Below are 112,631 nucleotides of genomic sequence, written 5' to 3'. Positions count from 1 at the left end.
CGAAGCCAGCACGGCCTGGTCGCTGGACGAAGCACCTTCGTACTGAGCGACCTTACCCTTGATGGTCTTCAGGGTTTCGACGATTTCTTCGGCAGCCTTCAGGGCGGCACCGACGCTCGCCATCGCCACACCGGCACCGTCCGCCATCACCTTGAAGGCGTTGGCATCGGAGGACATGGTGGCGGCGATCGACCAGCTGGCGGCGTTATCCTTGGCCGAAGCAACCTTCATACCGGTCGAAACACGGTCCTGCGTCTTCACCAGATTGGCGTTGGTGTTCTGCAGGGTCCGCAGGGCGGTCATCGCGCCGACATTCGTCAGGACAGAAGACATGTAGAATACTCCATTCTAGAATTCGCGACGCATTTTCTATGCGCCGTATCACCTTCTGTGATGCCGCCAGAGTGATCCCATACTCCGAAAGAGTCAACATGAATCGGATGGGATCTTTTTTGCATCGAATGAGAACGCCCTAGCCCTTTCCTTCTCACGCCAGAAGAGCGGCCACTTGCCGGGGCACGTCTCGTCCCAGGTCTACATGAAAAGGCAGCCCCAGGCAGCGTTCGGCCAATTTTTCCGTCACGTCCAACACGGCATGGGAATAGCAGGTGAACGCAGGCTGTCTGTGCAGGCCACGTTCCCACCAACGCCGCGTCTCGATCCCGTGCGAGGCCAGTTTGCGGGCGGCCTCAACGGCATTGCCCTTCTCGATCACGCAAGTGGCGCTGATCCAGCTTTCTCCCCAGCCCTCCTGCAGACGGATATCCGGCAAGGGTGCCAAGGCCTCCCGCCACGCCTGAGCGATCTTTATGAATTCCGCCCGCGTTTCGCCCCAACGGTCCATCTGAGCCAGCCCCACCGCCGCATGATATTCACTCATCTTGCCATTCATTCCCACAGACCGAGCTTCGCGGCCGCCGGAGAAACCGAAATTGATCCGGAATTCAACCTCCTGCTGAAAAGCAGGATCGTCACACAAGAGAAAGCCCCCTTCCCCGACACCAAAAATCTTCGTGGCGTGCAGGCTGACCATGACCGGCAGGTGCGAAGGCTTACAGGTATCGAAGCCGGCGGCCGCATCGACGATGACAGGGATACCGCTCCGGTCGCGCCATTCTTCCCATATCCGCAAATCAAGAGGTGCGCCGAAGGGAGAAACCGGCATCACCGCCGCAACCTCCCCCGGCACATGCGGCAGCGCGGCATCGACCAGGGCCGGCGTGATCACCCCGGCCTTCGCCTCGACATCGATGAAATACGGCCGCAGCCCCGCCGCCAGCACGGCCTGGGCCGAGGCCGCGAAAGTCCAGGCTGGCATGACGCAATAGGCACCGGCCCGCACTTCTGACGCCAGCAGTGCCGCCGTCAGCCCCTGCGTCCCGTTCCCCACGAGCCGGACACAACCAGGCTGAACTCCGAAATGAGCGGCTAGACGCCGCCTCAATTCCTGCACCAGGATACCACCATTGCTGTACCAGCGGGCTTGGTCCATGCGCTCGAGATAAGGAAGAATGTCATGCGCGGACGGCAGTAGGGGTTTGGCGACCGGGACGATGGCCTGGGACATTCTGACTCCGCACACGGAAAGAAAGGGCGCAGTATAGTCACGGCCCTTTGCCGGCGGCAAGGCGGCGCGCTTGACGGCTTGACCCGCCTGCTATAGTGACCGGAGAGTGCTGTTTGCAGGATTTGCCATGACCACCCGCGATCGCCTCGTCCAGACCTTCCGCGACGCCTTGGGCCTCTCGCCCGAAGTGGACATCCCCAGCCTGACCTACCGTTCCATCAGCGAATGGAATTCGGTCGGGCATATGCAACTGGTTGCCGGCATCGAAACCGAATTCGATGTCATGCTGGAAACAGAACAGATCATCGACATGAGCAGCTTCGACAAGGCGTTGGAGATTTTGGCCTCCCATGGCATCGACACGGCCTCTTGAGGGCAAGGTCGCCCTGGTCACCGGAGCCTCGCGCGGCATAGGCTGGGCGACGGCGCGGCTTTTGGCCGAACGCGGCGCCTCGGTCATCGTGAACGGCATGGAAATGTCCGAAGCGCTGGAGGCCAAGGCCGAGGCCCTGTCGGCCGAATTCGGCACACCCTGCATCGCCCTGGCCGCCGACCTGGCCGAACCCGACCAGGTCAAGGCCATGTACAAGCAGGTTTTCACGCGCTTCAGGCGCCTCGACCTGATGGTCAACAATGCGGGCATCCTGGGTGACGCCCTGATCGGCATGATCTCTGACGACATGATCGACCGGGTGCTGCGGGTCAATCTGCATGGAGGCCTGCACTCCCTCCAGCAGGCGGCCCGGCTGATGCGCCGCAATCCCGGCGGCGCCATCGTCAATGTCAGCTCCATCATCGGCACGGCCGGCAATGCGGGGCAGGCGGTTTACGGCGCCTCGAAGGCTGGCCTGATCGGCCTCACCAAATCGGCGGCCAAGGAACTGGCACCGCAGAACATCCGCGTCAATGCGGTGGCACCAGGCTTCATCGAGACGGATATGATCGGCCATCTCGATGACGAAACCCGCGCCGCCCGCTTGGCCGGCATCGCCATGGGCCGTCCCGGCAGCGCCGAGGACGTGGCCCGGGTCATCTTGTTCCTGCTGTCCGACGAAGCCTCCTATGTCACCGGCCAGATCATTGGCGTGGACGGCGGCATGGTGATCTGAGACGGCCCGGTGTTTCTGTCCGCCAGCCCCGCCCCCGACACGGCCGAAGCGATCGTCACCGAGGAAGGGACAATCCACTATGGCACGTTGCGCAGGGCCGTCATCGAGGCCCGCCCCGATCTGCCTGCCAAGTCGGTGATCTGGCTTCTTGCCGGCAACAGCCCTGCTGCCCTCATCGCCTATCTGACGGCGTTGGAGAACGGCCATGCCGTTCTCCCCCTGGCCCCAGACACTCCACCGGCGCGTCTGAAGATCCTGGCCGAGACACATCGTCCCGACCTTGTGATGGCCGAGAAGGACAGTCTTCTAGCCGCCCTTGGCCCGGGCGAGCGGATGGAGTTGGCCGGGCTGCCCGCTTGGCGCAGCCCCTTTCCCGCTCCGCCGCCTCATCCAGACCTTGCCTTGCTGCTTTCCACTTCGGGCAGCACGGGCAGCCCAAAACTGGTGCGGCTGTCCCGGACAGCCGCCCTGGCCAATGCTCACCAGATCATCCAGGCTCTGGCGGTCACGCCCGACGAGCGGGCAATAGCCCATCTGCCGCTTGCCTATTCCTTCGGCCTCTCCGTCCTGAACAGCCACCTTTTGGCCGGGGCGTCCCTGGTGGTGACCGCCCGTAGCGTGCTGGAGCGGCCCTTCTGGGATTTGGCGCGCAACGCGCGGGCCACGGTCTTTCCCGGCGTTCCCTATCACTACGACAGCCTGCGCCGCCTGGGGCTCGATAAACTCGATGCCCCGGAACTGAACTGCTTCCTCCAGGCCGGCGGCCGGATGGCTCCGGCGCTGGTCGAACATTTCTCCCGCCAAGTAGAAAGCCGCCGGGGCCGCTTTCACGTCATGTACGGCCAGACCGAGGCCGCCCCGCGCATGGCCGTTCTGCCCGCCGCCGATGCCTCGCGCAAGCCGGGTTCGGTGGGCCTGCCCCTGCCCGGCGGCCGGTTCGTGATCGAAGACGGCGAAGTGATCTATCATGGCCCCAATGTGATGATGGGCTATGCCGAAAGCCGCGACGACCTGACGCGCGGAGACGAAATGAATGGACGCCTGCCCACCGGCGACCTGGGTCATCTGGACGAGGAAGGCTATCTGTTCATCACCGGGCGGCGGAAACGCTTCGCCAAGCTGTTCGGCCTGCGCCTCGACTTGGCCGAAGTCGAAAGACTGGCCGAATCCCTTGCACCCGTCATCGCCGTTGAAGGGAAAGGCAAGCTGGTCCTATTCACCACGGCTCAGCAACCAGATATTCATGCTTCCCTACGCAAGATCGTCGCCGAAGGGACGGGAGTGCATCCTGGCTCGGTGACGGTACGCGCAATCGACGAGGTGCCGCACCTGCCAAGCGGCAAACCCGATCTGGCGGCATTGGAAGCCCAGGCATGAGCGAGACAGTGGAAGAATTGGTGCGCGGACCAGCCTTCGGCCTGACGCAGGCGGAAAAGGATGCCCTGCTGCTGCCGCGCTTCAAGATGCTGTGCGCCCATCATGCCTCAGCCTGCCCTGACTACGGCAAGCTGGCCGATCTCTTCCACCCTGGCTGGCGCGACGCCGGCAGCCTGGAAGATATTCCCTTCCTTCCCGTCGGCCTGTTCAAGAGCCGCGTCCTATCCAGCATCCCCGAAGGCGCCATCACCGGCTGGGTCACCTCCAGCGGCACCACCGGCGCCGCCGTCAGCCGCGTCCCGCTTGACGCGACCTCGGCCCGGATGCAGGCCCTGGCCCTGGCGAGCGTGATGCGCGAGGCGCTAGGCCCCGCCCGCCTGCCCATGATCATCGTCGATTCCCGCGACACCCTGACCGCAGGCGCCATCAGCGCACGGGCAGCAGGCATCCTGGGCATGATGAAATTCGGCCGCGACCATCTCTTCGCCCTGGACAGCCAGATGCGCCTGGACCGTTCCGCCCTGACCGCCTTCCTGGACAAGCACGGCGGCAAGCCTTTCGCCCTGTTCGGCTTCACCTTCATGGTCTGGCGCCATCTGCACCGTGAAATGGAGGCCGAAGGGATGGATCTGTCCAACGGCACCCTGATCCATAGCGGCGGCTGGAAAAAGCTGGCCGACGAAGCCGTCGATGCAGCCACCTTCCGCGCCGCCCTGACCCGGTCCTGCGGCTTGTCCAACATCCGCAATTTCTACGGCATGGCCGAGCAGATCGGCACTGTTCACCTGGAGGGCGAAGACGGACTGCTGCATCCGCCCGCCTTTGCCGATGTCATCATCCGCGATCCCGCCGACTGGCGCCCCGTGCCCCCGGGCAAGGCCGGGATCGTGCAGGTGCTGAGTCTTCTTCCCGGCAGCTATCCCGGCCATTCCCTGCTGACCGAGGATATCGGCGTGGTCGAGACCATCGACCAGGGGGGACTACTCGGGAAGGGCCTGCGCATCCTGGGCCGGGCACCTCGCGCCGAACGGCGGGGATGCAGCGATGTTTATGGGAGCACCGTCGCGTGATCATCGAACGCCGTCTTCCAGTGCCTGCCACATCCTTGACGATCGAGGCACTGCTGTCCGGCTTGGTCGCCGCCCCCACCCTGCCGCCTTTCGATCCGGAATCCGTATCTTTCCTCGCCGCCGTTTCGGAAAGACTGTTGCGCGATGAGGTAGCCAGGCATCATCCCGACCTTCAGGTCCTCGCCTTCTTCCTGCGCCCCGCCTCGCTGAAGCGGCTCTGCCTTTCGCTGCAGCAACGCCTGCCGCCCGAAGCTCTGGCCGTGCCGAAGGGAACAGTGCTGCACATACCGCCGGCCAATGTGGCGACGATGATCGGCTATTCCCTGGCCCCGGCAATCCTGGCCGGAAACCGCACCCTGCTGCGCTTGCCCCGCCGCCTGACGGAAGCCGGTGAGATTCTGGTAGACACCATGGGCGCTGTGCTGGAAGAAGCTCCCTTCTCTCGGCTGCGCGCCATTACCGCCTTTCTTGCCTATCCGCCCGATGATGCGGTAACAGCCGCCTTGTCCCGCGCAGCGGACATGCGGGTGATCTGGGGCGGTGACAGCACCATTTCTCATCTGCGCTGCCTCCCCCTGCCGCCTCATGGGACGGAGCTGACCTTTCCCGACCGTTTCTCTTGGTCGGCCATCGCCGTCGGGGCTTATCTGGCCGCCGACGAGGCAAGACGGGAAAAGCTGGCCGAGGATTTCGTCAACGACGTCTTCTGGTTCGACCAGCAGGCCTGTTCCTCGCCGCGCCTGCTGGCCTGGATCGGCCGACACGAAGAGGCCGAAACGGCGGCACGAGACTTCCACCCGCGCATTGCCGCCCAGGCCCGCAAGGCAGGTCACGCCCAGGATGCCGGCGGACGCCTTGCGCGCCTGTTGGCCCTGCATGAAGCCGCCCTGGACCTGCCGACCGGCGAATTGGCCGATCATGGGCAATGGACCCTGCTGCGCCTGACGGAATATCCCGATCCCCAGCGCCTGAAGGCCTTGGCCGCACCGGGCGGAGCCGTGGTAGAGATGATCCTGCCCAGCCTAAAAGAAGCCTCGCCTCTGGTTAGCCGGCGCGACCAGACGCTGACACATTTCGGCTTTCCCCGGGAAGCGCTGCTGGACTTCGCCCGCCATCTCAACGGCGTCGGCATCGACCGCATGGTACCCGTCGGCCAGGCTCTGTCCTTCGATACGGTCTGGGACGGCATCGATCTGCCCCATGCCTTTCTGCGTTTCGTCACGGTGAGGGAATCATGAGCGCAAGCATCACGCTGGTCATCGCCGGAGCCGGCGGCTTGGGCCGCGAAGCCGCCACCTATGCCGCCGAGGCCATTGCCGCCGGAAGCCTGAAGGCGCAGATAGCCGGTTTCCTGGACGATACCGGCGCTCACCCCGAAGAATTCGGCTGTCCCCTGCCGGTGCTGGGGAGCATCGACGACTTTACTCCGGCATTGGGAATGCAGGTGCTGGTCGCCGTGGGAACGCCCCAGGATCGCGCTGCCGTCGCCGCCCGCCTGGAGGCACGCGGCGCCGACTTCGCTACCCTGGTCCATCCCTTGGCCTATGTCGCCACCAATGCCAGCTTGGCTCCTGGCTGTATCGTCGCGCCTTTCGCCACAGTCGGCCCGCATGCCCGCCTGAATGCCCATTGCCTGGTCAATACCCATGCCGGGATCGGCCATGACTGCCGTATCGGCCTCTGCTCGGTGATCTCGCCCCATGCCGTCATCAATGGGTGGGTGGAAACCGACGAACAGGTTCTCGTTGGGTCCTCGGCAGTGGTCACGGCCCGCCTGAAACTGGGGAAAAAATGCAAAATCGCCGCCGGCGCGGTTGTCTATGCCGACATCCCCGCAGAAGCCATGGCACATGGCAATCCGGCACGGGCACGTGTAATGCCTGAGGTTTGAGTCTATCACCTTGCATCCCCCTCCCCCTATTTATATAGTCCAATAGACTTACCTATTCTCGAGGAGCGGCCCTTGGCTGTCGCATTGGTTACGGGCGGGAGCGGTTTCATCGGCTCGGCAACCGTCCGACGCCTTCTCGGCTCCACCTCCTGGACGATCATCAATCTAGACGCCTTGACATATGCGGCCCAGCCCGCATCGCTGGCCGACATGACGGACAATCCCCGCTATGTCTTTGAGCATGCCGATATCCTGGATGCCGAAACCGTCGAGGCCATTTTCCAGCAATACCGCCCCGATTACGTCCTTCATCTGGCGGCTGAGTCCCATGTGGACCGCTCCATCGACGACCCCGGCCAATTTATCCGGACTAATGTGACCGGTACCTTCACCCTGCTGGAAGCCGCCCGCCGCCATTGGCAGAAACTGCCGGATGACCGGCGCCGAGACTTCCGTTTTCTTCATGTCTCGACCGATGAAGTCTTCGGCTCGCTGGGAGCGGAAGGCAAGTTCAGCGAAACCAGCCAGTACCAACCCAATTCGCCCTACAGCGCCAGCAAGGCCGGGGCCGACCACTTGGTACGGGCCTGGGGGCAAACCTATGGTTTGCCAGTCATCATCAGCAATTGCTCGAACAATTACGGTCCGCGGCAGTTCCCCGAAAAGCTGATCCCGCTGACCATCCTGAAGGCCTTGCGCGACGAGCCCCTGCCCGTCTATGGCAAGGGCGAGAATATCCGCGACTGGTTGTTCGTCGAAGACCATGCCGAAGCTCTACATCTTATCCTGGAACGGGGCAAACCGGGCGGAAGTTACATGGTCGGCGGTGATTGCGAACGCCGCAACATCGAGGTCGTCACCGCCCTGTGCGACCTGATGGACGAAATGGCCCCTCCCCTGCCCCGGGGCAAAAGCCGCCGCAGCCTCATTACTTTCGTGACCGACCGACCGGGCCATGACGCGCGCTATGCCGCCGATATCGGTAAGATCAGCCGAGAACTGGGCTGGCAACCCCGCCATGGCTTCGCAGACGGGCTGAAACGGACGGTGCGCTGGTATCTCGACAATGCGGATTGGTGGCAGCCCATCCTCGACGGCAGCTACAACAGGAATGCCCCAGCCGAACGGCTAAGTCGCCTGGGACAATTGGAGACTTCCCGATGAAAGGGATCATTCTTGCTGGCGGCAGCGGCACACGCCTGTATCCGGTCACGCTGGGTGTCAGCAAGCAGCTCCTGCCCGTCTACGACAAGCCGATGATCTATTACCCGCTGACCACACTGATGATGGCGGGCATCCGGGACATCCTGGTCATCACCACACCTCACGACCAGCCCGCCTTCCGCCGCCTGCTCGGCGATGGAAGCCAGTGGGGCATTCGCCTGAACTATGAAATACAGCCCAAAGCGCGCGGCCTTGCCGAAGCCTTCCTGATCGCCGAGGACTTCCTGGCAGGAGAAGCCTGCACCCTGGTCCTGGGCGACAACCTGTTCTATGGCCAGGGCCTACGCGACATGCTGCGCCGCGTGATCCAGCGCAAGAGCGGCGCCACCATCTTCGCCTATTGGGTGGCCGACCCGGAACGCTATGGCGTAGTGGAACTCGACGAAGGATTCCGGCCTCTCAACATCATCGAGAAACCGCCGACTCCACGATCTCAATGGGCGGTCACCGGCCTTTATTTCTATGACAACAACGTCGTCGACTTGGCGCGCGAGGTGAAACCGTCCGAGCGCGGCGAGCTTGAAATCACCGACATCAATCTGCGCTATCTGGCGGAAGGACGGCTGACGGTCGAACGCCTGGGACGTGGCTATGCTTGGCTGGATACGGGATCGCACGATTCGCTTCTGGAAGCCTCGAACTTCATCCGCACGATCGAATCCCGTCAAGGACTGAAGATCGCCTGCGTCGAAGAAGTGGCTTTCCGCGAGGGTTATATAGGCCTCGAACAGCTTGAAGCCTTCTACAGCGACCGGCACTACGCCAATCTCGCCCCTTATATACGATTGCTGATTCAAGAAGCCGAACAACAAGGGAAGGGAGCCTCTTACCTTCTGGCCAAGGAAAAGCATTCCTTGCAGCAGTGAGCGGCACGGCACGAAAACCTACCCTACAGGATAGTCCTGAGCATAGCCTCATCTTTCCCATTGTCCGCCGCCTGAAGCAACCCCAGCGATCAACCTTTTAACTTTGGTTTAATGTCGCCCAGGCATGCTAGCGGGGTGGTAAAAGCAAAGGAACGGCGCAGTGAAAGACTACGCGTATACAAGTGGTGAACGTCAGACCGCGCTGTCCTATCAGGAAATCCGGCGCGATCATCGGGTCCGCTATGAATTGGCAGCCCGGAAAGTGGCGGCTTGGGGCGTCGGTGGTCCTGACAGATTCGGGCTCGATCTCTTCTGCGGCAATGGCTACGGGACGGGTTACCTGGGAGAAGAAACCCATACCCCCATGCTCGGTATTGACGGTTCACCCGAAGCAATTGCGGTTGGCGAAGAACATTTTTCCTCGCCTTCCACCTTCTTCGTGCACAAGCTTTTCCCCTTCACGCTGCCTCAAGCGCGCTTCGACTTCATCACGAGCTTCGAATCCATTGAGCATGTCCCGGACGGACCGGCACTGGTGGCCGCGCTGAGCCAGGCCTTGCGCCCGCGCGGCTTCTTCTTTGCCTCTGTGCCCAATCAGGACCAGCTGCCGCTGACCGACACCCATAACCGCTTTCATTTCCGCCATTTCACACAGGCAGAAGTAACGGAGATGCTGGATGCCGCCGGCATTGAAATCCTGGAAAAATATGGGCAAGACACCTATGCCATGCGCAACGGACGCATGACGAGCGTGCTGCCCGAAGCGGCCATGGACCTTCGCTCCGACTATGATGGACAATTCCTTGTCTTCATTGGCCGGAAGCGGGATTGACGACATGATAAAGCTTCATGTTGGCTGCGCTGATAAACGGCTGGACGGTTATGTGAATATCGACTGTCGCCAGACGAAGGCCACCGATGCGGTATCGGACGCCTGGGACCTCCATATGTTCGCCGACGGCAGTGTCAGCGAAATTTATTCACGGCATATGCTGGAGCATCTCGACCCCAACGACGCTCGGCGCACGCTCCGGCGCTGGCATAGCCTGCTAGCTCCCGGTGGAATTCTCCACCTTGTCGTTCCCGACATCGAATTCCACGCCCGGCAATTGCTTGGTCTTGCTCAAAGCCGCTTTCCCGATCAGTTACAGCATGCCTTTGCTGGCTTCTGGGGATGGCGGGATGAGATGCGCGGAGGAAGCCGGCATGACGCGCATCGCTGGGGCTACACCGAAAGCAGCCTTACTCAGGAACTGGCCTCGGCTGGCTTCGAAAAGATTGAGCGTGTCCTACAGGGACCTGATAGCGAAGCTTGGCATCTGCAAATGCTCGCCGCGAAAATATGATATCGCAAGGCCCAGATGGCAGAAGAACCCACGCATCTAGTATCCGTTGCGCAAGACGCGGGCCCGCAAGCGGAGAGGAATGCCATGGAGGCCTGGGCAAAAACCAATAAGGAAGTTTTCTCTTCCGCTTTTTCCCTCCTCTCCAACGCCAAACTGGCGGCAGAAGCAGGAGATGCCTTCCTCGCCAAAAAATCTCAACGGGAAGCGATGGCCGCTCCCGGCCGTTATGCCGATTATCGGCACGGACTTCCCGAAAAAACGTCCCTGATTTATTTGCCCTGGCACCAGGCCCTGCTGTGCCAGATAAAGCAGGCACAGCACAGAAGCGGAAGATATGCGGTTCTTGTTTCTGGCATGGATGACGACATAGCTGGCCCCGATTTCTCCCTCGGTCCCGATTTCAGGGAAATAAGATACCAAGGGATAAACTTGTGGGGTGTCAGCGCCTACTCGATATGTACCGCAGCAGAAAAATGTCCGACCGACATCAATGCTGAAGAAGACAAGGAACATATCGGGAGTTTCTTCAGGCGTGCCGCCAGACTGATCATTATATACAACAGGTACCTGGATTTTTACGATCCAGACGGCATCCTGACCACGCAAGGATACATCCTCCACTCCGCCGTTCTCAATGCGTTGGCCGCGCAAAGAGGAGTGAAGACTGTCACGCTGGAAAATACGCTGGTCCGCGACCGGCTGGTCTGGGATGACTTCACCGGCATCGCAGTAAACAGCGACCTACCGCGCAGGTTCTTTCTCCGCTATGGCGACTTGATCAATGACAAAGAAGCCTGCGAATTCGCAGACGCCTATCTTTCTTCATTGAAGGCCATGAAGCAGCAGGAACACATCACGCCACAACAGCACCTGCCGGAAGGCGAGGATCCTCGTCCCTACCTGCTCTACCTGGGCCAAGTCTATTCCGATGCCTCCGTGTTGTTTGGCATCCGTGGTTTCAAAGATCAAGTGGAGGTCATGGAGAGAACCTGCCGATGGGCAGCCGAGAATGGCTACCGCACCATTATCAAGCTGCACCCGAAGGAAGATGGCGGGATCACTCCCCTGGGAACCCCCTATAACCGCCTGACCTACCGGAAGATAGCAACAAACAAAGCGCTCACCGACTTGGTGGAGCACGGGCATCTTCTGATAGATGCCGACAACCGTTACGACACCTATCGCCTGATCCAAGAAGCAGCAGCCTGTGTCACGGTCACGTCGCAAGCAGGCCTGGAAGCCGCCATGCTCGGCAAACCGGTTCTTCTCTGTGGACGCGCCTATTTCGGGGGGCTGGGCTTCACCAGAGAAGCCGATGGGCCCTCTCAGCTCCTGGCGACGCTTCCCGAGTTGCTCGGGCCTGACGGACAGGAAACTCGTCAGAATGTGGCCAAAAAATTCTTTACGGTATTCATGAAAAAATACACTAAGCCCACGAATGCAGACGCCATCTCGGGCTTGCTCCCCTAAGGTTACCGTTGCACAGAACAGCAGAATGCGGCCTGCATCTCACGACCTCGCAGCGAGCCCTCCTGCAATCTTCTCCCAGCGCTCCTGAAGCAGCATTCGGCAATCATCCCGGAACCGTAAGACGGCCGTGGCTTCCGGCCACAGTACGTCGTCCCGGCTGGCCGCCAACAGGCGAACCATATCCCATTCCGCCGGTGCGCCTCCGATCAGGGGACGAGCCCCGCCGACTGCCAGTGCATCTTCATAGATCCATCCAGCCATCTGATGCGCTTCCTCGACACTCGGCATCATGACCAAACGCAAGACGGCCAAGCGAGCCTGCCTCAACCGAGCCTCTGGCTCAAAAAGCGGGGCAACATGCCCTGTGTCGGCACGAAAGCGGGCATAAGCCAGGATACCCTCCTGCAAACGTCCGATCTCCTCATGCTGCCGGGCAGAAAGAGCCGAAGGTCTGCAGACGGGCATTCCGCTCAAATCGTAATGGTCCAAAGGACCGCGTGTATCGGCCAGGAACAGTTCGAAAAGGTCGCGGCAACGCAGGAAAACTGCGGTGAATGCATCGGGATGGCCGAGATGGCCCAGGAAGCCCTGCTGTTGCCCACCGGCCTGCTCCACCCATCTTCCGCCTTTGGTGGTGACGAGATAGGCCCCCCAGGTTCTCGTCGGCCGCCCCTCTGCCTGAAGGATGGAGATCAACGTGCGCTGGATGTTTCCCCCATATCCCACATCCAGGAGCCCCAGTTCACCGTGATCCAGGACAGTGCAATTGTCCAGATGCGTACAGATGGCGCGGCGCGCCGCACGGCAGGTTTTCGCGATCTGGGCCCGCCGACTCGACGACTGGTCAAGCCATGCTAGAAAAACCGGCAGCCGCTCCTGGTCCAGACGCTCCTCGCCCGTCCAGCCTGCAGGAGGAATTTCCTCATCCAAGCCGAGTTCGGCGAGAGCGTCCGACACTCGCGCCGGCATGCCCCGCGCCCGGACGAGAAGATTCGTCAGCCCTTCCACATCTTCGCTGCCCAGAATCGCGCCCAGAAGGCAGAGTCGCCGGCTCAACCAAAGCGTCCCCAGATGCGGCCGGGCTTCCGGAAAGCGCTCGGCCAGGAGACGGGTCAGGAATCCCCCATCCCGCATGACCCCATAGAGTGGAGCTTCTCCCCTCTTCCGCCATGCCTCCCAGGTCCACTCCACGAAAGAAGTGAAGACCGGCCCCACATGAGCAAAACCGTAAAGGCCGAAGAAATCGCCTTCGGCGATACCATATGTGCCGGCCTGCTGTAGATGCTCGTCTAGCGTCATCCTCATCCCTTGACCAGCATCCAGAAACGCAGCAGGCGATGCCTGCTCGGCGTGATCAAGCGGATCGTCACGTCGCCGCCAACCAGCAAGCCCGCAGGCAATTCGACCTGCCACAGGTTTGACCCGCCCCTATCCTCCATCGGCCGGGTCCACTCCCCAATGCTCAGCATGCCTTCACCGCCTCCCTCCACTTCAAGGAACAGGACAGACTGGTTCCACGATCCGGCAAGCATGAAGGAAAGGCTGGACTCCCTTCCCTCTTCATCGACCGTTACCCGCCAGCGGTCATCAAACCCTGCGGCAAGATCGATAAGGGTGCCGGGGGAATAGAGAGGCTTCTCCCGCATCTCAGCATTGATCGCTTCATGCCGTGCGTGAAAGCCGGAACGGGCCATCAGCGCCAGAGGCCAAAGCACCGGCGGCAGGACGCGCGACAGCGGGAAAAGAGACTGGAGATGAGAATCGAAGACCCGGCGGTTCAGGCTTCGGGAGTTCTTGTGTTTGCGATAAAGAAACAAAACTTCCGGCACCACCTCGAGCCGGTATCCTTGGACGGCAGCCCGGAAGAAGAGTTCCATATCCTCCATCACGAAGTCGCGGTCCCCCTGGAAACCACCCAACGCTTCGTAACTCGCCCGCCGATACAGCGCATTGTTATCGCCGAAGCAATTGATCAAAGCCCCAAGCAGTGGTGATCCCCCCAGCGGCGTCCAGTCCACCTGCACCCGCGGATAAGCCGGATCATCCCCCGCCAGCGAGACGGGCGTCCCCGGGGCGGCGTCGGATTCGGGGTGGTAGCCTGGAATACAGGTGAGAATATCCGCCCCGCTTGTTACAGCCGCGGTGACGAAGTTTTCCACCTGATGAAGCAGCGGCAGGTTGTCATCATCGGCAAACAACAGGAACTCTCCACAAGCCGCCGCCACCGCCCGTCGTCGTGCGGAGGCCGGACCGGCATTGGCTTGCCGTAGCAACTGCCATCCCGGCGGGAAACTGTCTTCCAGGCGGTCCAGGATCTCTCGGGTCTTGGGATCGGTACTGCCGTCATCGACCAAAATCAGTTCGATCTTGTCATAGCTCTGCCGGCGCCAGGCCTTCAGGGTTTCGAGCAACATTTCGCCGCGGTTGTATGTCGGCATGCAGACCGAGACCAAGGGACGTTTCCCCCTGCCCTCAGCAGCAGAAACCGGTCGGGGAGCTCCCACCAAACGGGCGACATGGGCGGGTTCCCCAGGCACCGTAGCGAGAAGCCCCACCTGATCCGGGAGAGGCCACCCGGCACCCGCGCACCACGTTACCAAGTCAGCATCCGAAACGAGAAGTCCATCGCAACGCGCTGCGGCTTCACGGTCCAGGTAATCGCGTTCCAGATCCGTCCGCCCTGTCGGGAAAACGCATCTTTCCTGAAGTTGCTGCGCATGAGGCAAGGGATCCAGAAGCCAGATCCCCGCCTGCTGATGAGCCAGCCCCTGCCGACGGGCCAAAGTGGTATAATGTGCGAGTGCCGGCTCTCCGCAAATGACGATCCCCGCTGGTTCTGCCTGCTTCAGCCAATGATGCACGCCCAGGGCCCGCAGCGGCATATAGGGCGGCTGCCAGCCGAGAAATTCGGCCAAATGCTCCGGCACGAACCCAGAAGGCAAGTTTGGCGGGCTCTGCTCATCGGTCAGCAGCAACCTCAGCGGCCTGCCCTCCGAATGCCATGCCTGTATGAGTGCTGATGCGGCAGGAGAGATCCGGGCGCCGCAGACAAGAGCAAGCACGCCTTGAGACGACGAGCCAGAGGGCGCCAGATGCGTAATTGGGCACAGCTCGGGCAGTGGTGCCGAAGCATAGGGGCTCAGTGCGAACATTTGCCCGTCCCTGGACTTAACCTGTGCAAACCTTTAGCCTTCAGGAGCATCTTTCTCCAACTCCCAACCCAGATATGAATTCCTGGCAGGATCTACGCCGGAAGACTACCTCTTCCACCTATAGCATCATTTCGGTCGATGTCTTCGACACCCTGCTGCTGCGCACGACCCGACCGGAACTGCTGCGCTTTGAGGACGTGACGCGGCTGCAGCATGCCTTCCTGCGCACCATGGTCCACCATCCTCTGCCCAGCATTGCCTCCCTATACGAAGCACGCCTGCGCGCCGGGCGGACTGTTTATGGGCGCGTAGCCGGAAGCAAGGGCCTGGACGAAGCACATTTCAACGACATCCTCGGCCTCACCTGCGCCTTGACCGGCCTTCCTCCAGAATGCATTCCCCACTTGCGGCATATCGAGCTCGCCTACGAGCGCAAGATGCTGCAGCCGAACCGCTCGCTTCTCGGCCTGCTGACCGAGGCCAAGGCGAACGGCAAACGCATCATCCTGGCGAGCGACATGTATCTTGGTGCGGACGATCTCCGTCAGCTCTGCGACGGTTTGCTGGGCACCTTCCGATGCCATCGGCTCTATGTCAGCAGCGAGTTCAAGCGCACCAAACGGCACGGCACCTTGTTCCAAGCAATCCTCGACGAGGAAGGCGTCCCGCCGGGTTCCCTGCTCCATCTGGGGGACAATCATCTGGCGGACGTCGCCATGCCAGCGACATTGGGGATAGACAGCGTCCATCTGCCTCGCGCCTGGAGTTGGCGCATACTTCATCACTTCCGTGCCCGCATGAATCGGCGGAACCTACAGCGACGAAATCTCATCCCGTCCTCATCCTCTCTACCTGTCCCCTCGGCCCCCTCGGCGATCAAGTAGCTCAGGCTGGCTGCTTTCCGCATGCGATCCACCAGGCATGACGCAGGGAGGAGACGAACTCCTTGGCAAAGGTGGCCGGATCCATAGAAGGCAAGGCAGCCATTTTCTCCCGCAATCCTGTTCTCAGTTCCGCCAAGCGCTCCCTGTCGGAGGCAAGCGCGGCAGCAAGCTGCACGTAGTTGTCCTCATTCCGGGCCACCAGAAGGTCGCCCAATCCAAGCGACCTCATCAGAACCGAAGAACTCCCGCTGCTGTCCTGAAGCCCGTCCATGCAGATCAGGGGCACCCCCATCCAGGTCGTCAGCAGACTGGTCGTACCACCGCTATAAGGGAAGGGATCGAGGGCAATATCGATCTCGGCGAAAAGATGCAGAAACTCTTCGAGCGGCATGGGAGCCTTGACGTGAATTCTCGCCGGTTCGATCCCTTCCGCCGCAAAACGGTTCTTCCAGTATGCAGGCCCGTCCTCGACACCACCGGCAATCATCAGCAGGTCTGCATCCGGCACCCGATGCAGAAGGCTGCACCAGGTTGCAAAAACGCCATCACTGATCTTAAGCGCCTTGTTCAGCGAACCGAAAGTCGGCCGCCCGCGATGCAGCAAGGGCGGAGGCACCACAGCGGGAGAAGAGACCGGCGCGCGGAAAGTCGCACCATAGCGGAGCTTGAGCAGCTTTTCCGTATGGAAGGGATCCTCTGCCACCAGCTTACCGTCCGGCAGCCAATTCGTGAGACGATAGTCGATGCGGCTGAGCCCTGTCGTCGCGGGATAGCCAAGCCATGTCACCTGGACCGGCGCTGGCTTGCGGGCAAAGACCGGCAAGGCATTTCCCGCCGTATGGCCAGCCAAATCGATCAGGATGTCTATCTCATCCTGCCGGACCAACTGGGCCGCCGTATCCGCCGTCAAGCCCGGCAAGTCACGCCAATGATCAGCCGCAGCCTGAAGACGTACGGTAACCTCGTCTCTCGCCCGGCCCGTATAATAGCAATAGGACTCGACTTTCTTACCGTCCAGATGTTCGAGGAGGGGCTCGAAGAAGAAGGAAACGGCATGGCTTCGGAAATCAGGAGAAACAAATCCGACCCGCAAGCGCCGTTCGGCATCGTCGGGCCCAGGCGCAAGGACATCCAAAGGCTTGACCCGGGTTTCCTGATATTCCCCGAAGCGGCAATGCTCGATGAATAGCTCTTCCGCCGAAATATTCCCGCTATGCTGCAGCGTAAACAGAAGATTGCTATGAACAGCCGCATCCTCGGGGGCCGCCTCGTGAGCTTTGCGCAAGTAATCAAGGGCGGTTTCCGGGTCTCCGCGCCGGGAGTGCAGAACAGCCAAATTACTCAGCGTCGCCGGGAAACCGGGACGCAAGGCAAGGGCTTGGTCAAAGGCCTCCACCGCAGCCCTATACTGCCCCACCCGCATCTGGACCAAACCTGTCCAGTTCCACAGCTCCACATTTTCGGGATGCGAATTAAGAGCGGAAGCAAGCAGCGGCAGAAGCACCAGAAGCTTCTCTTGGCTAAAAAGCATTCCGCCGTGCAACATCCCCGCAAGGGCGCAGATCACCTGCGGGTCCTGCGGCACCTCCTCTGCCAGCGCGAAGAGCAGGCTCTCGGCCTCGTCGCGCCGCCCGAGATCGCCCAGAACGCTTGCCAATGCACAGCCTGCCGGAACATCCGGGGCGTTGGCGGGGGCCAGACTGATTACCTTGCGCAAGGCTTCCTCGGCCTCGGCAAGGCGCCCGGTCTTCGCTAGGGCCAGACCGTAATTGTACAACAAGTCGCGGGAAACCGCCTGTTGCCCCAAAGCCTGCTCGTAAGCGGCGGTGGCGGCCTCAGCATCTCCCATTCTCCAGCGGGCATTGCCTAGATTGTACCAAGCCTTGGGCTGGTCCGGCCGGAGCGCCAGCGATTTTTCCAATGCCTGAACCGCCTCGGCATAGCGCTCCGTTTCCAGCAGCGCCCAGCCCAGGTTGTAAAGGGCATCGTGATGATCGGGATTGCGCCGCACGGCGGCTTCCAGGGCAGTAATCGCTTGGCCCTGCATGCCGCAGGACAGATAAAGAGTGCCCAGTTCGTAATGCAGTTCCGCCTCTTGCGGGACCAGGGCGATGGCCTTGCGCAGCAGACGGATTCCCGTCTCCTTCTGCCCCAACTGGAACTCGACCTTGCCCAACAGCCGCAGCGCCGCGGCATCCTTCTTCTGAACGGACAAATGACGTTTCAGCAGCGAGCGGACTTCCTCCAAACGCCCAGCGGCAAGCAATTGACCGATATTGATTGTCGCTGTTTGAGCCATATCCCCTCGCGCGGCCTATGCCACTGTCCGTAAAAACAAGTTCAGAGCATCTACCCCGGATGGTTATGGAACTGTTAACCAACCCGGTCTAGAATGCCTCCCAGCTTCCAGGCTGATTGAGGACGCCATGAAGGGTGTTGCCGCCTACGCTGCTGTTCAGCGCAAGACTTTCGACCCCATGCAATTTGAACATGATGCGCTGCTTCGGGCCGCCTACGAGATCGAAGCGACGGCCGATGCCCACTTTGCCGAGCATATTGCGGCCCTGCAGCGGAACATGGAACTGTGGAACACCTTTGCCTCTGACTGCGCCGAGACGGGCAATGGGCTGCCGCCGGAATTGCGGGCCAACATCATTTCGTTGGCGATCTGGGTGACCAACCACACCCGCAAGGTGATCGGCGACCAAGCACCGGTCGCGCCTTTGTGCGACATCAACCGGACCGTAGCAACGGGCCTGAACAATGCTCTTGCCAAGCGACGCGAAATGCAGGAACAGGCGCTTTCCCAGCGTCCGATTTCCGTCGGCTGATCCTGGCATTCCAGAAAAAACCCGGCAGGCCTCCCGCCTGCCGGGTTTTTTTATGCGCACATAGCCGCGCAAAGAAAAAGGGCGGCCGAAGCCGCCCCTTGAGAAGGAAAAGCGCAGACCCTAGCGCGTCATCTGCATCAGTTCATCCATCATGGCCTGGATCGACTGGATGATCTTCGAGCTGGCCCCATAGGCCGTCTGCACCAGGATGAGTTGGGCCAGTTCATCGTCAATATTGACGCCCGTCGAGGACTGGAAGCGCTCGCTCAAGGTATCGTGATAACGGTTCTCGTAGGTCGCGCGTTCCTGAGCACCAGCGGTCTGCACCGCCTGATAGGAAACGATATTCGCGGCGAAGTTCTCGATCGTACCGCGATAGATGCCGTCCACGCCGCCAATCCCGGTATTGCCGGCGAAATCGAATTCCGTCTGGCTGAGACGGCGGGCCAGTTCAAGCGGCCGCCCCTCGCTCTGGCCGGTCGAGCCGTCCAAAGGCGTGACGAGCTTGGCGGGATTGGAAAGCAAGGCAGGGTTGACCGTGATCCGGCCGGCGAAACCCGTCTTCTGGTCCGCGCCGCTAGGCACACCGTCCCAGTTCTCGTCAGTAAATCCACGATAGCTCGTCGAGCCGCCATTGCCGTCGCCGTCGACAAACAATTCTATGCCGCTCCCGGCGGTTTCCGAAAAGCTGCGGACGGAAGAGATCGTGCTGCCTGCAGGCGGCACCAGGGTGTCGCCGGAGAAGGAGAAGCCGGGCCCCAGGGCGGCAAGGAGATCGGCACGATTGGTCGTGTCGTCATCACTGCTGAAAGTTACGACTGTCTGCTGCGTCTTGCCGCTGGCATCCCGATATTCCACCACGACTTCATCACCGGTGAAGCCCATCTTGGTGAAGTCCAACGTCGCCGAACCGTCTGCATTGACGGCGTGATAGTCAGCCGCCAGGCTCGTCGCAAGGGCATGCGCCAGTTCATCGAGCTGACGCTGGGCCTCAGGCAGGATCTCGTCGCGCAGGGCAAGATAGCCGCCCAGATTGCCGCTACGGATCGCATTGGTGGCCACCAAGTCTTCGCCGGTGCTGGTCAGGATGATCTGACCAAGAAGCCCGTTCTCGCTGTTCGACGCAGCGGTGACGTTGGAAGCGGGGCGGAAGGCCAATTCGTTGACGGCGCCATCCAGCAGGACGCGGCCGGTCTCGGTGAAGACCACCACCCGATTGTTCTCAGCCTGGGCAAAACGCACGCCCATCTCGGCGCTGATCTGCCCCATGTAGATGTCGCGCTGGTCCTCCAGGTCGGCAGTGGACTGCCCCTTGATCGTCGCCTGGGCGATCATGTTGTTCAGGCGGTCGATGTTATGCAGCGCATTGTTGATCGTCTTGACCGAAGCCGCGATCCCCTGCTCGGCCTCCAGCCGCATCTTCTGGATGGACTGGCTCATGTTGTTGAGATCCATGGCAAGGTTCTGCGCATCGTTCAGAACGCCCTGGCGCAGGGCTGCCATTTCAGGTGTATCGGCAAGGGCCTGAAGCGAATTGGTCAGGTTCTTGACGCTGGCGGAAACCGAGACGGCATCTTGCGGTCGGCCGAACAACTGGTCCACCCGCGACAAGAAGTCGCTGATCACGTTGTGCTGGCTGGCTTGCCCGCTTTGCGCGAACATCTCCAGCTGCATCCGGTTGTCCACCTGACGCTGCACCGCCAGCAAGCGAACGCCGCCGCCATGGGTGCCGTAAATCGCATTCTCGGTCGGAGCGTATTTACGGGTATAGCCCGGCGTGCTGGCATTGGAGACGTTACGCGAAATAACGTCGATCTTCGCTTGATTGGCCTGCAGCCCGCTGAGAGCAGAAGAAAGGGCGGACATCAGGGTCATGACGGTCTCCTGGACACGCGATCAGGAAGGAAGGCTGTTAGAGGTAGTGGACCAGGGACATGCTCTGCATCCGTGTAGCGACCGTATAGGTCGCCTGCAGCTGTGCCTCCAGCTGCTCAACCAGGGACACGGCTTCGAACATGTCCACGTTCTCGATATTGGCGATCTGAACCTCTATGCTGTTCCGGCTGCGGGTATGCTTGTCCGACAGTGATTGCAGCTGCTCTTCCCGCAGGCCGAGATCGGCCTGAGTCGCGGTCACGGCGTTGCGGTTCTCCATCAGGTCCGAGCCGACCTTGTCGGCGAAGGCCCGATAGCTTTCGCCATCGGGAAAATCCGATTCCGAAAAGGCCGACAGCAAGGCCAGGGACTTGACGGTATCGAGCAGAGACTGCTCGTCCGCACGAACACCATACTGGACCGCAGTGCTCGTATCGGCCTGGGCGGCGGCACCGCTGCGATCAGGCGGGGTGCCGTTTGCGGGAATGGACTGGCCGTTGTACCACGTGCTTACATCGGCAAACATCGCATCCGCCGCAGCCATCACATCATCAACATAGGTGGGGCTGTTAGGGTCCAGGGTGGCAACGACCTGCTGCAAGGCCGTCACGATCTCCTCAGCACTCTTCACCGGCTCGGTCGCCCGCTCGTTGCCACTGAAAAGGTAGCGGTCGCCCAGTCGGGTATTCAAGGCCGAAACGACTTGTTCCAACCGGTTGGAGGCGGTGGGTTGGATGGTCGCCCGCTCGGTTTCTGAATTGAGCGAGGAAAGAGCCAGCTGCCCGACCTCCGCAGCGGAATCGCGGGTGATGCTCAACGCGTTCTGCATGACTTCGGTGCGCGTCAGCGCTTGGCCGATCGAGGACTGATACTGTTCGATCGCACTGAGATTGGACCGCAGCGAAAGCATGACGGAGGATTTCGCGCCGTAGCCGCCATAGGTTTCGGCCTTGGCATAGGTTCCCATCTGCGTGCGCGCCGTCAGCAGGCGTTCCTGCATGGAGGCCACGGTGCGCCGGAGCGTCATGTTCTGAGCAAGAGTGGAAACGACCTTCACGATATCCTCCGTCCTAGCTGTTCACCGCATCACTCTTAGCGCTTGATGCGGATCACTTCCTCGGTCATCTCGTCGGCAGTGGTGATGACGCGGCTGTTGGCCGAATAGGCGCGCTGGGTCTGGATCATCTGCGTGAATTCCTCGGCGATATCCACGTTCGAGGATTCCAGCGACTCGGAGATGACCACGCCGGCCCGGCCGACGCCCGGCTGCAGGATCGATGCATCGCCCGAGAAGGCCGTAGCGCGGAAGGCATTACCGGCCACGTTTTCCAATCCATCGGGATTGGCGAAGACGGCGATCGGCAGGTTGTAGATGCGCACGGCGGCGCCGTTGCCGTACTGGGCCCAGACATCGCCATACTCATCAACGGCGACGCCGGTAAACTGGCCATAAGGCAGGCCGTCCTGCACCAGGTCGGTCACCGCGAACTCGCCCGAGAACTGGGTCAGGCCCGAAGCCTCGTTGAAGCTGCCCAAGCTGATCTGCAAGGGTTCGTCATCCCAGGACCAGGCCGGGGAGGTGTTGAGGCCCGCAGGCAGTTCGGAGGGATCGAAGGAGATGGCGCCGGAAGTTCCATTGATGGACATCCAGTCCGGCCCCCCGGTGATACCGCGCAGCGTGCCGTTGGCATTGAACGTGATAACCAGCGGATCGCCGTCCGTCAGGTCCACCCATTCACCGCCGGCATTGTTCTCCAGCATACGGACATTCCACTGGTTCTCACCGCTTTTGATATATTCGGTGCGGACCGTATGCGCTTGCCCCAGCGAGTCGAAATAGGTCTGCTCGGTGAAATAGGGCGAGCTGCCCAACGGCAGGTCCTCCGCCACAGCAGTCATGCCGGCACCTGCAGTGACCGTCGGCGCCGCAGCCCCGGAAGGACCGGTCAGCAGCAGCCGGCCGCCGCTGGCCGACGCGCTGATGCCGGCCTGCTGCAGATCAAGATCGCCATTGATGGCCGCGACAACATTCTGCAGATTGGTCGGATCGACATTCGTAAGCGTGACCGAGGTCGAACCGAGGCTGACCGTCAGGTCGCCGGTAGCGCCGCCCAATTCCCAGGCGCTGGTGATGCCGATGGCAGCCGGCAGGTTGGCGCCGATCTTCACATTCTGCGTCGCCTTGGCCATGCCGCCCATGTTGCTGACATTGACGGTGGTCAGGTCACCGGGCTTTAACTGGCCCGTCACCGGATCATAGGCCCGCCCCATCAGGTAGTAGCCGGAGGAATTGACCAGATTGCCCTTGTCGTCGAAGCCGAAATCGCCCTTGCGGGTATAGAAATTCTGCTTGTTCAGACCGGCGGTATTGGTGTCATCGGGGAAGTTGCGGACGATGAAATAGCCGCCGCCATTCAGCGCCAGATGGGTCGAACTTGCCGAGCCGACGATCTGGCCCTGCACCGAGTTGTTGTAATAAGGAGCCGAGGTCACGCCGGCCGGAGAGTGAATGCGCTTGCCCGACTGCGTCACCAGCGTCGAGAAATTGGTCGAGATCTTCTTGTAGCTGGTGGTGCTGACATTGGCGATGTTCTCGGAAATGTGCCCCATTTTCCGGGCCTGGGCGTTCAGGCCCGACACGGCGGCAGTCATCGAGGCAAAGAGGGACATGGCAGCGTCTCCGCAGACGGTTTCGTCACAAGTTGCGCCTTCCGATGCATAAGCCATGCCAAATGCGCAAGCCACGCTTTCCGCCACTTCCCGCCCCGCCGCCCCTCGGCAAGAACGGCCCGGCCCCGGCAAGAATTTCCCTACTGCGACGATATTGCCCATCCCGGAACCGCGAAACCGCCCCTCCTTCTTCCCCGGGAATGAGGAAAACGCCCATTCATTCCCTTGGCCCGGTAATTGCATTATAAGGGTTGCAAGAATGCCCGTGTGATGTGAGAGGTTCGCCATGAGAAGGGTGTTGTCCAGCGTCTGCCGCACGGCCGCAAAGGCTGCCGCCGTCGCCGCCTTCGCGGCCCTCGCCTCCCTTGCCGCCACTCCGGCAGCCGAGGCCAATTCGCGCATCAAGGACATCGCCGATTTCGAAGGCGTGCGCGACAACCTGCTGGTGGGATACGGCCTGGTGGTGGGCCTGAACGGCACGGGCGACACCCTCAACAACTCGGCCTTCACCCGCCAGAGCCTGATCGGCATGCTGGAACGCCTGGGCGTGAACACCCGCGACAGCTCCAACCTCTCGCCGAAGAATGTGGCCGCTGTGATGGTCACCGCCGTACTGCCGCCCTTCGCACGCCAGGGCACCCGCATCGACGCCACCGTCAGCGCCCTGGGCGATGCCAAGAGCCTGCTGGGCGGCACGCTTCTGGTGACGCCGCTGGTCGGCGCCGACGGCGAGGTCTATGCGGTGGGCCAGGGACAGCTGGCGGTCGGCGGCTTCTCCGCCCAGGGGGCGGCGCAAAGCGTCACCAGGGGCGTGCCGACCTCGGGCCGCATCGCCAACGGCGCCATCGTCGAGCGCGAACTGCCCTTCGCCCTGGCCGGCATGAACACCGTCAATATCAGCCTGCGTAATCCCGACCTGACCACGGCCCGGCGTATCTCGCAGGCCATCAACGCCTATCTCGGCACCGAGGCCGCCCGGTCGCTGGACCCCGCCACCGTCATGGTGACGGTTCCGCCCCAGGCGCGCGGCGATGTGGTCGGCCTGCTGACCGATATCGAACAATTGCGGATCGAGCCCGACCAACTGGCCCGCGTGGTCATCGACGAAAGCTCAGGCACCATCGTCATGGGCGAGAATGTGCGCATCAGCACCGTCGCCATCGCCCAGGGCAACCTGACCATCCGCATCACCGAGACGCCTCAGGTCTCGCAACCCAATCCCTTCTCGGAAGGCGGTGAGACCACCGTCGTGCCGCGCACCGAGATCGAGATCGACGAAGACGACGACCGCCGGCTGGCGGTGATGGACGGCGGGGTCAGCCTGCAGGACCTCGTCAACGGCCTCAACGCCCTGGGGGTCGGCCCGCGCGACATGATCACCATTCTTCAGGCGATCAAGGCTGCCGGTGCCCTTCAGGCTGAAATCCAGGTGATGTGATCATGGATATCAAGAACGCTCCCTTCGCCAGCCAACTGGCCCAGACGACCCCGAAGCTGCCCAATATCGACGACTTCACCAAGCCGAGCGCCGGTAAGACCTCCGACGAGGTGCGGGAGGTCGCCGAGAAATTCGAGTCCGTCTTCCTGTCGCAAATGATGCAGCACATGATGACCGACATCGAAACCGACGGCCTGTTCGGTGGCGGCCATGGCGAAAAGATGTTCCGCTCCCTGCTGGTCGAGGAATACGCCACCTCCACCGCCAAGCGCGGCGGCGTGGGCATCGCCGATGCGGTCTATCGCGAATTGATGCGCCAGCAGGAAATGCAGCAGGCCCCGCAGACAAGCGAAATCGAGGAGAAGGCTGATGAACAGCGGCATCTTGGCTGATCCTGTGGATCTTTATCTGGACGCCACCAAGCATCTGTGCCGGGCGTTGGAGGCCGAGAACCGCCTTCTCGCCTCCAGCCGGAATGAAGACCTGACCGAAGCCGCCGCGCTCAAGGCCGATGCCGCCCAGTCCTATGAAAGCGCCTTTCGCGTGTTGACGGAGACGGAGGGCCTGATCGAAGGACTGGAAGAAGACGCGCGCCATGCCCTGCAGAGCGCCGCCGAAAAGCTCGAACGGCACCTGGAAACCAACAGCAGGTTGCTGGAAGCTCGGCTGGAAAGCTGCGGCATGGTGCTGGATGCGGTGAAGAACGCTGCCACCAGCGGCAACGACCGCGCCTCGCTGGGCTATGGCCAGAACGGCCGCCTGACCGGCAGCGGCACGGCTCCGGTCGCCCTCGACAAACCCCTGTAACATCACAGCCGACCCGGCCAAGCTTGCCGGGTCGGCAAAATCTGCCACTCCCCCCTTCACCGTTCCCAGGGGAAAATCCCCGGAAAAATGCAGCCTAGACCCAAGCCACGCTTCGGCACGGGGATTGCAAAGCATTCAGGGCTTGGGTGATGTCCGGTACCGGCCGGACGATGTCAGCAAGATAGGTTGAGCGGAATGGAAACCAGCATCATCGGTATTCTTGGCCCCCGCAGCGAAAGCGTGGACGCCAATATCCGCAGCAGGAGCGGCGTGAACGGATTCGCCGATCTGCTGGCCGACGCCCGTACCGATGCCAAGGAGGCGCCCCCCGCGCGCCCGGAACCGTCCCGCTCCGACGACAGCCGCGCTGCGGACGACCGCCGCCGCGCAGAAGCCGCCAGCGCCGAACGGCGCGAGTGGCGTGAAACAGTGCGCGAAAGCCGCACCACCGAACAAAACCGCAGCCGCGGCGAAGCGGCCCCCGGCAAGGAAGCAAAAGCCGAGACGGCGCCCCCCGCCGAGGCGCAGGAGCCCGCCAACACGCCGGATGCTCCTGCCCAGGACGTGGCAACCGCACCGGCCGATGCCGAATCTCCGCCTGCCGCCACCGGCGAAAGCGCCGCGACTGCCGAAACGACAGTTCAGGTCGCCGCCCCCGTCACTACCGAAGCTCAGGTCGTGACCACAGCCGAGACCAAGACTCCGGCCACTGCGACGGCGCAAGCCGCTCCGGCCGGCCAGCAGCCGCATGGAGTCGCAGCGCCCCAGACGGCGGCAGCCGCGCCCCAGCCCAATGCGGGCCAGACTGCCCAGACGCCGCAGGAACAGCAGGCGCCCCGGCCCCAAACGACACAGGCCATGGCGCCGGAACAGGATGGCGCCTCCCAGGCCACGGCTGCCCAGCCGCAGACGGAAACGCTCCGCCGGCAGGTCGCCGAGCTTTCTTCCGTGATCCGCGATTCCGGCAGCAGCCCGGAGACAAGCGTCAAGGTTTCGGTTTCCCAAACCACGGCGGCCAGCGTCCCCTCCCGCCCGACGGCCACCCAGGCGGGTCAGCCTGCCCAGGTGGCGGGCGAAGAAGCCGCCGAACCCGGCCTGACCGACGAAGCGGCCGACCTGCGCCAAACGGCGCGCGTGGCCGAAATCCGGGGCGCCGAAGGCCAGCCCCGGCAAACCTCCGGCAGCCTTGCCAATGGCGGCAATGCCGGCACGCCCGGCGCCCTCGCCACGGCCGCAAACGGCCCGTCTCCGGCCCAGACCGCCGCCGCTCCGCAGGGACAGGTCCAGCCCGCGCCTGCCGCGCAGCCCCAGCCTCCTCAGCCCGCCATGGCCGCCGCCGCGGAACCCGTCCTGCACCAGGAGGGTACCAGCCGCGACGCCTTGGGCAGCCTGCACACGACCCAGGTGCAGTCGACTGCCGCCACGGAACGCGCCGCCGCCGCCCAGGCAGCCCCCCGAGCCATGCCCACGCCTCCGGCCACCCAGGTCGCCGCTCATATCCAGCGCGCCGTGGCCGAGAAGCAGGATCGCATCACCATCCAACTGCGCCCGGCCCATCTCGGCCGCATCGACGTCCAGTTGGACCTCTCGGAGGGCCGTATCCAGGCCGTCGTCACCGCTGACCAGCGTGACACGCTGGAGCTGCTGCAGCGCGATTCGCGCGGCCTCGAACAGGCCTTGAAGGATGCCGGTCTACAGACCGATTCCAATTCCCTCAATTTCCAACTGCGCGGCCAAGGCGGCCGGGGCCAGTCAACGGCTTCCGGACACAATGACGGCAAAGGCGATGCCCAGGGCAACGCCGAAGAAAGCGTAGCCTCACAACAACCTGCCCCGGCCAAAAGCAGCCGTGGCGGCCTCGACATTCAGGTCTAGGAGCGTCCCATGACCGTCAGTTCCGTCAATTCCGCGAGCAATGTCGCCAACAGCGCCAGCGAAGGCGCCCGCACCAAGCTTGCCGAGAACCTGGACACCTTCCTGCTGATGCTGACCACGCAGCTCAAGAACCAGGATCCGCTCTCGCCTATGGACACCCACCAGTTCACGGCGCAGTTGGTGCAGTTCGCCAGCGTCGAGCAGCAGATCAGCACCAACCAGCAGTTGGAGCAGCTGGTCAAGCTGAACCAGGGCAATCAGGTAACCAGCGCGCTGGGATATATCGGCCAGACCGTCGAAGTAGACATGAACGCCCTGCCCCTGCAGAACGGCACGGCCAAGCTGCGCTATCTCACGCCGGCCGATTCCAAGGAAGTGACCTTCACCATCACCAACGAAGCGGGCTCGGTGGTCGCCACCCTCAAGGGCCAGACCACGGCGGGCGAGCACGAGCTGACATGGGACGGCAAGGACCAGAACGGCCAGCAGGCGCCTGACGGCACCTATAAGGTCACCGCCACGGCCACCGACAAGGACGGGGTTTCAGTCGTCATCCCCACCCGCATCACCGGCCTTGTGACCGGCGTTGCCGCCGAAGAGGGAGACATCACCCTGGAGCTCGGGGATTTCTACGTTCCGCTCGACCAGATCCGCAGCGTCCGCTTTCAACCGAAAAGCTAGACCCCCGCGTCACCCCTTAACTTTTCTTAAGAGCCCGCCCGATTCCGGCGGGCTCTTTTTTTCGCGGCACGCATCTTCATTTTTTATTTCCTCGCAAGAAGAAAGACCTCGTCAGACCTCCTTCCCGCCGCTAGGTTGCGCCCCTCTTGGGGCTGGGCAAAAACTGCCCAGTGTTAACGGCTTCTTCACCATAGGGTGCATAGGTTTATCCCACGAAATGGGTAGGGCTGGGGCGACGGCGCCTGATGCGCCACCGCAGCAACGTGCGAGGGATCGTGAAGGCTTTTCTTCAGTCGGTGCGTAGCCTGGGCCCCATGCGCCTGGCCGCCATGGCCGGCATCGGCATCGGTATCCTGGCCTTCTTCATCTATATCATGGCGCGGGTCTCCAGCCCGCAGATGGAGTTGCTTTACGGCAATCTCGATCTGGCGGATTCCGGGCGCATCGTCGAACGCCTGGAAGCCGAACGCGCGCCCTATCAGCTGCGCCGCGACGGCACCGAGATCTGGGTTCCGGCCGATCTCAAGAACCAGTTGCGCGTGAAGATGGCGGAAGCCTCGCTGCCTGCGGGCGGCGCGCCTTCGCTGGGCTATGAAGTCTTCGACAATGCCGATACCTTCGGCTCGACGAGCTTCATGCAGAACGTGAACCTGGTGCGCGCCCTGGAAGGCGAGTTGGCACGGACCATCCGCTCCATCGACCGGGTGCGCAATGTGCGCGTCCATCTGGTCATGCCCAAGCGCGAACTCTTCTCGCGCGAGGAGCAGGAGCCGTCGGCCTCGATCGTGCTGCAGATGGAAGGCGGCGCCCGGCTGAACCGCCAGCAGGTGGAAGCGATCCAGCATATGGTCGCCGCCTCGGTGCCCAAGTTGAAACCCCACCGCATCTCCATCGTCGACGATCGCGGCACACTGCTGGCGCGCGGCTACGAGAACCAGCAGGACATGCTGGCCCATTCTTCCGAAGAGATGCGCCTGGCCTATGAAAGCCGCCTCGCCCGCACCATCGAGCAATTGCTCGAGCGTTCGGTCGGCGTGGGCAATGTGCGCGCCGAAGTCTCCGCCGAGATGGACTTCAACCGCGTCGCCACCACCGAGGAAATCTTCGACCCCGATTCCCGCGTGGTGCGTTCGGAAGTCACCATCAACGAGAACGAGCAGTCGGAAGACACCGAAGGCAACCCGGTGACGGTGCAACAGAACCTGCCCGACGTGAATGCCGCCTTCAACAGTAGCGGACGGTCCTCGAGCAGCGCCAACCGCACCCAGGAAACCGTCAATTACGAAATCTCCAAGACGGTCCGCAACCACGTCAAGGAACTGGGCGAGGTCCGGCGCCTGTCGGTGGCCGTGCTGGTCAATGGCCGCATGATCACCAATGCCGAAGGGCAGCGGGTCTACGAACCGCTCAGCCAGCAACAGCTCGATCAGCTGTCCTCCCTGGTGCGGTCGACCATCGGCTTCGACGGCAATCGCGGGGACATGGTCGAGGTGGTGAACATGCAGTTCGCCGACTTCGAGGACATGTTCGCCGAGATCGACGACAACAAGATCTTCGGCATGGACCGCGACTTCCTCGAGAAGGTCGCCTCCAACCTGGGCCTGTCCATCGTCGCCATCCTGTTCCTGCTGCTGGTCCTGCGCCCGCTGGTCAGCCGGGCCGTGGAATCCATGTCCCAGCCGGTCGGTCCCGACGGCCGCCGCCTGCTGACCGACCAGACCACCGGCGCCCCGGCCCTGACCGGCCCCGGCGGTGCGCTGGCCCCGGTGCCCGGAATGGGGCTGGATGAAATGGAAATGGACGAACTGATCGACATCGAGAAGGTCGAAGGCCGCGTCAAGGCCTCCTCTATGCGCAAGATCGGCGAAATCGTCGACAAGCATCCCGAGGAAGCCCTGTCGATCATCCGCAACTGGCTCTATCAGGAAAATTAAGCCATGGCCCGCGTCAAGGAAGACTATCGCAGCCTGAGCGGCCCCGAGAAGGCAGCCATCCTGATGCTGTCGCTGGGCGAGGAGCATTCCGCCAAGCTGTTCGCCCTGATGGATGACGAGGAGATCAAGGAGATCTCCCAGATCATGTCCGGGCTGGGCACCATTTCCTCCAATCTGGTCGAACGCCTGTTCGTGGAATTCGCCGACCAGATTTCCTCGACCGGCTCGCTGGTGGGGTCGTACGACAGCACCGAACGCCTGCTCATGCGCTCGCTGCCCAAGGACCGCGTCGAGATGATCATGGAGGAAATCCGTGGTCCCGCCGGCCGCACCATGTGGGACAAGCTGGGCAACGTGAACGAGGCGGTGCTCGCCAATTACCTGAAGAACGAATATCCCCAGACCGTCGCCGTGGTGCTGGCCAAGATCAAGGCCGACCATGCCTCGCGCGTGCTGGCCCTGCTGCCCGAGAATTTCGCCATGGAAGTCATCATGCGCATGCTGCGCATGGAGGCGGTGCAGAAGGAAGTTCTGGACGGCGTCGAGAAGACGCTGCGCACCGAATTCATGTCGAACCTCGCCCGCACCGCGCGCCGCGATGCCCACGAACTGATGGCCGACATCTTCAACAACCTGGACCGCAACGCCGAGAACCGCTTCATGAGTGCGCTGGAGGAACGCAACCGCGAATCCGCCGAGCGCATCAAGCAGCTCATGTTCACCTTCGAGGACCTGGTGCGCATCGACGCCCAGGGCATCCAGACCCTGCTGCGCAGCGTCGAGAAGGACAAGCTGGCGATTGCGCTGAAAGGCGGTTCGGACGCGGTCAAGGACCTGTTCTTCAAGAACATGTCCGAACGTGCCGGCAAGATGCTGCGCGAGGACATGGAAGCCATGGGTCCGGTCCGTCTGCGCGACGTGGACCAGGCGCAGAGCGCCATCGTCGTCATGGCCAAGGAACTGGCCGCCAGCGGTCAGATCGTGATCTCGGAAGGTCGCGAAGAAGACGAACTCATTTACTAGTCCCTAGGCCCGATAGATGCCAGCGATCCGCAAGTTCCTGTTCGACCACGATTTCGACGCCCCGCCCCCGGCGAAGGCGGCGGAGGTCCCTGCCGCCGAGGCGCAGGCCGCGGAAGAGCCGGAAGAGGAAGAATACCTGCCGCCGCCGCCGACCTTCAGCGAGGAGGAACTGGCCGCCGCGCGCGAACAATCCTTCGAGGCCGGGCGCCAGGCCGCATTGCAGGAGGCCGCAGCTTCGGACGAGCGCATGCTCGCCCAGGCCATCGCCGGACTGGCCCAGGCCCTGGAGCAGATCGAGCGCCAGCAGAAAGAGGCCAACCAGCGCATCGCCGAGGACGCCGCCCGCATCGCCGTGGCCATCACCCGCAAGGTGCTGCCGGCCACTGCCGAGCGTGCCGCCACGGACGAGATCGAAGCCCTGGTCGCCGAATGCATTCCCCACCTGCTGGATGAGGAGCGGATCGTCCTGCGCGTCCCTCCCCCGCTGGTCGAGGAGATGCGCCAACGGATCGAGGCCGTGACCGAGATGTCCGGCTTCGAGGGTCGCATGGTGGTGGCCGCCGATTCCCGTCTTGCCGGCAGTGACTGCCGCGTGGAATGGACCGATGGCGGCGCAGACCGTTCGCTGGAACGGCTGTGGCGCGAAATCGACGCCGTAATTGAAAAATCCTTTGCCGAAGCCGAGCGGCCGCAGATGCAGCCGGCTGAAACATTGCCCGCCTAGGAGAGCCGCTTATGGGTGACAAGGACTTCCAACTCAACGAACTGGGGGCTCAGATGGAAGAGCAGAGCGACATCCCCGACACCCCGCGCTCTTCGCGGGACCTCGAGGCCGTCTACGACATCCCGGTCCAGGTCTCGGCCGTGCTGGGCAAGGCCACCATGCAGGTCAACCAGCTGCTGAAGCTGGGCCGTGGCGCCGTGGTCGAACTGGACCGCAAGGTCGGCGAGGCCATCGACATCTATGTCAACAACCGTCTTGTCGCGCGCGGTGAGGTCGTGGTGGTGGAAGACCGCCTCGGCGTCACCATGACCGAAATCATCAAGACCGACCGGAGCTGAGCCGATCATGGCCGATGGCGGCGAGCAGATCCGGGTCGAGCCGATTCGGGTGCGGGGCATCAAGGCCCGCACCGGCTTGGACCTTGCCACCGTCGTCGGGCTGGGCGGCGGCCTGCTGCTCATCGCCATCGCCATCACCCTCGGCGGGTCGCCGGGCGCCTTCATCGACATCCCGGCAGTGCTGATCGTCATCGGCGGCACCCTGGCGGTGACCACCGTCAGCTTCTCGCTTACCGAAATGGCGCGCACGATCGGCGTTCTGGGCAAGACGGTGCGCTACCAGACCCGCGATCCGGCCGAGGCGGCCATCACCCTGGTGCAGATTTCCGAAGGCCTGCGCAAGAACCACAACGGCCTTCTCGGGCTGCAAGGGGTGATCGACGGATTGGGCCGCGAGCCCTTCCTGCGCAAGGGCTTGGGGATGATCCTCGACGGCACCTCGCCGGAAGAGGCGGAACTCATCCTGCGCCGCGACATCCAGTCCACCATCAGCCGCCACCACCGGGCCGCCGGAGTGCTGCGCCGGGCCGCCGAAGTGGCCCCGGCCATGGGCCTGATCGGCACCCTGATCGGGCTGGTGCAGATGCTGAGCAACCTGCACGACCCGTCCAGCATCGGCCCGGCTATGGCCGTGGCGCTGCTGACCACCTTCTACGGCGCCATCCTCGCCAACATGGTGTTCTCGCCCCTGGCCTCGAAGCTGGAGCGCAACACCGCCGACGAAGTACTCGTCTACCAACTCTACGTTCTGGGCGTGGTCTCCATCGGCCGCCAGGACAATCCCAGGCGGCTGGAAATGCTGCTCAACAGCACCCTGCCGCCCTCCAAGCGTATCGCCTATTTCGATTGACCGGTTCGAAGGAAGAGAGACGCTCATGCGACTGCTGATCATCGGATCGCTGGAAGGACAGATCGGCGCCGCCAGCCAGATCGCCATGGCGCGCGGCGCCAAGGTGACCCATGCCGGGGACGTGATCTCGGGGCTGGATGTGCTGCGCGGTGCGGGCGCCGACCTGGTGATGGTCGATGTCCGCTGCGACATCAAGCAGTTGATCGACAGCCTGGCCAGCGAGCGTATCAGCATTCCCGTCGTGGCCTGCGGCATCGCCAACGATGCCACCGCCGCCGTGCGCGCCATCAAGGCCGGGGCCAAGGAATACATCCCGCTGCCCCCCGATGCCGAACTGATCGCCGCCGTGCTCCAGGCGGTGACCGAGGAAAGCCATCAGCTCGTCTTCCGCGACCCGCGCATGGGCCAGGTCCTGCGTCTGGCCGAACAGGTCGCGCCCAGCGACGCCTCGATCCTGATCACCGGCGAATCGGGCACCGGCAAGGAGATCATGGCGCGCTTCGTCCATCGCAAGAGCCGCCGCTCCAAGGAACGCTTCGTCGCCGTCAACTGCGCCGCGATCCCCGAAAACCTGCTGGAATCGGAATTGTTCGGCCATGAGAAGGGCGCCTTCACCGGCGCCGTGGCCCGGCGCATCGGCAAGTTCGAGGAAGCCAATGGCGGCACCCTGCTGCTCGACGAGATCAGCGAGATGGACCCGCGCCTGCAGGCCAAGCTGCTGCGCGTGATCCAGGAAAAGGAACTCGACCGGGTGGGCGGCAACCAGCCGGTCAAGGTCGATGTGCGCCTGATCGCCACTTCGAACCGCAATCTGGAAGAGGAAGTGCGCAAGGGCACCTTCCGCGAGGATCTCTATTTCCGCCTCAACGTGATGAATCTCGAGATCCCTCCGCTGCGCGAGCGTCCGCTGGACATCATCGCCCTGGCCGACCACTTCGCCCGCAAATTCGCGGACATGAACGACCTTCCCCAGCGCAGCCTGTCCGAAGAAGCCCGCGCCCTGCTGCGCCGCCATGGCTGGCGCGGCAATGTCCGCGAACTGGAGAATACCCTGCACCGCGCCGTGCTGCTGGCCTCGGGCGACCAGATCGGCCCCGAGGCCATCATGCTGACCGGCTCCCAGCCGACCGCCGCTTCGGCCCCGGCCGCCCAGGCCGCCAGCCCGGCGGCCACCGGCCCCGAGGCGGACATGCGCGCCCGTCTGGTCGGGCGCACCGTGGCCGACGTGGAGCGCGACCTGATCATCGACACCCTGCATCACACGCTGGGCAACCGCACCCATGCCGCCAACATCCTGGGCATTTCCATCCGCACCCTGCGTAACAAGCTGAAGCAGTACATGCAGGAAGGCTTCGACGTTCCCCATCCCGGCGAAGCCGACCGGGCAGCCCTGTAAGGAGACGCTAGTTCATGTCCGAGACAGGTGCCGGATCGGGGGGAATGGCCTCGGTGGGTCAAGGTATCCTAGACAAGCTCAACGCCGTATCCAAACGCGGCGACCTGGCGCTCGCCTTGGGTGTGATGACCATCCTGACCGTGCTGATCCTGCCGCTGCCGACTTGGCTGCTGGATTTCAGCCTGGCGCTGTCGATCACCTTCTCGGTGCTGATCCTGATGACGGTGCTGTTCATCGAGAAGCCGCTGCAATTCAGTTCCTTCCCGACGATCCTGCTGATCGCCACCCTGCTGCGCCTGGCCCTGAACCTGGCCTCGACGCGCCTGATCCTGTCCCAGGGCCATACCGGCACCGACGGCGCGGGCAAGATCATCGAAGCCTTCTCGGGCTTCATCATGGGCGGCAACTTCGTCATCGGCATCATCGTCTTCGGCATCCTGGTGATCGTGAACTTCATGGTCATCACCAAGGGCTCGACCCGTATCGCCGAGGTCTCGGCCCGCTTCACCCTGGATGCCATGCCGGGCAAGCAGATGGCTATCGACGCCGACCTGTCCGCCGGCATGATCGACGAAGAAGGCGCCCGCGCCCGCCGCAAGGAACTGGAAGGCGAAAGCTCCTTCTTCGGCGCCATGGACGGTGCCTCGAAATTCGTGCGCGGCGATGCCGTGGCCGGCCTGCTGATCACCTTCATCAACGTCATCGGCGGCATGATCATCGGCATGGCGCAGAACGGCATGAACTTCGGCGACGCCGCCGAGACCTATACCCGCCTGACCGTCGGTGACGGCCTGGTGTCGCAGGTGCCCGCCCTGATCGTCTCGGTCGCCGCCGGTATCCTGGTGACCAAGGCAGGCATGACGGGCGCCACCGACAAGGCGCTGATCGGCCAGATCTCCGCCCATCCCAAGACCCTGGGCATGAGCTCCTTCCTGATGCTCACCCTGGCGATGGTGCCGGGCATGCCGGCGATGCCCTTCCTGATCCTGTCCGCCGCCACCGGGGCCGGCGCGTTCTTCCTGATGCAGCGGGAAAACAAGCTGGCGCTCGAACAGGAAAAGTCGGGCATCGAACAGACCCAGCAGCTTCCCGTCGCCGAGGAACCCATCGCTGCCGCTCTGAAGATCGACAGCCTGCGCCTGGAACTGGGTTACGGCCTGCTGACCATGGTCAACACCTCCCACGGCCAGCGCCTGACCGACCAGATCAAGTCCCTGCGCCGCGCCCTGGCCGCAGAGCTGGGCTTCGTCATGCCCGCCGTGCGCATCCAGGACAACATGCAACTGGCGGCCAACACCTATGTGATCTACGTCAAGGAGGTCGAAGCCGGACGCGGCGACCTGCGTCCGAACATGCTGCTGGTCATGGACCCCCGCGGCGAGGAGATCACCTTGCCCGGCGAGGCCACGCGCGAACCGACCTTCGGCCTGCCGGCCATGTGGATCGACGCCACCAACCGCGAGGAAGCCCTGTTCCGCGGCTATACCGTCGTCGACCCGCCGACCGTCATCACCACCCACCTGACCGAGGTGGTGCGCGACAACATGCCCGACCTGCTGTCCTATGCCGAAACCCAGAAGCTGCTCGATGAGATGGACCGGGAGCACCAGAAACTGGTCTCTGATCTCATCCCCTCGCAGATTTCCCTGGGTGCACTGCAGCGCATCCTCCAGAACCTGCTGGGCGAGCGTATTTCGGTGCGCGACCTGCCGACCATCCTGGAAGGGATTTCCGAAGCCTGCGGCCATACGCGCAACGTAATGCTAATTACTGAGCATGTACGATCCCGTCTCGCCCGGCAGATCAGCGATGCCAATACCGGCATGCAGGGCTTCATTCCGTTGGTCACACTGTCACCGGAATGGGAACAGGCCTTCGCCGATTCGCTGGTCGGCCAAGGGGAGGAACGTCATCTCGCCATGTCGCCCAGCCAGTTGCAGGATTTCATCAATCGGGTCCGCCAGACCTTCGAGCGCTTCGCCATGCAGGGCGAAACGCCGGTACTGTTGACCAGTCCGCTGGTGCGCCCCTATGTCCGCTCGATCATCGAGCGCTTCCGCCCGGTCACGGTGGTGATGTCTCAGAACGAGATCCACCCCAAGGCCAAGATCAAGACTCTGGGGCAGATCTAAGCCATGCGCCTGAAGTCCTACACCGCGCCCAGCATGGCCGAGGCCATGCAGATGGTCAGGCAGGAACTGGGAGAGGACGCCATCATCGTCTCGACCCAGCGCGCTGCCGGCGCCGCAGGCGTGCGCATCACCGCCGCCCTGGAAGCCCAGGCCCCGGAAGCGGCGCTGTTCGACCTGCCGGGGGGCGGCGAGGATCTTTGCGAACACCGCCTGCGCCATGCCCTGGCCGAACATGGCGTACCCGAGCGGCTGATCGAGCGGCTGGCGCTTTCGGCCCGCGACGCGGCCCTGACCGACCCCACCCTGTCCTGTGCCGCCGCACTGGAGGCGGGATTCGCCTTCGCACCTCTGCCCGAGCACGGATCGCCCCGGCCCTTCATGCTGGTCGGCCCGCCCGGCGCCGGCAAGTCCATCGCGGTTGCCAAGCTGGCCGCGCGCTCGGTCCTCAAGCACCGCAAGGTCGGCATCATCACCACCGACGGAATGCGCGCCGGGGCTGTCGAGCAATTGGCGGCCTTCACCCGCATCCTGGAGATCGATCTGGTCTCGGCGCGGGGGCCGGAGGCCTTGCAGCGCGCCGTCGAGGAAGCCGCGGCCAGCTTCGATCTGGTCTTCATCGACAGCCCCGGCTTGAATCCCTTCAAGCGAAGCGATATGGATTACTTGGCGGCCATGATCGAGGCGGCCGACGTGGAGCCCATCCTGGTTCTGCCCGGCGGCGGAGATCCTCTCGAAGCAGCCGAGATCGCCGATTGTTTCGCCACGATCGGCGCCACCCGGCTGTTCGGCTCGCGCCTGGACACCACCCGCCGCGTCGGTGCGCTGGTTACAGCCGCCGAAGCCGGCCAGCTGATCTTCTGCGATGTCAGCGTCAGCCCGCATGTGGCCAGCGGCCTGTGTCCGGTCACGCCTGTCGCGCTCGCACGCCTTATCTTGCCGCCCGAACCCGAGCAGCAGGACAACGATAACCAGTTCTGGACGGAACCCTCGGCATGACAATCCCTTCGGCACCTATTCTGGCTCCGCGCCCGACGCAACGCGCCAAGGGCCGTAACGTCATCGCCGTCGCTTCGGGCAAGGGAGGCGTCGGCAAGACCTGGTTCTCGATCACCCTCAGCCACGCTTTGACCCGGGCGGGGCAGCGGACCCTACTGTTCGACGGCGACCTGGGTCTGGCCAATGTGGACATCCAGCTCGGCCTGATGCCCAAATACGATCTTGGCAGCGTGGTCGCGGGACGCCTGACGCTCAATCAGGCCATGACCACCCATCCCGAAGCGGGCTTCGACATCATCGCCGGACGCTCGGGCTCGGGCACGCTGGCCAATATCCCGCTGTCGCGCCTGCAGATGCTGGGCGACGATCTGGCCCTGCTGGCCGCCGGCTACGACCGGGTGGTGCTGGACCTGGGCGCGGGCGTGGAAAAGACGGTACGCCAGCTGGCCGAACATGCGGGGACGATCCTGGTGGTCACCACCGACGAACCGACCTCGCTGACCGACGCCTATGCCTTCATCAAGGTCACCCATATCGAACGGCCCGGCACCGACATGCGGGTGGTGGTCAACATGGCCAATTCCACCCGCGAGGGCGAGCGCATCTATCATACCCTGCTGAAGGCCTGCGAAGGCTTCCTGAAGATTTCCCCGCCCCTGGCCGGTGTGATCCGCCGCGACCTCAAGGTCCGCGACGCCATCCGCAACCAGACGCCGCTTTTGATCCGTTCCCCCAATTCCGAGGCGGCCGCCGATGTGGAGGCCTTGGCCGAGCGCCTGCTCGCCAGCCTGCGCTGAGCTCCATGACATGAGCCCCATGACATGAGCACGGTGCAGCTTCCGCCGTCTCCTCCCGTTCCCGCCCCCGGCGCAACGCCGGGCGGAACGACGGTGGTGCTGCCCGATCCGCCCCCGTCCGTTGCCCGGCTGCAAGTCGGTGCGCAATTGCTGGCCCTGGTCGCGGCCATGTCCGCCCGGGGGCTCGCGCATCTGAGCAGCGAGCAGCATGGCGAGATGTCCCTGCGCCTGCCCCAGCCCCTGCCCGAGGGCAGCAAACTGGCCCTGCAAGTCGTTTCCCAGGCGCCCAGCCAGACCGTGCTGCGCATCGCCGCCGTCAATGACCGGCCCGTCGGGCCTGCCGGTCTGCCTCCGCTGCCGCTCCGCGCTCCCGCGTCTCCGGCAGCGAACCCGACCGTACCGGCGCCTCACACTTCAGCACCGGCAGCGGCACCGACGCAGAGTGCACCCACGCCCGCCCCTTCCCCACAGGGGCTGACGGCCTTGCTGCTGCGCCCTGCCCCCGCTCCCGGCATGCCGGTCTTGCCGGTCGGGACCATCCTGACCGTCCGCATCGCCGCCCTCCAGCCGCCGCCAGCGGGCAGTCTCGCGCCGCAGCCGATTCCCACGACCGGCAGCACCCCTTCCCTGCCCACGATGCAGCCGACGACGCCCCTGCCGAATACGCCCGGCCCCGCCATACCTGTCACACCCACATCCGGCACGCCTGGGACACCGGGTGCGGCCGTGCCGGGCTTGGCCTTGGGCGGAACTCCCGTTGGCGCGACGGTGCCCGCCGCGCCCCAGGCGCAGGCCCCCATGCCCCAGCTTCCCCCCGGCCAAGCCCTGCCGGGACAGGGTCCCGCCGGTCAGGCGCAGCCCGTCCTGCCGTCCCTGCCCCCGGTCCTCGGCGGAACGGTCGTGGCCGCGCCGCCCGGCGGATCGGCGGTGGTGGAGACGCCGCTGGGCATGGTGCAGATCGCCGCCACCGGCTTGCGGCCCGGCACCACGATCACATTGGAGATGGCGGGGCTGCCGCTTCCGCCCGGTGCCGCCGCGCCGTCTCCCGCACCGCTGGCCCCTGCCCCCTGGCAGGCCCTGCAAACGATGCTGACGGCCCTGCGCAGCACCGATCCCGCCGCCGCCCAGGCACTGGCCCAGGCCCTGCCGCAGCCCGGCCCGCGCATGGCAGCAGCCATGATTGCCTTCGCCGGTGCCCTGCGCAGTCCCGAACCGCGCCGCGCCTTGGGCAATGCCCTGGGCGAAAGCCTGCTGCGCGAGATCCGACCGGAGGGAATGCGCGCCCTGGCAACGGAATTCGACGAGATGGCCCGGCAAGCGGACCGCCCTGCCGGCGACTGGCGCGTCACCACCCTGCCGCTGCTCAACGGCCAGACCATCGAGCCCATCCGCCTTTACCTGCGCCGCCCGGCGGACGAGAACGAGGACCAGCCCTCGGGCGAAGCCGACAGGGGCATGCGTTTCGTGCTCGACCTCACCCTGTCGCGGCTGGGACGGCTGCAACTGGACGGGCTGTTCAAGCGCCAGGCCCGCCGCTTCGACCTGATCCTGCGCAGCGGCAACGCCCTGCCCGAGGAGATGCGGCGCGAGATCATGGCTATCTTCACCGGCACCTGCGATGCCTTGGGCCTAGTCGGCAGCGCCGGTTTCCAGCCCGGAGGCCGCTTTGCCGACCTGCCCGCTCCTCCCGCCGCCACACCCTTGGGCGAAGGAGTCCTGGCATGAACGGCCCCGGCATCCGGCGCGGCCTGCTGGCCACGGCGACCAATCCCTCGGCCCGGCTGGATTACGTCGTGACCCTGGCAGGCAGCCTGCCCGGCCCCTGCCCGGCGCGGCTGCGGCTGCGCTACGTCCCCGACCGCCTGATCCTGCGCCCCACGGCCCTGCCGCCTTATCTCGAACATCTCGGCGGCATGGGCTGGGACAGCCTGGAAGCCGCCGCCGCCATCTTGCTCGATGACGTGATGGACGAAACCGTGGCGCGCTGGGTGCAAGTACGCCTGACGGCGGAGAATCCCGCCTGCGGCCATTGCGTCCTGATCGAGGATCGTCATCCCCGCTGGGACAACGCTCCTCTTCTCGCCCGGTTGGGAGAAGAGTAGAAACACCGCCATGAGCGGTTTTTACGATCCCAAAGGCTATTATGCGGTGCTCGGCCTGACGCCGAAGGCCCGGCCGGAAGAGATTCAGGCCGCCTATCGCCGGCGCGCCAAGGAACTCCATCCCGACCGCCGCGACGGAGGAGATGCCGAAGCCTTTACCAGATTGGGCGAGGCTTATACCGTGCTGCGCGATCCCAAGAGCCGCGCCCAGTACGACGCCCTGTCGCCATCCACCAAGCCACCGCCCGCCGATGGCCTGTCCTGCCGCTGCTGCGGCAAGATCTCGGCCCAGCCGCGCTATGTGATCTTCCAGAAAGTGCGCAGCTTCCTGCTGTTCAGCCGCCGCGAAAAGATCGCTGGCATCTTCTGCCGCGACTGCGCCGACCGGACCGCCTTGCAGGTCAGCGCCATGACATGGGCCTGGGGATGGTGGTCGCCGGTCGGCCCGTTCCTCAGCCTGTGGGCCCTGCTGGACAGCCTGGGCGGCGGCGAGAAGCCCCGGCGGGAAAATGCCGTCCTGCTGCTCCGCCTAGCCCGCCACTTCCAGGCGCGCGGCGAGATACATCTCGCCCGGTCCGCCGCCCTTCAGGCGCGGACCTTCGCCCGGGGCGAGCAGGCGCGCGAGGCCGAAGCCCTGTTGGCCGCCCTGCCGGACACGGGCCCGCGCCTGAAGGACCGCTGGCACCGCCCCGGCCTGACCATGTGGCTCCTGGCCCTGCCGCTGGTGGCGATGGTCGGCCTGTGGTCCTACGGCATATCGCTGTGGCTGGTGCCGCTGTTCTCTCCGTCTCCCCAGCCAGACGCGGCCCTCGCCGCCCGCTCCGACATCGTGCCGCCCCGTCCCGGCGAGATCCGCCACGTCCAGGCAACGGAATTGAAGCTGCGCCAGCTTCCCGTCGACCATGCCGCCATGGTGGCCCTGCTCGACCGCTTCACCACCGTCCAGGTCATCGACCGCACCAGCGACCCGGAATGGGTGCAGTTGCGCAGCGCCAGCGGGGCGGTGGGCTATGCACGGACCCGCCATCTGGGCGAAGGCGACGGGTGGAGGCCGCGCCGCCGCTGGTGCGCCGAGAATCGCGGCCAGCCCCCGTTCAACGGCCAGATCCTGCTGCGCCGGGGCAGCGGCGACCACCGCCTGCAGATTGCCAACCCCATGCCGCATGATGCCGTGGTAAAGTTGCGTACACAGGCCGGTCACACTATTTTGTCGGCCTATGTCGCGGCAGGCCGGACCGTCCTGCTGACCGGCATTCCGGAGGGGGCCCACCGCATCGCCTTTGCCACCGGCGAAGTCTTCAGCGAAGCCTGCAGTCTCTTCCTGACCGACATGCGGGCCTATGCCCTGCCCGGCCTGCTGGTCTTCCAGGCCGGCCGCACCGATACCCGCTCCAGCGTCATGCTGTCCCTGACCCTGACGCCGCCGGGCGAAGGTCCCGGCCAGCCGCGCCCCTACGACCCGGCGCGATTCGCCGAGGATGGCTAGGAAATTACCGCCCGAAGGCATTTTACCGTGGAAATACGGTGAAACCTTCTGATATTACACTGCCAACGCTAGATATTGGCTATAGCTACGAGAGTTCCGGATCATGAGCAACCTGCGAGAAGAACGCGTCCTGAGTGTCCACCACTGGACCGACACCCTGTTCAGCTTCACGGCCACCCGTGATCCGTCCTTCCGCTTCCAGAACGGACAGTTTGCCATGATCGGCCTGCAGGTTGAGGACCGTCCGATCATGCGCGCCTACAGCATGGTCAGCGCCAATTACGAAGAGACGCTGGAATTCTTCAGCATCAAGGTGCCCAACGGTCCCCTGACCTCGCGCCTGCAGCATCTCAAGGAAGGCGACACCATCCTGGTCGGCCGCAAGGCCACCGGCACGCTGGTCCAGGACAGCCTGCTGCCCGGCCGCACCCTCTATCTGCTGTCCACCGGCACCGGCCTGGCGCCCTTCATGAGCATTATCAAGGACCCCGACGTCTACGAGCGCTTCGAGCGCATCGTCCTGACCCATACCTGCCGCTATGTCTCGGAGCTGGCCTACAGCGATTTCATCACCAAGGAACTGCCGAACAACGAATTCTTCGGCGATGCGGTGAAGGAGAAGCTGGTCTACTACCCCACCGTCACCCGCGAGGACTTCCGCAACCAGGGCCGCATCACCGACCTGATCAGCAACGGCAAGATCTTCCAGGACCTGGGCCTGCCCGAACTGGACCGCGAGCACGACCGCGTCATGCTCTGCGGCAGTCCGGCCATGCTGGCCGATACCCGCGCCCTGCTGGAAGAAAAGGGCTTCGAGGAAGGCAGCCACAACAAGCCCGGCCATTTCGTCATCGAGAAGGCCTTCGTCGAGCAGTAAGCACGGCGGCGGAACGAGAAAAAGGCGGGCTTTTCAGCCCGCCTTTTTTATTTTCAGGGCTCCGCCCAAGCCCGCTGGGGCCTTAGGCCCCAGACCCCGAAAGGTTGTGCCTTTGGTCCGCCCCGTCCTTCGAGACGGCCGCTATGCGGCCTCCTCAGGATGAGGCTAATTCCTTAATCTTATCACCAAGATACCCCTCATGCTGAGGAGGGCCGCAGGCCCGTCTCGAAGCATGGGCAAGCGCTCAGTCTCTTTTAAAAGGAAAGGGCTCCAAGGGCCGAGGCCCTTGGCGGGGCTGGGCAGAGCCCAGAAAACCTCCTATCCCCGCATCCTTTGACGGCGCATCGGCGCGGGCAGGGAATCCTCCTCGTCGAACAGCGAGGTCAATTGCTTGAGCATGGTCCCGCCCAGTTCCTCGGCATCCATGATGGTGACGGCGCGGCGGTAATAGCGGGTCACGTCGTGGCCGATGCCGATGGCGACCAGCGAAACCGGCGACGAGGTCTCGATCCAGTCGATGACGTCGCGCAGATGCTTTTCCAGATAGTTGCCGGGATTGACCGACAGGGTGGAATCGTCCACCGGCGCACCGTCCGAAATCACCATCAGGATGCGGCGCTGCTCGGGGCGGGCGATCAGGCGCTGATGCGCCCACAGCAGGGCCTCGCCGTCGATATTCTCCTTCAGCACGCCTTCGCGCAGCATCAGGCCCAGATTGCGGCGGACCCGCCGCCAGGGCGCGTCGGCGCTTTTATAGATGATGTGGCGCAGGTCGTTGAGGCGGCCTGGATTGGGCTTCTTGCCCTCGCTCAGCCACTTCTCGCGCGACCGGCCGCCCTTCCAGGCGCTGGTGGTGAAGCCCAGGATTTCCACCTTCACGCCGCAGCGCTCCAGGGTGCGGGCCAGGATGTCGGCGCTCATCGCCGCCACGGTGATGGGGCGGCCGCGCATGGAGCCGGAATTGTCGATCAGCAGCGAGACCACCGTGTCGCGGAAGTCGGTCTCGCTTTCCTGCTTGAAGGACAGCGAATGCAGCGGATTGGCGACGATGCGCGCCAAGCGGCTGGCATCCAGCATGCCTTCTTCCAGGTCGAAGGACCAGGCACGGGTCTGCTTGGCCATCAGGCGGCGCTGCAGACGGTTGGCCAAGCGCGAGACGACGCCTTGCAGGTGGAAGAGCTGCTGGTCGAGCTGGGCACGCAGCCGCTGCAATTCCTCGGGATCGCAGAGATCGGCGGCATCCATCACCTGATCGAAGGCGGTGGTATAGGCGCCATAGACCCTTTCCTGACCGTCCAGGCCGTGCTGGGGCATGGAGGAACGCTGGCGGGACGGCCCGCCCGGCTCTTCCGTGCCTCGGCCTGGGACCATCATGTCCTCGCCTTCACCGTCATCCTCGCCCGTGCCGTCGCTTTCGGCGGCGGCGGACGAATCCATGCCCGCCTGGCTGTCGCCGGAGGTGGACTGGCTCTGCTGCTGTTCCTGTTCGCCGCCGCTCTCGCCCTCCGCGCTTTCCTCGCCTTCCTGGCTTTCCTCTTCCTCCTCCATCTCCGTTTCCTGCTCGGCCAGATCGAGGGCGGCCAGCAGGTCACGCAGGGCGATGTCGAAGGCTTCCTGGTCGTCGAGGCAATCGCGCAGCACGTTCAGGCGCCGTCCCAGGCGCGGTTCCAGGTCGCCCCGCCACAGATCGAGCAACGGCTTGGCCGATTCGGGGGCGGGCTGATCCAGGAAGCTCTCGCGCGCCAGTAGGCGCAGCACCTCGGATAGCGGCGCGGCATCGCGCGAGGTGGCGCGGTCGTAGCCTTCGGCTTGGCAGCGCAGGTCCACCGCCTCGGCGATATTCGCGGCGACACCGGCCCAGCGGCGGGCACCCAGGGCCTCGACCCGGGCCTGTTCGATGGCGTTATAGACGTCGCGCGCATCCCGCCCCGCCGGCATGCGGCGGGCATGGGTGCTTTCGTCGGTATAACGCATGCGCAGGGCCAGGGCATCGGCGGCACCGCGCAGACGGACCAGTTCATCGGGACGCATATCGCGCGGCGGCGCCGGCAGGCGGGCCTCCTTGCCATGGCCGCCGGGCGGACCGGCGACGAAGGCGACCTCGACCTCGGCCTTGCCCGACAGGGCACGCAGGGCCGAGGCGGTGGCGCGCTTCACCGTTTCCGTGGGACCGCCCTCGCGGACCAGGCCGCCATGCCGGAGATTGCTGCCGCTCATGCGTCCCCCGTTACAGCAAGGCGCTGGCGGCAGGGCTTTCCGGCAGTTCCTTGCCGAAGCAGCGCTGATAGTATTCCGCCACGACCGGACGCTCGACCTCGTCGCATTTGTTGAGGAAGGTCAGGCGGAAGGCGAAGGCGACATCGCCGAAGATGCGGGCGTTCTCGGCCCAGGTCAGCACGGTGCGCGGCGACATCACCGTCGAGATATCGCCGTTGATGAAGCCGTTGCGGGTCATGTCGGCAAGGCTGACCATGGCGCTGATGGTCTCGCGGCCTTCCTTGCTCTCATAGCCGGGCTGCTTGGCCAGGATGATTTCGACCTCGGCGTCGTGCTCCAGATAGTTCAGGGTCGCGACGATGTTCCAGCGGTCCATCTGGCCCTGGTTGATCTGCTGGGTACCGTGATACAGGCCCGTCGTGTCGCCCAGCCCCACCGTATTGGCGGTGGCGAACAGGCGGAAGGCGGGATGCGGACGGATCACCCGGTTCTGGTCGAGCAGCGTCAGCCGCCCTTCCACTTCCAGCACGCGCTGGATGACGAACATCACGTCCGGACGGCCGGCGTCGTATTCGTCGAAGACCAGGGCGCAGGGATGCTGCAAAGCCCAGGGCAGGATGCCTTCACGGAATTCGGTGACCTGCTTGCCCTCGCGCAGGACGATGGCGTCCTTGCCCACCAAGTCGATACGGCTGACATGGCTGTCCAGGTTGATGCGGATGCAGGGCCAGTTCAGGCGCGCGGCGACCTGTTCGATATGGGTGGACTTGCCGGTGCCGTGATAGCCCTGGACCATGACGCGGCGATTGAAGGCAAAGCCGGCAAGGATGGCCAGGGTGGTGTCGCGGTCGAAGCGATAGCTCGGATCCAGATCCGGGACATGCTCGCTACCCTGGCTGAAGGCGGGTACCTCCAGGTCGCTGTCGATGCCGAAGGTCTGGCGGACCGACACCTTGATATCAGGCATCGCCATCGGATTGTCGGAGGCAAGAGGAGTCGTGCTGGCTTGCGTCATATTCTTTTCCGCAGAAGTGTCGGGGGCCAGGGGGCGGAGCCCGGCCGGGATCGCGTGGGAGCCCTAGTCATTTAGGGTCTTGAGGAGAAGATTGTAGGCCTGGCCGATCTGCTTGAACCGCTCTTCGGCCGCCTTGTCTCCTCCGGTCACGTCCGGATGGTAGAGCTTGACCAGTTCGCGGTAGCGCAGACGCAGTCCCGCCAGGGTCAGCGGCGGTTCCAGGTCCATCACCGCCATGGCATCCTCTTCGGCGGTGCGGGGACGCTTGGGCGGCGGTGGCGGCGGCTTTTCGTGGCCGCTGGCGAAATCCTCGAAAATGTTGAAGGGATCACGCACCCGGGCCCGCCAGATACGCTCGCGCTCGCTGGCGGTCTTCGCGCCCAGAGGCCAGGTCGGCCGCTGCCAGGTGGTATCGTGGCGGAGCTGCGCCTCGATCTCCTCGGCATTCATGCCGGCATAGTAATTCCAATTGGCATTATAGGCGCGCACGTGATCCAGGCAGAACCAGTAATACTCGTTCAACCGGTCGCGCCCCTTCGGCGCGCGGTATTCACCTGCTCCTGCGCAACCCGGATGATCGCAAGCTCGTGTTTCTGGCTTGGGGGCATCCCAGCGCTTCCAATTATGACGTGATTGGGCCTTCATAATGGGACACTATGAAGTTTCGCGGGAATGCTGGCAAGCCGTCTCCGCCGCGGACTTGCTGCCTTTTCCGAACACGATTCATTATGCCAAGGGCGTATGGACATGCGCGTAGCCGACACCATGAAAAAGAAGCTCACCGAAGCCCTGGCTCCGGTGCGACTGGACATCATCGACGAATCCCACCACCACGCCGGACATGGCGGCGCCCATCCCGACGGCGAAAGCCATTTCCGCATCGAGATCGTTTCAAACGCTTTTGCCGGAAAGAACCGCGTGGCGCGCCAGCGTCTGGTCTATGACATTCTGGCCGAAGAGCTGCGGGCGCGGGTTCATGCCTTGTCGCTGGCGACCCTCACCCCGGAAGAAGAGCAGTAGCAGCCTCTGCCCCCCTCTTCGCCAGAAGGATATAGGGTCTGAGAGACGGGTTACCAGTGGGCCGGAACGCAAGTCCGGCCCCTTTTCTTCTGCCGCCGCAGGTTGCAACCAATATTTGCAATATTTTATGTTTTCAGGTTAGTTGGTTGTAGCTGCCCGGCCCTGTCCGGATGCCGCTGAAAGGGTTTTTCCAAGCTGACACGGGCATCATGCTGATCAACCGCAATGTCACCATCGCCGGCCGCCGCACCAGCGTCCGGCTGGAACCCGAGATGTGGGACGCGCTGCACGCCATCGCCCGGCGCGAGGCCATGTCCATCCACGCCATCGCCACGCTGGTGGATGCCGGAAAATCCCCCGGTTCCACCCTGACGGCAGAATTGCGGGTCTTTGTGATGAACTACTACCGCGCCGCCGCCACCGAGGAAGGCCATGCGCGCGCCGGGCATGGCAGGGGCGGCCTCGGCAAGGCCACCAAGGCGCACCAGCCGTCTTCGCTGTCGTCGCGATGAGAGGGAAATTTCCGCCCTTCCCCCGTTCCCATCCTGACCCGGCGGCACGCAGGACCGGCGCCGCCCGTATCTATTCGTCATCCCCGCGCAAGCGGGAATGAGGCAAGCTCTAATGCAGCTCCGCCCGGATCATCTGGCGCAGCACATCGATCGCCGGAAATTCCTCGCCCTGCTGGAAATGCCAGAAAGTCCAGCCGTTGCAGGCCGCCGCGCCCTGCACCGCCGCCCCCACCTTGTGGATCGAGCCGCGATGATTGGCCGAGATGATGGTGCCATCGGCGGCGACCTGGGCGCTCCATAACCGGCGCTCGCCGCCCCACAGCATGTCGCCGGGGCGCAGCAGGCCGCGTTCCAGCACCTGGCCGAAGGGCACCCGCGGTTCGCTGCGCTTGGAAGGGGTGAGCAGCAGCTTCATGTCCTCGATCGGCGTGACCTGGTCGATGCGCTGCTGCGCGGCAGCGATATAGGCCGGGTCGCGCTCGATGCCGATCCAGCGGCGGTTCAGCTTCTTGGCGACGGCGCCGGTGGTGCCGGTGCCGAAGAAGGGATCGAGGATCACGTCGCCGGGCTTCGAGGCGGACAGCACCACGCGATACAGCAGGGCTTCGGGCTTCTGGGTGGGATGGGCCTTCTTGCCCGCCGCGCCCTTCAGCCGCTCGGGGCCGCTGCAAAGCGGCAGTACCCAGTCGCTGCGCATCTGCAAGCCCTCGTTCAGGGCCTTCATCGAATCGTAGTTGAAGGTGTAGCGCGAATCCTTGGACTTGCCGCACCAGATCAGCGTCTCGTGGGCATTGGTGAAGCGCGTGCCCCGGAAGTTGGGCATCGGATTGGACTTGCGCCAGACCACGTCGTTCAGGATCCAGAAGCCCAAGTCCTGGAGGATGGCGCCGACGCGGAAGATGTTGTGATAGCTGCCGATCACCCACAGGCAGCCGTCATCCTTCAGCACCCGGCGCGCCGCCGTCAGCCAGTCGCGGGTGAAGCGATCATAGGCCGCGAAATCGTCGAAGCGGTCCCACTCGTCGACCACTCCGTCCACGCGGCTGTTGTTGGGACGCCGCAACTCCCCGCCCAGTTGCAGGTTATAGGGCGGATCGGCAAAAACCATATCCACCGATTTCTCGGGCAGGGAATTCATCACGGCAATGCAATCGCCGTGATGAATGATATCGAGGGGGGTGGTTTGGCGCGAAAAGGTCATGGGCAGACTTTGAGTCAGCCGCGACTCCGCGTCAAGAATCCTCTTGTGCCGCCAGGGCCAACAAGTCGGCGCAAGGGGCGAAACTGCGCCGGTGGTGGGGCGTGACGCCCAGGCTGCGCATGGCCTCGCGGTGCTGGGCGGTGCCGTATCCGGCATTCTTTTCCCAGCCATAGCCGGGAAATTCCCCGGCCAGTTGCGCCATGATGCGGTCGCGGGTGACCTTGGCGATGATCGACGCCGCCGCGATGGACAGGCATTTGGCGTCGCCGCCGATCACGCAGCGCACCGGGCAAGGCAGTGGCGGGGTCTGGTTGCCGTCCACCAGCGCCAGGTCGGGGCGCGTTCCCAATTCCTCGACGGCGCGGCCCATGGCCAGGAAGGTGGCGCGCAGGATGTTGTGGCGGTCGATCTCCGCCACGCTGGCGATGCCGACACCGATGGTCGCGCATTCGGGCAGCAGCGCGAACAGGGCTTCCCGCTTCTTGGCGCTCAGCGCCTTGGAATCGTCCAGCTCGGACAGCAGGCGGCCGGGCAGGCGCGCCTCGTCGATGATCACGGCGGCGGCGACCACGGGTCCGGCCAAGGGCCCGCGCCCGGCTTCGTCTATGCCGCAGACCAGTCCGCCGGCCGCACGTTCGAAATCAAGATTCGGCAACCCGTTCCTCCCGTTGCGCCCGCAATTCCATGGAAGAGGCGCGTTTGTCCTCGCCCGGAGTGGTGCCCCCGCGCGCGGTGTGATGCAAGCTTTTTGCGGCCATGGTCCAGACCGGCGACAGCATCAGGCTGAGCACCGCCACCGACACCACCAGCCGGGCATCGTCGGCGGTGATCAGGCCATGCGCCAGACCAACCTCGGACAGCAGGAAGGAAAATTCGCCGATCTGCGCCACCGCCACCCCGGCCATGGCGGCATGGGGCCAGCTTTGCCCCAGCAGGCGCAGCGCCCCCACATTCAGCACCGTCTTGAAGACGGTAACCAGCAGCAGAAGCAGCAGCACCATGTCCAGATGCTTCAGGATGAAGCTCAGGTCCAGCATCATGCCGATGGACAGGAAGAAGACCATCATCAGCACGCTCTGGATCGGCCGGATATTCTGCACCAGTTGGCTGTCGCGCGCGGCGGAATTGCCCAGCACCATCCCCGCCAGGAAGGCGCCATAGGCCGCCGACAGGCCCAGGAAGCCGGACAGGGCCGCCGCCCCGAAGCACCAGGCCAGACCCAGGATCGGCGACAATTCATTATGGCCGGTGACGGAGCGCGTGAACGGCAGCCTGACCCTAAAGCGCAGCAGCACGACGATCAGCCCGGCCAACAGGACCAGCGACAGCGCTACCTTGCCCATATCGAGGATCCCGATGCTCTCGCTCGCCAGTCCGGCCAGGACCAACATCATGGGCACGACGGCGATATCCTGGGCGATGGTGATGCCCAGCGTCGTGCGCCCGGCCGGGCTTTGCGCCTCGCCGGAATCTTCCAGCGTCTTGATAACCACGGCGGTCGAGGAGGTGGCGATGACGAAGCCCAGCAGCACCGCCAGCCCCAGCGGCCAGCCGAACAGCCCGCCTAGCAGCAGGGTCATGCCGACGCTGCCGCCGATCTGGATCAGCGTCGCCAGCAGCGACACCCGCCAGACCGAGACGAAGCGCCGCAGGTCCAGTTCCAATCCGACCAGGAAGAGCAGCAGCAGGATGCCGAATTCCGCGAGCGTTTTCACCGTATCCTGGCTGCCGACGAACCCCACGCCGAACGGCCCCAGCAAGGCGCCGGCGAGGATATAGCCGATGAGCGGGGATTGGCGCATCCGCGCCAGGACGGCCCCGCATAGCAATGCCACCAGGGCCACCACGGCGGTCATGGTGATCTCGGGATGCAGGATCATGGATATGGCTGCCCTTCCGCTTGCTCTCCTGCGCCCATCATGCGCCAAAGCTTGGCGAGAATGAGGCAGAGGCGCCGGCCCTTACCGGAAGCGCGCGCCGGGCATGCCCAGTCTCCCCGTCCGCGCGGAAGGGGTAGTGCCTATCCGGCGGGACTTCAAAACCAGCCATAAGTCGTTACGTAAGAGACCAGGAGACGGCCCCTCGGCGGCGCCCCTCTGGGGGAAGCGGCCTGCGCCAGCCTTCCGGGACAGTGCTCCATGTCCAAGATACCTCCCATGTCCACGACAAAGAGGCAAAGCCCATGGAAGTCCCCCTCGAAATCCGTTTTCACAACGTCGAGGTTTCCGACGCCCTCGAAGCTGCGATCCGCGAACGCGCAGCTCGGTTGGACAAGCTCTATGGCCGACTGACCTCGTGCCGGGTCGCGGTGGAGGCCCCTCACAAGCAGCACCGCAAGGGCAATCTCTATTACGTCACGGTCAACATGACGGTGCCGGGCACCGAATTGATGGTCAACCGCGAACCCCACAAGGCCCAGGACCGCTACGCCAATCCCGATGTCTACAAGGCCCTGCGCGATGCCTTCGACGCCGCCGAGCGGCAATTGCTCGAATACAAGGAACGGCTGAGCGGCGACACCAAGCAGCATGGCGACCGATCGACGTCCTTCCATGGCCAGGTAGCCACCGTTCATCCCGAGGATGATTACGGCTTCCTGCTCACCAATACTGGGGGACAACTTTATTTCCACCGCAACAGCGTGCTCAATGCCCAGCTCGAGGAGCTGAAGAGCGGCGACGTGGTACATTATGTAGAAGCCGTCGGCGATACCGGGCCGCAGGCCAGCCGCGTCTGGCTCGGCACCAGCCATAAGGAATTCTAGCCAGGATCAATGACCGGTCATCCCGGCGGCGGTGATGCGCATCGCCGCCGGTCTCTCTTCGCCGGACAGCGGCCACGCAAGGCCGCCCGGCTCCGCTTCGGTCATGGGGGAGATCTGAAAACGGCGACCCCCGAACAGGGGCCGCCGCGAAAGGCGCTCAATGCTTGGGACCGCCAGGACGACGGACCGGCGTGAAGGAGGGCGGGTCGCTGGCGGGGAAGGATTCTTCCGAGGCTTCGTCGACCTCGTCCTCGTCACGGGCGCCTTCCTTGTCTTCCACCATCCCCGGCTTGGCCTTGCGCTGCTCCTGCTTCAGCCGCTCGGCGGGGGTCTGGTCTTCAGGCTTTGCCATGCCGCTTTCCTTTCTCCTCTGGACAGGGTCCTTGACGAGTCACATGGGAAGAAAAGAAATGGGCGCAACCACGAAAACGGGGGCGGAAAGCCCCCCATATCGGTGATCGCCCACCCCGGAGGACGTCAGAGCGAGGCCACCTTCTGCATCCCCCGCCAAAGCAGGGACAAGGCGCCGGAAACCATCGAGATCAGCAGCGAGACGGCGCTGAGGAAGGACAGGAAACCGCCGATCAGCGAGATGGCGGCTGCCGTCAGCCAGGCGATGCCCGCGACCGTCAGGCGGGTGGTGGCTTTGACGACATGGATAGCCTCGCGGCCCAGCACCTTGAACACCGATCCCGTGCGCTTGCCGAAGGTCTGCGCGATCGTTTCAGCATGGCGCAGGTCCTCGAAACCGTTCACATGGCGGATCACCCGGACGGCATGGCGGGTCGAGGAAGCCTGCTCGATCCGCCACAGCCGCTCGCCCGCTTCCTGCAAGGGCCGCAGGGCCACCCGGCCGCCGCCCCGTGCCGCGCGCAAGGTCGCCGTCGCCTCACGGCGCAGGGCGGGAGATAGCAGCCCGGACCGCGCCGCCCCCTTCAGGAGCGACAGACCGCCTTTCGCTGCCGCGCCGCCGCCCGCCGTGGCGACCGTCACTGCCGTCAGCGCCACGCCCGCCCCCGACAGCATCAGGACCAGTTCGTCCGCCTCTTCGCCTGCCGCCAGCTTGCCCAATTCCCGGCTGCCGTCGCGCAGGTCGCCCCACAGGGTGAAGTCCGACACGACACCCGCCGCCATCGCCTCGACACTGTCGCCGCCGCCCGACACGAATCCCTCGACGCCGCGCCGCGCCCAGCGGGCGGTGATGGCGGCAGGGGTCGTCATGTCCTCCAGTGCCGACAGCCATGCCTCCGGCACCGGGCGGTCCAGCATGCGCGCCGTGTCGATCAGGATTTCCAGGCTGTCGGGATCATCGGCGGCAATGGCGGAAGCGACCTGGGCTTCCATCCAGCCGGGATAGGCGAATTGCGCCATGCGGGCGAGGATGGCGCCTTCCAGCCGCTCGGGGGCGGGCAAGCGCGCCATCCATCCTTCCCGCGCCAGACCGGGCGCCAGGGCGAGACCGGCCAGGGCGGCGGTCAGCAACAGACACAGACGAAGAAAAGCCCCCATGCGGATCAAGCAAGGCCGGCGTCAGACCGCCGCCTTTTTCTCCTCCGTTCTGGCGGCCCGGCCCCCGGTCCTGCGGGGAGCGGCCTTCTTCGGCTCGGCCTTTTCGGCATCCTTGGCCTCGCTCTTCCTGGTGGAGGTCTTGCGGGCCTTTTCCTTCACCACCTCGGCCTCGGCGGCCACCGCCTTGGGTGCCGCGGCCTTCCGGGCGGCGGGCTTGCGTGCCGTCTTCTTCGCGGGGGCCGGGGCAGCCTCGGCGGTGACTTCCGCCTTCTGCCCGGCCCGGATCTCCGCCTCGGCCCGCGCCCAATGTTCGATGTCGCGCCCTTCCGGTCGCCCTTCGGCCTCCCAGATCTGGTAGGCGCGATCACGGATCATCTCGTTGATATCAGCCATGCTACTTCCCTGCGCTTGTCCGGGAGCATTGTCCATGAGGCTAGCGAAGCGGACGGGGAGTCTCAATCCTCCCTTGGGACAGGAGCGTGAAAATCTCGCCGCCGCCCTTCCCCCACCCGCGAACTGCCCGTGCCGATGCCCCAGGGCCCGATCTTTCCGGGCTGTGATTATTGGTCGTCGAGTGTAAAGCCGATCTTGATGGTGACCTGATAATGGCTGACCTTGCCGTCTTCAATATGGCCACGAGTCTCGGTCACCTCGAACCAGCGCAGATGGCGCAGGCTCTTGCCCGCCTTCTCCACCGCATTCTGGATGGCGTCCTCGATGCTGACCGGGGACGACCCGACCACCTCGACCTTCTTGTAGACATGCTCGTTCATGCCTCATCTCCTCGATGCACTGGGCAAAACATACGAGCCCATATGGCGACGAGGAGCGCGGCTTGCGACGGGAAAGCGGCCGCCAGACGGCCAGGACGGACCAGCCAGGGGGCCTAAACAAAAAGGCCGCCCGAAGGCAGCCTTTTGTTTTGGCGGATGGGGTGGGATTCGAACCCACGGTACGCTTTTGACGTACACACACTTTCCAGGCGTGCGCCTTCGACCACTCGGCCACCCATCCATCGGTCCGGCTCGTCACGGGCCGGAGGTGGGGCAAACTATAGGAGATCGACGCAGGATGCAACCCCTGAAAAAAGAGCGCGCAAACGTCGTTCCGCAAGCCTTCTATAACCTTACAGGTTGATCGGAATGGAAGGTTGCGTTATCCGGTAATAACAGGACACAGGAGATGCCTTTCCATGTTTCTCGGTCGCCTTTGCGCTTGGATCCTTCTTGCAGCGGCGGCAGTCCTGGCTTCGGCGGATGCGGTGATGGCCTTCAGCCCCCACCCCTATGAACGCATCGCCACCGCCGATATGTGGCTCCTGCTGGTGGGCAGCACTCCCGAGATCGGCCGCTGGGCAGCCTTGGGGGAATGGCCGGCCTGGGTGCTGCCCGGGCTGCTGGGGACCGCCCTGCTTTTCGCCTGCCGCACGTCCCGCCGCCGCAGGCGCCGCGCCTTCAACGATTGAAGCGGCCCAACTCCGTTGGGGAATAGCGGGCACCGAAGGGAGGGCCCTCCGCTTCGTCTTGCCCGCACTGCGGTTCTACAGCACCATGGCGGGATTCTTGGCGCAGCTCCTGGCCTGATACGGGGGCCTCTCACACTCTGGAAGCCGATGACCGCACAGAATTTTCCCAATCTCCATGTCCTCGACCATCCGCTGATCCAGCACAAGCTGACCCATATGCGCGACAAGGGGACGTCGACCAAGACGTTCCGCCAGTTGCTGCGCGAGATCTCGCTGTTGATGGGCTATGAAGTCACCCGCAACCTGCCCATGGAGCGGAAAAGGATCAAGACGCCGCTGGAAGATTTCGACGCGCAGGTCATCGCCGGAAAGAAGCTGGCGGTGGTGCCGATCCTGCGGGCCGGATCGGGGATGGCCGACGGCCTGCTGGAGCTGGTGCCCTCGGCCCGCGTCGGCCATCTCGGCCTCTACCGCGACGAAGAGACCCACCGTCCGGTGGAATATCTGGTCAAGCTGCCCGAGCCGGAAGGGCGGCTGTTCATCCTGGTCGATCCCATGCTGGCGACGGGCAATTCCGCCGTCCATGCGGTGGACGTCCTGCTGCGCCATGGCGTCAGCCCCCGGAATATCCGCTTTCTCGCCCTCGTCGCCGCGCCGGAAGGGGCCGCCACCTTCTTCGCCAAGCATCCCGACGTGCCGGTCTATGTCGCGGCCCTGGACGCGCGGCTAAACGAGAAGGCCTATATCCTCCCCGGCCTCGGAGATGCCGGGGACCGGCTGTTCGGCACCAAGTAAAAGGAGCCTCCGGCATGGCCTTCGACCTCGTCATCCGCAACGCCGCCCTGCCCGACGGGCGCAGCGGCATGGATATCGGCATAAGCGCCGGCGTGATCGAGGCCGTCGCCCCCTCCCTGCCCGACGAAGGGGGCGAAAGCCTGGATGCGGCGGGCAATCTGGTCTCGCCGCCCTTCGTCGATGCCCATTTCCATATGGACGCTACGCTGAGCTACGGCCTGCCGCGCATCAACCGCTCGGGCACCTTGCTTGAAGGCATCGCGCTCTGGGGCGAATTGAAGCCCCAGCTCGACCAGGATGCCCTGGTCAACCGCGCCCTGGCCTATTGCGACTGGGCGGTGGCGCAAGGATTGCTGGCGATCCGCAGCCATGTCGATGTCTGCGATCCGCGCCTGCTGGCGGTCGAGGCCATGCTGGAGGTCAAGCGCCGCGTGGCGCCCTATCTCGACCTGCAACTGGTGGCCTTTCCCCAGGACGGCTATCTGCGCCAAGCTGGCGTGACCGAGCTTCTGCCCCGCGCCCTGGAGATGGGCGTCGACGTGGTCGGCGGCATCCCGCATTTCGAACGGACCATGGCCGAGGGCGCGGAAAGCGTGCGTCTGCTCTGCCGCCTCGCCGCCGAGCACGGCAAGCGCGTGGACATGCATTGCGACGAAAGCGACGATCCCCTGTCGCGCCATGTCGAAAGCCTGGCCGCCGAGACCATCCGCCACGGGCTGGAAGGACGGGTCAACGGCTCGCACCTCACCTCCATGCATTCCATGGACAATTACTATGTCAGCAAGCTGATCCCGCTGATGGCCGAGGCCAGATTGTCGGTGGTCGCCAACCCGCTGATCAACATCACCCTGCAAGGCCGCCACGACAGCTATCCGAAGCGCCGGGGCATGACCCGCGTGCCGGAATTGATGGCGGCCGGGCTGACGGTGGCCTTCGGCCATGATTGCGTCATGGACCCCTGGTATCCGCTGGGCAGCGGCGACATGCTCGACGTCGCCCATATGGGCCTTCATGTGGCGCAGATGACCGGCACCGACCAGATCCGCCAATGCTTCGACGCCGTGACCGTCAACCCCGCCAGCATCCTGGGGCTGGAAGGCTATGGCCTGGAGCCGGGCTGCAAGGCCGATCTGGTGATCCTCGACGCCGCCGACCCGGTCGAGGCCATCCGCCTGCGGGCCAGCCGCCTCGTGGTCATGCGGCGCGGCCACGTCGTCAGCCGCAGCCCGTCCCGCCGGGCGGAAGTGACTCTTCCCGGACGCCCCGGAATTGTCACCTTCCGACAAGGATAAGCGGACCACCGCGAAAGGCTTCCCCCTGCCCTCTGGGGTTCCGGACAATCTTCATCTGCCATTCCGCCATGCCGGAAAAGGAAACATCCCGGCCAATTCTTCTCCGCAAAATATATAGTTTTTTAATAAATTTACCCAACAAGTCTTCATCACTTAGGTAGTTATATAAAGAATTCTTTTCCCCCGCCCAATGTGATATGACCAGCACCCATATGCTGCACTGCCGCAAAATTTCATTCGGTCCTACAGATGGAGAATGGGGGAATTAAGGATGGTTAGGGTCAAGGTTGGCACTCGTCTTTATTTAGGTTTCTTAGCTATCCTTCTCCTGTTGGGGATTATTTCTGCCGCCTCGATATGGTCTTCGACAAAAACCAGCCGGGGTCTCGAAGAAGTCGGCGTTGCCGTTGACGTGGCAGCCCAGGCAAGACTTCTTGACCGCGACATGGTTCTGTTCAGAAGAAAAGTCTTCGAGTTCTTCCTGGAATCGACCGAGAAGAACCGTCAGGCCATGGCCCAGGCCGCGATTGTCGTCGAGGAAAGACTGGCCAGCCTCGACCGCTTCATCCGCCAGACGCGGTTGAGCGATTACCAGGACCAGCTGGAAACCGCTTTCGCCAATTACAACGGCGCGCTCAAAGACATGAGTGCCGCGCTGGAAGCCCACGAGGCATTGGGCACGAAGCTTCTTGCCACCGCGCCCGATCTGCTGACGGCCTTGGACGAGCTCAAGGACGAGCAGTCGTGGAACGCCGGAAGCGGCGAGAAGATCAATAACGTCAAGCAGTACATCCAGGCGGCCCGCTTCGCGGTTTCGCAGTTCAAGCAATCGGATGACGCCGGACAGGCGGCGGATGCCGAGAAGTTCCTGAAGGCGGCCGCCGAGGAATTGGCGACGGTTTCCGGCAACCAGAAGGTCCTGCCCCTCGTCAACCAATATGCGGCGGATTTCCAGAGGCTGCGCCAGCTCTCCCGCGACCGCCTCGAACACCAGGGCAAGCTCCGGACGACCGGGCCGATCATCCTGGGCACCACCGACGAGGTCAACACGCTGGCCCAGGAACTGGAGGACGAGCTGTCCTCCGGCATCCTCGCCAGCGTCGAGGCCGCCAAGCAAGCGGCGATCGCCCTCGCCTCCATCTCCCTTCTGCTGGGCCTCGGCATGGCCTGGGGCATCGGACGCAGCATCGTCAAGCCGATCAACGGCATGACCCATGTCATGACCGCCCTGTCCAAGGGCGACCAGACGATCGAGGTGCCCGCCCAGGACCGCCGGGACGAAATCGGCGAGATGGCCAAGGCCGTCCAGATCTTCAAGGACAATGCCATCGCCATGGAGCGGATGCGGGCCGAACAGGAAGAGGCGCAGCGCCGTTCGGAAAGCGAAAGGCGGGCCGCCATGCTGTCGATGGCCGATGCCTTCGAAAGCCGGGTGAAGGGCGTGGTCGTCGGCGTGTCCTCGATGGCGTCGCAGATGCAATCGACGGCAGCCGGCATGTCGAGCACCGCCGAACAGGCCAGCGCCCAGGCGACCACCGTCGCCTCGGCCGCCGAACAGGCCTCGGCCAATGTCCAGACGGTGGCCGCCGCCGCCGAGGAACTGCACAATTCCATCGCCGAGATCAGCCGTCAGGTCACCCATTCCTCGACCATCAGCCAGAATGCCGTGGACGAGGCCATGCGGACCAATGATCTGGTCCAGGGCCTGGCGCAGGCCGCGGGCAAGATCGGCGAAGTGGTCAGCCTGATCAACGACATCGCCAGCCAGACCAACCTTTTGGCCCTGAACGCCACCATCGAGGCGGCGCGCGCGGGCGAGGCCGGCAAGGGCTTCGCGGTGGTCGCCAACGAGGTGAAGTCGCTGGCCAACCAGACCTCGAAGGCAACGGAAGAGATCTCCACCCAGATCAGCGCAGTGCAGGAGGCCACCCAGGCCGCCGTGTCGGCCATCCAGGGCATCGGCCGCACCATCGACGAAATCAACAACACCGCCTCGGCCATCGCCGCCGCCGTCGAGGAACAAGGCGCGGCCACCCAGGAAATCGCCCGCAACGTTTCGGAAGCCGCCCAGGGCACCGGGCATGTCACGAGCACCATCGCCTCTGTCACCGCCGCCGCCGGCGAGACCGGAAGCGCCGCCCAGCAAGTGCTGGGGGCCTCCACCCAGCTCGCCCAGCAGGCGACGATGCTCCAGACGGAAGTGGAAACCTTCCTGGCCTCCGTCCGCCAGGGATAAGGCCCGCTGCCGGGCGCTCCCCCGGGAACGCCCGGCACACCGGTCCCGGGCATGCCATATCGTCACCCCCGCGAAAGCGGGGGCTCATGAAGATGCCTGTCTCTGAATACAAGTGTTGCGGCCCTGATGGATTCCCGCTTTCGCGGGAAGGACGAGATAAACCTCCCAAAATGCGAAGGGGCGCTCCGGTCGGAGCGCCCCTTTTGCTTGGCGAGGAAGTCGTTCTTAAAGCAACCTGCGTCAAAGATGACGCAGGTTGCGATCAGCGGCCATTGAGGCCGCGGCCAAGCGCGCGGAGGCGCGCGCCCGGCGAGGGCTAAATATAAAGCGAGATCGTGATGCAGATTTACTGCGTCACGATCTAGTCGCCGATCTTCAGCGCGGCGATGAAGGCCGATTGGGGGATTTCCACGCGGCCGAACTGGCGCATGCGCTTCTTCCCTTCCTTCTGCTTCTCCAGCAGCTTGCGCTTGCGGCTGATGTCGCCGCCATAGCATTTGGCGGTGACGTCCTTGCGCATGGCGCTGATGGTCTCGCGCGCCACAACCTTGCCGCCGATAGCGGCCTGGATGGGGATCTGGAACATCTGGCGCGGGATCAGTTCCTTCAGCTTGGCGCAGATGGCACGGCCACGGCCTTCCGCCTGGGCGCGGTGAACGATGAAGGACAGCGCGTCCACCGGCTCGGCATTGACCAGGATCGACACCTTGACCAGATCGCTTTCGCGATATTCGTCCATATCATAGTCGAAGCTGGCATAGCCGCGGCTGACCGACTTCAGACGGTCGTAGAAGTCGAAGACGATCTCGTTCAGCGGCAGGCGATAGACCGCCATGGCGCGGTTACCGGCATAGGTCAGGTCGATCTGCTCACCCCGCCGCTCGGTGCAGAGCTGCAGGACCGCGCCGAGATAATCGTCGGGCACCATGATGGTGGCCTTGATCCACGGCTCCTCGATATGGTCGATGCGGCCGGGATCGGGCATGTCGGCCGGGTTGTGCAGCAGGATCATCTCGCCATTGGTGAGATGGACGCGATAGACCACGCTGGGCGCGGTGGTCAGCAGGTCGAGGTTGAATTCCCGCTCCAGCCGCTCCTGGATGATCTCCAGGTGCAGGAGGCCGAGGAAGCCGCAACGGAAACCGAAGCCCAAGGCCGCCGAGGTTTCCGGCTCGTATTCGAAGCTGGCATCGTTCAGACGCAGCTTGGCCAGGCTGTCGCGCAGGTCCTCGTAATCCGAGGCATCGATGGGGAACAGGCCGCAGAAGACCACCGGCACATTGGGCTTAAAGCCGGGCAGCGGCTCGGCGGCGGGGCGGCGCTCGTCGGTGATGGTGTCACCCACCTGGCAATCGGCCACGGCCTTGATGCCGGCCTGCAGAAAGCCCATCTCGCCCGGCCCCAGGCTTTCCACCTTGACCATCTTGGGCGTGAAGAAGCCCACCGAATCCACTTCATAGGTGGCCCCGGTCGCCATCATGCGGATCTTCTGCCCCCGGCGCAGATAGCCGTCCTTGACGCGGACCAGGATGACCACGCCGAGATAGGAATCGTACCAGCTGTCGACCAGCAGCGCCTTGGTCGGCGCCTCGGCATCGCCTTGCGGCGGCGGCAGGCGCTTGACCATGGCTTCCAGCACGTCCTCGATGCCGATGCCGGTCTTGGCCGAGATCATCACGGCGTCCGAGCAATCCAGGCCGATCACGTCCTCGATCTGCTGCTTGACCCGGTCGGGCTCGGCGGCGGGCAGATCGATCTTGTTCAGGACCGGCAGGATCTCGTGATTGTTCTCGATGGCCTGATAGACGTTGGCCAAGGTCTGGGCCTCGACACCCTGGCTGGCATCGACCACCAGCAGCGAACCTTCGCAGGCGGCCAGCGAGCGGCTGACCTCGTAAGCGAAGTCGACGTGGCCGGGCGTGTCCATCAGGTTCAGCTGATAGGTCTGACCGTCCTGGGCCTTGTAGGACAAGCGCACGGTCTGGGCCTTGATGGTGATGCCGCGCTCGCGCTCGATATCCATGGAATCGAGGATCTGGTCGCGCATCTCGCGCTCCTCGATGCCGCCGCATTTCTGAATCAGCCGGTCGGCCAGAGTCGACTTGCCATGGTCGATATGGGCGATGATCGCGAAGTTGCGGATGTGCTTCAGGTCCGTCATATCATGCGCTTTCCGAAATTTGCCGGAAGATAGGATAACGGCACGGCCGAAGCAATGGCCGTGCCGGGTTCACTCCCTTTCCGCAGGTGCCAGAGCACCCCTCATCCTTCGAGACGCCGCTGATGCGGCTCCTCAGGATGAGGAATGATTCAATAGCCTCACCCTGAGGAGCCCCAAAGGGGCGTCTCGAAGAGCGAGGCGGACCGCGCAGAGTGCGGCCCGCCTTATTGTTCAGCCGCGCAGCACGCCGCCGCTGACCTTTACCACGGCATCCACCACCTTCTTCGAGACCGCCTCGATCTCTTCGTCGGTGAGGGTGCGGTCCTGCGGCTGCAGGGTCACCGAGATGGCGACAGACTTCTTGCCCGCTTCCATCTTGTCGCCCTGATAGACGTCGAAGACCGAAACCTCGGTGATCAGCGCCTTATCGGCGCCCTTGGCGGCGCGCAGCATGGCTTCGGCGGCGACATCGGCATCGACCACGAAGGCGAAGTCGCGTTCCAGCGCCTGGAAGGGCGAGGCCTTCAGCAGGGGCTTGGCCTTGGTCGCCTTGGCCTTGGGCTGCGGGATGACGTCGAGGAACAGCTCGAAGCCGACCATCGGCCCGTCCACATCCACCGCCTTCAGCACGCGCGGATGGATCTCGCCGAAGCTGGCGACGACCTTGTTGCCCAGCTTCAGGCAGCCCGAGCGTCCAGGATGATACCAGCCCGGCGCATCGGTCGAAACCTGAAGGTTCTCGGCCGGGCCACCGGCGGCAGCGATGGCGGCCAGGACATCGGCCTTGGCGTCGAAGACATCGACGGCACGCGGCGGCTGCCCCCAATGGCGCGGACCGGTCGCCCCGGCGCGCAGGCCGGTCGCCACGCGATGCTGCTTGCCCGGCTCGTCCCCGAAGAATTGCGGGCCGATCTCGAACAGCGCCAGATCCTTCATGCCGCGCGCGGCATTGCGCCCGGCGGCGGCGATCAGATTAGGCAGGATCGAGGGACGCATGGCGTCCAGGTCTGCACTGATGGGATTGGCCAGGGCCAGTTCCGGCTGCCCGCCGCCGAACAATTCGGCGAAGGCCTGGGACGTGAAGGACCAAGTGACGGTCTCGACCATGCCCCGGCCCGCCAGGGAGCGGCGCACCCAGTTGTCCCGCTTCTGCGGCGCGGTCAGGATGGTGCGCGGCATGGACGGACGCGGCAGCAGGACGACGGGGATGTTGTCGTAGCCATAGACGCGCACGACCTCTTCCACCAAGTCATGCTCGGCGGTGATGTCGGCACGCCAGGACGGCGGCACCACCAGCAGCGTACCGTCCTGCTCATTCACCTCGCAGCCCAGATCCTTGAGGATGCGGATCATCGCCTCCTTGGACATCTCCACGCCGCCCAGTTCGGCCACACGGGACGGCCGCAGAGTGGCGGGATGGCGCCATTCCGGCAGCGACCCGGCGATGACCGGTTCCGAGGCCTCGCCGCCGCAGAGATCGATGATCATGCGCGTCGCCAGTTCCATGCCCGGGATCACGCTTTCCGGGTCGACATGGCGCTCGAAGCGGTGGCGGGCATCCGAATCGATGCTCAGCTTGCGCCCGGTCATGGCGGTGCGCACCGGATCGAACAGGGCCGATTCCAGGAACACCGTCACGGTGTCTTCGGTCACGCCGGTCGGCGCCCCGCCGATGACGCCCGCCAGGCTCTGCACGCCCGCCTCATCCGCGATCACGGTCATGCCGTCGTCGAGGACGTAGCTCTTGTCGTTCAGGGCCTCCAGCGTCTCGCCCGCCTTGGACAGGCGGACATGCAGGTCGCCCTTCAGCTTGTCGGCGTCGAAGACGTGCAGCGGCCGGGCCAGGTCGAAGGTGAAGAAATTGGTGATGTCCACCAGCACCGAGATCGGGCGCAGGCCGATGGCGGTCAGGCGATCCTTCAGCCATTGCGGGCTTTCGCCATTCTTCACGCCACGGATGCAGCGTCCGGCGAAGAGCGAGCAGGCCGAGGCGGTCTCGGGCGTGAAGTCGAGACGCACGCCGATCGGGCCGGTGAAAGAAGCCGGAACCGGCTCGACCGTCAGCGGCTTCAGGCGGCCCAGCCCGGCGGCGGCCAGATCGCGCGCGATGCCGCGAATCCCTAAGCAATCCGCACGGTTCGGCGTCAGCGAGATGTCGATGACCGGATCGAATTCCATGACATCGACCAGCTTGGCGCCGACCTGGGACGAAGCCTCCAGCTCGGCGATGCCCTCGTGATCCTCGCCCAGGCCGAGTTCACGCCAGGAGCACATCATGCCCTGGCTTTCGACGCCGCGCACGACGCCCTTCTTCAGCACGTCGCCGGTCACGGGGATACGCGCGCCCGGCTGGGCCAGGATGACCTTCAGCCCCGCCCGCGCATTGGGCGCGCCGCAGACCACCTGGATGACCCCCGAGCCGGTATCGACCTTGCAGACGCGCAGGCGGTCGGCATTAGGATGCTTCTCGGCTTCCTGGATGCGCGCCACAGTGAAGGGCTGCAACTGCGCCGACGGGTCCTTGACGTCCTCGACCTCGAGGCCCAGCGCCGTCAGCTTCTCGACGATCTGGTCCAGGCTGGCTTCGGTATCGAGATGCTGCTTGAGCCAGGACAGGGTGAATTTCATCGCGTCAGCCCTCCGGTCAGGCTCGGCACATCAATGGGCAGGAAACCGTAATGCTTCAGCCAGCGCAAATCGGAATCGAAGAAGGTGCGCAAATCGGGGATGCCGTATTTCAGCATCGCCACGCGCTCGATCCCCATGCCGAAGGCGAAGCCTTGATACTCGTCGGGATCGATGCCGCAATGACGCAGCACATTGGGATGCACCATGCCGCAGCCGAGGATTTCCAGCCAGTCGGCCCCGGCGCCGATCTTCAGCTCCCCGCCCGCGCGCGAGCAGCCGATATCCACTTCCGCCGAGGGCTCGGTGAAGGGGAAGAAGCTGGGACGGAAACGCACCGGCACGTCGTCGACCTCGAAGAAGGTGCGGACGAACTCGATCAGGCAGCCCTTGAGATGGCCCATATGGGTCGCCTTGTCGATCACCAGGCCTTCGATCTGGTGGAACATGGGCGTATGGGTCATGTCGCTGTCGCAGCGATAGGTACGGCCCGGCGCGATGATGCGGATCGGCGGTTTGGACTTCAGCATGCTGCGGACCTGCACCGGCGAGGTATGGGTGCGCAGCAGCAGGCGCGAACCGTCTTCCTTCTCGGGCAGGAAGAAGGTGTCGTGCATCTGGCGGGCCGGATGTTCCGGCGGGAAGTTCAGCGCCGTGAAATTATGGAAATCGTCCTCGATGTCGGGACCTTCGGCGACCTCGAAGCCCATCTGGCCGAAGATGGCGATCATCTCGTCCATCACTTGGCTGATGGGATGGATACGGCCGGTGGTTTCGGGGCGCACAGGCAGGGAGACGTCGACGCGCTCGGAGGCCAGGCGCGCATCCAGCGCCTTTTCCTCGAGCTCGGCCTTGCGCGCATCCAGCAGCGCCGCGACCTCGTCCTTCACCGCATTCAGCGCCTGACCGGCGGCCTTGCGGGCCTCGGGGTCCATCTGGCCCAAAGTCTTCATCAGGCCGGTGATCGAACCCTTCTTGCCCAGCGTCGAGACACGCAGATTTTCCAGCGCGTCCAGGCTATCGGCATTCGCCGCCGCCTGCAGTGCCTCGGCACGGAGGCGATCAAGATCCTGCATCGGGATTTCCTTATCTCGGACAAACGAAAGGGGCACGCCATGGGCGCGCCCCTTCCCGGTATCCTACTCGAAACGCGCGTTTGGGAACGCGATCAAGCAGCCTTGGACAGGGCCGCCGAGGCCTGCTGCACCAGGGACTTGAAGGCCTCGGGCTCGCGGGTGGCGATATCCGAGAGAACCTTGCGGTCGAGCTCGATGCCAGCCTTCTTCAGGCCGTTCATGAAGCGCGAATAGGTCAGGCCATGCTGGCGGGTGCCGGCATTGATGCGCTGGATCCACAGGGCGCGGAAATTGCGCTTCTTGTTGCGGCGGTCACGATAGGCGTAACGCAGCGCCTTTTCCACGCGCTGGATAGCGACGCGGAAGCAGTTCTTGGCGCGGCCGCGATAACCCTTGGCCAGCTTGATGATCTTACGGTGACGGGCGTGAGTGGTGACGCCCCGCTTAACACGCGCCATGGATCAGACTCCGTAGGGCAGGAAGAATTTGCGGACGATGATCTGATCGGGCTCGGCCAGCACCATGGTGCCGCGCGCCTGACGCTTCATCTTCTGGCTCTTGGCCGCGAGCAGGTGGCGCTTGTTGGCCACGTTGCCTTTGACCTTGCCCGTGCCGGTAAGGCTGAACCGCTTCTTGGCGGCGCTCTTCGTCTTCATCTTGGGCATTTCGTATTCCTTGGTTCGGGAACGATGACTGGGACGCCGAGGCAGCCCTAGCCCCTGACATCCGTGAAGGGGAGCTTTATAAAGATATCCCCCCGCCTTTGCAAGCATGTGCAGCATGGCGGGCTTGCTTCCCGTAGGGCCTCGCTCCTTCATCCGTCATGCCCGCGAAGGCGGGCATCCATGCCGCCGCCGCGCCTTCCGGGACCAGATCGTGACGCAGTAAATCTGCATCACGATCTCGCTTTGACATTTGCCCTCGCCGGGCGCGCGCCTCCGCACGCTTGGCCGCGGCCTCAACGGCCGCTCATCGCAGCTTGCGTCATATTTGACGCAAGCTGCTCTAGCATGGACTCCCGCTTGCGCGGGAGTGACGAAGGGAACAGTGCTTTGTCAGCAGCCCGTGCCGCATATCCCTTGCCTCCCCCCGAAAGACAAAACCCGCCGCAAATGAATGCGGCGGGTTTTAAAAGTCGGATAGCCTGTCTCTTAGCGCGGAGCGATCACCATGATCATCTGCCGCCCCTCAAGCTTCGGCATCTGCTCGACCTTGGCGATTTCGTCCAGTTCGGCACGCACCCGCTCAAGCACTTTCATGCCCAAGTCCTGGTGAGCCATCTCGCGGCCGCGGAAGCGCAGGGTGACCTTCACCTTGTCGCCTTCCCCGAGGAAGCGATGCATGGCGCGCAGCTTCACCTGGTAATCGTTTTCGTCGATATTGGGGCGGAGTTTGACCTCCTTGACCTCGATAACCTTCTGCTTCTTGCGAGCTTCGTTCTTCTTTTTTTGGTTCTCGTATTTGAACTTGCCGTAGTCAAGGATCTTGCAGACAGGCGGTTCGGCGTTCGGCGAGACCTCGACCAGATCGAGGCCGGCTTCCGCCGCCATTTCCAAACCTTCTCGCAAGGACACGACCCCGATCATTTCGCCGTCGTCGTCGATCAGGCGAATGGTGCGGGAATCGATCTCGGTGTTAACGCGCGGCCCTTCACGGGTGGGCGCAATCGGTGGCCTGGCTATAGAGACTTCTCCCTTACTAGAATAACGTTACGGGTATGCCCTACTCTGCCCGTTCCGGACCTCCGAAACAGCGGGGGCACACCCAGCCTTAAGCCGCTGGCGGAGCGGCTTCCTGCGCCAGTGTAGCAACGGCTTGCTCCAGCGCAAGAACTTCTTGCTGCTGACCGCCCAGACGGCGCACCGCAACGGTGCGTTCCTCGCCTTCGCGTTTCCCGACGACCAGGATCACCGGGACCTTGGCAAGGCTATGCTCGCGGACCTTGAGATTGATCTTCTCGTTTCTCAGGTCAAGGTCGGCACGCAGTCCCGCCGCGTCAAGGGCCGCCTTCACTTCGCGCGCATAATCGTCGGCATCATTGGTGATGGTCGCCACCACCACCTGGAGCGGCGCCAGCCACATCGGGAAGCGACCGGCGAAATGCTCGATCAGGATGCCGATGAAGCGCTCGAACGAGCCCAGGATGGCGCGATGGAGCATGACCGGGCGCTTGCGCGAGCTGTCGGGGGCGATATAGCTGGCATCCAGACGCTCGGGCAGCACGAAGTCCACCTGCAGCGTGCCGCACTGCCAGTCGCGGCCGATGGCGTCGCGCAGGGTAAATTCCAGCTTCGGCCCGTAGAAGGCGCCTTCGCCGGGATTGAGCGTGGTTTCCAGCCCGGCGGCCTTGGCCGCTTCCAGCAGCGCGCCCTCGGCCTGGTCCCAGACCTCGTCGCTGCCGGCGCGCACCGCCGGACGGTCCGAGAATTTCACCCGCACGTCCTCGAAGCCGAAATCCTTGTAGACGGATTTCAGCAATTCGCAGAAGGCCACCGTTTCGGCGGTGATCTGGTCCTCGGTGCAGAAGATATGGGCGTCGTCCTGGGTGAAGGCACGCACGCGCATGATGCCGTGCAGCGCCCCCGACGGCTCGTAGCGGTGGCAGGAGCCGAACTCGGCCATGCGCAGCGGCAGGTCGCGATAGCTCTTCAGGCCATGGCGGAAGATCTGCACATGGCAGGGGCAGTTCATCGGCTTCACCGCCAGCACGCGTTCGTCGGGCGTGTCGATGGTGAACATGTTCTCGCCGAACTTCTCCCAGTGGCCCGACGCTTCCCACAGGGAACGGTCCACGAGCTGGGGCGTGCGCACTTCCTGATAGCCCGACTTTTCCAAGCGGGTGCGGATATAGCTTTCCAGGGTGCGGTAGAGCGTCCAGCCCTTGTGGTGCCAGAAGACGCTGCCCACGGCCTCTTCCTGGATATGGAACAGGTCCATCTCCTTGCCGATGCGGCGATGGTCGCGCTTTTCGGCCTCCTCCAGCATGTGGAGGTATTCCTTGAGTTGCTTCTCGGTCGCCCAGGCGGTGCCGTAGACGCGCTGGAGCATCTCGTTGCGCGAATCGCCGCGCCAATAGGCGCCGGCCACCTTCATCAACTTGAAGGCATTGCCCAGCCGGGCGGTCGAGGGCAGGTGCGGCCCGCGGCAGAGGTCGATGAACTCGCCCTGGCGATAGAGGCTGATATCCTCGTTGCTGGGAATCGAGGCGATGATCTCGGCCTTGTACTTCTCGCCGATGCTGTCGAAGAACTTGACCGCCTCGTCGCGGTTCCACACCTCGCGCCGGATCGGCTCGTCGCGGGCGACGATCTCGCGCATGCGGGCCTCGATCTTTTCCAGATCGTCGGGCGTGAAGGGCGTGGAACGGGCGAAGTCGTAATAGAAGCCGTTCTCGATGGCCGGGCCGATGGTCACCTGGGTTTCGGGATACAGCTCCTTGACCGCTTCGGCCATCACATGAGCGGCGTCGTGGCGCAGCAGTTCCAGGCCTTCCGGGTCCTTGCCTGTGACGATGGCCAGTGTGCAGTCGCGGTCGAGGACGGTGTAGAGGTCCTTCATCTCGCCATCCACCTTGATGGCAAGAGCGGCCTTGAACAGGCCCGGACCGATATCCTTGGCGACGTCGGCGCCGGTCACGGCACCGTCATACTGGCGAACGCTGCCGTCAGGCAGGGAAATAGCAACCATGAAACGCTGTCTCTTCGTTCGAGAAACCCGGGAAACCGGGAGAGTAGAAGGATTCGGGATCAAGTCAAGGCACCGGGTACCGCCCCAGCCTCAAGGCCTGGGCAGAAGTGGTGCAAAGGCCGACCATAAGTCATCTTCGCGCAAATCGGCCAGAGGGGAATGCTGCAACACCTCGACTTTGCGCCCTAACGGACGGCACTCCCGCGGGTCGGAGGCATCCGAGAACAGGACGAATGTAGGACAGCCCGCCACCGCCAGCAAATGCACCGGCCCCGTATCGTTGCCCAAAGCCGCCGAGGCGCCGCGCCCCAACTCGGCCAAGGCGGCGAAATCCGTCCGTCCGCACAGATCGAGGGCACAGGGGCAGGCCGCCGTGATCTCGCGCAGGATATCCGCCTCCGCCGCCGTTCCCACCAGGACCGGCGTGAAGCCCCGTTCCAGCAGCCGACGCCCCATCGCCGCGTAAAGCGCCGCCGGCGCGCGCTTACCGGGCCGCTTGGGCGAGGCACCGGGCACCAGCAGGACATAGGGCGCGTTCACCCCCAGCCCCGAGATATCCGCGCGCAGGAAAGAGATATCGGGCAGCGGCACGTCGCGGATGCCCGCCACGGCCAGTTGCTCGCAATATCTGACGAAAGCCTGGCGCGGCGGATCGGGGGTGTTGGGGCAGTAAAGGCTGGCGCCCTTGATCACGCCGCTCCATTCCAGCCGCCGCCCCGGTGTCATCAGCGCATGGAGCAGGCGCGTGCGGTCGTTGCGCTGGAAGTCGTAGACGCGCTGGAAATCACGGCGGCGCATCTCGCGGACCAGATGCAGCCAAGCCCGCAGGCCCTTGGCCCGGCCGATCGGCAGCACCTCGTCGAACAGGCCGCAGGCACGGCCCAGGCTTTCGAAGGGCGGCGTGGTCAGCAGGGTGATGCGGGCGTCGGGATGGGCGCGGCGGACGGCCTGGAACGGCCCCAGCGCCACGATCATGTCGCCGAAGGCGCCCAGCTTGATGACGAGAATGCGCTGCACCGCCAAAGCCTCAGGCCCCGGCCTCGTCGCTTCCCGCCGTCGGCTCGGGCAGGGCCAGCACCTCGCGGTAGACCGCCAGGGTCTTGTCGCACATGCGCTGGCGCGAGAAGTTCTCGCGCACATGGGCCATCGCCCGCTCGGCGAAGAGCAGGCGGCGGTCGGCGTCATAGTCCAGCGCCTCGGCGATGGCGGCCGCCAGGGAGACCAGGTCGTTGGGCTTGCACAGCAGCCCCGTCTCGCCTGGAATCACCGTCTCGCGCGCGCCGCCGTGATCGGTGGCGATCACCGGGCGGCCCATGGCCTGCCCCTCGATGATGACGCGCCCGAAGGCTTCCGGATCGGTCGAGGCCGAGACCACCACATCGGTCAGCATATAGGCCGCGGGCATGTCGTTGCAGTGATCGACCAGGTGGACCACCTCGGTCAGGCCCTTCTGGCCGATCAGCCGGGTCAGTTCCTCGCGATAGCCGCTGCGCCCCTGGTCCGATCCCACCAGCAGGCAGCGGATGTCCTTGCGCCCCAGCAGGGCCAGCGCCTCGATCAGCACTGTCTGTCCCTTCCACCGGGTCAGGCGGCCGGGCAGCATCACCACCTTCACGTCGTCGGGTAGACGCCAGGCGCGGGCCAACTGGATGATGCGTTCCTGGCTGACCTTGGCCGGATCGAATTTCGCCAGGTCCACGCCACGATGGATGACGCGCATCCGCCGCACGTCCAGCCCATAGAGGCGCAGGGCATGCTCGGCGATGAAGTCGGAAATGGCGATCACCCGCTCGCCGCGCACCATCACGGAATTGTAGTGGTTCTTCAGCCAGGTCCCGCGATTATAGGTGCCGTGGAAGGTAGTGATGAAATGGGCGCCGGTGGCCTTGGCCGCCGCCATCGCGCTCCAGGCCGGGGCACGCGAACGGGCATGGATGATATCCACCCCGTTTTCGCGGATCACCTGTTCCAGCCTGCGGATATTCTTACGCAGCACCAGCGGGTTCTTGCTGTCCAGCGGCAGGGTGATGTGTTTTCCCCCCACCCGTTCCAGGTCGTGGACCATCGGGCCGCCCGACGAGGCGACCAGGGCGGTCCAGCCGGCTTCGACCAGGGCCTGGGCCACTTCGACGGTGCCGCGCTCGACCCCGCCGGTCACAAGCGACGGCAGGACCTGAAGGACGACGGGTTGACGGCCGGAAGCAGGAGCGGCACCGTTCGGGCCAGACAGTTCATTCATGGAAGTGTAGCGATGCAAGACGATCAATTCTCCGGAGCGGCCGGGATATTAACACGCGAGGACGGCGCGTCCATCGCCTATCACGCCCTGCCCGGAAAGGGGCCGGGCGTCGTCTTCCTGCACGGCCTGAAATCGGACATGCAGGGCACCAAGGCATTGGCGACCGAGGAATGGTGCCGCAGGAACGGTCGCGCCTTCGTGCGTTTCGACGCCTTCGGCCATGGCCAATCCTCGGGCGATTTCGTCCACGGCACCATGACCCGCTGGGCCGGTGACGCCGTGGCCGTGCTCGACCACCTGACCGAGGGCCCGCAGATCCTGGTGGGGTCGAGCATGGGCGGCTGGGCCGCCCTGCTGGCCGCCTTGCAGCGGCGCGACCGCATCGCCGCCCTAGTCACCCTGGCCGCCGCCCCCGATTTCACCGAAGAGCTGATGTGGCACGATTTCAGCGCCGAACAGCGCCGGCAGCTCCTGGAACAGGGCTGGACCGAGCTGCCCAATTGCTATAGCGACGAACCCTACCGCATCGGCCGCGCCCTGATCGAGGATGGGCGCAACAACCTGCTGCTGCCCGACATCATCAACCTCCACTGCCCCGTCCGCCTGATCCACGGCCAAAAGGACGAGGACGTGCCCTGGCGCACCGCCCTGCGCCTGTCGGAACAACTGGCAAGCGAGGATGTCGAGATGATCCTGGTCAAGAACGGCGACCACCGCCTGTCCTCGCCTGCCGATATCGCAAGGCTCTGGCAGGTTCTCGACAGCCTGGCCGAGAAATTGGCGGAATAGGCCGATGGACGAGCCCTTCAAGGAGCGGGAGCATTGGGCTCGCGTCGCGGCGGAATGGATTGCCTGGGCGCGCTCCCCCAGGCATGACGCCTTCTGGGCCTATCGCGAGGCACTGCTAGCCTATCTCGGCAAGGGCTGCGGCAAGGCGCTGGAGGTCGGATGCGGCGAAGGCCGCATCTCCCGCGAGTTGAAAGGCCTGGGATACCGCGTCACCGCATTGGACGCGGTCGCCGAGCTTGTCGAAGCGGCCCGTCAGGCGGAATCCGCCCACGCCTATGCCGTGGCGGATGCCCGCGACCTCCCGTTCGAGGACGGCGGCTTCGACCTGGTCGTCGCCTATAACGTCTTGATGGGCGTAGAGGATGTCCCTGGGACGCTGAAGGAGATCCGGCGGGTCATGCGTCCCGACGGGCAGCTTTTCATTTCCATCGTGCATCCGTTCCGGGACCGGGGAAATTTCGTCACGTCGCAGCCCGATGCTCCCTTCGTGCTGAAAGACACCTATTTCGGGCGCCAGCGCTTCGAAGGGGTTGAGGAACGGGACGGCCTGCGGATGCATTTCGCCGGATGGTCGCAGCCTCTGGAGGCCTATGCGGCCGCCCTGGAAAAGGCTGGCCTGGCCATCACCTCCCTGCGCGAACCGATCCCCGATCACGGCGAAGGCGAGGAACATCTGAAGCAATGGACGCGCATTCCCATGTTCCTCTGGCTCAAGGCGCGCCCGCTCGGTTCCGCCGAAGCATGAGCCGAGCGGCCCGGGCAGGCGCATCAGCCGGGAAAGGCCTCGACCGGAAACCTTAACCGCACCACCGTCCCCTCGCCTTCGCGGCTGTCGATCTCCATGCGGCCGCCGTGAAGCTCGACGAAGGATTTCGCCAGAGGCAGGCCCAGCCCGGTGCCGCCGTAGCGGCGGGAAAGGCGGCTGTCGACTTGGCCGAAGGGCTGCAGGGCACGGGCGAGGCCTTCGGGGCTCATACCGATGCCGGTATCGGCGACGGTGATGAGGACGCCGCCCTCCTCGGCGCAGACGCTGACATCGACACTGCCGCCGGGCGGGGTGAACTTGATGGAATTGGCGATCAGGTTCAGCAGCACCTGCTTGATGCGCAGCGGGTCGGCGTCCAGCACCGGCAGGACCGGGGCGATATCGGCGGAAAGCGCCACCCCGGCCTCGGCCGCGCGGTCCTGAAGCAGCCGCATCACCGCCTCGACCACGCAACTCAGCATGACCTTCTCGCAGCGCAGCTCGAACTTGCCCGCCTCGACCTTGGCGAGGTCCAGGATGTCGTTGATGACCGCCAGCAGATGCCCGCCCGACTGGGCGATATCGGCGAGATATTCACGGTAGCGGGGCGAGCCAAGGGGGCCGAAGACCTCGCTGCGCATCATGTCGGAGAAGCCGATGATAGCATTGAGCGGCGTGCGCAATTCGTGGCTCATATTGGCCAGGAACTCGCTTTTCGCGCGGTTGGCCATTTCCGCCTGTTCCTTGGCCGCCGCCAGTTCGCAAGTGCGCTCGGCGACCCGGCTTTCCAGTTCCTCATGCGCCCGCGCCAGTTCCTCATGGGCGCGGGAAAGCGCCTCGTGCGCCTCCCGCAGGCGTTCCTCGCGCGCCTTCATCTCGGTGATGTCGCCCACCGAGCCGACCATGCGATAGGCCCGCCCCTTCTCGTCGCGCAGGGCCAGCCCGCGCGTCAGCACCCAGCGCCAGCCACCGCCCGGAATCTGGACGCGGTATTCGCATTCGAAATGATCGCTGAAGCCCTTCAGATATTCGATCAACCGGGTGCGATAGAGCACGCGGTCCTGGGGGTGGATGACATGCAGCCATGCCTCGCTGGTGGTGCGCACCGTCTCGGCTTCCATCCCCAGGATCGAAAGCAGCCGGGCCGAAAGGTAGAGTTCCCTGGTGGTGGCGTTCCAATCCCACAGCCCCTCGTTGGGGCCGCGCATGGCCAGCGCGTAACGTTCCTCGCTCTCGCGCAGGGCCTGCTGGATGCGCGCCGACTTTTCCCGTTCGGCTTCGAGTTCGGCGATACGCTTTTCCAGACGCGCGATCTTCTCGGCGTCGGTTTCCACGACCGATGAAATCACTCCCATTGGCGCCTCCCTTGGCGCCCTTTTTTTATCCGGCGCCCTTATTGGAAAAGGATTACACCACAGAGGGATAGCCGCCGCCAAGACCCATCCATCGTCAGAAAGACGAGCCGGGCTGCTTCAGGAACTCGATCTCTTCGGGCGTGCTGGGACGGCCCAGGATGGCGTTGCGATGGGGGAAACGGCCGAAACGCTCGATCACCTCGAGATGGCGGCGGGCGTAGTCCAGCCCTTCGGGATCATCCTCCCAACGCTCGAACAGCGCCACCGACATCCGCTGGTTCGCCAGGCTCTCGCTATGCTCGAAGGGCAGGTAGAGGAATCGCCGCGCCTCCATCGGCAGGGTTTCGTCCCAGCCCTGGCTCACCGCGCGCTGCGCAAGGCGCAGGGCCAGGTCGTCGCCCTCGAAGGCGCGCGGCGTGGCGCGGTACATGTTGCGCGGAAACTGGTCGAGCAGCAGGATCAGCGCCAGCATGGTCTCCGGATGCTCTTCCCACTCCCCCAGTTGACCGGCGCGTGCCTTTTCGTAATCCTGCTCGAAACGCTGACGGATGGCTTCGTCGAAGGCCGCGTCCGGGGCGAACCAGCGAGGCTTGGTGCTGTCGTCGAACCAGAAATCCAGGATCTCGCGGGCCCGGGCTTTGCTCATCTCGTCCTCCTTCGCCATTGTTTCGACACATCGACCGGCATTATGCGATGCCAGCGACAGCGTGAGAATGCGGGATAAAGGAGAGGAAGCCGCGCATGAAAAAACTTCTCATAGCCGTGGCTGCCATCGCCCTGCTGGGTGGCGGCGCCGTCGTCGCCCTGCCCCTGCTGGTTCCCGCCGAGGCGATCCGCGACCGTGTCGCCGCCGAGATCGAACGCAGCACCGGGCGCCGCCTAGATGCGGGCGAAGTCTCCATCGCCGTCTTCCCCAACCTCGCTGTCGAGATCGCCGACCTGCGCCTGGCCGACGCGCCGGGCCGCAGCGGCGACATGGTGGCGCTCGACCGCCTGACCGTCTCGGTCAAGCTGCTGCCGCTGCTGTCCGGCCGCGTGGAGCTGGACAGCTTCATCCTTGACCGCCCGGTCGTCGCCCTCGCCACCGACCGCCAGGGCCGGGGCAATTGGGAATTCGGCGAAGGCACCGGCGGCAATGCGCAGCAAGGCGACGGCGGCGGGCTGGGACTGAAGGACCTGGCCCTGGGCGAGGTGCGCATCAACGACGGCACGATCACCTATCACGATGCCCAAAGCGGCCAGACGCAGGAAGTGCGGAATGTCTCGCTGACCGTCGAACTGGACAGCCTGGACCAGCCGCTGACGGCCAAGGGCAGCCTGACTTGGCGCGAGCGCAAGCTGTCGCTGAACCTGACCGCCCAGCAACCCCGCGCCTTGATCGAAGGCGGCGAGACTCCCCTGCGCCTGGCCCTGGATTCCGATCTGGTGAAGACCAGCCTGGACGGACGCCTGGTGCAGGGCGAGACGCCGCGCATCGACGGCAAGATCGACCTTTCCGTCCCCGCCCTGCCCGAACTGGCGGCCTGGGCCGGGCAGCCCCTGGACATGCCCGTGGAACTGGGCGGCGTGACGCTGAAAGGCAGCCTCGCCGCCTCGCCCGCCAGCATCGCCTTGTCCCAGACCAAGCTGACCCTGGACGAGGTCACCGCCGAGGGCGATATCGCCGTCGCCCTGAACGGCCCGCGCCCACGCCTGACCGGCACTCTGGCCCTCGGCCCGCTGATGCTCGACCGCTATCTGCCGCCGCCCGCCGAGGAAGCGGCTCCCTCCTCTTCCGCCGCCGCCGGATGGAGCGACGCGCCGCTGGACCTCTCCGCCCTGAAAACCGCCGATGCCGATCTGGGGCTCTCCGTCGCCTCCGTCCAGGTACGCGACATCAAGATCGGCGCCAGCACGGCCCGGCTGGTCCTGAACAACGGCAAGCTGGAAATCGACCTGACGGAAACCGCCCTCTATGACGGCAAGGGTAAGCTGCGCCTCGTCCTCGACGGTTCGGGCGCGGTGCCGGGCATTGAGGCGCAATGGGCGCTGACCGGGCTGAAGGCCCAGCCCTTCCTGACCGATGCCGCGGGCTTCCAGCGGCTGATCGGCATGGCGGCCACCGACGGCCGCATCCAGGGCCGGGGTAGCAGCGAACGCGAGATCGTCTCCTCCCTGAACGGGGAAGGCAGCCTCAGCTTCACCGACGGCGCCATCGCCGGCTTCAATCTGGCGGGCATGGTGCGCAACGTGCAGGCCGCCTTCATCGGCGCCTCCTTGTCCAACGAACCCCAGCAGACCGATTTCACCGAATTGACGGGGCGCTGGACGATGCAGAACGGCACCCTGCGCAACAACGACCTGTCGCTGCTCTCGCCCCTGCTGCGGGTGGGCGGTGAAGGCATCGTCAACCTGCCCCAGCGCCGGGTCGATTACCGCATCGAACCCAAGGCCGTGCCTTCGCTGGAGGGCCAGGGCGGACAGGCGGAACTGACCGGCCTGCTGGTTCCCGTGGTGGTGGACGGGCCGTGGGATGCCCTGTCCTTCCGCCCCGATCTAGGCGCGGTGGTCCGCGACCGGGTGGAACGCCGCCTGATCGGCGACCATCCCGCCGTGGACATCCTTCCCACGCCCACGACGCCCTCGCCATCGCCCTCGGGAAGCAATCCCCTGACCGATACCCTGCGCGGCATCCTGGGCGAGAAGAAGGGCGAGCCGGCGACGCCCACTCAGTAAATCAGGGCGGGCCCGAACAGGAGGGGATGCAGCCAGATCAGCAGGGCGTAGAGCGCTAGGCCGATCGCCACCGGCCACAGCATCCCCTCGCGGCCCAGACGATTGCGCCCGGCCAGGACCGCCGCGAAAGGCAGGTTCGACGTGACCGCCGCCAGCCTAGCGAAAGCCAGGGGATCGCGGCGGCGCAGCTTCCTGTCGATGGCGACCGTTCCGCCCAGGGCCAGGACCAGGATGCCGCCGAACAGAATCAGCGAGGCGGCATCCCCGTTGGCCAGCAGATGCAGCCCGGCCCACAGGCCCGTGCCCCACATCATGGGATGGCGGGTGACCGCGAAGATGCCCAGCCGGTTCGGGTCCAGCCCGTCCGTCCGGCCGGTGGTCGCGGTGGGATTGTCCCTGCGCAGCGATCCGGCGAACAGGACCAGCGCGACGGGCATGAAGGTCAGGGACAGATGCCGCGACCAGACGGCGGGCATCCAGAATTCCACATAGGGCGCCTGCCGGTAGGACAGGATCAGCCAGGCCAAAGCGGCCAGGGACAGCAGCGAGAAGACGCCAAGGAAGCCTTTCTCGCCCAGCCGCCCCGCCAGATATCCGCGCAAGGGCGTGCTGGACAGCAGGAAATGCCCGCCGGTGAAGGCGAGCGCGGCCAGGGAGAGTTCCGTCAGCGAGGCGGTGAACATTCCGGCATCCTACGCACCCGGCTTTGCCCCTTCCAGCGGTTTAACAGGCCGAATAGCGTCCCGGCTTGTGGTAGAAGGCCAGAACCAGGTTCAGGCAGATCACCGCCAGCACCGACAGCAGCACCTGACGCGGTTCCAGCAGCATGAAGGCCGCCGCGACCACGCAGCAATCGGCCACCATCAGCACCCGTCCGGCGCGCCAACCGAAGCGTTCCTGCAGATAGACCGCCGCCGTGGCGAAACCGCCCAATCCCGCATGGTGGCGGATCAGTGCCAGCATCCCCATGCCGCAGAGCAGGCCGCCCAGGACGGCGGCGAAATAGGGATTGACCTGGTCCAAGGTTACGAACAGGGGCAGAAGCATCACCTCGATGGACAGCATGGCCGTCGCGAGGATCGAGCGCAGCAGATAGGCCCGGCCGAAAACCAGATAGGCGAAAGTGAAGAAGGGAAGATTGAGAAGAAAGAAGATCAGGCCGAATTCAAGCCCGGCGCCGAAATGGGCCAGGAAGGCAAGTCCGGCGGTTCCCCCGATCCCCAGCCCCGAAGCCTTGAGGAAGGCGAGGCCCAACGCGATGAACAGGGTTCCCATCAGAAAGGCGAGAGCGTCCTCGAAGGGCGTGTGAGCAAGCGTAGGAGTGGATGCCATGCTTATCTCCTCTCCGGCGATGGAAGAGCACCTCTAGATAAGACAGCATTGTTGACCTATTCCTCCAGATCAAGAAGATTCTCCGGAATAGGCCTTTTTCCCCGCAGTCTCTCCGCTGCAAGTTCTCCGTGCATCATCCGTATGGAATGGGACCTGTCCTAATTGCTGACGGAGCCGATACCGCTCGCAATAAACCGTCACCCCCGCGAAAGCGGGGGTCCATGTTGAAGTGCATGGAGATGCGAGCCGCCAGAGAGGGATGAAGCGGCTCCATGGACTCCCGCTTGCGCGGGAGTGACGAGGAAAAGGGTTTGGGAAAAAGCTTTATCGGCAGGCCAAGGCTTGCTTCTACAGGCCCCGCAGGCTGCGCCAGGTCCGGGCGAGGCGTTGGCCTTCCGCGACATCCTGCTTGCTCAGGGTCTTCCTGAGGGCCTCCATCTCGGCGGCGGCCTCGCGGCTGCCGAAATGGCGGGCGAGATCCAGATACATGAAGGCCTGGCGGTTGTCCTGGGGCAAGCCGGTACCCGCCAGATGCAGGCGGCCCAGTTGCAGCAGGGACGGCGGATAGGCCTTGTCGGCGGCAAGGCGCAGATATTCGAGGGCACGCACGATATCCAGGCTGGCCTCGATCCCGCCCAGGTGATCCAGCCCCAATTGATGCCAGGCGGCGGGCAGTTCCTGTTCGGCCGCCAGCCGCAACCAGCGCGCCGCCTCGCGCGATGCGGGGGACAGGCCGGTGCCGTCCCGCAGCGCCAGGGCCAGCCAATAGCGGGCCTCGGCATCACCGGCTTCGGCCAGCGGCCGCAGCCAGCGCTGCGCATCGGCGGGATTGGCGGGCAGGCCGATGCCCTGGACCAGCAATTTCCCCAGCATCAACTGGGACGGCACGTCCCCCTGACGGGCGGCGGCCATGTACCAGCGGGCGGCTTCGGCCTCGTCCTTCCTCGCTCCCTTCTCGCCCCTCATCAGGCGCGCCGCGACCAGGCGCTGGGCCTCCAGGTCTCCGGCTTCGGCCCGCTTGCGGTGCCAGGTCATCGCCTCGGAAAGGTCGCGTTCCACCGGACGGCCGGTTTCATAGGCCTCGGCAAGGAATTTCACCGCCTCGGGATGTCCCTGCTCCCCGGCGTCGCGCAGCCATTTCATGCCCAGCGGCAGATTGACGCGGGTGCCCCGGCCGTTGAGCAGCATCAGGCCGAGTTGGTACTGCGCCTCGGCATTGCCGTCGCGGGCGGCGTCGTTGAATTCGCGGAAGGCAATGGCGAACTGCCCCTCCTCCAGCGCCTGACGCGCCGCCGCCATGTCGGCATGAGCGGGGGCGGCAAGGAAAAGCGACATCAGACTGGCTGCGACAGTCTTCTTGATCATAATCCTGATCGACCTTTCACAACAGGCATGGAAGAGCGAGAGCGGCGGCGATCCCCTGCCGCGCCTGATATCCTATATTCCGGCAGTGGTAAAGCGGGTGCTAATTCTTGGGCGCGCAGCGGTCGATAAAGCGGGCCAACTCGATGTCCCGGCGGCTCAACCCTCCCACATCATGAGTCGCGAGAGTAATTTCGACGCGATTGTAGACATTGAACCATTCCGGATGGTGGTCCATCTTCTCGGCCATCAGGGCGATGCGCGTCATGAAGCCGAAGGCGGCGTTGAAATCGGGGAAACGGAAAGCGCGGGTGATGGCATCGCGCCCCTCGACCATCCGCCAGTCCGGCAAGCCCGCCAGGGCCTCGGCGCGTTCGTCATCGGTCAGTTTTGCCATGCTGTTCCTCCTCTTCCCTTTGGCCCAGAAGGTGGGACGGCTTGGCGCCTTCATCAACCCGCTGTAAGGTTGCCGGATGAGACGCCATACTACCCCGCCGACCATCGCCGAGATGGAAGCCATCGCCGACGAGGCCTTTCACAGCATCCCCGAGGAACTGCGCCGCCATGTGGGCAACGTGGTGATCCAGGTGGAAGACTTCCCCACCGAGGAGGTCGGGCGCGAGATGGGGCTGGAAAGCCCGTTCGACCTGCTGGGCCTGTATCAGGGCGTGTCGCTGGACCGCAAGAGCCTGCTCGATCCCGGCGGCCATATGGACATGATCTTCCTCTACCGCCGCCCCATCCTGGATTACTGGTGCGAGTCCGAGGAAGACCTCACCCATGTGGTCCGCCATGTGCTGATCCATGAGATCGGCCATCACTTCGGCCTGTCCGACGAGGACATGGACGCGATCGAGAACCAGGACTGATCCGACGAAGAACAAGAAGAACACGAGGAAACCGCCGCGAATGCCCATCGCCCCCCTGCCTGCCGAAGCCCTGTACCGACGCTGCGACGAAAGTCTGCTCCCCTTCGAGACCACTGCCGAACTTCCCGACCTGAGCGAGCCCTTCGGCCAGGACCGCGCCGTCGAGGCCATCCGCTTCGGCATCGGCATCCGGGCGCATGGCTTCAACCTGTTCGCGCTGGGCCCGGAAGGCACCGGCAAGAGCAGCATGATCCGCCAGTACCTGACCGCCGCCGCCACGGACCAGAACGCGCCGGACGACTGGGTCTACGTCAACAATTTCGACAAGCCGCACAAGCCCTGGGCCCTGCGCCTGCCGCCCGGCTGCGGCCCCGAACTGAAGAAGGGCATGGAGACGCTGGTCGAGGATCTGGGCCTGGCCCTGCCGGCGGTCTTCGAGAGCGAGGAATACCGCACCCGCAAGCAGGTCATCGAGGCGCAGTTCAAGGAATATTCCGACAACGCCTTCGCCACCGTCCAGGCCCAGGCGGCCGAGCATTCCATCGCCCTGCTGCGCACCCCGGTGGGCTTCGCCCTCGCCCCCATGCGCGGCGAGGAGGTCTTGAGCCCCGAGGATTTCCAGAAACTGCCCGAGGACGAGCAGAAGACCTTCCGCGAACATATCGCCCGCCTGCAGGAGCAGCTGGAACAGGCCCTGAAAGCTCTGCCCCAGCACGAACGGGAAAGCCGCGAGAAGCTACGCCGGCTCGACCAGGAAACGGCCCAGGGCAGCGTGGACCGGCTGATGGAAAACCTGCGCCGCCGCTGGCAGGACCACGAGGGCGTGAGCCGCTATCTCGATGCCGTGCGCGACGACGTGATCGAGCATGTGGGCGACTTCCTTGATCCCGATGGCGGCGAGGAACGCCATCCCAACGGCCCGGTGCCGCGCAAGCTGTCCCAGCATCCCGCCTTCCGCCGCTATCAGGTCAACCTGCTGGTGACCAACGGCCATCACAAAGGGGCACCGGTGGTGTTCGAGGACAATCCCACCATGCCCAGCCTGGTGGGACGGGCCGAGCATATCGCCCAGTTCGGCGCCCTGCTGACCGACTTCACCCTGATCAAGGGCGGCAGCCTGCACCGCGCCAATGGCGGCTATCTGGTGATCGAGGCCCACAAGCTGCTGATGCAGCCCTTCGCCTGGGAGGCGCTGAAGCGCGCCCTGCGCGGCGGGCGGATCACCATCGAGGGGCCGGGCGAGAATATGGGCCTGCTATCCACCGTGTCGCTGGAGCCGGAGCCGATCCCGCTGGACGTCAAGGTGGTGCTGACCGGCGAGCCCATGCTCTATTACACGCTCAGCCATTACGATCCGGAATTCTCCGAACTCTTCAAGGTGGCCGCCGATTTCGATTGGCGCACCGAACGCACCGAGGCGGCCATCCAAGCCTATGCCCGCCTTGCCGGCACCCTGTCCCGCCAGGAAAAGCTGCGCCCGCTCCATCGTGGCGCGGTGGCGCGCATCATCGAACATGCCTCGCGCCTGGCCGAGGACGTCGAGAAGCTCTCCACCCACATGGCCAGCCTGGGCGACCTGGTGCGCGAGGCCGATTACTGGGCCGGGCAGGAAGGTGCGGACATCGTCGAGCGCCGCCATATCCAGAAGGCCATCGACGCCCATAGCTTCCGCTCCGACCGCGTGCGCTCGCACATACTCGAGGAAATCCATCGCGGCACGGTGCTGATCGACACCTCGGGTGAAGTCTGCGGCCAGATCAACGGCCTAGCGGTGATGGAACTGGGCCGTTTCTCCTTCGGCCATCCCAGCCGCATCACCTGCCGCGTCCATCCCGGCAAGGGCGAGGTGCTGGATATCGAGCGAGAAGTCGAGATGGGCGGGCCGCTGCACAGCAAGGGGGTGATGATCCTGTCCGCCTTCCTGGCCTCGCGCTTCGCCCTCAAGGGGCCGCTGTCGCTGTCGGCCAGCCTGGTCTTCGAGCAATCCTACGGCGGCATCGACGGCGACAGTGCCTCCTCGACCGAACTGTACGCCCTGCTCTCGGCCCTGTCCGAACTGCCGATCCGCCAGAACCTCGCCGTCACCGGATCGGTCAACCAGTTCGGCCAGGTCCAGGCCATCGGCGGCGTGAACGAGAAGATCGAGGGCTTCTTCGACGTCTGCAAGGCGCGCGGCCTGGACGGCAGCCACGGCGTGCTGATCCCCGCCTCCAACGTCAAACATCTGATGCTGCGCACTGACGTGGCCGAGGCCTGCGCCCAGGGCCTGTTCCACATCTATCCGGTCGAGACCATCGACCAGGGCATCGAGCTTCTGACCGGCGTCGAGGCGGGCCTAGCCGACGAGAAAGGCGACTTCCCCCTGGGCAGCGTCAACCGCCGCGTGGCCGCCCGGCTGAACGCCTTCACCCGCATCCTGATGGCCAATGCCCCCGGCGAGGAAAGACGGGATCGTTCGTCATGACCACGCCGCCGTCCAGCGACCTGCCGCACGCCTTTCACCGCATCGTGGTGGCCGTCGACGCCTCGCCGCTCAGCCTCATGGCGCTGGAGGCCTCGGCGGCGCTGGCGCAGCGGTCGCATGCCGAACTGACCGCGCTTTTCATCGAGGACGTGAACCTGCTGCGCCTCGCCTCCTATCCCGAGGCCTACAGCTACAGCCTCACCACCGCCCAGCGCCGCAGCCTGGAAGCCGACGTGGTGGCCCAGGCGATGAAGCTGCAACAGGCTGCCGCCCGCCGCGCCCTCGACGATGCCGCCCGTCGCTTCGGCCTGACCGCCCGTTTCGAGGCCCGGCGCGGCCTGATTGCACCCGAGATGATCCAGGCCTCCGCCGCCTGCGACCTGCTGGTCGCCGGATGGAGCGGCCGCCCCGGCCTGCCGCTGGGGCGCAGGGCCCGCCTGGGCACCGTCGCCCGTGCCCTGTTGGGCAAGGCCGCCGCTCCCGTCTTCCTGCTGCGCCATTCCCTGCGCAGCCACGACCCGGTGCTGGTCGCCTATGACGGCAGCGCCGCCGCCCGCCGCGCCCTCGACCTCGCCGCCGCCCTGGCCGCGCAAAGCGACGGCGACCTGGAAATCCTGATCCCGGCGGCAGACCCGGCCTCGGCCGACGAACTGGAACACCAGGCCCGCGCCATCCTGGCCGCCCTCGGCTTGCCCGCCACCAGCCAGCGCTTCACCGCCACCGACCTCGCCGCGCCCTGCCGCCGCTACGACCATTCCCTGCTGGTCGCCCCGCTCGACCTGCTGCCTCCGGCGGAGGATTTGCCGTGCTCGGTGGTGGCGGTGCGGTAGGATTTCTTGAGCGCTGCCCAGCGTTCTGCGGGATGGTATAAGGGTAGAAACAGGCGGAGAGGATATCGAAGAAGACACAGATGAACACAGATAAACACAGATGGGCATTGGAGCCAGAGGAGCCTTTTATTTCTTGACCTCCTCCCTTCTCTCGCGAAAAACCAGGAAATATCCCCCCTTCCATCTGTGTTTATCTGTGTCCTCTAACAGGCTGCGGAAAAGTCAGCTCTGTCTGCACGGAATCGCCACTCCCGCGAAAGCGGAAAGGACGGAGGAAATCCAAAAGGATCAAACCTTTGCGGGTTTGGGCGGCACCCGGTCTTACTCTTCCCGCAACCGCTGCACCTGCCGGGCCAGGTCCTGCCAGGGCCGGATATCGAAATAGCGCCGCGCCCGGCCCGAGGGCGACGGCACCACGTAAAGCGGGATACCGTCCAGGGTTTCGGCTTGCAGGCCATAGGGCATGCTGCGGTGGCCGAGATAATTGGCGGCGGCGAATTTGCTGTCGAAGGCGATCAGCTTGGGGCGGTAGCGCCGCATCTTCTCGGCAAAGCCCGCCGCATCGAAGGCCGATAGGCTGAGTTCGGAATCCGCGCCCCATTCGGTCTTGTTCAGGTCGGTCAGGCCGATGCCGTAATCCAGCACACGGGGGTAGTCCTGCGGGACCAGTTGCCTGGGCGTCAGGCCGACCTCGAACAGGGTCCTCCAGAAGATGTTGCCGGGATGTGCGTAATAGGCCTTGGCCTGTTCCGAGACGCGGCTGGGCGCGGTGCCGCACAGGACGAGGTGCAATCCCTCCGCCAGGACGTCGGGCAGGATCATCTTATATCCGCCACCATACGCCGCAATTCCGGCAAGACCTCTTCCTCGAACCACGGATTCTTCTTCAGCCAGAAAGTCGTTCGCCAGCTGGGATGGGGCAGCGGCAGGTAATCGGGCAGGTAGTCGCGCCAGGCCGCCACCGTCTCGGTCATGCTGCGCTTCGCCCGCTTGCCCAGGTAGTAATTCTGCGCATAGGAGCCGACCAGCAGGATCAGGCGCAGGTCGGGCAGGAAGGGCCGCAGGCGGGGATGCCAGAGCGGCGCGCATTCCGGACGCGGCGGCAGGTCGCCGCCCTTGGGATGGCGGCCGGGATAGCACAGCCCGGCGGGAATGATAGCGATGCGCGAGGAATCGTAGAATTCCTCGCGGTCCATCCCCAGCCATTGCCGCAGACGGTTGCCCGAGGGATCGTTCCAGGGAATGCCGGTCTCATGCACCGCCGTCCCCGGCGCCTGGCCGACGATCAGCAGGCGGGCAGTGGATTCGACCCGCAGGGTCGGACGCGGCCCCAGTGGCAGATGCGCCTCGCACAGGCGGCAGGCGCGGATTTCGGCAAGCAAGCGGTCCAAGGGCAGGTTCACTCGACCCACAGCCCCCGCTGGCGGTGCCAGTCCTCGATGGAATCGACGGGATAGAGATCGAAGGTCTCGTCCTCCGGCCCGATCTGGGGCTCGACCCAGCTTGCCTTGTAGCGCAGCATCAGATGCACCTTGTCGGGCGGCACCGGCAGGTCGGTGTCGATGGCCGAGGCGAAGGGAAAGACCCAGTCCGGCCATTCCGGATCGAACAGCCAGAGCGCGCTGCCGCATTGGACGCAGAAATGGCGCTGGCCGCTGCTGGTATGGCATTGGCCACTTTCGTCCCGGATCTCGGCCCGGTAGACGCGCAGGGAATCCCGTCCCCGCAGCACGGTCAGGGACTTGGCATCGCCCATGATGTTGATGGCATAACCGCCGCCGCCGTCGGTCTTGCGGCAGATCGAACAATAGCAGCGCTGATAGGGATGGGGCGTATGGCTGTCCACGGCGAATTTGACGGCCCCGCAGCGGCAGGAGCCTTGCAGTTTCATGGGCATGACGGCATCTCCCTGATTTCCGACAGACGCTTTGGCGCCTTCCCTGTCGATATCAAGCGGCGGCGTCACGCCTGCAAGGGGTCCTGGGCCGGATCGAAAGCGACGGGAACGGGCCGGACCGGCGGAATCGCCGCGGCATGCCAGCGGCGCAGCAGCCCCACATCCACCCATTCCGCACCATGGCTCTCGCCCGAGAAGATGGTGAAGGGGCGGCCCGGTTCTCCCAGATCGCTGATGACCGCCTGCGCACCGGTGAAGTCCTCGTGGCTGCTCCACGCGCTGCGCGTCACCACCGTCGGCACGCCCGCCCCCAGTGCGGCCAGCATGCCCTTGCGGGAATCCTCGATGGCGATGCAGGCTTCCGGCGGCAGGCCCAGCCGTTCCAGGGCCGTCTCATAGATGTCGGGATGGGGCTTCTTGCGCTCGACCTGATCGCCCGCGACGATCACCTCGAACCAGTCCGCCGCCTGGCGCCCGATGGCATGGCGCAGCAAGGCGGTGACATTGACCGGATAGGTGGTGGTGGCGATTGCCAGCCGCACCCCCTTCGAGCGCGCCTCCGTCAGCAGGCGCAGCACGCCCGGCCGCAGGGCCAGGCCCTGATGCGCCAGGTTGCGCAGATAGCGCGCCGTCTTGTCGCGGTGCATCTGCGTGATCAGGCGGTCGGTATATTCGTATTGCAGCATCGAAGGATGATGCCGGGACAGGAAAAGGCGCAGCCTTTCCTTTCCGCCCGCCACGTCGAGCAGCGTGCGATAGAGCGGCAGATCCCAATGCCAGCCGGTGTTGTATTCCTTGAAGACGGCATTGAAGGCTTGGCGATGCGCCTCCTCGGTCTCGGCTATGGTGCCGTCTACATCGAAGATGATTGCCTTCAGTGTCATGGATCCCATCATCCTGCCCTGCCCGCCCGGGTGGGACGAGATATACCCGATTACCCTAATCCTCGTATTTGAGCCAATGTTTTTCGTGTATATTGCGTCTCTTGATCGGAGAGGCGGTTGCGCCATATCCACTGGGTTTGCCAAGAACGAAGTTGGGAGAGGGTTCGAGATGAAGAGAAGCAAGGCTGTCGCGCTGACCACCATGGCTGCCAGCGTGTTCGTGCTGACCGCCTGCCAGGATGACAGTGTCGAAGCTGCGGTCTACCGCTCCGTGGACCACTGCATCTCGGACGGCGCCTTCACCCTCGAATATTGCGAAAGCAATTTCGCCCAGGCCGCCGCCCGTCACGAGGAAGTGGCGCCGAAATTCACCAGCCGCGAGCAATGCGAAGCCGAATTCGGCGTCGGCCAGTGCGAAGCCGGTGGCGAACAGGTCGCCCAGGGCGGCGGAGGCGGCTTCTTCATGCCCATGATGATGGGCTATCTGATGGGCAGCATGATGAATCGCGGCGCCGCGACCCAGCCCCTCTATCCGGCCCAGGGCGGCGGCATGCAGACCGCCGAGCGGACCAGCGTCGGCAACAATACCGGCATCACCAACGTGCCGCGCACCGCCACCGCCGCGCCCACCGTCAAGACCTCGACCGTCTCGCGCGGGGGCTTCGGCTCGACGGCGACCAGCACGTCCCAACGGTCCGGCAGCATGAGCTACGGCGGCTAGGTCATCATGAAGCGTATTCCCGTCGCCGAACGCCCCAATTGGCGCGCCCAGGCCGAAGCCCTGGGCTTCTCCTTCCATTCCGTCGGCGGACAGACCTATTGGGACGAAAGCGCCTATTACCAGTTCACCCTGCGCCAGATCGAGGATGATCTGGAAGCCCCGACCGCCGAACTGGAGCAGATGTGCTTCGCCGTGGTCGAGCGTGCGCTTGGCGACAACGCCCTTCTTTCGAAACTGGGCATCCCCGCCCATTTCCACGACTATCTGCGCGCCAGTTGGGGCCGCCAGGAAAAGAACCTCTACGGCCGCATGGACTTCGCCTATGACGGCACCGGCCCGGCCAAGCTGCTGGAATACAACGCCGATACCCCGACCTCGCTCTATGAAAGCGCCACCTTCCAGTGGATCTGGCTGGAGCAGGCCATGGAGAAGCGGCTGATCCCGCATGGCTGCGACCAGTACAATTCCATCCACGAGCATCTGGTCGATGCGTTGAGCCGCTTCGGCATCGACGGCCCCCTGCACGTGACCTGCGCGCGCAATTCCAGCGAGGACCGCGCCACCGTCGCCTATCTGGCCGATTGCGCCGAACAGGCCGGGCTGGAAGCGCCCTTCCTCTATATCGACGAGATCGGCGTCGATCCCATCGGCCGCTTCACCGATGTCGACGACACCGTCATCACCCATCTGTTCAAGCTCTATCCCTGGGAATGGATCATGGGCGAGGAATTCGCCCAGCATGTGCCCGATAGCGGCGTGACCTTCATCGAACCTGCCTGGAAGCTGATCCTCTCCAGCAAGGGCCTGCTGCCCCTGCTGTGGGAAATGTTCGAGGGCCATCCCAACCTGCTGCCCGCCTATTTCGAGGATGACCCGGCCGCCTCCTCCTTGGGCGGCTCCTACGCCCGCAAGCCGCTGTTCTCGCGCGAGGGCGCCAATGTCGAGCTGATCCGTCCCGGCAGCGAAACCGTCACCGCCCCCGGCCCCTATGGCGCGGAAGGCTATATCCGCCAGGCCCTGCATCCCCTGCCGGAATTCGACGGCAACCACACCGTCATCGGTTCCTGGACCGTCGCCAGCCAGCCCTGCGGCATCGGCATCCGCGAGGATTCCGGTCCGATCACGCGCGACACCTCGCGCTTCCTTCCCCATGTGATCCTGGACTGACTCACTTTCGGAGGGGGCTCGCCGCCGCAGGGATGAGCCCCCTGGAGATCCTTCCGGAGAAGGCTATATGCCTTCCATCCCCAAGGAGGAATGGAATGATCGGTTTGCTGCGTGCTGGTTTCATCATGCGGAAGATGGTTCGGCTCTGGCCCATGGCCACCGAGATTCTGGCCGCCGTCTATGCTGCCCGTGACCCGCGCACGCCCATGCGGGCGAAAGCCATCCTGCTGGCCGCCCTGGCCTATCTGTTCATGCCCATCGACATCATCCCCGATGTCCTGCTCGGCTTCGGCTGGCTCGACGACATCGCGGTGCTGCTCGCCGCCCTGAAGATGGCCGGCCCGCACATCACCGAGGAACACCGCGCGAAAGCCCAGGCCGGGCTGGGCCGGATGCCCTTCTCGCGGGGGCGGGCGCAGGCGTAACATTGTCGGGTACAGGCGATGGTCCGCTCACCCTTCGAGACGGCTGCTTTGCAGCCTCCTCAGGGTGAGGCTAATTTCTTTATATTCCTGAATAAGATAGACCTCATGCTGAGGAGCCCCGCAGGGGCGTCTCGAAGCATGGGCAAGCGCTCGCCTCTCCCCGAGGTCCAGGAGGCCAAGCCTCCTGGCGGGTTTGGGCAGAGCCCAAGTAATTCCCTCCCTTACTCCCCGACCAGACGGTAGCAGGGGCGATATTCGTCCCTGTTGATCTTCATGCGGCCCTGCTCGACGAAGGTGCGCAGCAGCTCGTCCAGGTCGTCCATCAAGGCGCGGGGGGCGCGGATCTCGTAGGGACCGTGCTCGTCGATCTCCTTGATGCCTTCCGCCTTCACATTTCCCGCCACCAGGGCCGAGAACATGCGCCGCAGATTGGCCGCCAGCATGTGCTTGGGCTGATCCATCGACAGGTCCAGCTTCGACACGTTCTCGTGGGTGGGCGCGAAGGGATGCTGGAAGGCGGTGTCGATATGCAGCAGCCCGTTGAAATGCGGGTGGTCGTCATTGGCCCGGCGGAATTCCTCGACCACCTGGATGCCGCGCTTCATGCGCCGCGCCACCTCGGCGGGATTGCCGATGACGATCTCGTATTTCTCGCAGACCTCCTGGCCCAGCGTCCTGGCGATGAAGCGGTGGATCAGGTCGAAATAATTGCGGTACTTCTCCTCGGCCGTGAAGATCAGCGGGAAGGGAATCTCGCTGTTCTCCGGGTGCATCAGGATACCCAGCAGATAGAGGATCTCCTCGGCCGTGCCGACGCCGCCGGGATAGACGATGATGCCGTGGCCGCGCCGCACGAAGCCTTCCAGGCGCTTTTCGATATCGGGGAAGATCACCAGCGAATTGACCGAGGGATTGGGACTCTCGGCGGTGATGATGCCGGGCTCGGTCAGGCCCAGATACATGCCGTTGCCGACGCGCTGCTTCAGATGGCCCAAGGCGGCGCCCTTCATCGGCCCCTTCATGGCGCCCGGCCCGCAGCCGGTGCCGATATCGCAGCCGCGCAGGCCGAGATGATAGCCGACCATCTTGGAATATTCGTATTCCTCGCGCGTGATGGAATGGCCGCCCCAATTGACCACCATGGCCGGCGGGCGGTTGACGTCGATCAGGTTGGCGTTGCGGAAGATCGCAAAGACGGCATCGGTGATGCCCTGGCTGCTTTCCAGGTCATAGGCGGCGGTGCGCTGGACTTCCGAACGGAAGAAGACGATGTCGCGCAGCACGCTGAACAGATGCTCCTCGGTGCCCTGGTTCAGCTCGCCGTCGACGAAGACGTTTTCGTTGTAGGGAACATTGTGCAGCTCCAGCGACACCCCGCGCGAGGTGACCAGGATTCCGACGTCGAACTCCGTATAGCGCTCGAGGATCTTCTTGCTGTCGTCCATGGCCAGGCCGGTATTCAGCACGGCGATGCAGCACTGGCGGAAAAGCTCATGGACACCGTTATGACCGGCCTCTTGCAGGCTGGCGACCTCGGCGCGGGTCAGCGTGCGGAGGATGCCGCGCTTCGGCTCGACAAGGATGCGCTTTTTGTCAGACATGCGGCTTCTCCTCTAAGTCTCAGGGCGTACGGCCCAACCTGGCCTCACGGCGCAGGATATAGAAAGTCGAGGCGACGATGATAGCGGCCCCCACCGCCGTCCAGATACCGGGCATTTCGCTGAACGCCCAGTAACCGATGACCCCGGCGAACAGCAGCTGGAAATAATCGAGCGGCGTGACCAGCGTGGCCTCGCCCACGCGATAGGCCCGCACCGCAAGATACTGGCCGGCACTGCCCAGGGCGCCGATCAGGACCAGCAGCGCCAGCTGCCCGCCGGTCGGCGTCTGCCAAACCATGGCCGCCGGTATGGCCGAAACGACCGTCGCCGCGACGGTGAACCAGAACAGCATCGTCGCCGGCCGTTCCGTCTCCGTCATCTTCTTCACCATGGCCAGCGCCCCGGCCATGGCGAAGGCCGACAGCACCGCCCACAAGGCCGCCGGGCCCAGGCCCATCCCCGACCAGGGCTGCAAAATGACCAGCATGCCGATGAAGCCCACCAGCGTCGCCGCCCAGCGCCGCCAGCGCACCACCTCACCCAGGAACAGCACCGCCAGAACGATCATGAACAGCGGCTTGGTGAACAGGATGGCCGTCACCGCCGCCAGCGGCAATTGGGTAAAAGCATAGAAGCTGGTGATCATCGCGGTCACCCCCAGCACCGCCCGCAGCAGGTGGAGATGGGGCTTCTTGGTCTTCACCATGCCGATACCGCCCCGCATGGCGAAGGGCGCCACCAGAAGCAGGCCGAACAGCGCCCGGAAAAAGGCGATCTCGAAGGCATGCATCTCCTGCCCCAGCCCCTTGATCAGGCCGTTCATCGAGGCGAAGGAGGCTGCCGCGGCCAGCATCCACAAGGCCCCGCGCATGTTGCCGGACAGGGCGGCCAAGCCGCCGAGGGCGGTATTCGCGGGCTTTTCTGGAGGAACGGGAGCTTCGGTCTGCTGTGGCATCATGGAGAGAAGTATCTGTGTGCAGCGCACCTGGAAGGCAATGGCTTCCCTGCCCATCGGAGGAAGCTTGGCGCGCATATTAGGACAGAAGTACTGTGGATCAGCCGGACGGGGATGTCCAGCCACCATACCCTTGCGCTATCCTGTTGAAATCATCCCACCGACTTAGGCGCAGAAACCATCCAAAAGAAAGGGATATCCATATTCTCCCTGCCTTCTGCCCTTACGCCATAATGCCCTTGGACCTTGTTCTCCCGCAGCGCTATATTGAGACAATCCTTCACTGAAGATCCGCAATCATGCGCCGTTTGTTTCTGGCTAGTCTTGGCGTCGTCCTGGCGCTGTCCGCCCCCGCCTTCGCCTTCCAGCAGCAAGAAGGCAGCGGCGAGACGCGCCTGACCCGCGGCCAGACCGATCTGCGTTTCGATCTTTATGAAGGCCAGGGTGTCACGGCGGGCCTGCGCCTGCTGCCCGGCAACATCCAGCAACAGGAGGGTCCGGAAAGACGCGGCGCTTCTTCGCTGCGCATGGGCGGCTATGCCGAATATTCCCTGGACTCCTGGCGCTTCGATGTCGGCCTGGCGCCCGATCACATCAGCGGCACCGCCGCCGATCTGGGCGCTTCGTGGTCTGCCCCCCTCGCCCAGACCGGCGCGACCTATACCCTGCGCGTCGGCGCCGCCTATGGCGCGGGCAGCCTGTCCGACAGCTGGTTCGATGCCGACCAAACCTCGCTGACCCGCGAGGGCGACGTGAATCTCTCGGTCACCCTGTCGCGGCCGATCACCTCCAGCCTATCCGTCTCGGGCAGCGCCGCCGCCCGCCGCACCCTGCCCCTCGACGAAAGGGGCGAGGGCGAAAACCAGGTCCGCTTCGGCGCCGGGCTAGGCTGGCGCTTCTGATGGATGCGAACTGGATCCGCATCCTTGCAGGCTACAATGCCTGGGCCAATCACCGCCTCTACGGCGCCTGCGGCCAGTTGCCCGAACCGGCACTGACGCAAAGCCGCCCATCCTTCTTCGGCACGATCCTCGGCACGCTGAACCATGTTCTGGTCGGCGACAGGATATGGCTGGCGCGCATCGAGGGCCGGGAGGAGTCCATTCCCTCCCTCGACCATATCCTGCATCAGGACTTCGCCGAATTGTTCCAGGCCCGCAAGGAATTCGACGCCCGGATCATCGCGACGGTGGCGGAGTTCGACGATGCCCGGCTGGCCGCGCCGCTGATCTATCGCAACATGGCCGGCGAGGAACATCACATTCCCCTCGGCCATGTCCTGGGCCATGTCTTCAACCACCAGACCCATCATCGCGGCCAGGTGCATGACATGCTGTCCCATACCCAGGTCTCGCCGCCCTCGCTGGACCTGATCCGTTACCTGCGCGAGGCCTGACCCATCTTGGCCCTTGGTTCCCGCCAAGCGAGGCTGTAAGAGAGCGGAAGGTTCCCCCCTACCGCCTGGGTCCGATGAATTACCGCCATATCTATCACGCCGGAAACTTCGCCGATGTCTTCAAGCATGGCGTCCTGGCGCTGATCCTCGAACATCTCAAGCGCAAGGACACGCCCTTCCGCGTCTATGACACCCATGCCGGAATCGGGCGCTACGACCTGTCCGCCGTGCAGGCCAACAAGACCGGCGAATACCGCGACGGTATCCTGCGCCTGATGGAAGGGGAACCGATCCCGGAACTGGCGCCCTATCTGGCCGCCGTGGCGGCCGAGAACCCGCAGGGCGGCATCGGCATCTATCCCGGTTCGCCTCGCGTCGCGCGCCATCTGCTGCGCCCCCAGGACAAGCTGGTGCTGGTCGAATTGCATCCCGAGGATTGCGGTACGCTCAAGCGCCTGTTCGGGCGCGATGCCCAGACGGCGGTCCATCACATGGACGCCTATACGGCGCTGAAAGCCCTGCTGCCCCCACCGGAACGGCGGGGCCTGGTGCTGATCGACCCGCCCTTCGAGGTCCGCGACGAGTTCGACCGCATCCTGAAAGGCGTCGCCGAAGCCTTGCGGCGCTGGAAGACCGGCATCTACGCCATCTGGTATCCCATCAAGGGCCGCGAGCCGGTGGACCGTTTCCTCGATCGGCTGGGCGCCCTCGCCGACAAGGCCTTCACGGCGGAAATGCTGATCCACGGCAATGACGACCCAACGCGCCTGAACGGCTGCGGCATCGCCGTGCTGAACCCGCCCTGGCAGCTGGACGAGGTGCTGCAAGGCGTCCTGCCGCAGATCCTCGACCGGCTGGACGCCCCGGAGGGACGGTGGCGGCTGGACTGGATCAGCACGGAAAGCGCCTAGAGAGTTTCGCCCTTCAATGCGCAGCCCGCCCCATGCTTCGAAACGCCGCCAGGGCATCACGCTCTAACAGGCTGCGGAAAAGTCGGCTCTGTCTACACCGCATCGTCACCCCCGCGCAGGCGGGGGCCCATGTGGGGGCTTGTGAAGATGCGAACCGCTCAATACGGATGCCGCGGCAGCATGGATTCCCGCTTTCGCGGGAATGACGAGGAAAACAGGAGCTTTTCCGCAGCCTGCTAAACACCCGGATCGCTGCGTTCGATGAATTGGCGCAGGGGCTTGGGCAGGCGGTGACCGATGACGTTCAGGCTGCGCGAGAAGAACGGCATGCGGCGGCGGAGGGCCGGAATGGCCCGGCGGGACGTCTTGGAGCCGCGGGCCAGGAAATAGAGGCCCAGCACAATCAGGAGCAATCCGATCGGGACGGGCGTGGGAATCGTGGCGACTCCCGCCACCACCAAGGTAGAGCCGGAACTCAGCAGGACGACCCGCTTCGAGCGGACGGCGATCACCCTGCGGCGGCGGCGCGCGCGGGCCCCGCTTGCGGCTCTTTCAGTTTGCAAGCCTGACCTTTCCTTTCGTCGGCCGGTTTCATAAGCTCCGGCCTTTTTCCTCCGGCGAGGGACGCGCCGACCACCATAGCGCCAGTGGCCCCAGCAGCGCCACTATTCCGACCGAGGCGAAGGCCCAGCCCCAAGAGGCGACATCCTCCTGCCCGCCCGCCAAATCGAGGACGGCGCCGAAGGCCAGCGGCCCCAGGAAGGCGGCGGCGAAGCCCAGCAGGGAATGCACCGCCATGGTGGCCCCCTGCCGCCCCGGCTCGGCCACCTGCACCGCCCCCGTGGTCAGGGCCGCCGAATCCACCTGGATCAGGACGCCCAACAGCAAGGCCAGCCCCACCGCCCAGGCATAGGGCAGTTGCGCGGTCAGGCCCAGCACCAGCGACAGCAGGGCCGAGGCAATCATGGCGGCGGCGATGACCTTGCGGCGGTTGAAGCGGGAAGCCAGATCGGCCCCGATGATGCTGGACGCCATCGCCAGCAGCGCCGACAGCGTGGCGGCCGTGGTCGGCGCCATGCCGCCGCCTTCATCCTGCCAGACCAGGACGAAGGCGAGGAAGGCGACGACCCAGGAGCGATAGGCGAAAAGCTCCCACATATGAGTGGTGTAGCCCAGCACGTAGCCCATGGCCGGACGGTTGCGCAGCACCGGGCGGAAATCCAGCAAGGCCGCCGGCTGCTCGGGCTTGCGCGGGACCTTGACCGGCAGGGACCAAGCCAGCGCCGCCCCGATCACGGCGGCGATGCACGAGAACAGGAAGGCCGCGCGCCAGCTCAGCAATTCCGCGAGGCCGCCGATGACCAGGAAGGACAGGCTGGTCCCCAGGCTGAAGCTGGCGGTGTAATAGGAAATCCAGCGGGCCTGCTTCTCCTTCCCCACCTGTTCGGGACTGACCCGGTCCACCAGCGCCTTCAGCCCCGGCATATAGGTCCCCGCCAGCCCCACGCCGCCCAGGGCACGGAACAGCAGCGCCGTCCAGAATCCTTCCGCCCACAAGGCGAAGGCCAGCGCCGAAAAGGCCGCGACCAGCGCGCCCAGGATATAGATGCGCCGCGCATCCAGCCGGTCGGTCAGGCTCATCAGCAGCGGCACCGCCAGGGCATAGCCGCCGAAATAGATGCCGCTGATCCAGCCCGCCTCGGTATTGCTTAGCCCCCATTCGGCGATGAAGGTCGGCAGCAGGGCGGGAAAGGCGAAAACGCCGACCATGGTCAGCACTTCGGCAAAGCACAGGGACAGGACGACGCGGCGAGGAGAGAAGGAGGAAGACAAGGCGGCAGGACCCGGCAGAAACAGACAGTGGCCTTACCACGATTTGCCCTCCCCCGCCAGATCGCGGGGGCGGGCATAGGCCACTTTCCATAGGGCGGATTGCACCCTCAGCGCTGGCCGTTGAAATCGTCGATCAGTTGGGCGATGCGGGCGCTGTCGGATTGGTCCATCACCACGCGGGCACGCCGTGTCGCGGCCAGCAGGTCGAGGGAACGGATGCGCTGCTTGACGCGGGGAATGGAATGGGCAGCCATGGACAGGTCGCGGATGCCCAGGCCCAGCAGCAAGGCCGTGAAGCGCGGATCGCCCGCGATCTCGCCGCAGAGCGAGACCGGGATGCGGGCCCGCAGGGCGGCCTCGGTGGCGAACTGGATCAGCCGCAGCACCGCCGGGTGCAGCGGATCGTAGAGATGGGCCACGGCCTCGTCGGCACGGTCGATGGCCAGGGTATACTGGGTCAGGTCGTTGGTGCCGATGGCGAAGAAATCGGCATAGAGCGCCAGGGAATCGGCGGCCAGGGCGGCGCCGGGCACCTCGATCATCACCCCCAGCGGCGGCAGCGGGTCCGATATCCTGACGCCCTGGCGGGTCAGGCGGCGCACCACACGGTCCAACAAGCTGCGCACATAGCGGATTTCGTGAACCGTGGCGACCATGGGCAGCAGGATGCGCACCGGGCCATGGGCGCCCGCCCGCAGGATGGCCGAGAGCTGGATTTCCAGCAGTTCCGGGCGGCTGAGCGACAGGCGGATGGCGCGTAGGCCCAGCGCCGGATTGGCGCCCGGCGCGATGCCCAAGGCGGGGGCCATCTTGTCGGAACCGGCATCCAGCGTGCGGATGGTGATGGAGCGTCCTTCCAGGCGCTCGACCACATCGCGCAGGATGGCGTATTGCTCCTCCTCGTCGGGCACCGTGTCGCGGTTCATGAACATGAACTCGCTACGCAGCAGCCCCACCCCCTCGGCGCCGGACATGAGGATCGCCTCGACCTCGCTGGGCAGTTCCATATTGGCCTGAAGCGAGACACGGGCGCCGTCACGGGTGATGGCGGGCAGCGAGCGCAGCCGCGTCAGGGTGCGGCGCTGGCGCAGGAAATTGGCACGAAGCTGGCGATAGAGGGCCAGCGTCTCCGGGCGCGGGCGCAGGATGACCTTGCCCGCCATGCCGTCGATGACCGCCAGGTCGCCGTGCCGGGCCCCGCGGATCAGGCCGCCGACGCTGATCACCGCCGGCAGCCCCAGCGAGCGGGCCATGATGGCGGTATGGCTCTGCGCCCCGCCCAGCACGGTGGCGAAACCGGCGACCTGGGCGGGATCGAGCAAGGCGGTATCGGCCGGGGTCAGTTCCTCGGCCAGGATGATCGAAGAACGCGGCAGCAGCGAGAAAGGCTGATAGGGCGTCTTGGTCAGATGGCGCAGCAGGCGCCGCCCGACCTCGCGGATATCCTGGGCGCGGGCGGCCAGATACTCGTCCTCCATGGCCTCGAAGCCCTGGACGATCTCGTTGATCTGCTGCTGGACGGCCGCCTCGGCATTGATGCGCTCCTCGCGGATATGCCGCTCGACCCCGCGCACCAGCCGCGATCCCTTGAGCATCTGCTGATAGGCATCCAGCAGATAGCCCAGTTCCTCGCCCGCCGCCGTCGGCAGAGCCTCGGCCTTGCGCTGCAGCTTGGCGATCTGGCGGGCGGCCATCTCGGTGGCATGGTGGAAACGCTTGCATTCCGCTTCCACGCGACCGGCGGCGATGCGGTATTCCGGCACGACGACGGCACCGGCATCATGCAGGTGAACGGTACCGATGGCGATGCCGGGACCGACGCCCAAGCCGTCGTAAACGACTTCCTCGGCCTCCTGTCCCTGATGCCTTGTGTCTCCGCCCGATGTCTCAGTCTTCATCAAACTTGCCGTCGATCAACGCCACCAGCGCCACCAGCGCCTCGGCCGCCTGCGGCCCCTGGGCCCGCAATTCGATCGTACAGCCGGGTCCGGCGGCCAGCATCATCAAGCCCATGATGGACAGGCCCGACACTTCGGTGCCCTTCTTCGCCACCGTCACCTGGGCGTTGAACTGCCCGGCCAGCTTGACGAATTTGGCGGCGGCGCGGGCGTGCAGGCCGCGACGGTTGGTGATGGTGGCGTTGCGACGCTGTTCCTCGCCCGGCGTGGCGGCGGTTTGGTCCATGATGACTGTTCAGTCCTGAGTCAGCAGCTTGGAGGCGATATTGATGTATTTGCGCCCGGCTTCCTGCGCAGCGGAAACGGCATTGCCCAAGCTCTCGTTGCCACGCACGCTGGCCAGCTTGATCAACATGGGCAGGTTGACGCCGGCGATCACCTCGACCCGCGCCTTGTCCATGATCGAGATCGCCAGATTCGAGGGCGTGCCGCCGAACATGTCGGTCAGCACCACCACGCCCAGACCGGCATCGACGCGGCCGACACTGTCCATGATGTCCATGCGGCGCTGTTCCATGTCGTCCTCCGGTCCGATGCAGACGGTCGCGACATTCGGCTGGGGTCCCACCACGTGTTCCAGCGCGGCGACCAATTCGTCGGCCAGACGGCCGTGGGTGACGAGTACCATTCCGATCATGATCAGTCCCAAGCCTTCCCTGTCATTGCCCCCCCTCGTCGAGGTCGCGATGGCGCAGATGCACCCTTTCGCCTTCCTCGCCCAGCCAGGCCGCCAGCTTCTCGGCCAGCGCCACCGAACGGTGACGCCCGCCGGTACAGCCGATGGCGATCGTCAGATAGCTTTTGCCTTCTGCCGCGAAGCGCGGCAAGAGCGGCGCGATCAAAGTCTTCAATCCTGAGAAAAAAGGCGTGAACCCCGGGTCGCGGGCGACATAGGCGGCAACCTCCGGATTCTTCCCCGTCAAGGGGCGCAGCTCGGGATCGTAATGAGGGTTATCGAGGAAACGCGCGTCGAAAACCAGATCGGCCTCGCGCGGCAAACCCTTGCGATAGGAAAAGGAGGTGACGAAGATCACGAGGCCGGGCTGGCTGGACAGGCCGAAATGCCCCGACAGGATGCGCTTCAGTTCGCCCGGCGGCAGGTTCGAGGTATCGACCACCACGTCGGCCCGGCCGCGCAGGGGCCCGATCAGGCTGCGTTCATGGACGATCCCGTCGGTCAACGGGCGGTCGGCGGCGAGCGGATGGCGGTGGCGGGTCTCGGTATAGCGCCGCCGCAGAACCTCGTCCTCGCAATCCAGGAAAAGCAGCCGGACATCCAGCGGACGGGCCGAGGGATGCTGTCCCCGCGCCACCAGCCGGTCGATCTCGGCCATCATCGGGTCGGCGCCGAAATCGCGGGTGCGGATATCGATCCCCACCGCCAGGGGGCGCTCGGACCCGGCATCGACCAAGCTGGGCAGGAAGCGCAGGGGCAGGTTGTCCACCGTCTCGTAGCCCAGGTCTTCCAGCGTCTTCAGGGTCAGGGTCTTCCCCGCCCCCGACATGCCGGTGACGATGACGACGCGGCCGGTGGACTCTTCCCCCGAAGCCGGGACGGAAAGCCCGAGGGAAGCGGCTTTGGCTGTGGCTTGAGGATCGGTCATGTCTGCACGATTATATCCCGCGTTGCCACGCGCATCGCAAGACGCAGCTTGGCGGCGGCGGAGGGGTGGAAAGGATCCAGCGCCACCAGGGGCAGGTCCACGCCCAGCCATTCCACGCTTTGTGGCGCGGGCAGACGCTCGATCTCGCCGCCGGGCTTCAGGTCCACGGCCAGCACCAGTTCCGCCCGTTCCACATGTTCCAGGCGCAGGATGCCGAGGCCGCGCACCTCGATCATGCCGGCGATGGTCGCGGGCGGTGCGGCCCATAGCCGCCCGCCGAGCACGGTCAGTTCGGTCTGGTCGTCGGCAACCAGCCGCGCACCATCGTCGATCAGGCGCAGGGCCAGATCCGACTTGCCGCTGCCAGACGGGCCGCGCAGCAGCACGGCCTTCTCGCCGATCACGACACAGCTTCCATGCACACGAGTCATCATGTGATGAAGGTGGATGGAGGCGAGAATTAAGTCAATGTAAGTTGCTCAGACGGCGGGCAGGCTGACGGTGAAACGGGCCCCGAGAACCCGTCCTTCCTCGTCTTTGCGGTTTTCGGCGCGAATGGACCCGCCATGCGCCTCGATGATCTGTTTCGAGATGGACAGGCCCAGCCCCGAATGGGTGCCGAATTTTTCCTGCTTGGGACGTTCGGAATAGAAACGCTCGAAAATGGCATCCAGCTTGTTTTCCGGAATGCCGGGGCCGTCATCCTCCACCTCTACCAACACCAGCCCGTCCACGCGCCTGCCGCGCAGGGTGATGCAGCCGCCGGGCGGGCTGAAGGACAGGGCATTGCCGATCAGGTTGCGGATCACCTGCACCAGCCGCCCTTCCACGCCGCTGACGTCCAGGCGGTCCCCTTCGGGCACGGCGACGGCGAAGGAAACCGGTTCCTCGCCCTGTTCCTCGGCTTCCAGGTCGCGGCCCAGGCCGGTGCTGCGATAGACATCGGCCAGGGTTTCCAGCATGGAGGCCATGCCCACCGTCTCGGTCTCGGCGCGCGAGAGTTCCGCATCCAGGCGCGAGGCATCGGAAATGTCGGAAATCAGGCGGTCGAGGCGCGCCACGTCGTCCTGGATGATGGCCATCAGGCGCTTCTGGTGTTCCGGATTGTTGGTCCGCGCCACCGTTTCGACGGCGCTGCGCAGGCTGGACAGCGGATTCTTGATCTCATGGGCGACGTCGGCAGCGAAGGCCTCGGTGGCATCCATGCGCCGCCACAGGGCCTCGGTCATGTCGCGCAGCGATCCCGACAATTCGCCGATCTCGTCGCCGCGTCCGGTCAGGTCGGGAATGGATTTGCGGCCATGCCCCCGGCGCACGCTGTCGGCCGCCAGGGCCAGGCGGCGGATGGGACGGGCGATGGTGCCGGCCAGATAGAGGGACAGCGCCACGGTCACGGCCAGGGCGGCGATGAAAAGCTGCAGGATGGTCAGGCGCACCTGGAACATGGCCTGCTCGATTTCCGTGCCCGGATTGCTCAGCATCACCGCGCCGACGACCTGCTTGTAGCGCTGCACCGGCACCGCCACGGTCAGGTAGAGATTACTGACCGGGCTGTGGCGGCGGAAGGTCGCCGCCTCGCCACCCAAGGCACGCAGGACTTCCGCATAATCGCTGGCCTGCTGCTTGGGGCGTTCCACGTAAGTCGGCAGGCTGCGCTCGGAGGGAAGCCACGACCAGATATAGCCATAGGCGCGGCGCAGCATGTCGTCGACGCCGCGCACGCCGCCCGGCGGCGGCAAATCCTCGATCTGCACCACCCCGCCCGGCCCCATCAGCAGCCTCGAATCGGCCACCAGCTCGCCATGACGGTCGAACAGGCGGGCACGCAGCCCGGCCGGTTCGGCCAGACGGCGGATCATCTGGCGCGCCGGTTCGGTCGAAAGCTCCAGGAAGGACTGCCCCTCCTCGACCACCGCCCCTTCGCCGATGGCGGCGGCGAACATCTCGGCCTGGGTGCGCATGGCCTGCAGCTCGGCCGCCACCAGTTCCTCCTGATAGCGGTCGAGATAAAGCAGCCCCGCCACCAGCAGGATCGGCGCCAGCAGGTTGACCGCGAGGATGCGCCGGGTCAGGGGCGAGGACAGGCGCTTGTGCCGCCGCCTTTTCCTGGGTGGCGCCGGTTCTCTGCTCGGCCGGACCGGACGAAGGTCCGGCGCCGCGACCAGGGGCTGCTCTCCCATCCGCTTAGAGGCCGGCTTCGTCGCGGTAACGGTATCCGACGCCGTAGAGAGTCTCGATCTGGGCAAATTCGCTGTCTATCTCGCGGAATTTCTTGCGCAGCCGCTTGATATGGCTGTCGATCGTGCGGTCATCGACATAGATGTTCTCGCCATAGGCGGCGTCGATCAGTTGATCGCGGCTCTTCACATGGCCCGGACGCACCGCAAGGGCCTTGAGGATCAGGAATTCCGTCACCGTCAGGTCCACCCCCTGCCCCTTCCAGGTACAGGCATGGCGGGCGGAATCCAGAACCAGTTCCCCGCGCACCAGGGCGCTGTTGGGTTCGGGCGCGGTCTTGCCCGAGGCCACTTCGTTGCGGCGCAGCAGGGCGCGGATGCGTTCGATCAGCAGGCGCTGCGAGAAGGGCTTCTTCATGTAATCGTCGGCGCCCATACGCAGGCCGAGCAATTCGTCCACCTCGTCATCCTTCGAGGTAAGGAAGATCACCGGCATGGCCGACACCTTGCGCAGGCGCTGGAGCAGCTCCATGCCGTCCATGCGCGGCATCTTGATGTCCAGCACGGCCAGGTCGGCGGGCTGGCTGGACAGGCCGCGCAGAGCCTCGGCGCCGTCATTGAAGCAGCGTACCTTGTAGCCTTCGGCTTCCAGCGCGATGGAGACCGAGGTCAGGATGTTGCGGTCGTCATCGACCAGGGCGATGGTATGGGGCAAGGCGTATCTCTCCCAACTGGCCTGCGCGAAGGATTCCCTCTCTCGCTTGCGGTAGGCAAGCTTTTCCTAAGGCATTACCTATATGCGCGTTTTGTGGCAGAATTATCGCCGAAGGCGATGTTGAACGAAGATAATCGCCTCGCCACATTCGAGCCATGACGGATCAGCTTGCCGACGTGCTGAAACTGGATCATCGCAGCCTGACGCGGCGTCTGATGCGCGCCAGTCCGAAGGCGTCCCTGGCGACCCTGCTGCCCCAGCCGGAAAGTGGGCCCGCGCCCTATGCCTCGCTGGTCACCGTCGCCTGCGACCACGATGCCAGCCCGATCCTGCTGCTGTCGCAATTGGCCGACCACAGCCGCAACATCCAGGCGGATGCGCGCGTCTCGCTGCTCTTCGACGGCACGACGGGCTTCGACAATCCGCAGGCCGGGCCGCGCGCCACGGTGATGGGGCGCATCCGGCGCAGCGACGAGCCGCGCCATCGCGCCCGCTTCCTCGCCCGCCATCCCGCCGCCGCCCTCTATGCCGGCTTCACCGATTTCGCCTTCTACGTGGTCGAGATGGAACGCGCCCATTTCGTCGGCGGCTTCGCCCGCGCCGTCTGGCTGGAAGGGCGGCTGAAGGCGGAGGCCTCGCTCGCCACCGCCATGGCCGAAGCGGAAGCCGCCATCCTTGCGCATATGAACGCGGACCATGCCGAGGCGCTGGACCTCTATGCCAACATCCTGCTGGGCCTGCCCGGCACGGGCTGGCGCATGGCCGGAATCGATCTCGACGGGCTGGACCTCGCCCTGGGGGAAAAGGTCGCCCGGCTGGATTTCGACCGCCCCCTGAAAAGCCCCGACCAAGCCCGCGCCACCCTGGTCGCCCTGGCGGCCCACGCGCGTCAGTCGAGGTGACATCGCCTTAAAGCGAACAGGCCAACCAGACGGGCAAGGAAACAAAACTTCAAGTATGGTTGAAAAGTCTCGCTTATGATTGCCATTTTCAGGTCATTGGCATAATTTTCTAACCTCCCGTCGCGTGGCGGCGGGCCGCCGGAGCTCGCTCCGGCTTCACCGTCCGAACAAAAAAAACCAGGAGAGCAAGGTGCAGCAGGTTGGACCTTACGTCAGCGATTACGGGCTCGAACATCACGGCATCCGCAACATCCGCGTCGCCCACTGGAACTATTCCACGGCCGGCCTGGTCGAGGACGCCATCCGCCGCCAGGAAGTCGCGCTCGCCCAGGGCGGGCCGCTGGTCGCACGCACCGGTCACCATACCGGCCGCTCCCCCAACGACAAGTTCATCGCCAAGGAACCCTCCAGCGAAGGCAATATCGACTGGGGCAAGGTCAACAAACCGATCCAGCAGGCGAATTTCGACAGCCTGCACCAGCGCATGCTGGCCTATCTCCAGGGCCGCGACATCTATGTGCAGGATTGCTATGCCGGTGCCGATCCGGATTACCGCCTGAAAGTGCGCGTGATCACCGAGCACGCCTGGCACAACCTGTTCGCCCGCAACATGTTCATTCAGCCCCATCCCAGCGAGCTGAAGGACTTCACGCCCGATTTCACGGTGATCCAGGCCCCGGGCTTCCAGGCCATCCCGGAACAGGACGGCACCAATTCCGAAGTCTTCGTGATCGTCGACTTCTCCAAGCGGCTGGTGCTGATCGGCGGCACCTCCTATGCCGGCGAGATCAAGAAGTCGGTCTTCTCCTATCTCAACTACCTGCTGCCCGAACGCGGTGTGCTGCCGATGCATTGCTCGGCCAATATCGGCCCGCGTGGCGACACCGCCATCTTCTTCGGCCTGTCCGGCACCGGCAAGACCACGCTGTCGGCCGATTCCTCGCGCACCCTGATCGGCGACGACGAGCATGGCTGGGGTCCCAACGGCGTGTTCAATTTCGAAGGCGGCTGCTATGCCAAGGTCATCAAGCTCAGCCCCGAGGCCGAGCCCGAGATCTATGCCACCACGCGCCGCTTCGGCACCATCCTCGAAAACGTCGTGATGGATCCGAACACCCGCATCCTCGACCTGGACGATGCCAGCCTGACCGAGAACACCCGCGCCTCCTATCCGCTGGACTTCATCCCCAATGCCAGCGCCAGCGGCGTGGGCGGCCATCCCGAAAACATCATCATGCTGACCGCCGATGCCTTCGGCGTGCTGCCGCCGATCAGCCAGCTTACCCCCGAGCAGGCCATGTACCACTTCCTCTCGGGCTATACCGCCCGCGTCGCCGGCACCGAAAAGGGGGTGACCGAGCCCCAGGCCACCTTCTCGACCTGCTTCGGCGCCCCCTTCATGCCGCGCCATCCCTCGGTCTACGCCAAGATGCTGGGCGAGCTGATGACCAAGCACAAGGCCAAGTGCTGGCTGGTCAATACCGGCTGGAGCGGCGGCGGCTACGGCGTCGGCAGCCGCATGAAGATCGCCTATACCCGCGCCATGGTGCGCGCCGCCCTGGACGGCCGCCTGGGCCAGGTGGAATTCGTCGCCGATCCCAATTTCGGCCTGCTGGTTCCCCAGGCCTGCCCCGACGTCCCGGCCGACGTGCTGACCCCCAAATCCACCTGGACGGACAAGGCCGCCTATGACGCCGCCGCCCAGGACGTGGCCCGCCGCTTCGAAAAGAATTTCGAGCAGTTCACCCCCTATGTGGACGACAAGGTGAAGGCGGCCTGCATCCGCTCTGCCTGATCTTTATCCTTGACCAAGACGGCGAAGGCCGGTCCCATGCGGACCGGCCTTTTCCCGTTCCGGAGCAAGCATGATCGAGTCTCCCTGCATCAATATCTGCCGTATCGATCCGGACACCGGCCTGTGCAAGGGCTGCCTGCGCAGCCGCGCCGAGATCAAGGCCTGGCGCGACGCCAGCGACGACGACCGCCGCGCCATCCTGGCCCGCATCGAGGAGCGCCGCAGGCAAAAGGCCTAGCCCGCACGCCATCATCCGCAGCGGGCGCGATCCCCGCAAAAGACAAGGCCGCCCTTTCCGGGCGGCCTTCAGACTGCCAACACACCCTTTTTCTCGTCACTCCCGCGAAAGCGGGAGTCCACGGAACCGCAAGCACCCGTATCTGACGGCTTAAATCTCCATGAGCCCCAACATGGACCCCCGCTTTCGCGGGGGTGACGATCCATTGCAGTCGCTATCGACCTTGTCAGCAGCTAAAGGCCGCCCTTTCCGGGCGGCCTTTCTTCTCAGGCAGGTTGCTGGCGTTTGCCTGCGAACCTCCTGCGGATCGGCTTGATGATCATCGGCAGGAACAGAGACAGGAAGGCGATGATCAGCAGGGTCAGCGAAATCGGCTTGTTGACGAAGGTCATCCAGTCGCCGTTCGATATCTGCAAGGCGCGGCGCATGTTCTCTTCCATCAGGTCGCCCAGGATCAGCGCCAGGATCAGCGGAGCCGACGGGAATCCGTACAGCTTCATCAGCAGGCCCAGGATGCCGAAGATCAGCAGCAGGTAAAGGTCGAAGCTGCTGAATTTCAGGCCATAGACCCCGATCATGCAGAACAGCACGATCAGCGACAGCAGCAGCGGGCGCGGGATCTCCAGAATGCGCGCCATGAGCGGGATCAGCGGCAGGTTCAGCAGCAGCAGGAAGATGTTGCCGACATACATGCTGGCAATCACGCCCCAGAACACGTCCGGGCGCTGTTCCAGCATCAGCGGGCCGGGCGTCACGCCCATCACCAGCAGCGCGCCCAGCAGCACCGCCGTACTGCCCGAACCGGGCACGCCCAGCGTCAGCAGCGGCACGAAGGAACCGCCACAGGCGGCATTATTGGCCGATTCCGGCGCCGCGACGCCCTTGGGGTTGCCCTTGCCGAAGCTGTCGCCGTCACGGGCGATACGCTTTTCCATGCCATAGGCCAGGAAGGACGCGATGGTCGCCCCCGCCCCGGGCAGCACGCCGACGAAGAACCCCAGGACCGAGCCGCGTGTCACGGGACCGGCGATCTCCTTGGCCTCGCTGCGCGAGAGCTTGAGCGAGCCGATCTTCTGGCGCTGATGGCTGCCGTTGTCTCCGGCCAGCAGCATGGCGAAGACCTCGCCCAGGGCGAAGATGCCCAAGGCCACCACCAGGAAGTCGATACCCTGGACCAGTTCCAGCATGTCGAGGGTATAGCGCTCGGTGCCGGTCTGGCGATCGAGGCCGACGATCGAGATCATCACCCCCAGCACGGCGGCCATCAGCCCCTTGACCAGGGATTTGTCGGAAAGGCTGACCACGGCGGTCAGGCCCAGCACCATCAGGGCGAAATATTCCGCCGGACCGAAGCTGACGGCGACCGAGGCCAGGGAGGGCGCGATCAGCATCAGGCCGATCACGCTGACCGTCCCGCCGATGAAGGAGGCATAGGCCGCCAAGGCCAGCGCCTTGCCCGCCTTGCCCTGGCGGGCCAGCGGATAGCCGTCGAACGAGGTCGCCACCGTCCCCGCCACGCCCGGTGCATTGAGCAGGATCGACGAGGTGGAGCCGCCGAAGATGGCGCCGTAATAGACCCCCGCCATCAGGATCAGGCCCGAGGCCGGGTCCATGCTGAAGGTGATCGGAATCATCAGGGCCAGGGCGCTGATCGGCCCCAAGCCCGGCAGCATGCCGATGATCGTTCCGGCCAGCACGCCGATGAACACATACATGATATTGCCCGGCTGCAGCGCGATGCCGAAGCCGTAGATAAGGCTGTCGAAAGCTTCCATGATCGTGGTCCTCGGCGGCTTAGATCGGCAGGATACCGGGCGGCAGGAAGATATCCATGCCCCTGGTCATGATCAGATAGAGGGCCAGCGGCACCCCGATCGACACGCCGATATTCCAGAAAATGCGCCGGAAGCCGTAGAACCAAGCCAAGCCGCCCACCAGCAGGGCCGAGGCGAGGACGAAGCCCGCCGACCGCAGCACGGCGGCATAGACTCCCACGGCAACGATGGTCACCAGGACCTCGATCACGCGCCGGCGGTGCCGCGCGGTCTCTTCCGTATCCTGGGCCGCGGCATCCCGCTCCTCGCCCTTGTCGCGCTGGAAGAACAGGATCACCGACAGGACGAGCATGGAGAAGCCGAGGACCTTCGGGATGAGGTCTGAATCGATGGGGCGCGGGATCGGGAATGCGGGAATGTTATAGGCCCCGATCAGATAGGCGACGCTGAATGCGGCCATGATGAGGGCGATGATCTGGTTGCTGCTGATTCGTCCCATGACTGGGCTCCCCGGCGGATACGTAATCGTCTGGCCGCCGGACATGCCGGCGGCCAGGAATCGGATGAACGGATGCTGTGGTTAGTTCTGCAGCATGCCGAGCTCGCCCAGGACCGCACGGAACTGGGCCTGCTGCTCGTCGAGGAAGCGGGCGAAATCCTCGCTGTTCTGGTAGGCGTCGATCCAGCCCAGCTGGTCGCGGGTCTTGGCCCAGCTCTCGCTTTCCATCATGCGGGCGTACATGTCCTGGTAATAGGCCACGGCTTCGGCAGGCATGTCGGGAGTGCCCATGATGCCGCGCCAGATGTCGAAGGTGTAGTCGATGCCCTGCTCGCGGAAAGTGGGCACGTCGGGCAGGATCGCCATGCGTTCGGGCGAGGACACGGCCAGGGCGCGCAGTTCGCCACCGGCCAACTGGGCCTGGGATTCGCCGGCACCGGTGATCACGGCACGGACATGGCCGCCCAGCAGGCTGACCATGGCTTCGCCGCCGCCCGAGAAGGCGATGTAATTGATCTGGTTCGGCTGCAGGCCAGCCGCCGACGCCGCCGAAGCGATGGAGATATGGTCCATCGAGCCCGGGGCCGAGCCGCCGCCGATGCTGATGGTCGGATCATCGCGCATGGCATCGAACAGATCGTTCACCGTCTGGAAGGGGGAATCCTTCGTCACCAGGATGATCGAGTAGTCGGTGATCAGGCGCGCGATGGGCGTGAAGTCCTGATGGGTGACGCGCGACCGGCCCGACAGCGGGATCAGGATGAGCGGCGGGCTGGCGGCGAACAGCTTGTGCGGGTTGCCGCGGTCGGCGGCGATCTGCGCCCAGGCGATGGCACCGCCGCCGCCGGGGATGTTGATGGCGGCGAAGTTCACCGGCGCCAGTTTCTCTTCCTGGATCACCCGGGCGGTGCTCCGCACCAGGGTATCCCAGCCGCCGCCGGGATTGGCGGGGGCGATGTATTCGACCGGGCGGGTCGGCTGCCAGTCGGCCTGAGCGGCGGCCGGAGCGGCGATCAGAAGGGACAGCAGCGAGGCCTTCAGAATCCCGCGAAATGCAATTCCCATATTCTCCTCCAGATATTAGAGACGTCTTCTTGAACGCTACCCCTGTCGCCAGGGGGGCTCCGGGCGGCCCGTCAGGGCTGTCCCATAGGGGGAAGGGCGTTCTTTTCCTTCCCCGGCCTGGGTTTGAGCAGCCACTGGATGAGCAGCGGCATGCACATCAGGATGATCACCAGCCTCGAGAGGTGGTGGACGGCCACGAAGGCCGGATCGAGGCCCAGCGCCAGGGCGACGATGCCCATTTCCGCCGCGCCGCCCGGCACATAGGCCAGCATCATCGGCGCCAGGGGCAGGCCGGTGACCTCATGCATCAGCACAGCGCTGGCGATGCCGATCACCAGGAATCCGACCGATTGCCCCGCTGCGGTAATCAGCGTGCGCACCAGGCGCAAGAAGGGGAAACCCTTGAAACCCACCCCGACCGATACGCCGATGACCACCTGCGCGATGACCAGCAGCCACGAGGGCGGCATGGCATGGAGCGTGCCGGTGATATGCAGCACGGCACTCAGCGCCATCGGACCGGTGAAGGAGGGGGTGGGAAAGCGCAGCAGCCGCGCCAGCGGAACGCCCAGCACCAGACACCCCGCGAAGAAGGCCATCTCCACCAGCGTCAGCCCGGTCTCGGGGCTCGCCGCCCAGGGTTCGGGCAGGTTGCCTTCGGCCAGATCGATGCCCAGCACCAGATCGACGGCCAAGGGCACGCCGACCAGCACCGTCACCAGGCGCATGCCGTGGGTCAGCGCCACCAGCCGCACATCGGCGCCCAGCGAGGGCGCCAGCACGGTCATGGCGCTCAAGCCGCCGGGCAGACCGGCGGCCCAGGCCGTGGCGCGATCGAAGCCGGCGATCCTGTGGCTGTACCAGACGCCGAAGGCCCCCATCACGACCGTCGCCGCCAGCATGCCGCCCAGGCTGACCAACCACAGGCCCAACTGATCGATGATCTCGGGAGTGAATCCGCCGCCCAGGAACAGGCCGATCACCGCCAGCACGCCCGAACGCAGGCGCTTCGGCCCCCGCAGCTTCACCCCCGCCATGCTCGGCAGCATGGTGACGGCCAGGGCGCCCAGCAGCCAGGGCAGCGGCAGATGCAGCTGATAGGCCACCCAGCCTCCGGCCAGGCCGAGCGCCAGCGACAACATGAGCCGGAGGGAATTGGACAGGACGAGGGGCATTCAGCGTCCCCCCAGGGCGGCATTCCAGCGGTTAAGGAAACGCCGCCGCTTGGCCTGATCCAGATAGACCATCAGGCCCGGCCCGATCCGGATCGACAGATGGTGCTGCGCGCCCTCGGCAGCCTCGCCCCAGCCCGCCCCCGCCTCGATCACGGCAGGATGCATCGCCGCCAGGCCCGTCTCGCTCTCGATGATCTTCTGCCCCTTGACCGAGAGCAGGAAGTTCAGCATCAGCTCGGCATCGGCGGCATTGGCGGCGCGGGCGGGAATGAAGGCGATGCGCGACAGGAAAAGGGTGTAATCCTCAGGCAGGACGACCCCCAAGGCCGGGTCCTCCAAGGCCCGCTGGCGGGCATAGGCGCCCAGCAGGTTGTAGCCGATCAGGCTGCGGCCGTCGCTGATCCGGTCCAGGATCGCCGAGGTGTTGGTATAAAGCGTCACGCCGGCCCCGCCCATGGCGCGGGCCAGTTCCCAGATGACCTCGCTGCGTTCCGCATCCTGGGTCGCGAACAGGAAACCCAGCCCGCTGCGCTCCGGATCGTAGGTGGCGACCTTGCCGAAGAAGCGGTTGGGGTCGCGGCGCAGCAGTTCAGCCAGGTCGTGGCGGCTGCGCGGCACTTCCGAATCGTCCAGCAGCGCCTTGTTGTAGACGATCACCGCAGGTTCGAGGGTGATCCCGAAAGCCTCGTTACGCCATACCGCCCAGTTCGGCAGATCCTGCGCCACCGGCAGCGTCACCCGGCGCGCATAGCCGTCATTGACCAGCTTGGCCTGCAGGTCCATGGCCGAACTCATCATCAGGTCCGGCCCCGGGGCGTCTTCCTCCAGTTCGCTCAGGAAGCGTTCATAAAGCTCGGTGGCGTTCTGGTTCAGATAGGTGATGGTGATACCGGGATAGTAGCGCTGGAAAGCCGTGATGACAGGCTCGATTGCCGACAGATCTGCATTGGAATAGATGGTCAGGCGGCGCTCCGGCATGGGCGCTTCCCCCATGGCCGCGGGCGCCGGGAACACCGTCACCGAGGCGGAAACGGGCGACACCAGCACCATGAATGCGGCAATGCAAGCGCAATACAGCCGTAACCCTTTGCCGGCCATCAATCTTCCTGTTCGTTTCCCATTGACGGGCCTTTTTGACTGGCCTCGTTTGCCCTGAGCATAGGGGGGCTTTCCTGTCATATTCCTGTCAGGGCGCTGCGCCTTTCGACAGCATGGCTCCCCCATCTTCGTGCACGTATACTCAATGCATGAGGATACTTCTTGTCGAAGACGAACCCGATTTGGCCGAAGGGTTATTGCGCGCCCTGCGTCGGCTGGGACAGGCCGTGGACTGGATCAATGACGGCAATGACGCGGAAGCCTTGCTGCGCGGCCAGAAATACGATCTCGTCATCCTCGACCTGTCCCTGCCCGGCATGGACGGCATGGACATCCTGAAAGCCCTGCGGGCCCGTGGATCGGATGTGCCCGTGCTGGTGGTCACCGCGCGGGACAGCCTGGAACAGCGCGTGGCCGGGCTGGATTACGGTGCGGACGATTATCTGACCAAACCCTTCGACCTTCGGGAATTGGAAGCCCGCGTCCGGGCGCTGTTGCGGCGGGGACGCGGCGGCAGCGGCGGCGCGGTGATCCGCTATCGGTCCCTCGCCCTGGATACCGCCCGGCGCAGCGTCTCCATCGACGGCGAGCCCCTGCTCCTGCGCCCGCGCGAACTGGGAACGCTGGAGGTGCTGCTGGCCAATATCGGCCGCGTGGTCTCCAAGGAAAGCATCGCCGAACATCTGTTCAGCTTCGACGATGAAGCCGGGCTGAATGCGGTGGAGCTCTACATCGCCCGGCTGCGCAAGAAATTGTCGAAAACCGATATCGACATCCGCACTATCCGGGGGCTGGGCTATCTGCTGGAACCTGCGCCGGCCGAAGGGCAGGAGCAGGGATAATGAGCGGCAGCGTCATCAAGGGCATGCGCAGCTGGTCCATCCGCCGGCGTCTCCTCGCCTGGCTGCTGGTACCGCTGATCGGCGGCAACGCCATCATGCTGCTGGAAGCGCGCATCACCGCAATCGCCACCGCCGACGAGGTCTTCGACCGCCTGCTGCTGGCCTCGGCCATGGCCATCACCGAGCGCGTGGTGGTCGATGACGGCGAGGTCGAGGTGGACCTGCCCTATGTCGCCCTGGAAATCCTGTCCTCCACCTCCCACGACCGCGTCTATTACCGGGTCGCGGGACCGGAGGATTCCTTCGTCACCGGCTACCCCGACCTGCCTCCCCCTCCCCGCGACCTGGTTCTGCGCGTGGGCGAGCCAAGCTATTACGATGCCGTCTACCGCAACGAGCGGGTCCGCATCGTCGTCATCGGCGGCTTCTTCTCCGACCGGCGCAGCAGCGGCAATTTCTCCGTCCAGGTCGCCCAGACGCGCTGGGAACGCAGCGCCCTCGCCGATGCGATGGTCCTTCGGTCCGCCCTGCGCCAGGGCATTCTCGTCGTCCTGGCCTGCCTCGTCGTCTGGATCGCCGTCAGCCGAGGCTTGGCGCCGCTGAACCGCCTGCAAGGGGCGCTGAGCCGCCGGACCATGCGCGATCTGCGCCCGGTCGAAGGAAATGTCCCCGAGGAAGTGCGGGCCCTGGTCGCAGCCCTGAACCATCTGCTGGCCCGGCTCGACAGCGGCATGCGCAGCATGCAGCGCTTCATCGCCGATGCCGCCCATCAGCTCCGCACGCCCCTGGCCACCTTGCGCACGGAAGCCGAACTGGGGTTGGCGGATTCCGATCCCCAGGCGGCCCGCGAAGCCCTGAAACGGCTGCACGAGGGAACCCTGCGCACGAGCCGCCTCGCCAACCAGCTTCTCAGCCTAGCCCGGCTGGAAAGTGGGATGATGCAGGCGGGCGGCATGGCACCGACCGATCTGGCGAGGCTGGCCGCCGACACCGCCCGCAACCGCGTCCTCCCCGCGCTCGAGGCGGGCATCGACCTGGGCTTCGAGCAGGACAACGGCAACAAGCCGCTCCTCATCCGCTGCAATCCGCTGCTGGTCGAGGAGATGCTGGGCAATCTGATCGACAATGCCCAGGCCTATGCCGGTTCGGGCGCCTGCGTCACCGTTCGTGTTCGCCGGGATGGAGACCGCGCCGTCCTCGAAGTCGATGACGACGGTCCCGGCATCCCCGCCGACCAGCGCGGCCAAGTCCTCGAACCCTTCCGCCGCGGCCATCATCGCAACAGCGAAGGCTGCGGACTGGGCCTCGCCATCGTCAAGGAAATCGCCGATCTGCATCAGGCCGAACTGCGCCTGGAAGAGTCCGGCCAAGGCGGCCTGCGAGTCTCCATCGCCTTCCCGCTGGAGGAGACGGCGTAAGCAATCGGCGGGTATGGCTTACGCAGGGCTCCGCCCTGCACCCGGCAGGAGGCTCGCCTCCTGCACCTCATGGCTTTCCCCTCGTCCTTGGCGGGGAAACCCATAGGAACCGAAACCGGCTTCTTGGTGCCCTTGGTGCCTTATTTGTTTCTTCATGGCGCATGGGGGCCACCAAGACACAAAGACTGTGGAGAAGCCCCCTGTTTTCCTCGTCATTCCCGCGCAAGCGGGAATCCATGCCGCCACGGATTCCGGCCCCGACATGGGCTCCCGCTTTCGCGGGAGCGACGAGAGCCCCCTCCCCTTCCTCGGTGTCTTGTCCCCGCCCCGAACGCAAAAACGCCGCCTCCCTTGGGGGAAGCGGCGTTTGCATGACGATGAACAGGTTTTTCTTTTGCGCGCGTTTTGAAGACCTGGCGGCGACCTACTCTCCCGCGTCTTAAGACGCAGTACCATCGGCGCTGAGGGTTTTCACGGTCGAGTTCGGGATGGGATCGGGTGTAGGCCCCTCGCCATG

The 112,631-nt window shown here is 64.7% G+C and carries 108 protein-coding genes, 1 tRNA gene and 1 rRNA gene (1 of these 110 running past the window's edge); 55 read left to right on the top strand and 55 right to left on the bottom strand.

The annotated features are described in order from the left end of the window. A protein-coding gene (locus tag EPD66_RS24625) for a flagellin (protein ID WP_142848935.1) crosses the window boundary here: on the bottom strand, nt 1-333 show its 5' portion. It extends 432 nt beyond the left edge of the window; the window shows 333 of its 765 coding nt (coding positions 1-333); it begins with the start codon at nt 331-333; its stop codon lies off the left edge, out of view. A 154-nt stretch (nt 334-487) separates the two neighbouring features. Next, nucleotides 488-1,567, bottom strand: a complete 1,080-nt coding sequence (locus EPD66_RS12935; RefSeq protein WP_142848934.1) for a DegT/DnrJ/EryC1/StrS family aminotransferase — start codon at nt 1,565-1,567, stop codon at nt 488-490. A gap of 127 nt (nt 1,568-1,694) precedes the next feature. Here EPD66_RS12935 and EPD66_RS12930 point away from each other — a divergent pair, with 127 nt between their 5' ends. The 11 genes from EPD66_RS12930 to EPD66_RS12880 all read left to right on the top strand — a co-directional run bounded on the left by EPD66_RS12930 (nt 1,695) and on the right by EPD66_RS12880 (nt 11,920). After that, on the top strand, nt 1,695-1,940 hold the full coding sequence (locus EPD66_RS12930; protein WP_142848933.1) for an acyl carrier protein: 246 nt from the start codon (nt 1,695-1,697) through the stop codon (nt 1,938-1,940). Continuing rightward, nucleotides 1,918-2,676: an SDR family NAD(P)-dependent oxidoreductase gene (locus tag EPD66_RS12925; protein WP_142848932.1), complete on the top strand. Its 759-nt coding sequence runs from the start codon at nt 1,918-1,920 to the stop codon at nt 2,674-2,676. Before EPD66_RS12930 ends, EPD66_RS12925 begins: the two co-directional genes overlap by 23 nt. 9 nt (nt 2,677-2,685) lie before the next feature. After that, nucleotides 2,686-4,053 carry an AMP-binding protein gene (locus EPD66_RS12920; protein ID WP_142848931.1) on the top strand — a complete coding sequence of 456 codons (1,368 nt, stop codon included), beginning with the start codon at nt 2,686-2,688 and terminating at the stop codon, nt 4,051-4,053. Then, entirely contained in the window at nt 4,050-5,123 is a 1,074-nt protein-coding gene (locus EPD66_RS12915; RefSeq protein WP_142848930.1) for an acyl-protein synthetase, read from the top strand. The genes EPD66_RS12920 and EPD66_RS12915 overlap by 4 nt, the downstream gene beginning before the upstream one ends. Then, nucleotides 5,120-6,361: an acyl-CoA reductase gene (locus EPD66_RS12910; protein ID WP_221930977.1), complete on the top strand. Its 1,242-nt coding sequence runs from the start codon at nt 5,120-5,122 to the stop codon at nt 6,359-6,361. The genes EPD66_RS12915 and EPD66_RS12910 overlap by 4 nt, the downstream gene beginning before the upstream one ends. Then, nucleotides 6,358-7,014 (top strand): NeuD/PglB/VioB family sugar acetyltransferase, encoded by a 657-nt coding sequence (locus EPD66_RS12905; RefSeq protein ID WP_142848928.1) that lies wholly within the window; start codon nt 6,358-6,360, stop codon nt 7,012-7,014. Before EPD66_RS12910 ends, EPD66_RS12905 begins: the two co-directional genes overlap by 4 nt. A 72-nt stretch (nt 7,015-7,086) precedes the next feature. Continuing rightward, nucleotides 7,087-8,178 (top strand): dTDP-glucose 4,6-dehydratase, encoded by a 1,092-nt coding sequence (rfbB, locus tag EPD66_RS12900; RefSeq protein WP_142848927.1) that lies wholly within the window; start codon nt 7,087-7,089, stop codon nt 8,176-8,178. Next, on the top strand, nt 8,175-9,104 hold the full coding sequence (rfbA, locus tag EPD66_RS12895) for a glucose-1-phosphate thymidylyltransferase RfbA (RefSeq protein ID WP_142848926.1): 930 nt from the start codon (nt 8,175-8,177) through the stop codon (nt 9,102-9,104). Before rfbB ends, rfbA begins: the two co-directional genes overlap by 4 nt. Nucleotides 9,105-9,264: 160 nt before the next feature. Next, nucleotides 9,265-9,936 carry a bifunctional 2-polyprenyl-6-hydroxyphenol methylase/3-demethylubiquinol 3-O-methyltransferase UbiG gene (locus tag EPD66_RS12890; RefSeq protein WP_142848925.1) on the top strand — a complete coding sequence of 224 codons (672 nt, stop codon included), beginning with the start codon at nt 9,265-9,267 and terminating at the stop codon, nt 9,934-9,936. A 4-nt stretch (nt 9,937-9,940) separates the two neighbouring features. After that, complete coding sequence (locus EPD66_RS12885; RefSeq protein ID WP_221930976.1) at nt 9,941-10,450, top strand: methyltransferase domain-containing protein; 510 nt, start codon at nt 9,941-9,943, stop codon at nt 10,448-10,450. A gap of 84 nt (nt 10,451-10,534) precedes the next feature. Next, the gene (locus EPD66_RS12880; protein WP_221930975.1) at nt 10,535-11,920 is read left to right on the top strand and encodes a hypothetical protein; all 1,386 of its coding nucleotides are present in this window, start codon (nt 10,535-10,537) and stop codon (nt 11,918-11,920) included. A gap of 39 nt (nt 11,921-11,959) precedes the next feature. Here EPD66_RS12880 and EPD66_RS12875 read toward each other — a convergent pair whose 3' ends face one another. Together EPD66_RS12875 and EPD66_RS12870 are read right to left on the bottom strand one after the other, a co-directional pair. Then, complete coding sequence (locus EPD66_RS12875; protein WP_142848923.1) at nt 11,960-13,219, bottom strand: hypothetical protein; 1,260 nt, start codon at nt 13,217-13,219, stop codon at nt 11,960-11,962. 2 nt (nt 13,220-13,221) lie between these two features. Next, complete coding sequence (locus EPD66_RS12870) at nt 13,222-14,895, bottom strand: glycosyltransferase family A protein (RefSeq protein ID WP_185961403.1); 1,674 nt, start codon at nt 14,893-14,895, stop codon at nt 13,222-13,224. Nucleotides 14,896-15,095: 200 nt separating this feature from the next. On the opposite strand from EPD66_RS12870, the gene EPD66_RS12865 reads away from it, so the two are divergent. After that, nucleotides 15,096-15,956, top strand: a complete 861-nt coding sequence (locus tag EPD66_RS12865) for a hypothetical protein (protein WP_142848921.1) — start codon at nt 15,096-15,098, stop codon at nt 15,954-15,956. 1 nt (nt 15,957) lies between these two features. Here the strand turns inward: EPD66_RS12865 and EPD66_RS12860 are convergent, their stop codons facing one another. After that, a complete protein-coding gene (locus tag EPD66_RS12860; protein WP_142848920.1) occupies nt 15,958-18,255 on the bottom strand; it encodes a tetratricopeptide repeat protein in 2,298 nt (765 codons plus the stop codon). A 127-nt stretch (nt 18,256-18,382) separates the two neighbouring features. Between EPD66_RS12860 and EPD66_RS12855 the strand changes: the two genes are divergently transcribed. Continuing rightward, nucleotides 18,383-18,787 carry a flagellar biosynthesis regulator FlaF gene (locus EPD66_RS12855; protein WP_142848919.1) on the top strand — a complete coding sequence of 135 codons (405 nt, stop codon included), beginning with the start codon at nt 18,383-18,385 and terminating at the stop codon, nt 18,785-18,787. Nucleotides 18,788-18,907: 120 nt separating this feature from the next. On the opposite strand, the gene flgK is transcribed toward EPD66_RS12855, so the two are convergent. Genes flgK through EPD66_RS12840 form a run of 3 tightly spaced genes read right to left on the bottom strand, consistent with a single transcriptional unit; the run spans nt 18,908 to nt 23,332 of the window. Then, nucleotides 18,908-20,662, bottom strand: a complete 1,755-nt coding sequence (flgK, locus tag EPD66_RS12850) for a flagellar hook-associated protein FlgK (protein WP_142848918.1) — start codon at nt 20,660-20,662, stop codon at nt 18,908-18,910. Nucleotides 20,663-20,699: 37 nt separating this feature from the next. Continuing rightward, nucleotides 20,700-21,719, bottom strand: a complete 1,020-nt coding sequence (locus EPD66_RS12845) for a flagellin (RefSeq protein ID WP_255448471.1) — start codon at nt 21,717-21,719, stop codon at nt 20,700-20,702. A 35-nt stretch (nt 21,720-21,754) separates the two neighbouring features. Continuing rightward, nucleotides 21,755-23,332 carry a flagellar hook protein FlgE gene (locus EPD66_RS12840; protein ID WP_185961401.1) on the bottom strand — a complete coding sequence of 526 codons (1,578 nt, stop codon included), beginning with the start codon at nt 23,330-23,332 and terminating at the stop codon, nt 21,755-21,757. 286 nt (nt 23,333-23,618) lie between these two features. Between EPD66_RS12840 and EPD66_RS12835 the strand changes: the two genes are divergently transcribed. From EPD66_RS12835 to EPD66_RS12750, 18 genes are all read left to right on the top strand, one after another. Further along, nucleotides 23,619-24,770: a flagellar basal body P-ring protein FlgI gene (locus EPD66_RS12835; RefSeq protein ID WP_142848915.1), complete on the top strand. Its 1,152-nt coding sequence runs from the start codon at nt 23,619-23,621 to the stop codon at nt 24,768-24,770. A 2-nt stretch (nt 24,771-24,772) separates the two neighbouring features. Then, on the top strand, nt 24,773-25,162 hold the full coding sequence (locus EPD66_RS12830; RefSeq protein ID WP_142848914.1) for a rod-binding protein: 390 nt from the start codon (nt 24,773-24,775) through the stop codon (nt 25,160-25,162). Further along, entirely contained in the window at nt 25,140-25,577 is a 438-nt protein-coding gene (locus EPD66_RS12825; protein ID WP_142848913.1) for a hypothetical protein, read from the top strand. The genes EPD66_RS12830 and EPD66_RS12825 overlap by 23 nt, the downstream gene beginning before the upstream one ends. Nucleotides 25,578-25,772: 195 nt before the next feature. Then, nucleotides 25,773-27,452 carry a flagellar hook-length control protein FliK gene (locus EPD66_RS12820; RefSeq protein WP_142848912.1) on the top strand — a complete coding sequence of 560 codons (1,680 nt, stop codon included), beginning with the start codon at nt 25,773-25,775 and terminating at the stop codon, nt 27,450-27,452. Between the two features lie 9 nt (nt 27,453-27,461). After that, nucleotides 27,462-28,133, top strand: coding sequence for a flagellar hook assembly protein FlgD (locus EPD66_RS12815; protein ID WP_142848911.1), 672 nt, complete (start codon nt 27,462-27,464; stop codon nt 28,131-28,133). 275 nt (nt 28,134-28,408) lie between these two features. Beyond that, nucleotides 28,409-30,067 carry a flagellar basal-body MS-ring/collar protein FliF gene (fliF, locus tag EPD66_RS12810; protein ID WP_185961400.1) on the top strand — a complete coding sequence of 553 codons (1,659 nt, stop codon included), beginning with the start codon at nt 28,409-28,411 and terminating at the stop codon, nt 30,065-30,067. A 3-nt stretch (nt 30,068-30,070) separates the two neighbouring features. Continuing rightward, complete coding sequence (gene fliG, locus EPD66_RS12805) at nt 30,071-31,090, top strand: flagellar motor switch protein FliG (protein ID WP_142848909.1); 1,020 nt, start codon at nt 30,071-30,073, stop codon at nt 31,088-31,090. Nucleotides 31,091-31,106: 16 nt separating this feature from the next. Then, complete coding sequence (locus EPD66_RS12800) at nt 31,107-31,814, top strand: FliH/SctL family protein (protein ID WP_142848908.1); 708 nt, start codon at nt 31,107-31,109, stop codon at nt 31,812-31,814. An 11-nt stretch (nt 31,815-31,825) separates the two neighbouring features. After that, nucleotides 31,826-32,152 carry a flagellar motor switch protein FliN gene (gene fliN, locus EPD66_RS12795; protein WP_142848907.1) on the top strand — a complete coding sequence of 109 codons (327 nt, stop codon included), beginning with the start codon at nt 31,826-31,828 and terminating at the stop codon, nt 32,150-32,152. Between the two features lie 7 nt (nt 32,153-32,159). After that, a complete protein-coding gene (locus EPD66_RS12790; protein ID WP_142848906.1) occupies nt 32,160-33,002 on the top strand; it encodes a motility protein A in 843 nt (280 codons plus the stop codon). Nucleotides 33,003-33,027: 25 nt separating this feature from the next. After that, nucleotides 33,028-34,398, top strand: coding sequence for a sigma-54 dependent transcriptional regulator (locus tag EPD66_RS12785; RefSeq protein WP_142848905.1), 1,371 nt, complete (start codon nt 33,028-33,030; stop codon nt 34,396-34,398). 14 nt (nt 34,399-34,412) lie between these two features. Continuing rightward, nucleotides 34,413-36,530, top strand: coding sequence for a flagellar biosynthesis protein FlhA (gene flhA / locus EPD66_RS12780; protein ID WP_142848904.1), 2,118 nt, complete (start codon nt 34,413-34,415; stop codon nt 36,528-36,530). A 3-nt stretch (nt 36,531-36,533) separates the two neighbouring features. Beyond that, the gene (locus tag EPD66_RS12775) at nt 36,534-37,526 is read left to right on the top strand and encodes a GTP-binding protein (protein ID WP_142848903.1); all 993 of its coding nucleotides are present in this window, start codon (nt 36,534-36,536) and stop codon (nt 37,524-37,526) included. Then, entirely contained in the window at nt 37,523-38,323 is an 801-nt protein-coding gene (locus EPD66_RS12770) for a MinD/ParA family protein (protein WP_142848902.1), read from the top strand. The genes EPD66_RS12775 and EPD66_RS12770 overlap by 4 nt, the downstream gene beginning before the upstream one ends. Before the next feature lie 24 nt (nt 38,324-38,347). Beyond that, a complete protein-coding gene (locus EPD66_RS12765) occupies nt 38,348-40,048 on the top strand; it encodes a hypothetical protein (RefSeq protein ID WP_142848901.1) in 1,701 nt (566 codons plus the stop codon). Then, nucleotides 40,045-40,425, top strand: a complete 381-nt coding sequence (locus EPD66_RS12760) for a hypothetical protein (protein ID WP_142848900.1) — start codon at nt 40,045-40,047, stop codon at nt 40,423-40,425. Before EPD66_RS12765 ends, EPD66_RS12760 begins: the two co-directional genes overlap by 4 nt. A 10-nt stretch (nt 40,426-40,435) precedes the next feature. After that, the gene (locus EPD66_RS12755) at nt 40,436-41,911 is read left to right on the top strand and encodes a DnaJ domain-containing protein (protein ID WP_142848899.1); all 1,476 of its coding nucleotides are present in this window, start codon (nt 40,436-40,438) and stop codon (nt 41,909-41,911) included. A gap of 103 nt (nt 41,912-42,014) precedes the next feature. Beyond that, nucleotides 42,015-42,788 (top strand): ferredoxin--NADP reductase, encoded by a 774-nt coding sequence (locus EPD66_RS12750; protein WP_142848898.1) that lies wholly within the window; start codon nt 42,015-42,017, stop codon nt 42,786-42,788. A gap of 318 nt (nt 42,789-43,106) precedes the next feature. On the opposite strand, the gene cobT is transcribed toward EPD66_RS12750, so the two are convergent. The 3 genes from cobT to EPD66_RS12735 form a co-directional block, all read right to left on the bottom strand. Continuing rightward, nucleotides 43,107-45,005: a cobaltochelatase subunit CobT gene (cobT, locus tag EPD66_RS12745; RefSeq protein ID WP_142848897.1), complete on the bottom strand. Its 1,899-nt coding sequence runs from the start codon at nt 45,003-45,005 to the stop codon at nt 43,107-43,109. Nucleotides 45,006-45,015: 10 nt separating this feature from the next. Further along, nucleotides 45,016-46,020 (bottom strand): cobaltochelatase subunit CobS, encoded by a 1,005-nt coding sequence (gene cobS / locus EPD66_RS12740; RefSeq protein WP_142848896.1) that lies wholly within the window; start codon nt 46,018-46,020, stop codon nt 45,016-45,018. 63 nt (nt 46,021-46,083) lie between these two features. Further along, on the bottom strand, nt 46,084-46,542 hold the full coding sequence (locus EPD66_RS12735; RefSeq protein ID WP_255448469.1) for a J domain-containing protein: 459 nt from the start codon (nt 46,540-46,542) through the stop codon (nt 46,084-46,086). Nucleotides 46,543-46,767: 225 nt separating this feature from the next. Between EPD66_RS12735 and EPD66_RS12730 the strand changes: the two genes are divergently transcribed. Together EPD66_RS12730 and EPD66_RS12725 are read left to right on the top strand one after the other, a co-directional pair. Further along, the gene (locus EPD66_RS12730) at nt 46,768-47,040 is read left to right on the top strand and encodes a BolA family transcriptional regulator (RefSeq protein WP_142848894.1); all 273 of its coding nucleotides are present in this window, start codon (nt 46,768-46,770) and stop codon (nt 47,038-47,040) included. Nucleotides 47,041-47,249: 209 nt separating this feature from the next. After that, complete coding sequence (locus EPD66_RS12725) at nt 47,250-47,552, top strand: ribbon-helix-helix domain-containing protein (protein WP_221930974.1); 303 nt, start codon at nt 47,250-47,252, stop codon at nt 47,550-47,552. 109 nt (nt 47,553-47,661) lie between these two features. On the opposite strand, the gene EPD66_RS12720 is transcribed toward EPD66_RS12725, so the two are convergent. The 3 genes from EPD66_RS12720 to EPD66_RS12710 are packed head-to-tail and all read right to left on the bottom strand — an operon-like array spanning nt 47,662 to nt 50,633. Continuing rightward, the gene (locus tag EPD66_RS12720) at nt 47,662-48,753 is read right to left on the bottom strand and encodes a DNA methyltransferase (RefSeq protein ID WP_142848892.1); all 1,092 of its coding nucleotides are present in this window, start codon (nt 48,751-48,753) and stop codon (nt 47,662-47,664) included. Between the two features lie 31 nt (nt 48,754-48,784). Then, entirely contained in the window at nt 48,785-49,408 is a 624-nt protein-coding gene (locus tag EPD66_RS12715; RefSeq protein WP_142848891.1) for a ribonuclease HII, read from the bottom strand. Then, nucleotides 49,395-50,633, bottom strand: a complete 1,239-nt coding sequence (locus EPD66_RS12710) for a cation:proton antiporter (protein WP_142848890.1) — start codon at nt 50,631-50,633, stop codon at nt 49,395-49,397. Before EPD66_RS12710 ends, EPD66_RS12715 begins: the two co-directional genes overlap by 14 nt. Nucleotides 50,634-50,935: 302 nt before the next feature. Here EPD66_RS12710 and EPD66_RS12705 point away from each other — a divergent pair, with 302 nt between their 5' ends. Then, nucleotides 50,936-51,517 carry an HPF/RaiA family ribosome-associated protein gene (locus EPD66_RS12705; RefSeq protein ID WP_142848889.1) on the top strand — a complete coding sequence of 194 codons (582 nt, stop codon included), beginning with the start codon at nt 50,936-50,938 and terminating at the stop codon, nt 51,515-51,517. A gap of 157 nt (nt 51,518-51,674) precedes the next feature. Here the strand turns inward: EPD66_RS12705 and EPD66_RS12700 are convergent, their stop codons facing one another. The 5 genes from EPD66_RS12700 to EPD66_RS12680 all read right to left on the bottom strand — a co-directional run bounded on the left by EPD66_RS12700 (nt 51,675) and on the right by EPD66_RS12680 (nt 54,040). Beyond that, a complete protein-coding gene (locus EPD66_RS12700; protein ID WP_142848888.1) occupies nt 51,675-51,869 on the bottom strand; it encodes a hypothetical protein in 195 nt (64 codons plus the stop codon). Nucleotides 51,870-51,994: 125 nt separating this feature from the next. After that, on the bottom strand, nt 51,995-53,026 hold the full coding sequence (locus EPD66_RS12695) for a hypothetical protein (RefSeq protein ID WP_142848887.1): 1,032 nt from the start codon (nt 53,024-53,026) through the stop codon (nt 51,995-51,997). Between the two features lie 21 nt (nt 53,027-53,047). Further along, complete coding sequence (locus EPD66_RS24370) at nt 53,048-53,419, bottom strand: DUF2934 domain-containing protein (RefSeq protein ID WP_142848886.1); 372 nt, start codon at nt 53,417-53,419, stop codon at nt 53,048-53,050. A gap of 167 nt (nt 53,420-53,586) precedes the next feature. Then, nucleotides 53,587-53,799, bottom strand: coding sequence for a dodecin (locus EPD66_RS12685; RefSeq protein WP_142848885.1), 213 nt, complete (start codon nt 53,797-53,799; stop codon nt 53,587-53,589). 150 nt (nt 53,800-53,949) lie between these two features. Next, a tRNA-Ser gene (locus tag EPD66_RS12680) sits at nt 53,950-54,040 on the bottom strand. A 178-nt stretch (nt 54,041-54,218) separates the two neighbouring features. Here EPD66_RS12680 and EPD66_RS12675 point away from each other — a divergent pair. The 4 genes from EPD66_RS12675 (at nt 54,219) to EPD66_RS12660 (ending at nt 58,814) form a co-directional block, all read left to right on the top strand. Then, complete coding sequence (locus EPD66_RS12675; protein ID WP_142848884.1) at nt 54,219-54,491, top strand: hypothetical protein; 273 nt, start codon at nt 54,219-54,221, stop codon at nt 54,489-54,491. Between the two features lie 147 nt (nt 54,492-54,638). Next, nucleotides 54,639-55,286, top strand: a complete 648-nt coding sequence (gene upp, locus EPD66_RS12670) for a uracil phosphoribosyltransferase (protein ID WP_142848883.1) — start codon at nt 54,639-54,641, stop codon at nt 55,284-55,286. A gap of 14 nt (nt 55,287-55,300) precedes the next feature. Continuing rightward, nucleotides 55,301-56,578, top strand: coding sequence for an amidohydrolase family protein (locus tag EPD66_RS12665; protein WP_142848882.1), 1,278 nt, complete (start codon nt 55,301-55,303; stop codon nt 56,576-56,578). Nucleotides 56,579-57,023: 445 nt separating this feature from the next. Then, nucleotides 57,024-58,814, top strand: a complete 1,791-nt coding sequence (locus tag EPD66_RS12660; RefSeq protein WP_255448467.1) for a methyl-accepting chemotaxis protein — start codon at nt 57,024-57,026, stop codon at nt 58,812-58,814. 361 nt (nt 58,815-59,175) lie between these two features. On the opposite strand, the gene lepA is transcribed toward EPD66_RS12660, so the two are convergent. The 9 genes from lepA to EPD66_RS12615 all read right to left on the bottom strand — a co-directional run bounded on the left by lepA (nt 59,176) and on the right by EPD66_RS12615 (nt 70,602). Beyond that, the gene (gene lepA, locus EPD66_RS12655) at nt 59,176-60,975 is read right to left on the bottom strand and encodes a translation elongation factor 4 (RefSeq protein WP_142848881.1); all 1,800 of its coding nucleotides are present in this window, start codon (nt 60,973-60,975) and stop codon (nt 59,176-59,178) included. A 231-nt stretch (nt 60,976-61,206) separates the two neighbouring features. Continuing rightward, nucleotides 61,207-63,603: a phenylalanine--tRNA ligase subunit beta gene (gene pheT / locus EPD66_RS12650; protein WP_142848880.1), complete on the bottom strand. Its 2,397-nt coding sequence runs from the start codon at nt 63,601-63,603 to the stop codon at nt 61,207-61,209. After that, nucleotides 63,600-64,676 carry a phenylalanine--tRNA ligase subunit alpha gene (gene pheS / locus EPD66_RS12645; RefSeq protein ID WP_142848879.1) on the bottom strand — a complete coding sequence of 359 codons (1,077 nt, stop codon included), beginning with the start codon at nt 64,674-64,676 and terminating at the stop codon, nt 63,600-63,602. The genes pheT and pheS overlap by 4 nt, the downstream gene beginning before the upstream one ends. Before the next feature lie 92 nt (nt 64,677-64,768). Then, complete coding sequence (gene rplT, locus EPD66_RS12640; RefSeq protein WP_142848878.1) at nt 64,769-65,134, bottom strand: 50S ribosomal protein L20; 366 nt, start codon at nt 65,132-65,134, stop codon at nt 64,769-64,771. A 3-nt stretch (nt 65,135-65,137) separates the two neighbouring features. Next, the gene (gene rpmI, locus EPD66_RS12635) at nt 65,138-65,341 is read right to left on the bottom strand and encodes a 50S ribosomal protein L35 (protein ID WP_142848877.1); all 204 of its coding nucleotides are present in this window, start codon (nt 65,339-65,341) and stop codon (nt 65,138-65,140) included. A gap of 486 nt (nt 65,342-65,827) precedes the next feature. Next, entirely contained in the window at nt 65,828-66,343 is a 516-nt protein-coding gene (gene infC, locus EPD66_RS12630; protein ID WP_142848876.1) for a translation initiation factor IF-3, read from the bottom strand. Nucleotides 66,344-66,446: 103 nt separating this feature from the next. Beyond that, nucleotides 66,447-68,363 (bottom strand): threonine--tRNA ligase, encoded by a 1,917-nt coding sequence (gene thrS, locus EPD66_RS12625; protein ID WP_142848875.1) that lies wholly within the window; start codon nt 68,361-68,363, stop codon nt 66,447-66,449. Nucleotides 68,364-68,453: 90 nt separating this feature from the next. Next, the gene (locus EPD66_RS12620) at nt 68,454-69,380 is read right to left on the bottom strand and encodes a glycosyltransferase family 9 protein (RefSeq protein WP_185961399.1); all 927 of its coding nucleotides are present in this window, start codon (nt 69,378-69,380) and stop codon (nt 68,454-68,456) included. 10 nt (nt 69,381-69,390) lie between these two features. Beyond that, nucleotides 69,391-70,602, bottom strand: coding sequence for a glycosyltransferase family 4 protein (locus tag EPD66_RS12615; RefSeq protein ID WP_142848873.1), 1,212 nt, complete (start codon nt 70,600-70,602; stop codon nt 69,391-69,393). A gap of 12 nt (nt 70,603-70,614) precedes the next feature. Here EPD66_RS12615 and EPD66_RS12610 point away from each other — a divergent pair, with 12 nt between their 5' ends. Together EPD66_RS12610 and EPD66_RS12605 are read left to right on the top strand one after the other, a co-directional pair. Further along, on the top strand, nt 70,615-71,391 hold the full coding sequence (locus EPD66_RS12610; RefSeq protein WP_142848872.1) for a carboxylesterase: 777 nt from the start codon (nt 70,615-70,617) through the stop codon (nt 71,389-71,391). A gap of 4 nt (nt 71,392-71,395) precedes the next feature. Continuing rightward, nucleotides 71,396-72,136 (top strand): bifunctional 2-polyprenyl-6-hydroxyphenol methylase/3-demethylubiquinol 3-O-methyltransferase UbiG, encoded by a 741-nt coding sequence (locus EPD66_RS12605; RefSeq protein ID WP_142848871.1) that lies wholly within the window; start codon nt 71,396-71,398, stop codon nt 72,134-72,136. A gap of 23 nt (nt 72,137-72,159) precedes the next feature. Here the strand turns inward: EPD66_RS12605 and EPD66_RS12600 are convergent, their stop codons facing one another. Then, a complete protein-coding gene (locus EPD66_RS12600; RefSeq protein ID WP_142848870.1) occupies nt 72,160-73,491 on the bottom strand; it encodes a PAS domain-containing hybrid sensor histidine kinase/response regulator in 1,332 nt (443 codons plus the stop codon). A gap of 94 nt (nt 73,492-73,585) precedes the next feature. Next, the gene (locus EPD66_RS12595; protein ID WP_221930973.1) at nt 73,586-74,137 is read right to left on the bottom strand and encodes a DUF924 family protein; all 552 of its coding nucleotides are present in this window, start codon (nt 74,135-74,137) and stop codon (nt 73,586-73,588) included. 95 nt (nt 74,138-74,232) lie between these two features. Here EPD66_RS12595 and EPD66_RS12590 point away from each other — a divergent pair, with 95 nt between their 5' ends. After that, nucleotides 74,233-76,206 (top strand): AsmA family protein, encoded by a 1,974-nt coding sequence (locus tag EPD66_RS12590; protein ID WP_142848868.1) that lies wholly within the window; start codon nt 74,233-74,235, stop codon nt 76,204-76,206. On the opposite strand, the gene EPD66_RS12585 is transcribed toward EPD66_RS12590, so the two are convergent. From EPD66_RS12585 to EPD66_RS12570, 4 genes are all read right to left on the bottom strand, one after another. After that, nucleotides 76,200-76,889, bottom strand: coding sequence for an NnrU family protein (locus EPD66_RS12585; protein WP_142848867.1), 690 nt, complete (start codon nt 76,887-76,889; stop codon nt 76,200-76,202). The two genes, EPD66_RS12590 and EPD66_RS12585, sit on opposite strands and share 7 nt — an antisense overlap. Nucleotides 76,890-76,929: 40 nt before the next feature. After that, on the bottom strand, nt 76,930-77,538 hold the full coding sequence (locus EPD66_RS12580) for a YitT family protein (RefSeq protein WP_142848866.1): 609 nt from the start codon (nt 77,536-77,538) through the stop codon (nt 76,930-76,932). A 348-nt stretch (nt 77,539-77,886) separates the two neighbouring features. Beyond that, nucleotides 77,887-78,903: a tetratricopeptide repeat protein gene (locus EPD66_RS12575; RefSeq protein WP_142848865.1), complete on the bottom strand. Its 1,017-nt coding sequence runs from the start codon at nt 78,901-78,903 to the stop codon at nt 77,887-77,889. A 100-nt stretch (nt 78,904-79,003) separates the two neighbouring features. Further along, entirely contained in the window at nt 79,004-79,351 is a 348-nt protein-coding gene (locus EPD66_RS12570) for a 4a-hydroxytetrahydrobiopterin dehydratase (RefSeq protein ID WP_142848864.1), read from the bottom strand. Between the two features lie 22 nt (nt 79,352-79,373). Here EPD66_RS12570 and EPD66_RS12565 point away from each other — a divergent pair, with 22 nt between their 5' ends. The 3 genes from EPD66_RS12565 to EPD66_RS12555 are packed head-to-tail and all read left to right on the top strand — an operon-like array spanning nt 79,374 to nt 83,063. After that, on the top strand, nt 79,374-79,769 hold the full coding sequence (locus EPD66_RS12565) for a metallopeptidase family protein (protein ID WP_142848863.1): 396 nt from the start codon (nt 79,374-79,376) through the stop codon (nt 79,767-79,769). Between the two features lie 40 nt (nt 79,770-79,809). Then, nucleotides 79,810-82,233, top strand: a complete 2,424-nt coding sequence (locus EPD66_RS12560; RefSeq protein ID WP_142848862.1) for a Lon protease family protein — start codon at nt 79,810-79,812, stop codon at nt 82,231-82,233. Next, a complete protein-coding gene (locus EPD66_RS12555; RefSeq protein WP_142848861.1) occupies nt 82,230-83,063 on the top strand; it encodes a universal stress protein in 834 nt (277 codons plus the stop codon). Before EPD66_RS12560 ends, EPD66_RS12555 begins: the two co-directional genes overlap by 4 nt. Before the next feature lie 321 nt (nt 83,064-83,384). On the opposite strand, the gene EPD66_RS12550 is transcribed toward EPD66_RS12555, so the two are convergent. The 4 genes from EPD66_RS12550 to EPD66_RS12535 all read right to left on the bottom strand — a co-directional run bounded on the left by EPD66_RS12550 (nt 83,385) and on the right by EPD66_RS12535 (nt 85,844). Beyond that, nucleotides 83,385-83,885 carry a mismatch-specific DNA-glycosylase gene (locus EPD66_RS12550; protein WP_142848860.1) on the bottom strand — a complete coding sequence of 167 codons (501 nt, stop codon included), beginning with the start codon at nt 83,883-83,885 and terminating at the stop codon, nt 83,385-83,387. Continuing rightward, nucleotides 83,882-84,466: a uracil-DNA glycosylase family protein gene (locus EPD66_RS12545; protein WP_142848859.1), complete on the bottom strand. Its 585-nt coding sequence runs from the start codon at nt 84,464-84,466 to the stop codon at nt 83,882-83,884. Before EPD66_RS12545 ends, EPD66_RS12550 begins: the two co-directional genes overlap by 4 nt. Continuing rightward, nucleotides 84,463-84,960 carry a GFA family protein gene (locus EPD66_RS12540; protein WP_142848858.1) on the bottom strand — a complete coding sequence of 166 codons (498 nt, stop codon included), beginning with the start codon at nt 84,958-84,960 and terminating at the stop codon, nt 84,463-84,465. The genes EPD66_RS12545 and EPD66_RS12540 overlap by 4 nt, the downstream gene beginning before the upstream one ends. A gap of 65 nt (nt 84,961-85,025) precedes the next feature. Continuing rightward, nucleotides 85,026-85,844, bottom strand: coding sequence for an HAD-IA family hydrolase (locus tag EPD66_RS12535; protein WP_142848857.1), 819 nt, complete (start codon nt 85,842-85,844; stop codon nt 85,026-85,028). A 169-nt stretch (nt 85,845-86,013) separates the two neighbouring features. On the opposite strand from EPD66_RS12535, the gene EPD66_RS12530 reads away from it, so the two are divergent. The 3 genes from EPD66_RS12530 (at nt 86,014) to EPD66_RS12520 (ending at nt 88,157) form a co-directional block, all read left to right on the top strand. After that, nucleotides 86,014-86,565, top strand: a complete 552-nt coding sequence (locus tag EPD66_RS12530) for a DUF1190 domain-containing protein (RefSeq protein ID WP_185961397.1) — start codon at nt 86,014-86,016, stop codon at nt 86,563-86,565. A gap of 6 nt (nt 86,566-86,571) precedes the next feature. Then, on the top strand, nt 86,572-87,732 hold the full coding sequence (locus EPD66_RS12525) for a glutathionylspermidine synthase family protein (protein WP_142848855.1): 1,161 nt from the start codon (nt 86,572-86,574) through the stop codon (nt 87,730-87,732). A gap of 95 nt (nt 87,733-87,827) precedes the next feature. After that, entirely contained in the window at nt 87,828-88,157 is a 330-nt protein-coding gene (locus EPD66_RS12520) for a YkvA family protein (RefSeq protein ID WP_221930972.1), read from the top strand. Between the two features lie 221 nt (nt 88,158-88,378). On the opposite strand, the gene ppnN is transcribed toward EPD66_RS12520, so the two are convergent. Both ppnN and EPD66_RS12510 read right to left on the bottom strand, forming a co-directional pair. After that, nucleotides 88,379-89,758 (bottom strand): nucleotide 5'-monophosphate nucleosidase PpnN, encoded by a 1,380-nt coding sequence (ppnN, locus tag EPD66_RS12515; RefSeq protein ID WP_142848853.1) that lies wholly within the window; start codon nt 89,756-89,758, stop codon nt 88,379-88,381. A 19-nt stretch (nt 89,759-89,777) separates the two neighbouring features. Beyond that, entirely contained in the window at nt 89,778-90,716 is a 939-nt protein-coding gene (locus EPD66_RS12510; RefSeq protein ID WP_185961396.1) for a DMT family transporter, read from the bottom strand. Between the two features lie 296 nt (nt 90,717-91,012). On the opposite strand from EPD66_RS12510, the gene EPD66_RS12505 reads away from it, so the two are divergent. From EPD66_RS12505 to EPD66_RS12495, 3 genes are all read left to right on the top strand, one after another. After that, nucleotides 91,013-91,615 (top strand): MipA/OmpV family protein, encoded by a 603-nt coding sequence (locus tag EPD66_RS12505; RefSeq protein WP_142848851.1) that lies wholly within the window; start codon nt 91,013-91,015, stop codon nt 91,613-91,615. Next, the gene (locus tag EPD66_RS12500) at nt 91,615-92,109 is read left to right on the top strand and encodes a DinB family protein (RefSeq protein WP_142848850.1); all 495 of its coding nucleotides are present in this window, start codon (nt 91,615-91,617) and stop codon (nt 92,107-92,109) included. Before EPD66_RS12505 ends, EPD66_RS12500 begins: the two co-directional genes overlap by 1 nt. Nucleotides 92,110-92,183: 74 nt before the next feature. Further along, the gene (locus EPD66_RS12495) at nt 92,184-93,020 is read left to right on the top strand and encodes a 23S rRNA (adenine(2030)-N(6))-methyltransferase RlmJ (protein ID WP_142848849.1); all 837 of its coding nucleotides are present in this window, start codon (nt 92,184-92,186) and stop codon (nt 93,018-93,020) included. A gap of 236 nt (nt 93,021-93,256) precedes the next feature. On the opposite strand, the gene EPD66_RS12490 is transcribed toward EPD66_RS12495, so the two are convergent. From EPD66_RS12490 to EPD66_RS12450, 9 genes are all read right to left on the bottom strand, one after another. Further along, complete coding sequence (locus EPD66_RS12490) at nt 93,257-93,583, bottom strand: PGPGW domain-containing protein (RefSeq protein ID WP_142848848.1); 327 nt, start codon at nt 93,581-93,583, stop codon at nt 93,257-93,259. A 28-nt stretch (nt 93,584-93,611) separates the two neighbouring features. After that, nucleotides 93,612-94,853 carry a nitrate/nitrite transporter gene (locus tag EPD66_RS12485; protein WP_255448466.1) on the bottom strand — a complete coding sequence of 414 codons (1,242 nt, stop codon included), beginning with the start codon at nt 94,851-94,853 and terminating at the stop codon, nt 93,612-93,614. Between the two features lie 107 nt (nt 94,854-94,960). After that, nucleotides 94,961-96,751 carry a phosphoenolpyruvate--protein phosphotransferase gene (ptsP, locus tag EPD66_RS12480; protein WP_142848847.1) on the bottom strand — a complete coding sequence of 597 codons (1,791 nt, stop codon included), beginning with the start codon at nt 96,749-96,751 and terminating at the stop codon, nt 94,961-94,963. Further along, entirely contained in the window at nt 96,741-97,037 is a 297-nt protein-coding gene (locus EPD66_RS12475) for an HPr family phosphocarrier protein (protein WP_142848846.1), read from the bottom strand. Before EPD66_RS12475 ends, ptsP begins: the two co-directional genes overlap by 11 nt. Nucleotides 97,038-97,046: 9 nt before the next feature. Then, the gene (locus EPD66_RS12470; protein ID WP_142848845.1) at nt 97,047-97,448 is read right to left on the bottom strand and encodes a PTS sugar transporter subunit IIA; all 402 of its coding nucleotides are present in this window, start codon (nt 97,446-97,448) and stop codon (nt 97,047-97,049) included. 22 nt (nt 97,449-97,470) lie between these two features. Further along, nucleotides 97,471-98,415 (bottom strand): RNase adapter RapZ, encoded by a 945-nt coding sequence (gene rapZ, locus EPD66_RS12465; RefSeq protein ID WP_142848844.1) that lies wholly within the window; start codon nt 98,413-98,415, stop codon nt 97,471-97,473. Next, nucleotides 98,412-98,846, bottom strand: coding sequence for an HPr kinase/phosphorylase (locus EPD66_RS12460; RefSeq protein ID WP_142848972.1), 435 nt, complete (start codon nt 98,844-98,846; stop codon nt 98,412-98,414). Before EPD66_RS12460 ends, rapZ begins: the two co-directional genes overlap by 4 nt. Nucleotides 98,847-98,894: 48 nt before the next feature. Beyond that, a complete protein-coding gene (locus EPD66_RS12455) occupies nt 98,895-100,595 on the bottom strand; it encodes a stimulus-sensing domain-containing protein (protein WP_142848843.1) in 1,701 nt (566 codons plus the stop codon). A 4-nt stretch (nt 100,596-100,599) separates the two neighbouring features. Continuing rightward, nucleotides 100,600-101,307: a response regulator transcription factor gene (locus EPD66_RS12450; RefSeq protein WP_142848842.1), complete on the bottom strand. Its 708-nt coding sequence runs from the start codon at nt 101,305-101,307 to the stop codon at nt 100,600-100,602. A gap of 155 nt (nt 101,308-101,462) precedes the next feature. Between EPD66_RS12450 and EPD66_RS12445 the strand changes: the two genes are divergently transcribed. The 3 genes from EPD66_RS12445 (at nt 101,463) to EPD66_RS12435 (ending at nt 104,242) form a co-directional block, all read left to right on the top strand. Next, nucleotides 101,463-102,209, top strand: a complete 747-nt coding sequence (locus EPD66_RS12445; RefSeq protein WP_142848841.1) for a HugZ family protein — start codon at nt 101,463-101,465, stop codon at nt 102,207-102,209. A 190-nt stretch (nt 102,210-102,399) separates the two neighbouring features. Then, on the top strand, nt 102,400-104,004 hold the full coding sequence (locus tag EPD66_RS12440) for a phosphoenolpyruvate carboxykinase (protein WP_142848840.1): 1,605 nt from the start codon (nt 102,400-102,402) through the stop codon (nt 104,002-104,004). Between the two features lie 70 nt (nt 104,005-104,074). Further along, nucleotides 104,075-104,242 carry a DUF1289 domain-containing protein gene (locus EPD66_RS12435; RefSeq protein WP_142848839.1) on the top strand — a complete coding sequence of 56 codons (168 nt, stop codon included), beginning with the start codon at nt 104,075-104,077 and terminating at the stop codon, nt 104,240-104,242. 266 nt (nt 104,243-104,508) lie between these two features. Here EPD66_RS12435 and EPD66_RS12430 read toward each other — a convergent pair whose 3' ends face one another. The 5 genes from EPD66_RS12430 to EPD66_RS12410 all read right to left on the bottom strand — a co-directional run bounded on the left by EPD66_RS12430 (nt 104,509) and on the right by EPD66_RS12410 (nt 109,854). Beyond that, on the bottom strand, nt 104,509-106,017 hold the full coding sequence (locus EPD66_RS12430; protein WP_142848838.1) for a tripartite tricarboxylate transporter permease: 1,509 nt from the start codon (nt 106,015-106,017) through the stop codon (nt 104,509-104,511). A gap of 19 nt (nt 106,018-106,036) precedes the next feature. Continuing rightward, complete coding sequence (locus EPD66_RS12425) at nt 106,037-106,516, bottom strand: tripartite tricarboxylate transporter TctB family protein (protein WP_142848837.1); 480 nt, start codon at nt 106,514-106,516, stop codon at nt 106,037-106,039. Nucleotides 106,517-106,597: 81 nt separating this feature from the next. Next, a complete protein-coding gene (locus tag EPD66_RS12420) occupies nt 106,598-107,581 on the bottom strand; it encodes a tripartite tricarboxylate transporter substrate binding protein (RefSeq protein WP_142848836.1) in 984 nt (327 codons plus the stop codon). A gap of 71 nt (nt 107,582-107,652) precedes the next feature. After that, nucleotides 107,653-108,756, bottom strand: a complete 1,104-nt coding sequence (locus EPD66_RS12415) for an AbrB family transcriptional regulator (RefSeq protein ID WP_142848835.1) — start codon at nt 108,754-108,756, stop codon at nt 107,653-107,655. Continuing rightward, nucleotides 108,757-109,854, bottom strand: a complete 1,098-nt coding sequence (locus EPD66_RS12410) for an ABC transporter substrate-binding protein (RefSeq protein WP_221930971.1) — start codon at nt 109,852-109,854, stop codon at nt 108,757-108,759. 149 nt (nt 109,855-110,003) lie between these two features. Between EPD66_RS12410 and EPD66_RS12405 the strand changes: the two genes are divergently transcribed. Both EPD66_RS12405 and EPD66_RS12400 read left to right on the top strand, forming a co-directional pair. Continuing rightward, a complete protein-coding gene (locus EPD66_RS12405) occupies nt 110,004-110,696 on the top strand; it encodes a response regulator transcription factor (protein WP_142848833.1) in 693 nt (230 codons plus the stop codon). Beyond that, complete coding sequence (locus EPD66_RS12400; RefSeq protein ID WP_142848832.1) at nt 110,696-112,114, top strand: sensor histidine kinase; 1,419 nt, start codon at nt 110,696-110,698, stop codon at nt 112,112-112,114. The genes EPD66_RS12405 and EPD66_RS12400 overlap by 1 nt, the downstream gene beginning before the upstream one ends. Nucleotides 112,115-112,525: 411 nt before the next feature. Here EPD66_RS12400 and rrf read toward each other — a convergent pair. Then, nucleotides 112,526-112,631: ribosomal RNA gene (gene rrf, locus EPD66_RS12395) — 5S ribosomal RNA — on the bottom strand; the annotation flags it as partial.

The organism is Telmatospirillum sp. J64-1 (assembly GCF_006980715.1).
Classification (GTDB): domain Bacteria; phylum Pseudomonadota; class Alphaproteobacteria; order Rhodospirillales; family Magnetospirillaceae; genus Oleiliquidispirillum; species Oleiliquidispirillum nitrogeniifigens.
The sequence above is the reverse complement of the archived record's forward strand: the minus strand, read 5'-3'. Positions and strand labels throughout refer to the sequence as shown.

What these genes read in the sequence shown, in the direction of transcription:
- EPD66_RS12935 (WP_142848934.1), bottom strand. Translation starts at nt 1,567, where the DNA reads ATGTCCCAGGCCATCGTCCCGGTCGCCAAACCCCTACTGCCGTCCGCG.
- EPD66_RS12930 (WP_142848933.1), top strand. Translation starts at nt 1,695, where the DNA reads ATGACCACCCGCGATCGCCTCGTCCAGACCTTCCGCGACGCCTTGGGC.
- EPD66_RS12925 (WP_142848932.1), top strand. Translation starts at nt 1,918, where the DNA reads ATGGCATCGACACGGCCTCTTGAGGGCAAGGTCGCCCTGGTCACCGGA.
- EPD66_RS12915 (WP_142848930.1), top strand. Translation starts at nt 4,050, where the DNA reads ATGAGCGAGACAGTGGAAGAATTGGTGCGCGGACCAGCCTTCGGCCTG.
- EPD66_RS12905 (WP_142848928.1), top strand. Translation starts at nt 6,358, where the DNA reads ATGAGCGCAAGCATCACGCTGGTCATCGCCGGAGCCGGCGGCTTGGGC.
- rfbA (WP_142848926.1), top strand. Translation starts at nt 8,175, where the DNA reads ATGAAAGGGATCATTCTTGCTGGCGGCAGCGGCACACGCCTGTATCCG.
- EPD66_RS12885 (WP_221930976.1), top strand. Translation starts at nt 9,941, where the DNA reads ATGATAAAGCTTCATGTTGGCTGCGCTGATAAACGGCTGGACGGTTAT.
- EPD66_RS12880 (WP_221930975.1), top strand. Translation starts at nt 10,535, where the DNA reads ATGGAGGCCTGGGCAAAAACCAATAAGGAAGTTTTCTCTTCCGCTTTT.
- EPD66_RS12875 (WP_142848923.1), bottom strand. Translation starts at nt 13,219, where the DNA reads ATGACGCTAGACGAGCATCTACAGCAGGCCGGCACATATGGTATCGCC.
- EPD66_RS12860 (WP_142848920.1), bottom strand. Translation starts at nt 18,255, where the DNA reads ATGGCTCAAACAGCGACAATCAATATCGGTCAATTGCTTGCCGCTGGG.
- EPD66_RS12855 (WP_142848919.1), top strand. Translation starts at nt 18,383, where the DNA reads ATGAAGGGTGTTGCCGCCTACGCTGCTGTTCAGCGCAAGACTTTCGAC.
- flgK (WP_142848918.1), bottom strand. Translation starts at nt 20,662, where the DNA reads ATGACCCTGATGTCCGCCCTTTCTTCTGCTCTCAGCGGGCTGCAGGCC.
- EPD66_RS12840 (WP_185961401.1), bottom strand. Translation starts at nt 23,332, where the DNA reads ATGTCCCTCTTTGCCTCGATGACTGCCGCCGTGTCGGGCCTGAACGCC.
- EPD66_RS12835 (WP_142848915.1), top strand. Translation starts at nt 23,619, where the DNA reads ATGAGAAGGGTGTTGTCCAGCGTCTGCCGCACGGCCGCAAAGGCTGCC.
- EPD66_RS12830 (WP_142848914.1), top strand. Translation starts at nt 24,773, where the DNA reads ATGGATATCAAGAACGCTCCCTTCGCCAGCCAACTGGCCCAGACGACC.
- EPD66_RS12825 (WP_142848913.1), top strand. Translation starts at nt 25,140, where the DNA reads ATGAACAGCGGCATCTTGGCTGATCCTGTGGATCTTTATCTGGACGCC.
- EPD66_RS12820 (WP_142848912.1), top strand. Translation starts at nt 25,773, where the DNA reads ATGGAAACCAGCATCATCGGTATTCTTGGCCCCCGCAGCGAAAGCGTG.
- EPD66_RS12815 (WP_142848911.1), top strand. Translation starts at nt 27,462, where the DNA reads ATGACCGTCAGTTCCGTCAATTCCGCGAGCAATGTCGCCAACAGCGCC.
- fliG (WP_142848909.1), top strand. Translation starts at nt 30,071, where the DNA reads ATGGCCCGCGTCAAGGAAGACTATCGCAGCCTGAGCGGCCCCGAGAAG.
- EPD66_RS12800 (WP_142848908.1), top strand. Translation starts at nt 31,107, where the DNA reads ATGCCAGCGATCCGCAAGTTCCTGTTCGACCACGATTTCGACGCCCCG.
- fliN (WP_142848907.1), top strand. Translation starts at nt 31,826, where the DNA reads ATGGGTGACAAGGACTTCCAACTCAACGAACTGGGGGCTCAGATGGAA.
- EPD66_RS12790 (WP_142848906.1), top strand. Translation starts at nt 32,160, where the DNA reads ATGGCCGATGGCGGCGAGCAGATCCGGGTCGAGCCGATTCGGGTGCGG.
- EPD66_RS12785 (WP_142848905.1), top strand. Translation starts at nt 33,028, where the DNA reads ATGCGACTGCTGATCATCGGATCGCTGGAAGGACAGATCGGCGCCGCC.
- flhA (WP_142848904.1), top strand. Translation starts at nt 34,413, where the DNA reads ATGTCCGAGACAGGTGCCGGATCGGGGGGAATGGCCTCGGTGGGTCAA.
- EPD66_RS12775 (WP_142848903.1), top strand. Translation starts at nt 36,534, where the DNA reads ATGCGCCTGAAGTCCTACACCGCGCCCAGCATGGCCGAGGCCATGCAG.
- EPD66_RS12770 (WP_142848902.1), top strand. Translation starts at nt 37,523, where the DNA reads ATGACAATCCCTTCGGCACCTATTCTGGCTCCGCGCCCGACGCAACGC.
- EPD66_RS12765 (WP_142848901.1), top strand. Translation starts at nt 38,348, where the DNA reads ATGAGCACGGTGCAGCTTCCGCCGTCTCCTCCCGTTCCCGCCCCCGGC.
- EPD66_RS12760 (WP_142848900.1), top strand. Translation starts at nt 40,045, where the DNA reads ATGAACGGCCCCGGCATCCGGCGCGGCCTGCTGGCCACGGCGACCAAT.
- EPD66_RS12755 (WP_142848899.1), top strand. Translation starts at nt 40,436, where the DNA reads ATGAGCGGTTTTTACGATCCCAAAGGCTATTATGCGGTGCTCGGCCTG.
- EPD66_RS12750 (WP_142848898.1), top strand. Translation starts at nt 42,015, where the DNA reads ATGAGCAACCTGCGAGAAGAACGCGTCCTGAGTGTCCACCACTGGACC.
- cobT (WP_142848897.1), bottom strand. Translation starts at nt 45,005, where the DNA reads ATGAGCGGCAGCAATCTCCGGCATGGCGGCCTGGTCCGCGAGGGCGGT.
- cobS (WP_142848896.1), bottom strand. Translation starts at nt 46,020, where the DNA reads ATGACGCAAGCCAGCACGACTCCTCTTGCCTCCGACAATCCGATGGCG.
- EPD66_RS12730 (WP_142848894.1), top strand. Translation starts at nt 46,768, where the DNA reads ATGCGCGTAGCCGACACCATGAAAAAGAAGCTCACCGAAGCCCTGGCT.
- EPD66_RS12725 (WP_221930974.1), top strand. Translation starts at nt 47,250, where the DNA reads ATGCTGATCAACCGCAATGTCACCATCGCCGGCCGCCGCACCAGCGTC.
- EPD66_RS12720 (WP_142848892.1), bottom strand. Translation starts at nt 48,753, where the DNA reads ATGACCTTTTCGCGCCAAACCACCCCCCTCGATATCATTCATCACGGC.
- EPD66_RS12710 (WP_142848890.1), bottom strand. Translation starts at nt 50,633, where the DNA reads ATGATCCTGCATCCCGAGATCACCATGACCGCCGTGGTGGCCCTGGTG.
- EPD66_RS12705 (WP_142848889.1), top strand. Translation starts at nt 50,936, where the DNA reads ATGGAAGTCCCCCTCGAAATCCGTTTTCACAACGTCGAGGTTTCCGAC.
- EPD66_RS12700 (WP_142848888.1), bottom strand. Translation starts at nt 51,869, where the DNA reads ATGGCAAAGCCTGAAGACCAGACCCCCGCCGAGCGGCTGAAGCAGGAG.
- EPD66_RS12695 (WP_142848887.1), bottom strand. Translation starts at nt 53,026, where the DNA reads ATGGGGGCTTTTCTTCGTCTGTGTCTGTTGCTGACCGCCGCCCTGGCC.
- EPD66_RS24370 (WP_142848886.1), bottom strand. Translation starts at nt 53,419, where the DNA reads ATGGCTGATATCAACGAGATGATCCGTGATCGCGCCTACCAGATCTGG.
- EPD66_RS12685 (WP_142848885.1), bottom strand. Translation starts at nt 53,799, where the DNA reads ATGAACGAGCATGTCTACAAGAAGGTCGAGGTGGTCGGGTCGTCCCCG.
- EPD66_RS12675 (WP_142848884.1), top strand. Translation starts at nt 54,219, where the DNA reads ATGTTTCTCGGTCGCCTTTGCGCTTGGATCCTTCTTGCAGCGGCGGCA.
- upp (WP_142848883.1), top strand. Translation starts at nt 54,639, where the DNA reads ATGACCGCACAGAATTTTCCCAATCTCCATGTCCTCGACCATCCGCTG.
- EPD66_RS12665 (WP_142848882.1), top strand. Translation starts at nt 55,301, where the DNA reads ATGGCCTTCGACCTCGTCATCCGCAACGCCGCCCTGCCCGACGGGCGC.
- EPD66_RS12660 (WP_255448467.1), top strand. Translation starts at nt 57,024, where the DNA reads ATGGTTCTGTTCAGAAGAAAAGTCTTCGAGTTCTTCCTGGAATCGACC.
- lepA (WP_142848881.1), bottom strand. Translation starts at nt 60,975, where the DNA reads ATGACGGACCTGAAGCACATCCGCAACTTCGCGATCATCGCCCATATC.
- pheT (WP_142848880.1), bottom strand. Translation starts at nt 63,603, where the DNA reads ATGAAATTCACCCTGTCCTGGCTCAAGCAGCATCTCGATACCGAAGCC.
- pheS (WP_142848879.1), bottom strand. Translation starts at nt 64,676, where the DNA reads ATGCAGGATCTTGATCGCCTCCGTGCCGAGGCACTGCAGGCGGCGGCG.
- rplT (WP_142848878.1), bottom strand. Translation starts at nt 65,134, where the DNA reads ATGGCGCGTGTTAAGCGGGGCGTCACCACTCACGCCCGTCACCGTAAG.
- rpmI (WP_142848877.1), bottom strand. Translation starts at nt 65,341, where the DNA reads ATGCCCAAGATGAAGACGAAGAGCGCCGCCAAGAAGCGGTTCAGCCTT.
- thrS (WP_142848875.1), bottom strand. Translation starts at nt 68,363, where the DNA reads ATGGTTGCTATTTCCCTGCCTGACGGCAGCGTTCGCCAGTATGACGGT.
- EPD66_RS12615 (WP_142848873.1), bottom strand. Translation starts at nt 70,602, where the DNA reads ATGAATGAACTGTCTGGCCCGAACGGTGCCGCTCCTGCTTCCGGCCGT.
- EPD66_RS12610 (WP_142848872.1), top strand. Translation starts at nt 70,615, where the DNA reads ATGCAAGACGATCAATTCTCCGGAGCGGCCGGGATATTAACACGCGAG.
- EPD66_RS12605 (WP_142848871.1), top strand. Translation starts at nt 71,396, where the DNA reads ATGGACGAGCCCTTCAAGGAGCGGGAGCATTGGGCTCGCGTCGCGGCG.
- EPD66_RS12600 (WP_142848870.1), bottom strand. Translation starts at nt 73,491, where the DNA reads ATGGGAGTGATTTCATCGGTCGTGGAAACCGACGCCGAGAAGATCGCG.
- EPD66_RS12595 (WP_221930973.1), bottom strand. Translation starts at nt 74,137, where the DNA reads ATGAGCAAAGCCCGGGCCCGCGAGATCCTGGATTTCTGGTTCGACGAC.
- EPD66_RS12590 (WP_142848868.1), top strand. Translation starts at nt 74,233, where the DNA reads ATGAAAAAACTTCTCATAGCCGTGGCTGCCATCGCCCTGCTGGGTGGC.
- EPD66_RS12585 (WP_142848867.1), bottom strand. Translation starts at nt 76,889, where the DNA reads ATGTTCACCGCCTCGCTGACGGAACTCTCCCTGGCCGCGCTCGCCTTC.
- EPD66_RS12580 (WP_142848866.1), bottom strand. Translation starts at nt 77,538, where the DNA reads ATGGCATCCACTCCTACGCTTGCTCACACGCCCTTCGAGGACGCTCTC.
- EPD66_RS12575 (WP_142848865.1), bottom strand. Translation starts at nt 78,903, where the DNA reads ATGATCAAGAAGACTGTCGCAGCCAGTCTGATGTCGCTTTTCCTTGCC.
- EPD66_RS12570 (WP_142848864.1), bottom strand. Translation starts at nt 79,351, where the DNA reads ATGAAGGCGCCAAGCCGTCCCACCTTCTGGGCCAAAGGGAAGAGGAGG.
- EPD66_RS12565 (WP_142848863.1), top strand. Translation starts at nt 79,374, where the DNA reads ATGAGACGCCATACTACCCCGCCGACCATCGCCGAGATGGAAGCCATC.
- EPD66_RS12560 (WP_142848862.1), top strand. Translation starts at nt 79,810, where the DNA reads ATGCCCATCGCCCCCCTGCCTGCCGAAGCCCTGTACCGACGCTGCGAC.
- EPD66_RS12555 (WP_142848861.1), top strand. Translation starts at nt 82,230, where the DNA reads ATGACCACGCCGCCGTCCAGCGACCTGCCGCACGCCTTTCACCGCATC.
- EPD66_RS12550 (WP_142848860.1), bottom strand. Translation starts at nt 83,885, where the DNA reads ATGATCCTGCCCGACGTCCTGGCGGAGGGATTGCACCTCGTCCTGTGC.
- EPD66_RS12540 (WP_142848858.1), bottom strand. Translation starts at nt 84,960, where the DNA reads ATGCCCATGAAACTGCAAGGCTCCTGCCGCTGCGGGGCCGTCAAATTC.
- EPD66_RS12535 (WP_142848857.1), bottom strand. Translation starts at nt 85,844, where the DNA reads ATGACACTGAAGGCAATCATCTTCGATGTAGACGGCACCATAGCCGAG.
- EPD66_RS12530 (WP_185961397.1), top strand. Translation starts at nt 86,014, where the DNA reads ATGAAGAGAAGCAAGGCTGTCGCGCTGACCACCATGGCTGCCAGCGTG.
- EPD66_RS12525 (WP_142848855.1), top strand. Translation starts at nt 86,572, where the DNA reads ATGAAGCGTATTCCCGTCGCCGAACGCCCCAATTGGCGCGCCCAGGCC.
- EPD66_RS12520 (WP_221930972.1), top strand. Translation starts at nt 87,828, where the DNA reads ATGATCGGTTTGCTGCGTGCTGGTTTCATCATGCGGAAGATGGTTCGG.
- ppnN (WP_142848853.1), bottom strand. Translation starts at nt 89,758, where the DNA reads ATGTCTGACAAAAAGCGCATCCTTGTCGAGCCGAAGCGCGGCATCCTC.
- EPD66_RS12510 (WP_185961396.1), bottom strand. Translation starts at nt 90,716, where the DNA reads ATGATGCCACAGCAGACCGAAGCTCCCGTTCCTCCAGAAAAGCCCGCG.
- EPD66_RS12505 (WP_142848851.1), top strand. Translation starts at nt 91,013, where the DNA reads ATGCGCCGTTTGTTTCTGGCTAGTCTTGGCGTCGTCCTGGCGCTGTCC.
- EPD66_RS12500 (WP_142848850.1), top strand. Translation starts at nt 91,615, where the DNA reads ATGGATGCGAACTGGATCCGCATCCTTGCAGGCTACAATGCCTGGGCC.
- EPD66_RS12495 (WP_142848849.1), top strand. Translation starts at nt 92,184, where the DNA reads ATGAATTACCGCCATATCTATCACGCCGGAAACTTCGCCGATGTCTTC.
- ptsP (WP_142848847.1), bottom strand. Translation starts at nt 96,751, where the DNA reads ATGAAGACTGAGACATCGGGCGGAGACACAAGGCATCAGGGACAGGAG.
- EPD66_RS12475 (WP_142848846.1), bottom strand. Translation starts at nt 97,037, where the DNA reads ATGGACCAAACCGCCGCCACGCCGGGCGAGGAACAGCGTCGCAACGCC.
- EPD66_RS12470 (WP_142848845.1), bottom strand. Translation starts at nt 97,448, where the DNA reads ATGATCGGAATGGTACTCGTCACCCACGGCCGTCTGGCCGACGAATTG.
- rapZ (WP_142848844.1), bottom strand. Translation starts at nt 98,415, where the DNA reads ATGACCGATCCTCAAGCCACAGCCAAAGCCGCTTCCCTCGGGCTTTCC.
- EPD66_RS12460 (WP_142848972.1), bottom strand. Translation starts at nt 98,846, where the DNA reads ATGACTCGTGTGCATGGAAGCTGTGTCGTGATCGGCGAGAAGGCCGTG.
- EPD66_RS12455 (WP_142848843.1), bottom strand. Translation starts at nt 100,595, where the DNA reads ATGGGAGAGCAGCCCCTGGTCGCGGCGCCGGACCTTCGTCCGGTCCGG.
- EPD66_RS12445 (WP_142848841.1), top strand. Translation starts at nt 101,463, where the DNA reads ATGACGGATCAGCTTGCCGACGTGCTGAAACTGGATCATCGCAGCCTG.
- EPD66_RS12435 (WP_142848839.1), top strand. Translation starts at nt 104,075, where the DNA reads ATGATCGAGTCTCCCTGCATCAATATCTGCCGTATCGATCCGGACACC.
- EPD66_RS12430 (WP_142848838.1), bottom strand. Translation starts at nt 106,017, where the DNA reads ATGGAAGCTTTCGACAGCCTTATCTACGGCTTCGGCATCGCGCTGCAG.
- EPD66_RS12425 (WP_142848837.1), bottom strand. Translation starts at nt 106,516, where the DNA reads ATGGGACGAATCAGCAGCAACCAGATCATCGCCCTCATCATGGCCGCA.
- EPD66_RS12420 (WP_142848836.1), bottom strand. Translation starts at nt 107,581, where the DNA reads ATGGGAATTGCATTTCGCGGGATTCTGAAGGCCTCGCTGCTGTCCCTT.
- EPD66_RS12415 (WP_142848835.1), bottom strand. Translation starts at nt 108,756, where the DNA reads ATGCCCCTCGTCCTGTCCAATTCCCTCCGGCTCATGTTGTCGCTGGCG.
- EPD66_RS12410 (WP_221930971.1), bottom strand. Translation starts at nt 109,854, where the DNA reads ATGGCCGGCAAAGGGTTACGGCTGTATTGCGCTTGCATTGCCGCATTC.
- EPD66_RS12405 (WP_142848833.1), top strand. Translation starts at nt 110,004, where the DNA reads ATGAGGATACTTCTTGTCGAAGACGAACCCGATTTGGCCGAAGGGTTA.
- EPD66_RS12400 (WP_142848832.1), top strand. Translation starts at nt 110,696, where the DNA reads ATGAGCGGCAGCGTCATCAAGGGCATGCGCAGCTGGTCCATCCGCCGG.